The organism is Enterobacter cloacae complex sp. ECL411 (genome assembly GCF_021869665.1).
In the GTDB taxonomy this organism is placed as follows: Bacteria; Pseudomonadota; Gammaproteobacteria; order Enterobacterales; family Enterobacteriaceae; genus Enterobacter; species Enterobacter intestinihominis.
In genome coordinates this window covers 863,633-978,975 of the sequence record NZ_CP091486.1, presented here as the reverse complement: position 1 = coordinate 978,975, position 115,343 = coordinate 863,633, and the positions used below count along the sequence as shown (strand labels likewise).

Annotated in this window: 104 protein-coding genes, 5 tRNA genes, 3 rRNA genes and 3 pseudogenes (2 of these 115 running past the window's edge); 38 read left to right on the top strand and 77 right to left on the bottom strand. The window is 52.9% G+C overall.

Going from position 1 to position 115,343, the window contains the following annotated elements; all coding sequences use genetic code 11:
• Positions 1-296, bottom strand: partial view of a multidrug efflux MFS transporter gene (locus tag L3069_RS04650; protein WP_023299423.1) — the beginning only. It extends 928 nt beyond the left edge of the window; the window shows 296 of its 1,224 coding nt (coding positions 1-296); it begins with the start codon at positions 294-296; the stop codon falls past the left edge of the window.
• 169 nt (positions 297-465) lie between these two features.
• Entirely contained in the window at positions 466-1,149 is a 684-nt protein-coding gene (locus L3069_RS04645) for an extensin family protein (protein WP_038415457.1), read from the bottom strand.
• A gap of 104 nt (positions 1,150-1,253) precedes the next feature.
• Here L3069_RS04645 and ddlA point away from each other — a divergent pair, with 104 nt between their 5' ends.
• The gene (ddlA, locus tag L3069_RS04640) at positions 1,254-2,351 is read left to right on the top strand and encodes a D-alanine--D-alanine ligase (RefSeq protein ID WP_022647205.1); all 1,098 of its coding nucleotides are present in this window, start codon (positions 1,254-1,256) and stop codon (positions 2,349-2,351) included.
• 3 nt (positions 2,352-2,354) lie between these two features.
• On the opposite strand, the gene L3069_RS04635 is transcribed toward ddlA, so the two are convergent.
• Positions 2,355-2,573, bottom strand: coding sequence for a DUF2754 domain-containing protein (locus L3069_RS04635; protein WP_022647204.1), 219 nt, complete (start codon positions 2,571-2,573; stop codon positions 2,355-2,357).
• Positions 2,574-2,821: 248 nt separating this feature from the next.
• Between L3069_RS04635 and L3069_RS04630 the strand changes: the two genes are divergently transcribed.
• Positions 2,822-3,121, top strand: coding sequence for a DUF2755 family protein (locus L3069_RS04630; RefSeq protein ID WP_100167808.1), 300 nt, complete (start codon positions 2,822-2,824; stop codon positions 3,119-3,121).
• Here the strand turns inward: L3069_RS04630 and L3069_RS04625 are convergent, their stop codons facing one another.
• The 3 genes from L3069_RS04625 to L3069_RS04615 form a co-directional block, all read right to left on the bottom strand.
• Positions 3,122-4,219, bottom strand: coding sequence for a DUF1615 domain-containing protein (locus L3069_RS04625; RefSeq protein ID WP_038415455.1), 1,098 nt, complete (start codon positions 4,217-4,219; stop codon positions 3,122-3,124).
• A 12-nt stretch (positions 4,220-4,231) separates the two neighbouring features.
• Positions 4,232-5,452, bottom strand: a complete 1,221-nt coding sequence (sbmA, locus tag L3069_RS04620; protein WP_022647202.1) for a peptide antibiotic transporter SbmA — start codon at positions 5,450-5,452, stop codon at positions 4,232-4,234.
• A 114-nt stretch (positions 5,453-5,566) separates the two neighbouring features.
• Positions 5,567-6,100 (bottom strand): isochorismatase family protein, encoded by a 534-nt coding sequence (locus L3069_RS04615; RefSeq protein WP_038415453.1) that lies wholly within the window; start codon positions 6,098-6,100, stop codon positions 5,567-5,569.
• A gap of 204 nt (positions 6,101-6,304) precedes the next feature.
• Here L3069_RS04615 and ampH point away from each other — a divergent pair, with 204 nt between their 5' ends.
• The gene (gene ampH, locus L3069_RS04610) at positions 6,305-7,465 is read left to right on the top strand and encodes a D-alanyl-D-alanine-carboxypeptidase/endopeptidase AmpH (RefSeq protein ID WP_022647200.1); all 1,161 of its coding nucleotides are present in this window, start codon (positions 6,305-6,307) and stop codon (positions 7,463-7,465) included.
• Between the two features lie 2 nt (positions 7,466-7,467).
• Here the strand turns inward: ampH and L3069_RS04605 are convergent, their stop codons facing one another.
• Both L3069_RS04605 and L3069_RS04600 read right to left on the bottom strand, forming a co-directional pair.
• Positions 7,468-8,094 (bottom strand): helix-turn-helix domain-containing protein, encoded by a 627-nt coding sequence (locus L3069_RS04605; protein WP_022647199.1) that lies wholly within the window; start codon positions 8,092-8,094, stop codon positions 7,468-7,470.
• A gap of 88 nt (positions 8,095-8,182) precedes the next feature.
• Positions 8,183-10,957 (bottom strand): autotransporter outer membrane beta-barrel domain-containing protein, encoded by a 2,775-nt coding sequence (locus tag L3069_RS04600; RefSeq protein ID WP_038415450.1) that lies wholly within the window; start codon positions 10,955-10,957, stop codon positions 8,183-8,185.
• Between the two features lie 452 nt (positions 10,958-11,409).
• On the opposite strand from L3069_RS04600, the gene hemB reads away from it, so the two are divergent.
• Both hemB and L3069_RS04590 read left to right on the top strand, forming a co-directional pair.
• Positions 11,410-12,384 carry a porphobilinogen synthase gene (gene hemB / locus L3069_RS04595; RefSeq protein WP_003859169.1) on the top strand — a complete coding sequence of 325 codons (975 nt, stop codon included), beginning with the start codon at positions 11,410-11,412 and terminating at the stop codon, positions 12,382-12,384.
• Between the two features lie 125 nt (positions 12,385-12,509).
• A pseudogene (locus tag L3069_RS04590) lies at positions 12,510-14,233 on the top strand (lysophospholipid acyltransferase family protein).
• A 69-nt stretch (positions 14,234-14,302) separates the two neighbouring features.
• Here the strand turns inward: L3069_RS04590 and tauD are convergent.
• From tauD to mmuP, 6 genes are all read right to left on the bottom strand, one after another.
• A complete protein-coding gene (tauD, locus tag L3069_RS04585; RefSeq protein WP_023305554.1) occupies positions 14,303-15,154 on the bottom strand; it encodes a taurine dioxygenase in 852 nt (283 codons plus the stop codon).
• Positions 15,151-15,978, bottom strand: coding sequence for a taurine ABC transporter permease TauC (gene tauC, locus L3069_RS04580; RefSeq protein ID WP_022647195.1), 828 nt, complete (start codon positions 15,976-15,978; stop codon positions 15,151-15,153). The genes tauD and tauC overlap by 4 nt, the downstream gene beginning before the upstream one ends.
• Complete coding sequence (tauB, locus tag L3069_RS04575) at positions 15,975-16,742, bottom strand: taurine ABC transporter ATP-binding subunit (protein WP_038415448.1); 768 nt, start codon at positions 16,740-16,742, stop codon at positions 15,975-15,977. The genes tauC and tauB overlap by 4 nt, the downstream gene beginning before the upstream one ends.
• Positions 16,743-16,752: 10 nt before the next feature.
• Positions 16,753-17,715, bottom strand: a complete 963-nt coding sequence (tauA, locus tag L3069_RS04570) for a taurine ABC transporter substrate-binding protein (protein ID WP_038415446.1) — start codon at positions 17,713-17,715, stop codon at positions 16,753-16,755.
• A gap of 222 nt (positions 17,716-17,937) precedes the next feature.
• The gene (mmuM, locus tag L3069_RS04565) at positions 17,938-18,870 is read right to left on the bottom strand and encodes a homocysteine S-methyltransferase (RefSeq protein ID WP_063135994.1); all 933 of its coding nucleotides are present in this window, start codon (positions 18,868-18,870) and stop codon (positions 17,938-17,940) included.
• Positions 18,857-20,257: an S-methylmethionine permease gene (mmuP, locus tag L3069_RS04560; protein ID WP_023305550.1), complete on the bottom strand. Its 1,401-nt coding sequence runs from the start codon at positions 20,255-20,257 to the stop codon at positions 18,857-18,859. The genes mmuM and mmuP overlap by 14 nt, the downstream gene beginning before the upstream one ends.
• 158 nt (positions 20,258-20,415) lie before the next feature.
• Here mmuP and L3069_RS04555 point away from each other — a divergent pair, with 158 nt between their 5' ends.
• Together L3069_RS04555 and L3069_RS04550 are read left to right on the top strand one after the other, a co-directional pair.
• Positions 20,416-21,525 carry an AI-2E family transporter gene (locus L3069_RS04555; protein WP_100167810.1) on the top strand — a complete coding sequence of 370 codons (1,110 nt, stop codon included), beginning with the start codon at positions 20,416-20,418 and terminating at the stop codon, positions 21,523-21,525.
• Positions 21,526-21,639: 114 nt separating this feature from the next.
• On the top strand, positions 21,640-23,424 hold the full coding sequence (locus L3069_RS04550) for a diguanylate cyclase (protein WP_038415443.1): 1,785 nt from the start codon (positions 21,640-21,642) through the stop codon (positions 23,422-23,424).
• A gap of 22 nt (positions 23,425-23,446) precedes the next feature.
• On the opposite strand, the gene L3069_RS04545 is transcribed toward L3069_RS04550, so the two are convergent.
• The gene (locus L3069_RS04545; RefSeq protein ID WP_022647188.1) at positions 23,447-23,956 is read right to left on the bottom strand and encodes a hypothetical protein; all 510 of its coding nucleotides are present in this window, start codon (positions 23,954-23,956) and stop codon (positions 23,447-23,449) included.
• A 182-nt stretch (positions 23,957-24,138) separates the two neighbouring features.
• Here L3069_RS04545 and L3069_RS04540 point away from each other — a divergent pair, with 182 nt between their 5' ends.
• From L3069_RS04540 to L3069_RS04520, 5 genes are all read left to right on the top strand, one after another.
• Positions 24,139-24,633: a molybdopterin-dependent oxidoreductase gene (locus L3069_RS04540; protein ID WP_022647187.1), complete on the top strand. Its 495-nt coding sequence runs from the start codon at positions 24,139-24,141 to the stop codon at positions 24,631-24,633.
• A 17-nt stretch (positions 24,634-24,650) separates the two neighbouring features.
• Complete coding sequence (locus tag L3069_RS04535) at positions 24,651-26,588, top strand: bifunctional diguanylate cyclase/phosphodiesterase (protein ID WP_022647186.1); 1,938 nt, start codon at positions 24,651-24,653, stop codon at positions 26,586-26,588.
• A gap of 259 nt (positions 26,589-26,847) precedes the next feature.
• Entirely contained in the window at positions 26,848-27,105 is a 258-nt protein-coding gene (locus L3069_RS04530; RefSeq protein WP_022647185.1) for a YjhX family toxin, read from the top strand.
• A 10-nt stretch (positions 27,106-27,115) separates the two neighbouring features.
• Complete coding sequence (locus tag L3069_RS04525; protein ID WP_058677392.1) at positions 27,116-27,862, top strand: cyclopropane-fatty-acyl-phospholipid synthase family protein; 747 nt, start codon at positions 27,116-27,118, stop codon at positions 27,860-27,862.
• A gap of 169 nt (positions 27,863-28,031) precedes the next feature.
• A complete protein-coding gene (locus tag L3069_RS04520) occupies positions 28,032-28,526 on the top strand; it encodes a DUF523 domain-containing protein (RefSeq protein WP_038415440.1) in 495 nt (164 codons plus the stop codon).
• A gap of 366 nt (positions 28,527-28,892) precedes the next feature.
• On the opposite strand, the gene hha is transcribed toward L3069_RS04520, so the two are convergent.
• The 5 genes from hha to L3069_RS04495 form a co-directional block, all read right to left on the bottom strand.
• Positions 28,893-29,096 (bottom strand): hemolysin expression modulator Hha, encoded by a 204-nt coding sequence (gene hha, locus L3069_RS04515; RefSeq protein ID WP_038415439.1) that lies wholly within the window; start codon positions 29,094-29,096, stop codon positions 28,893-28,895.
• Positions 29,097-29,145: 49 nt separating this feature from the next.
• Complete coding sequence (locus L3069_RS04510; RefSeq protein ID WP_157874901.1) at positions 29,146-30,219, bottom strand: fimbrial protein; 1,074 nt, start codon at positions 30,217-30,219, stop codon at positions 29,146-29,148.
• A gap of 29 nt (positions 30,220-30,248) precedes the next feature.
• The gene (locus tag L3069_RS04505) at positions 30,249-32,834 is read right to left on the bottom strand and encodes a fimbria/pilus outer membrane usher protein (RefSeq protein ID WP_232926116.1); all 2,586 of its coding nucleotides are present in this window, start codon (positions 32,832-32,834) and stop codon (positions 30,249-30,251) included.
• Positions 32,835-32,858: 24 nt separating this feature from the next.
• The gene (locus tag L3069_RS04500; RefSeq protein WP_225303414.1) at positions 32,859-33,572 is read right to left on the bottom strand and encodes a molecular chaperone; all 714 of its coding nucleotides are present in this window, start codon (positions 33,570-33,572) and stop codon (positions 32,859-32,861) included.
• A gap of 63 nt (positions 33,573-33,635) precedes the next feature.
• Positions 33,636-34,181, bottom strand: a complete 546-nt coding sequence (locus L3069_RS04495; RefSeq protein ID WP_038415435.1) for a fimbrial protein — start codon at positions 34,179-34,181, stop codon at positions 33,636-33,638.
• A gap of 436 nt (positions 34,182-34,617) precedes the next feature.
• Here L3069_RS04495 and L3069_RS04490 point away from each other — a divergent pair.
• A protein-coding gene (locus L3069_RS04490) for an IS3 family transposase (protein ID WP_088581779.1) occupies positions 34,618-35,738 on the top strand; the annotation gives its coding sequence in 2 pieces (ribosomal slippage) (positions 34,618-34,876 and positions 34,876-35,738; 1,122 coding nt in all).
• A 483-nt stretch (positions 35,739-36,221) separates the two neighbouring features.
• Here the strand turns inward: L3069_RS04490 and L3069_RS04485 are convergent.
• Positions 36,222-37,001, bottom strand: coding sequence for an EAL domain-containing protein (locus L3069_RS04485; protein WP_038415432.1), 780 nt, complete (start codon positions 36,999-37,001; stop codon positions 36,222-36,224).
• A 421-nt stretch (positions 37,002-37,422) separates the two neighbouring features.
• Here L3069_RS04485 and L3069_RS04480 point away from each other — a divergent pair, with 421 nt between their 5' ends.
• Both L3069_RS04480 and L3069_RS04475 read left to right on the top strand, forming a co-directional pair.
• Entirely contained in the window at positions 37,423-38,280 is an 858-nt protein-coding gene (locus tag L3069_RS04480; RefSeq protein WP_100167853.1) for a winged helix-turn-helix domain-containing protein, read from the top strand.
• Positions 38,273-38,761, top strand: coding sequence for a hypothetical protein (locus L3069_RS04475; protein ID WP_038418009.1), 489 nt, complete (start codon positions 38,273-38,275; stop codon positions 38,759-38,761). The genes L3069_RS04480 and L3069_RS04475 overlap by 8 nt, the downstream gene beginning before the upstream one ends.
• 563 nt (positions 38,762-39,324) lie before the next feature.
• On the opposite strand, the gene L3069_RS04470 is transcribed toward L3069_RS04475, so the two are convergent.
• Genes L3069_RS04470 through L3069_RS04460 form a run of 3 tightly spaced genes read right to left on the bottom strand, consistent with a single transcriptional unit; the run spans position 39,325 to position 40,434 of the window.
• Positions 39,325-39,687, bottom strand: coding sequence for a hypothetical protein (locus L3069_RS04470; RefSeq protein ID WP_038415429.1), 363 nt, complete (start codon positions 39,685-39,687; stop codon positions 39,325-39,327).
• Entirely contained in the window at positions 39,684-40,223 is a 540-nt protein-coding gene (locus tag L3069_RS04465; RefSeq protein WP_038415428.1) for a lysozyme, read from the bottom strand. Before L3069_RS04465 ends, L3069_RS04470 begins: the two co-directional genes overlap by 4 nt.
• Positions 40,210-40,434, bottom strand: a complete 225-nt coding sequence (locus tag L3069_RS04460; RefSeq protein ID WP_038415426.1) for a class II holin family protein — start codon at positions 40,432-40,434, stop codon at positions 40,210-40,212. The genes L3069_RS04465 and L3069_RS04460 overlap by 14 nt, the downstream gene beginning before the upstream one ends.
• 149 nt (positions 40,435-40,583) lie before the next feature.
• Between L3069_RS04460 and L3069_RS04455 the strand changes: the two genes are divergently transcribed.
• The 3 genes from L3069_RS04455 to L3069_RS04445 are packed head-to-tail and all read left to right on the top strand — an operon-like array spanning position 40,584 to position 43,331.
• A complete protein-coding gene (locus L3069_RS04455) occupies positions 40,584-40,946 on the top strand; it encodes a GtrA family protein (RefSeq protein WP_038415424.1) in 363 nt (120 codons plus the stop codon).
• On the top strand, positions 40,943-41,866 hold the full coding sequence (locus L3069_RS04450) for a glycosyltransferase family 2 protein (RefSeq protein WP_038415422.1): 924 nt from the start codon (positions 40,943-40,945) through the stop codon (positions 41,864-41,866). The genes L3069_RS04455 and L3069_RS04450 overlap by 4 nt, the downstream gene beginning before the upstream one ends.
• The gene (locus L3069_RS04445) at positions 41,859-43,331 is read left to right on the top strand and encodes a glucosyltransferase domain-containing protein (RefSeq protein WP_038415420.1); all 1,473 of its coding nucleotides are present in this window, start codon (positions 41,859-41,861) and stop codon (positions 43,329-43,331) included. The genes L3069_RS04450 and L3069_RS04445 overlap by 8 nt, the downstream gene beginning before the upstream one ends.
• Before the next feature lie 42 nt (positions 43,332-43,373).
• Here the strand turns inward: L3069_RS04445 and L3069_RS04440 are convergent, their stop codons facing one another.
• From L3069_RS04440 to L3069_RS04425, 4 genes and pseudogenes are all read right to left on the bottom strand, one after another.
• Positions 43,374-45,779 carry a phage tail fiber protein gene (locus L3069_RS04440; protein ID WP_051979813.1) on the bottom strand — a complete coding sequence of 802 codons (2,406 nt, stop codon included), beginning with the start codon at positions 45,777-45,779 and terminating at the stop codon, positions 43,374-43,376.
• A 20-nt stretch (positions 45,780-45,799) separates the two neighbouring features.
• Positions 45,800-47,410 carry a phage terminase large subunit gene (terL, locus tag L3069_RS04435; RefSeq protein ID WP_038415418.1) on the bottom strand — a complete coding sequence of 537 codons (1,611 nt, stop codon included), beginning with the start codon at positions 47,408-47,410 and terminating at the stop codon, positions 45,800-45,802.
• On the bottom strand, positions 47,407-47,748 hold the full coding sequence (locus L3069_RS04430; protein WP_038415416.1) for a hypothetical protein: 342 nt from the start codon (positions 47,746-47,748) through the stop codon (positions 47,407-47,409). The genes terL and L3069_RS04430 overlap by 4 nt, the downstream gene beginning before the upstream one ends.
• Positions 47,749-47,812: 64 nt before the next feature.
• A pseudogene (locus tag L3069_RS04425) lies at positions 47,813-48,853 on the bottom strand (hypothetical protein); the annotation flags it as partial.
• Here L3069_RS04425 and L3069_RS04420 point away from each other — a divergent pair.
• Positions 48,852-49,004, top strand: a pseudogene (locus L3069_RS04420) (VRR-NUC domain-containing protein); the annotation flags it as partial. The pseudogenes L3069_RS04425 and L3069_RS04420 sit on opposite strands and share 2 nt — an antisense overlap.
• A 52-nt stretch (positions 49,005-49,056) precedes the next feature.
• Here the strand turns inward: L3069_RS04420 and L3069_RS04415 are convergent.
• On the bottom strand, positions 49,057-49,527 hold the full coding sequence (locus L3069_RS04415) for a hypothetical protein (RefSeq protein ID WP_100167854.1): 471 nt from the start codon (positions 49,525-49,527) through the stop codon (positions 49,057-49,059).
• Between the two features lie 111 nt (positions 49,528-49,638).
• Between L3069_RS04415 and L3069_RS04410 the strand changes: the two genes are divergently transcribed.
• Both L3069_RS04410 and L3069_RS04405 read left to right on the top strand, forming a co-directional pair.
• Positions 49,639-51,039: a DEAD/DEAH box helicase gene (locus L3069_RS04410; RefSeq protein ID WP_038415413.1), complete on the top strand. Its 1,401-nt coding sequence runs from the start codon at positions 49,639-49,641 to the stop codon at positions 51,037-51,039.
• On the top strand, positions 51,036-51,224 hold the full coding sequence (locus L3069_RS04405) for an AlpA family transcriptional regulator (RefSeq protein WP_000189281.1): 189 nt from the start codon (positions 51,036-51,038) through the stop codon (positions 51,222-51,224). The genes L3069_RS04410 and L3069_RS04405 overlap by 4 nt, the downstream gene beginning before the upstream one ends.
• Here L3069_RS04405 and L3069_RS04400 read toward each other — a convergent pair.
• The 4 genes from L3069_RS04400 to proB form a co-directional block, all read right to left on the bottom strand.
• A complete protein-coding gene (locus tag L3069_RS04400) occupies positions 51,221-52,393 on the bottom strand; it encodes an integrase arm-type DNA-binding domain-containing protein (RefSeq protein ID WP_038415410.1) in 1,173 nt (390 codons plus the stop codon). The genes L3069_RS04405 and L3069_RS04400 overlap by 4 nt on opposite strands.
• Before the next feature lie 153 nt (positions 52,394-52,546).
• Positions 52,547-52,622, bottom strand: a tRNA-Thr gene (locus L3069_RS04395).
• A 111-nt stretch (positions 52,623-52,733) separates the two neighbouring features.
• Positions 52,734-53,987, bottom strand: coding sequence for a glutamate-5-semialdehyde dehydrogenase (gene proA, locus L3069_RS04390; RefSeq protein WP_038415408.1), 1,254 nt, complete (start codon positions 53,985-53,987; stop codon positions 52,734-52,736).
• An 11-nt stretch (positions 53,988-53,998) separates the two neighbouring features.
• Positions 53,999-55,102 (bottom strand): glutamate 5-kinase, encoded by a 1,104-nt coding sequence (gene proB / locus L3069_RS04385; protein WP_038415406.1) that lies wholly within the window; start codon positions 55,100-55,102, stop codon positions 53,999-54,001.
• A gap of 305 nt (positions 55,103-55,407) precedes the next feature.
• On the opposite strand from proB, the gene phoE reads away from it, so the two are divergent.
• Positions 55,408-56,460: a phosphoporin PhoE gene (phoE, locus tag L3069_RS04380; protein ID WP_022647150.1), complete on the top strand. Its 1,053-nt coding sequence runs from the start codon at positions 55,408-55,410 to the stop codon at positions 56,458-56,460.
• Between the two features lie 131 nt (positions 56,461-56,591).
• Here phoE and crl read toward each other — a convergent pair whose 3' ends face one another.
• The 3 genes from crl to gpt form a co-directional block, all read right to left on the bottom strand.
• Positions 56,592-56,993: a sigma factor-binding protein Crl gene (gene crl, locus L3069_RS04375; protein ID WP_022647149.1), complete on the bottom strand. Its 402-nt coding sequence runs from the start codon at positions 56,991-56,993 to the stop codon at positions 56,592-56,594.
• Between the two features lie 56 nt (positions 56,994-57,049).
• Complete coding sequence (frsA, locus tag L3069_RS04370; protein ID WP_038415404.1) at positions 57,050-58,294, bottom strand: esterase FrsA; 1,245 nt, start codon at positions 58,292-58,294, stop codon at positions 57,050-57,052.
• Positions 58,295-58,398: 104 nt separating this feature from the next.
• Positions 58,399-58,857 (bottom strand): xanthine phosphoribosyltransferase, encoded by a 459-nt coding sequence (gene gpt / locus L3069_RS04365; protein ID WP_003863205.1) that lies wholly within the window; start codon positions 58,855-58,857, stop codon positions 58,399-58,401.
• A gap of 258 nt (positions 58,858-59,115) precedes the next feature.
• On the opposite strand from gpt, the gene pepD reads away from it, so the two are divergent.
• Positions 59,116-60,573, top strand: a complete 1,458-nt coding sequence (pepD, locus tag L3069_RS04360; RefSeq protein WP_038415402.1) for a cytosol nonspecific dipeptidase — start codon at positions 59,116-59,118, stop codon at positions 60,571-60,573.
• Between the two features lie 55 nt (positions 60,574-60,628).
• Here the strand turns inward: pepD and dinB are convergent, their stop codons facing one another.
• The 8 genes from dinB to L3069_RS04320 all read right to left on the bottom strand — a co-directional run bounded on the left by dinB (position 60,629) and on the right by L3069_RS04320 (position 67,834).
• Complete coding sequence (gene dinB, locus L3069_RS04355; RefSeq protein ID WP_022647146.1) at positions 60,629-61,687, bottom strand: DNA polymerase IV; 1,059 nt, start codon at positions 61,685-61,687, stop codon at positions 60,629-60,631.
• A 107-nt stretch (positions 61,688-61,794) separates the two neighbouring features.
• Positions 61,795-61,995, bottom strand: a complete 201-nt coding sequence (gene nqrM, locus L3069_RS04350; RefSeq protein ID WP_003863212.1) for a (Na+)-NQR maturation NqrM — start codon at positions 61,993-61,995, stop codon at positions 61,795-61,797.
• 2 nt (positions 61,996-61,997) lie between these two features.
• Complete coding sequence (gene nqrF / locus L3069_RS04345; protein WP_038415400.1) at positions 61,998-63,221, bottom strand: NADH:ubiquinone reductase (Na(+)-transporting) subunit F; 1,224 nt, start codon at positions 63,219-63,221, stop codon at positions 61,998-62,000.
• Positions 63,222-63,231: 10 nt separating this feature from the next.
• The gene (gene nqrE, locus L3069_RS04340) at positions 63,232-63,828 is read right to left on the bottom strand and encodes an NADH:ubiquinone reductase (Na(+)-transporting) subunit E (protein ID WP_003863217.1); all 597 of its coding nucleotides are present in this window, start codon (positions 63,826-63,828) and stop codon (positions 63,232-63,234) included.
• Positions 63,829-63,834: 6 nt separating this feature from the next.
• Positions 63,835-64,473 (bottom strand): NADH:ubiquinone reductase (Na(+)-transporting) subunit D, encoded by a 639-nt coding sequence (locus L3069_RS04335; RefSeq protein WP_003863219.1) that lies wholly within the window; start codon positions 64,471-64,473, stop codon positions 63,835-63,837.
• A complete protein-coding gene (locus L3069_RS04330) occupies positions 64,466-65,260 on the bottom strand; it encodes a Na(+)-translocating NADH-quinone reductase subunit C (RefSeq protein ID WP_022647144.1) in 795 nt (264 codons plus the stop codon). Before L3069_RS04330 ends, L3069_RS04335 begins: the two co-directional genes overlap by 8 nt.
• A complete protein-coding gene (locus L3069_RS04325; protein WP_022647143.1) occupies positions 65,253-66,488 on the bottom strand; it encodes an NADH:ubiquinone reductase (Na(+)-transporting) subunit B in 1,236 nt (411 codons plus the stop codon). Before L3069_RS04325 ends, L3069_RS04330 begins: the two co-directional genes overlap by 8 nt.
• Before the next feature lie 2 nt (positions 66,489-66,490).
• Entirely contained in the window at positions 66,491-67,834 is a 1,344-nt protein-coding gene (locus tag L3069_RS04320; RefSeq protein WP_038415398.1) for a Na(+)-translocating NADH-quinone reductase subunit A, read from the bottom strand.
• 300 nt (positions 67,835-68,134) lie between these two features.
• Here L3069_RS04320 and dpaA point away from each other — a divergent pair, with 300 nt between their 5' ends.
• Entirely contained in the window at positions 68,135-68,875 is a 741-nt protein-coding gene (gene dpaA / locus L3069_RS04315) for a peptidoglycan meso-diaminopimelic acid protein amidase (RefSeq protein WP_006810008.1), read from the top strand.
• On the opposite strand, the gene L3069_RS04310 is transcribed toward dpaA, so the two are convergent.
• Both L3069_RS04310 and lpcA read right to left on the bottom strand, forming a co-directional pair.
• Positions 68,846-69,613 (bottom strand): class II glutamine amidotransferase, encoded by a 768-nt coding sequence (locus L3069_RS04310; protein ID WP_017383120.1) that lies wholly within the window; start codon positions 69,611-69,613, stop codon positions 68,846-68,848. The two genes, dpaA and L3069_RS04310, sit on opposite strands and share 30 nt — an antisense overlap.
• A gap of 48 nt (positions 69,614-69,661) precedes the next feature.
• The gene (gene lpcA, locus L3069_RS04305) at positions 69,662-70,240 is read right to left on the bottom strand and encodes a D-sedoheptulose 7-phosphate isomerase (RefSeq protein ID WP_003863232.1); all 579 of its coding nucleotides are present in this window, start codon (positions 70,238-70,240) and stop codon (positions 69,662-69,664) included.
• A gap of 239 nt (positions 70,241-70,479) precedes the next feature.
• Here lpcA and fadE point away from each other — a divergent pair, with 239 nt between their 5' ends.
• Both fadE and L3069_RS04295 read left to right on the top strand, forming a co-directional pair.
• Positions 70,480-72,924: an acyl-CoA dehydrogenase FadE gene (gene fadE / locus L3069_RS04300; protein WP_038415395.1), complete on the top strand. Its 2,445-nt coding sequence runs from the start codon at positions 70,480-70,482 to the stop codon at positions 72,922-72,924.
• A 107-nt stretch (positions 72,925-73,031) separates the two neighbouring features.
• Positions 73,032-73,802: an amidohydrolase gene (locus L3069_RS04295; protein WP_038415394.1), complete on the top strand. Its 771-nt coding sequence runs from the start codon at positions 73,032-73,034 to the stop codon at positions 73,800-73,802.
• Positions 73,803-73,843: 41 nt separating this feature from the next.
• Here the strand turns inward: L3069_RS04295 and L3069_RS04290 are convergent, their stop codons facing one another.
• The 9 genes from L3069_RS04290 to dnaQ form a co-directional block, all read right to left on the bottom strand.
• Positions 73,844-75,445: a gamma-glutamyltransferase family protein gene (locus L3069_RS04290; RefSeq protein ID WP_038415392.1), complete on the bottom strand. Its 1,602-nt coding sequence runs from the start codon at positions 75,443-75,445 to the stop codon at positions 73,844-73,846.
• Between the two features lie 9 nt (positions 75,446-75,454).
• Complete coding sequence (locus tag L3069_RS04285) at positions 75,455-76,330, bottom strand: ABC transporter permease (protein ID WP_022647137.1); 876 nt, start codon at positions 76,328-76,330, stop codon at positions 75,455-75,457.
• 2 nt (positions 76,331-76,332) lie between these two features.
• The gene (locus L3069_RS04280; RefSeq protein WP_038415390.1) at positions 76,333-77,274 is read right to left on the bottom strand and encodes an ABC transporter permease; all 942 of its coding nucleotides are present in this window, start codon (positions 77,272-77,274) and stop codon (positions 76,333-76,335) included.
• 18 nt (positions 77,275-77,292) lie between these two features.
• Complete coding sequence (locus tag L3069_RS04275) at positions 77,293-78,807, bottom strand: ABC transporter substrate-binding protein (protein WP_023299385.1); 1,515 nt, start codon at positions 78,805-78,807, stop codon at positions 77,293-77,295.
• Between the two features lie 2 nt (positions 78,808-78,809).
• Complete coding sequence (locus L3069_RS04270) at positions 78,810-79,892, bottom strand: ABC transporter ATP-binding protein (RefSeq protein ID WP_022647134.1); 1,083 nt, start codon at positions 79,890-79,892, stop codon at positions 78,810-78,812.
• The gene (locus tag L3069_RS04265; protein ID WP_038415388.1) at positions 79,889-80,902 is read right to left on the bottom strand and encodes an ABC transporter ATP-binding protein; all 1,014 of its coding nucleotides are present in this window, start codon (positions 80,900-80,902) and stop codon (positions 79,889-79,891) included. The genes L3069_RS04270 and L3069_RS04265 overlap by 4 nt, the downstream gene beginning before the upstream one ends.
• The gene (locus tag L3069_RS04260) at positions 80,899-81,618 is read right to left on the bottom strand and encodes a FadR/GntR family transcriptional regulator (protein ID WP_022647132.1); all 720 of its coding nucleotides are present in this window, start codon (positions 81,616-81,618) and stop codon (positions 80,899-80,901) included. The genes L3069_RS04265 and L3069_RS04260 overlap by 4 nt, the downstream gene beginning before the upstream one ends.
• A gap of 386 nt (positions 81,619-82,004) precedes the next feature.
• Positions 82,005-82,081 (bottom strand) — tRNA-Asp (locus L3069_RS04255).
• Between the two features lie 132 nt (positions 82,082-82,213).
• Complete coding sequence (gene dnaQ, locus L3069_RS04250) at positions 82,214-82,945, bottom strand: DNA polymerase III subunit epsilon (protein WP_072201000.1); 732 nt, start codon at positions 82,943-82,945, stop codon at positions 82,214-82,216.
• Between dnaQ and rnhA the strand changes: the two genes are divergently transcribed.
• Entirely contained in the window at positions 82,899-83,477 is a 579-nt protein-coding gene (gene rnhA / locus L3069_RS04245; RefSeq protein ID WP_160840538.1) for a ribonuclease HI, read from the top strand. The genes dnaQ and rnhA overlap by 47 nt on opposite strands.
• Here the strand turns inward: rnhA and L3069_RS04240 are convergent, their stop codons facing one another.
• Positions 83,478-84,194 (bottom strand): class I SAM-dependent methyltransferase, encoded by a 717-nt coding sequence (locus L3069_RS04240; protein ID WP_023299381.1) that lies wholly within the window; start codon positions 84,192-84,194, stop codon positions 83,478-83,480.
• A 32-nt stretch (positions 84,195-84,226) separates the two neighbouring features.
• On the opposite strand from L3069_RS04240, the gene gloB reads away from it, so the two are divergent.
• Both gloB and mltD read left to right on the top strand, forming a co-directional pair.
• Entirely contained in the window at positions 84,227-84,985 is a 759-nt protein-coding gene (gloB, locus tag L3069_RS04235; RefSeq protein WP_022647129.1) for a hydroxyacylglutathione hydrolase, read from the top strand.
• A 68-nt stretch (positions 84,986-85,053) separates the two neighbouring features.
• A complete protein-coding gene (mltD, locus tag L3069_RS04230; RefSeq protein ID WP_022647128.1) occupies positions 85,054-86,418 on the top strand; it encodes a murein transglycosylase D in 1,365 nt (454 codons plus the stop codon).
• 52 nt (positions 86,419-86,470) lie between these two features.
• Here mltD and L3069_RS04225 read toward each other — a convergent pair whose 3' ends face one another.
• The 3 genes from L3069_RS04225 to L3069_RS04215 all read right to left on the bottom strand — a co-directional run bounded on the left by L3069_RS04225 (position 86,471) and on the right by L3069_RS04215 (position 89,435).
• Positions 86,471-87,244, bottom strand: a complete 774-nt coding sequence (locus tag L3069_RS04225) for a class I SAM-dependent methyltransferase (protein WP_063135990.1) — start codon at positions 87,242-87,244, stop codon at positions 86,471-86,473.
• 77 nt (positions 87,245-87,321) lie between these two features.
• On the bottom strand, positions 87,322-88,122 hold the full coding sequence (locus L3069_RS04220) for an endonuclease/exonuclease/phosphatase family protein (protein ID WP_032621812.1): 801 nt from the start codon (positions 88,120-88,122) through the stop codon (positions 87,322-87,324).
• Between the two features lie 137 nt (positions 88,123-88,259).
• The gene (locus tag L3069_RS04215; protein WP_022647125.1) at positions 88,260-89,435 is read right to left on the bottom strand and encodes an MFS transporter; all 1,176 of its coding nucleotides are present in this window, start codon (positions 89,433-89,435) and stop codon (positions 88,260-88,262) included.
• Positions 89,436-89,539: 104 nt separating this feature from the next.
• Between L3069_RS04215 and yafC the strand changes: the two genes are divergently transcribed.
• Positions 89,540-90,445 carry a DNA-binding transcriptional regulator YafC gene (gene yafC / locus L3069_RS04210; RefSeq protein WP_022647124.1) on the top strand — a complete coding sequence of 302 codons (906 nt, stop codon included), beginning with the start codon at positions 89,540-89,542 and terminating at the stop codon, positions 90,443-90,445.
• Between the two features lie 29 nt (positions 90,446-90,474).
• Here the strand turns inward: yafC and dkgB are convergent, their stop codons facing one another.
• From dkgB to gmhB, 8 genes are all read right to left on the bottom strand, one after another.
• Positions 90,475-91,278: a 2,5-didehydrogluconate reductase DkgB gene (gene dkgB, locus L3069_RS04205; RefSeq protein WP_038415384.1), complete on the bottom strand. Its 804-nt coding sequence runs from the start codon at positions 91,276-91,278 to the stop codon at positions 90,475-90,477.
• Between the two features lie 160 nt (positions 91,279-91,438).
• Positions 91,439-91,515 (bottom strand) — tRNA-Asp (locus tag L3069_RS04200).
• A 55-nt stretch (positions 91,516-91,570) separates the two neighbouring features.
• A 5S ribosomal RNA gene (rrf, locus tag L3069_RS04195) occupies positions 91,571-91,686 on the bottom strand.
• A gap of 71 nt (positions 91,687-91,757) precedes the next feature.
• A 23S ribosomal RNA gene (locus L3069_RS04190) occupies positions 91,758-94,663 on the bottom strand.
• A 171-nt stretch (positions 94,664-94,834) separates the two neighbouring features.
• Positions 94,835-94,910 (bottom strand) — tRNA-Ala (locus tag L3069_RS04185).
• 105 nt (positions 94,911-95,015) lie between these two features.
• Positions 95,016-95,092, bottom strand: a tRNA-Ile gene (locus L3069_RS04180).
• Positions 95,093-95,162: 70 nt separating this feature from the next.
• Positions 95,163-96,704 (bottom strand): 16S ribosomal RNA (locus L3069_RS04175).
• Together the 16S, 23S and 5S rRNA genes with 3 tRNA genes alongside form the textbook arrangement of a ribosomal RNA operon.
• Before the next feature lie 369 nt (positions 96,705-97,073).
• Positions 97,074-97,640, bottom strand: a complete 567-nt coding sequence (gene gmhB / locus L3069_RS04170) for a D-glycero-beta-D-manno-heptose 1,7-bisphosphate 7-phosphatase (RefSeq protein ID WP_038415382.1) — start codon at positions 97,638-97,640, stop codon at positions 97,074-97,076.
• Positions 97,641-97,828: 188 nt separating this feature from the next.
• On the opposite strand from gmhB, the gene metN reads away from it, so the two are divergent.
• The 6 genes from metN (at position 97,829) to proS (ending at position 103,408) form a co-directional block, all read left to right on the top strand.
• Entirely contained in the window at positions 97,829-98,860 is a 1,032-nt protein-coding gene (metN, locus tag L3069_RS04165; protein ID WP_006810022.1) for a methionine ABC transporter ATP-binding protein MetN, read from the top strand.
• Positions 98,853-99,506, top strand: a complete 654-nt coding sequence (locus tag L3069_RS04160; RefSeq protein ID WP_003856130.1) for a methionine ABC transporter permease MetI — start codon at positions 98,853-98,855, stop codon at positions 99,504-99,506. Before metN ends, L3069_RS04160 begins: the two co-directional genes overlap by 8 nt.
• A gap of 40 nt (positions 99,507-99,546) precedes the next feature.
• The gene (gene metQ, locus L3069_RS04155; RefSeq protein WP_006810023.1) at positions 99,547-100,362 is read left to right on the top strand and encodes a methionine ABC transporter substrate-binding lipoprotein MetQ; all 816 of its coding nucleotides are present in this window, start codon (positions 99,547-99,549) and stop codon (positions 100,360-100,362) included.
• A 106-nt stretch (positions 100,363-100,468) separates the two neighbouring features.
• A complete protein-coding gene (gene rcsF / locus L3069_RS04150; protein WP_003856133.1) occupies positions 100,469-100,873 on the top strand; it encodes an Rcs stress response system protein RcsF in 405 nt (134 codons plus the stop codon).
• On the top strand, positions 100,870-101,577 hold the full coding sequence (tsaA, locus tag L3069_RS04145; protein WP_023299375.1) for a tRNA (N6-threonylcarbamoyladenosine(37)-N6)-methyltransferase TrmO: 708 nt from the start codon (positions 100,870-100,872) through the stop codon (positions 101,575-101,577). The genes rcsF and tsaA overlap by 4 nt, the downstream gene beginning before the upstream one ends.
• Positions 101,578-101,689: 112 nt before the next feature.
• Entirely contained in the window at positions 101,690-103,408 is a 1,719-nt protein-coding gene (gene proS / locus L3069_RS04140) for a proline--tRNA ligase (protein WP_023305473.1), read from the top strand.
• 46 nt (positions 103,409-103,454) lie between these two features.
• Here proS and nlpE read toward each other — a convergent pair whose 3' ends face one another.
• The 3 genes from nlpE to L3069_RS04125 are packed head-to-tail and all read right to left on the bottom strand — an operon-like array spanning position 103,455 to position 105,151.
• Positions 103,455-104,153 (bottom strand): envelope stress response activation lipoprotein NlpE, encoded by a 699-nt coding sequence (gene nlpE / locus L3069_RS04135; protein ID WP_006810026.1) that lies wholly within the window; start codon positions 104,151-104,153, stop codon positions 103,455-103,457.
• Positions 104,154-104,192: 39 nt separating this feature from the next.
• Positions 104,193-104,609 carry an alternative ribosome rescue aminoacyl-tRNA hydrolase ArfB gene (arfB, locus tag L3069_RS04130; protein WP_022647119.1) on the bottom strand — a complete coding sequence of 139 codons (417 nt, stop codon included), beginning with the start codon at positions 104,607-104,609 and terminating at the stop codon, positions 104,193-104,195.
• Positions 104,606-105,151, bottom strand: a complete 546-nt coding sequence (locus L3069_RS04125; RefSeq protein ID WP_022647118.1) for a YaeQ family protein — start codon at positions 105,149-105,151, stop codon at positions 104,606-104,608. The genes arfB and L3069_RS04125 overlap by 4 nt, the downstream gene beginning before the upstream one ends.
• A gap of 195 nt (positions 105,152-105,346) precedes the next feature.
• Between L3069_RS04125 and L3069_RS04120 the strand changes: the two genes are divergently transcribed.
• The gene (locus L3069_RS04120) at positions 105,347-105,547 is read left to right on the top strand and encodes a YaeP family protein (protein ID WP_003856146.1); all 201 of its coding nucleotides are present in this window, start codon (positions 105,347-105,349) and stop codon (positions 105,545-105,547) included.
• Positions 105,534-105,794: a Rho-binding antiterminator gene (gene rof / locus L3069_RS04115; RefSeq protein ID WP_023305471.1), complete on the top strand. Its 261-nt coding sequence runs from the start codon at positions 105,534-105,536 to the stop codon at positions 105,792-105,794. The genes L3069_RS04120 and rof overlap by 14 nt, the downstream gene beginning before the upstream one ends.
• 26 nt (positions 105,795-105,820) lie before the next feature.
• Here the strand turns inward: rof and tilS are convergent, their stop codons facing one another.
• The 7 genes from tilS to lpxB form a co-directional block, all read right to left on the bottom strand.
• A complete protein-coding gene (tilS, locus tag L3069_RS04110) occupies positions 105,821-107,107 on the bottom strand; it encodes a tRNA lysidine(34) synthetase TilS (RefSeq protein WP_038415380.1) in 1,287 nt (428 codons plus the stop codon).
• Positions 107,108-107,165: 58 nt separating this feature from the next.
• Positions 107,166-107,555, bottom strand: a complete 390-nt coding sequence (locus L3069_RS04105) for a VOC family protein (RefSeq protein WP_022647115.1) — start codon at positions 107,553-107,555, stop codon at positions 107,166-107,168.
• 66 nt (positions 107,556-107,621) lie between these two features.
• A complete protein-coding gene (locus L3069_RS04100) occupies positions 107,622-109,754 on the bottom strand; it encodes a lysine decarboxylase LdcC (RefSeq protein WP_022647114.1) in 2,133 nt (710 codons plus the stop codon).
• Positions 109,755-109,854: 100 nt separating this feature from the next.
• Positions 109,855-110,814, bottom strand: coding sequence for an acetyl-CoA carboxylase carboxyl transferase subunit alpha (accA, locus tag L3069_RS04095; RefSeq protein WP_003856154.1), 960 nt, complete (start codon positions 110,812-110,814; stop codon positions 109,855-109,857).
• A 12-nt stretch (positions 110,815-110,826) separates the two neighbouring features.
• Positions 110,827-114,309 carry a DNA polymerase III subunit alpha gene (gene dnaE, locus L3069_RS04090; protein WP_022647113.1) on the bottom strand — a complete coding sequence of 1,161 codons (3,483 nt, stop codon included), beginning with the start codon at positions 114,307-114,309 and terminating at the stop codon, positions 110,827-110,829.
• A gap of 38 nt (positions 114,310-114,347) precedes the next feature.
• The gene (gene rnhB, locus L3069_RS04085; RefSeq protein ID WP_022647112.1) at positions 114,348-114,944 is read right to left on the bottom strand and encodes a ribonuclease HII; all 597 of its coding nucleotides are present in this window, start codon (positions 114,942-114,944) and stop codon (positions 114,348-114,350) included.
• Positions 114,941-115,343: the final stretch of a lipid-A-disaccharide synthase gene (lpxB, locus tag L3069_RS04080; RefSeq protein ID WP_038415379.1), read on the bottom strand. Its footprint extends 746 nt past the window's final position; the window shows 403 of its 1,149 coding nt (coding positions 747-1,149); its start codon lies beyond the right edge, outside the window; the stop codon is at positions 114,941-114,943. Before lpxB ends, rnhB begins: the two co-directional genes overlap by 4 nt.

Genomic DNA, 115,343 nt, shown 5'->3' with positions numbered 1-115,343 from the left:
ACGTTGGTGGCGAAGGCCTGGAGCAAAATGGCTATCGCCATCCCCAGCGAGGCGCGGAGCAGCATCAACTTGCGCCCCTTGCGATCCGCAAGGCTGCCCCACATCGGTGACACAATGGCGGACACCAGAAACGTCACGCTGAACGTCAGGCCGGACCACATAGAGAGCGCTTCATGGGAAGTGACCCCCAGCTGCGACACGTAAAGCGGCAGGAAGGGCAATATCTGGCTGATAGCCAGTCCGGTGAAGAAGCAGCCGAACCAGACTGAAATGAGGTTAACTTTCCAGGATTCCATAACAGAAATAGTCTTCATTTTTAGGCGAATTCGCCGACAGATTAGCAAGTTACGCGCAATGACATAGCGCCAGAGATGCGGCCTTGCAGACTTTGGTGTTTTATCTTCCCAGTCATCATATTTGTGAGATAAGTCACAATCTATCCAATTTTCGGCGGAAGATTATGCTTCATCGACATAAGCCATAGCCGCGCATTCCCAGATGGAAATGGTTGGCATGGGCGGCATTGTAGTCCGGCCCCAGAGCGTTACCGTAATAGCCGCAGCTTGCCGACAGCAGCGCCTGTAGCCAGGGCTGCGTCTTTTCCGCTTTCCAGCCGTTGAGGACGGTAACACGCTGTCCGTTTGCCAGCCTGAAAGCGCTGATATCCAGCGCATCCGCCGTGGCATGTTCGCTGCGCCGCGCATCCGGGCGGCTGTAGATATTGCGGCAGGCGAAGCTGCCCAGATGTTCAATACGCGTAAGCTCGCTGCCGGTCCAGGTTTTGGTGAGCGGCCGGGCCTGCTGGCTGACAAACAGCGCCGAGCTTAACGCCAGCGGGCAACTGGCAAGGAAGCTGCCGTTCAGGCTGACCGGGCCAAAATCGCGCACACGCACCACGTTACTCAGCGGACACTCACCGGCGCTGTCAGCGACCGCCTGGGTACGGATAAGCTGGCGTTGATTCGCCTGCGCTAACAGGTTTTCGCACGCCTGCGGCGTTAAGCGCCGGAGTTTAAACTGGGTTATTTTTCCAGGCGGATCGTCAAGCGTAAGCGGCACGAAAGGGTTGTAATGCGGCGGCAACCAGCGGTAGCCCACCGTGGCGATCCCGGCAATAACAATAAGAATAAGCAGACCTTTTCCTTTCACGCGCCCCCCTTCAACATCCCTCAAAACATTATGGCAGAAGGCCGCGAAACCCGCCGGGCATCGTGGTATGTTATTGGCTTTTCGTCAGACTGGAAGAGAGTGAGATGGCAAAGCAGCGCGTAGGTATTGTCTTTGGGGGAAAATCATCAGAGCACGAGGTGTCATTGCAATCGGCTAAAAATATCGTTGATGCGATTGATAAAAGCCGTTTTGACGTGGTGCTGCTGGGCATTGATAAACAGGGCCAGTGGCATGTTAACGATGCCAGCCAGTATCTGTTACACGCTGATGATCCGGCGCGCATCGCCCTTAATCCTTCTGATATCAGCGTCGCAACGGTTCCAGGCGTGGCACAGGGACAGCTTATCGATGCCGGGAACGCGCAGGCGCTGGCACAGATTGACGTGGTGTTCCCTATCGTTCACGGCACGCTGGGCGAAGACGGCTCCCTGCAAGGCATGTTGCGGATGGCGAACCTGCCGTTTGTCGGCTCCGATGTGCTGGGTTCTGCCGCCTGCATGGATAAAGACGTCACTAAACGTCTGCTGCGCGACGCCGGTCTGAATATTGCACCGTTCGTCACGCTCACTCGCGCCAACCGCGATAAACACAGCTTCGCGCAGATCCAGGCGCAACTCGGCCTGCCGCTGTTCGTGAAACCGGCGAATCAGGGCTCGTCCGTCGGCGTCAGCAAAGTCACCAGCGAAGCACAGTTTAACGATGCCGTTCGTCTGGCCTTTGAGTTTGACCACAAGGTGGTGGTTGAGCAGGGAATTAACGGGCGCGAAATTGAGTGCGCCGTACTGGGTAACGACTTCCCGCAGGCGAGTACCTGTGGTGAAGTGGTGCTGAATAGCGACTTCTACTCCTACGACACCAAATATATTGACGACAAAGGTGCCCAGGTTGTGGTTCCCGCCGCGCTCGATCCTGACGTTAACGACAAGATCCGGGCGATCGCCGTTGAAGCCTATCAGGCGCTGGGATGCAGTGGGATGGCGCGCGTCGATGTGTTTCTGACGGCGGATAACGAGGTGGTGATTAACGAAATCAACACCCTGCCGGGCTTTACCAATATCAGCATGTACCCGAAATTGTGGCAGGCCAGCGGAATAAGCTATCCAGAACTGATCACCCGCCTGATTGAACTGGCGCTGGAGCGTCACGCCGCTGACAGCGCCCTGAAAAGCTCTGTTAACTGACGGTTAGTCGGCTTTCTCTGCCGTCGTCTCATCGGGACGACGGCGGATAATGAATCCCGCCAGCCAGAAACTGATTACCCAGGTCACCAGCCCAACCGCATAGGTTTGCCAGCCCTTCGCTTCAAATCCCAGCAGCCCGACAACACCGTTGAGTATAAAGATCAGCCCGATCGCAAAGGCGTAGTAATGCCAGTCACGGCGTAGTTTGGAAGTGAGCTTCATGACAACTCCGGCAGAAAAAAAACTATCCTCTCACAGTTTGATAAAGCCGTCTGTGGCGGATACGTAAATTCTGAAAAGCAGCGCAGTTTCACTTATGTTATCAATTTGTGACGTGATGCAGAAATCGACAATCCAGGAGAAATCCTGAGCCGAATTTCCCACGATTCTGATATTGACAAATGCTATGACCTGTCACACTCACCCTGTACGACGCGTATTAAAACAGAGTGATATTTTCGGGAGGTCTTATGGCAGACTTTACATTGTCGAAACCGATTTTTGGCGGAAAACAACCAAAAACCTCCACGGCGGGGAATATTGCCTATGCCCTGTTTGTTCTGTTTTGTTTCTGGGCAGGAACCCAACTGAATATGCTGGTGCATGCCCCTGGCGTGTATGAGCATCTGATGCAGGTACAGGATACCGGCCGCCCGCGCGTTGAAATTGGTTTAGGCGTGAGCACCGTATTCGGGCTCATTCCCTTCCTCGCGGGCAGCATGGTTCTGGGCGTGATTGCGCTCGTGCTGCGCTGGCGCAACCGCCACTGATTACAGTCCCATACAGCGAGCCCGACGATCGTCCACGCGTTTTGCGAACCATGCGGTCGTCAGGTTACGCGTGATCTTCGGGCTTTCAAGCTGAATGCCTGGCAGAATGGCTCTGGGTAGTGCCTTTCCACTTTTCTTCTCTGCAAGCGCGAAAACCTGCTTATACAGATCCGTTTTCTCAAACGCCAGGCTGTCACCCTTCTCCAGCTGTCGGCGAATGTCACTGTTGCTCATCTCCAGTTTCGTCGAAATTTTTCGCACTGCCCGTTCGGTGGACCCTGCCTCGCTGCTGCCGTAAGCAATGAGATCGCCATCCAAAGCGAGCTTCACACCGCTGGCACGGCTTACCGCATTCTGGAAGGCTGCATTTCGGCTGGCATACCAGCCCGCGTTAAAGTCGGCAAAACGATACAGCGGTTTATCGTAGCTGGCCGGATAATTCAGCAGGTGATACGTCCCAAACCACAGCCCACCGCGCACGGAGAAGACCTCATGACGCACCGTACCGTCGATATCCCACGGATAGCCGTCGGTATGCTTTTCCGCAAATGCGATGCTTACCTGCATCGGACCGCCGGTATGTACCGGATTCAGCGAGCCAAACAGCTTCTGCCCCATCGGCACCATATTGATGAAATCATCGAAAATGGCGCTGAGCTGCCTCTCGGTTTTCACCGTATCCAGCCGTTCGCTGTAGCTTTTCCCGTTTGGCGAGGTGATTTTAAGGGCGGTATGTACCAGGAAAACCGGGATATGCATCGATTCGGCCCGGCGGTCGATCTCCTTCCAGGCGATTTTGTTCAGGCCAGGCACAACAGGATCTGACTGATACATCGATTCCTGCTGCGCCACCGCCAGTACAGAGCAGATGTTCTCCTCGGTAGGCGCGATCTTCTGACTTTTGAAGGTCGTTGCCAGCGCATCAGCCCACTCACTGCGATCCTTCACGCTGGCGGGCATTTTTTGCCGCACCACGCTCGCCACATCAACGGGCTTCTCCCCTTCTTTGAGCGGGGTAGCCCCTTTCTCGGCACAGCCCGCCAGCACGACGGCGGCGAGTAACGTCAGCGGTAATGCACGTGGTACGGCAAATGGCATAGCAATTCCTTTTTAACCTAATGTATGGGTGACTTCCTGCAAATCCTTATCGTCCAGCTCACGCTCGAAACTGCGTAAACGTTTGTAGATGGACATCAGCTCCACCAGCGTAGTCCAGGAGCTAATCAGGTACTGGAACGAACCGCGAACCTGACCAAAAACGTTGGTGATCTGGGTCATCAGACCGAGTGTAATCGTACCCGCAACGATGGACGGGAACAGCAGGAACAACCCGAAAACGTTATCAACCTGAAGATAAAGGATGCGCGCGATATTGAAATACATGTAATGGAAATAGAGGCGGAAGTAATTACGACGTACGGCGCCAAACAGCTCACGCACGGTAGGCGGTGACGCACGGTTGGGATCGTCTTCACCATACACCAGCTCTTTACGGTAGGCCGCTTCCACGCGCTGGTTTTTAAATTCCAGCCCCGGCAGCTTGATCCCCACCACTGCCAGCAGTCCCGTTCCCATCAGCGACCAGACAATCGCGGCAATGACCAGGCCGTACGGCAGATGGCCGACAATCGGCAGTTCCGGAACGTGGGATGAGAGTGTCACCAGCACCGGCAGGAAGGCGATCAGCGTCATGATGGCATTAATAAAGCTCACGCCCATATCTTCCAGTGTAGAGGCAAAACGCATGGTGTCTTCCTGCACACGCTGTGCGGCACCTTCGATATGACGCAGGTGCTGCCAGTGCGCCATATAGTGTTCGTTCATCGCGGTACGCCAGCGGAACACATAGTGACTGACGAAAAAGTTATTCATCACGCCGATCACCACGGCGATGAGGGCGATGCCGAGGAAGATCCCCACCTCATGGTAGAACTGGTTAATGGTCACTTTATGCGGCGAACTCAGCGCCGTCTGGATCAGATCGTAAAACGGCGCATACCAGGCGTTGACTGCCACGCCCACTTCCACCAGGAACCAGGTGACAAAGATGATTAACGACGTGCCGAGAATCGACCAGTATTGCCAGCGGTGAGGCGAATAGATAAACCAGAACATGGCAAAAAGCCCCACGCAGAGCATGTAATAGGCGTAGAAAAGTAGATAGCTCATGGACCAGAAGCGCGCAGCGCTAATGGGAATGTCGCCCGTTGCCCCCGTAAGACGGGTCAGCCACGCGCCGCCACCGGCCTGCCAGAAAATGACAGCCAGCAGTGCCCAAATAAATGCCGACAGGAAAAAGGGCCCCGGCTTTGGGAAAAAAGACTTAAACATTGTGCTTCCTTCTTGTTGTTATGGCTGTTGCTGTGTTTAACATATCGCCACACGAAACCTTGCCTGGGCCAGCCTCCCGGCTCAGGCAAAAAAGTCAGACCTGCGGGTGAATTATTAGTTCGCTTTCCAGTTTTCAAGAATTGTTTCGGTGCGTTTCACCGAAGGCGGGTTGGCAGGGGCGATGAAGTTACGCCAGACATCGTTATAGTGCGCGATCAGAACCTGGGCATCGGCCGCTGGACGATTGGCCGTGGTGTGGGCATCCTCCGCAACCGTGATGTGGTAGCCCCGGCTGACACCGTTTTTAAAGGTGGCATCGACACAATAATCCGTCGCGCAGCCGCAGATAATAAATTCATCGATCTCCTGTTCGCGCAACAGTGCCTCGAGCGAAGTATTATAGAAGGCATCGCAAGCGGTCTTCGTGACGTAAAACGCCCCTGCCGGCTGGTTGAGATCGGGCAGCAATGCAAACCCTTCGCTCCCCTCCTCTAGCCCGCCAGCTTCAGTATGCTGTATGAAAATAACGGCCTCAGCAGCCTGGGTAAGCTGATTGATCAGTGAGACACATTTCTCACTCTGATAGCGCGGCGTCTTAAACACCCCATTCTGCATATCAACCACCAAAACCACACGCTTTTCAGACATACCGTTCTCCGCAATAATGAATGTAACTGGTGACTATCATAAGCCCGATGTCACAAAATGGGAGTCTGGCCGTAAGTAAATTGTGCAAATTTACCCACGGTTACGTTTTTCTCGCTATCGTTATGCAAATCGGACGATTGCCCGACGCCGATTAGTAGTATAACTACCCGTAACTCTCCTTATTCACTGGATGGATGCTTTTCGTTGAAACGTTGTCTGCTCTCTTTCGCCGCGCTGTGTGCGGTGAGCCTGTCCACCGCCCAGGCAGCACAGCCTCTGACGGCACCGGTTCTGGCCTCTGACATTGCCGATCGCTATGCGAACCTTATTTATTACGGCAGTGGTGCGACGGGAATGGCGCTGGTCGTGATCGACGGTAACCAGCGGGTGTTTCGCAGCTTCGGTGAAACACGACCGGGAAATAACGTTCGCCCGCAGCTGGATTCCGTTATCCGTGTCGCGTCGATAACTAAGTTGATGACCAGCGAAATGCTGGTGAAATTGCTCGATCAGGGCGTGGTAAAACTCGACGATCCACTCAGCAAATATGCGCCACCCGGCGCTCGCGTTCCGACATATCAGGGAACGCCGATCAGGCTGGTGAACCTGGCGACCCATACCAGCGCCCTGCCGCGAGAACAGCCCGGTGGCGCTGCGCATCGCCCTGTCTTTGTCTGGCCAACTCGCGAACAACGCTGGAACTACCTGAGCACCGCAACGCTGAAATCGGCTCCGGGTTCTCAGGCTGGCTATTCTAACCTGGCGTTTGATCTGCTGGCCGACGCGTTAGCAACGGCATCAGGTAAGCCTTACCCTCAGCTGTTTGAAGAGCAAATCACGCGTCCGCTCGGGATGAAAGATACTACTTACACCCCCTCCCCGGACCAGTGCAAGCGTCTGATGGTGGCGGAAAAAGGGGCCAGCCCGTGTAATAACACGCTGGCAGCCATTGGCAGCGGTGGGGTTTACTCTACGCCTGGCGACATGATGCGCTGGATGCAACAGTTCCTCTCATCGGATTTTTACGCGCGCAGTAATCAGGCCGACCGAATGCAGACGCTCATCTACCAGCGTGCTCAGTTACGTCGCGTCATTGGTATGGATGTTCCCGGTAAAGCCGATGCCCTCGGCATGGGCTGGGTATATATGGCGCCAAAAGATGGTCGCCCGGGTATTATTCAAAAAACCGGTGGGGGTGGCGGATTCATCACCTACATGGCGATGATTCCGCAATCAAACGTGGGCGCTTTTGTGGTGGTCACCCGGTCACCGAACACCCGCTTCGTGAATATGAGTGATGGCGTAAATAACCTTGTAGCCGAGCTGAGCGCCAATAAAGCGCAGGTACTTACGGCCGCTAACTGAGCTTAATAGTCCGTGGGCAAACGGTTGATACTGATCAGTTTGCCCCGGCTCATATTGATGTAGTTCCCCTGACGCAGCGCCGCCAGAACCTCCGCAACCACCGAACGTGATATACGCGTGCTACGCTGAATATGATTCATCACACCAATTTTTGAGCGTAGCGTGTCATCCCACTCGGCCATATTGATTAGCATCGCCCGAATTTGGCTATACGAATTATTTCCGACCAGCTGGATATCACGTTTTCCCAGTAAATGATTTAGCCATGAAAGCCAGCAGAATGCTTCTTGCCAGAGTTGCGCTTCTTGAATAATTTCGCATGCAGTAGAGGCTGGCAAATAAAATCCGGTACAAGGTGTTTGTGCCATCAGGGAATATTCAAGATAGCTGTCATTAATCCATGCACTTAATCCATGAATATAGGGTGCCCGTGCAATACCCACGAGTAATTCATCTGATTTACGGTGAACGACTGTCAGGCCGGATTGTATTACAAATGTCAATGGTTCATCATCATTATTGCCGGTAGTTATAAATTGTTGTGGTTCCGTTTTAAATGGGGTACCGGCGACTTCCAGACACTTTATGAGCCGGCTTAATTCAGAAAGTGGTTTCGCATTAACGTTCATGCATACCTCAAGTCATCTGTATATGTCGGTTCTTTATTATTTTTAAAGCACATAAAAAAGCGGGGGCAAAATCCCCCGCGTTTTTTTCTTACCAGGTATATTTCACACCCAGGTTTGCTCCCCAGTTCTGGTCAACGTCGCCGCCGCCCAGATAAGTCGCATCAGTGTAAGCACTGAAGTTTTTCGTGAAGCTGAACTGAGTGCCCAGTCCCACGCGAACCGCAGAGCCTTCCACGCCGTTGTCAATGCTGTCATTGTTGATATCAGCATTGTTGTCGGCATCGTCATACACGTAAGCCAGCTTGAAGTAAGGGGTTAATGCCTGCTCGCCACCGTAGTTGAAGGTATAACCTGCATCCACGCCGAGCTCATAACGCATACTGTCGTAAGACTGGCCATCGATACGCATGTCGTTGCTTAACTGATAGTCATCACCGGACTGGAACAGGCCAGAGATCGCCGCGTAAGGCGTGACGTAGCCAGACAGGTTTGGTTTCCAGTCATAGCCCAGTTTCATCCCGAAACCAACGGCGTCAGTCGTGGTATTACCGTCAACATACTGACCGTTGCTCATGGTAGCAGAGAGGTCGTTGTTGAAGCGGGTGTAGCTCATGGAGCTGTCGAGGAAGATGTCGTTCATGAACTTCGCCGACGCGTAGATCATCGCAGTCTGGCTGTCCTGATCGACCTGACCAGTACGATCGCTGATATCACCCTTCGCGAAACCAGCCGCACCACCGACAATCCACTTCGCGTTATTACCGTCGATCTGAGTATCCAGACCCACCATAATGCCGCTTACGTCCTGATCGTAGCTAACGGTGCCATTATCCGCGTCAAAGTTGCCGCCAAAATAGCTCACCCATGCGCCGCCGTTCTCTGCCAGGCCATGACGGCTGTTGGTCAGACGGGTACCCACGGTATCCTGTTGCAGATTCCAGATGTTGGTATTAGCAGAAGGAATGCTCAGCGCCATGTTGGCGTAGTCAGTCAGCTCTTCCTGCTGGAGAACAACGGTGTCACCCTTCTGCTGCGCCTGATAGGTGTATGCACCTAAATCAGCTTTGTTTGCCGCAGTAAAGCTGGCAGCGGTATCCGCGTTATTGTCATAGACGCGAATGATCTCTTTGTTTTTGTAGTCAGCTACGGAGCCTGCACCGGTCGCATCGTCGATGCGCACTTTATAGTTACCGGCAACGTCACCGTTCACCGCCAGATGGCCGTCAGAGTTCAGCGCGACAACACCATAGTCGTAGTCCGCTTTATGGCTATCGTTGGTGATATAGCGTGCGTTGTTCAGGTCGCTGTTCAGCACATAATCGCGGCTGGCAACATTGAGCACACCGCCATCGGTCAGCACCATATTGTGCGTATCAACCTGACCCAGACCCAGCGCCAGCTCTGCACCGTTGTCTACAGTAATGGTGTTGGCATACAGTTCTGCCGTCTCTTCAGTCAGTGCCGCACGGCTGTAGCTATCCAGATACAAGCTGTCGGTTGCCACGGCACCGCTGTCGCCAATATTCAAGGTCGAAGCATTGGTCAGGGTGATGGAATCTGCCAGCAGGCCGGAGTTTTCAACATTGACCTGAGACTGGTTGTTCACCGTCAGTGCATCGATGTTGGAGATCTTGCGGGTATCCCACTCGGAACCGTTATCCAGCGCCACGTTGAACAGGCCGCTCTGATACACCTCTTCACCGGCAACGTGACCGTTGCTGTCAAAGGTAGAATCAGGCCAGATGCTATTCGGGGACAATGCGTGCCAGTCTACGTTGCTGTAGCCCTGGCCATACATCTGCGCAGTGCCGATAGCTTCAACGCTGGACTGCGCTGCACCCACCCACTTACTGCCGTTGGTCAGCGTGACATCCAGTTTATCGGTACCATCCCAGCCGTTGGTGGTTGGGTTATAGACGCCATCTTCTGTGGTATCCGTTGCCGGATCGCCATTCTCGTAGAAGTTGTTATCAAAGGTGCTGGAGAAAAGAATGTCACCCGTAACGGTAGAGTGATCGAAGGTAGCGGTGGTCTGCATGGCGTTATCAGACGCACTGGCAGCAACGATCAGCGCCGCATCATCCGCAGCCGTGGCGTTGGTTTCACCGTAGTCGCTCGGCTTCGCCGTTTGACCGTAGAAGCCGCTGGTGCCCAGATCGCTGTATGCGCCAGAGGTCAGCACAGAGTCTTTCACCACCAGCGTATCGGTAAAGATATTGCTGCTGTTAGCAACGCCTTCAACACCGTCGTATGGCGTGTTATCAAGCTCCTGATAACCCTGCGTCAGCGTGATGCCCGCGATGTGGGAATTGTTCTGAATAACGATATCAGACTCAACATCCAGGGTGATGGCGTTACCCAGACCATAGGTGTCCAGATAATGCGTTTCAGTGGTATCGCCATTAACGACATCATACGCATAATGCTCGTAGGTATCGTTGATGGTGGAGTTATCAACAGTCAGGCTAAAACGATCGTACTGGGTATGCGTAGTGCCGTCAGTATCCACGCCTTCTGCACACGTCGTGGTCATACACTCTGACGTGATCATGCCGTTAATGGTGCTGTTAGAAATACTCAACGCGTTCGCACGGCCATTGACACCATCATCCAGATAGTATGTCGAAATAACTCCGTTTACGGTTGATTTATTGATGACTGGATAAATGTCACCATCATGTGTGGCATCTGAATAATCCCAGTCAGCATAACCATAATACCAGGGCGTGGACGCAGTATTGTCATATCCAAAAGTATTATATGTCGTGCCGGATATATCTTTGGCATTGGCCTGAGAAGCGATAGCCAGTGTGCAGGCTAATGCAAGTTGTGATACAACCAGTTTCTTTTTCCATGTTTGCATTGGGTCATCCCTCCTCAGGGACGTAAGCAAGTTTGTCCATCAAATCATTTGGCAACGTTTAATTGCGGAAGGAATTATGCAGTTTCACTTCGAAAAGGTTCAATGAATGATTCCATTAAGTCCGTATTCAGACAAATAAGCTTATAAACCCAGGGCAATATCAATCATTATGAATAAATATTATAAATTCAACTGATTGCAAACTACTTTAGTTGCTTCGACACATATAATGAAAAGCAATAAATCATTTATATTTATAATCCCAAACCAATATAGAAGCCTCACCAATATCACATACCACTCTGGACACCATAATAAGATTTATAATATATACAAAATACATGTAGCGTATATTAATCGATTTCGAAAATCTAAAAGACAACTTTAGTAAAACACCACTCTCCGCTTTCAGGTACACTAAGCCTCTTTGTTCCACAAACATCAGGCATACCATGACCGATTTAATTGCTCGTCCCCGTCGCCTGCGCAAGTCACCCGCACTGCGCGCCATGTTTGAAGAGACAACACTGACCTTAAACGATCTGGTGTTGCCGATTTTTGTTGAAGAAGAGATCGATGACTACAAAGCCATCGACGCGATGCCGGGCGTGATGCGCATTCCTGAAAAGCATCTGGCCCGCGAGATCGAACGCATTGCGAATGCGGGCATCCGCTCGGTGATGACGTTCGGTATCTCCCACCACACTGACGCAACCGGCAGTGATGCATGGAAAGAAGACGGTCTCGTGGCACGCATGTCGCGCATCTGCAAAGAGAGTGTGCCGGAGATGATCGTCATGTCCGATACCTGCTTCTGCGAATACACCTCTCATGGCCACTGCGGTGTGCTGTGCGATCACGGCGTGGACAACGATGCGACCCTGCTGAATCTGGGCAAGCAGGCGGTGGTTGCCGCCGCCGCAGGTGCGGATTTCATTGCACCTTCTGCGGCAATGGATGGTCAGGTTCAGGCTATTCGTCATGCGCTGGATGCGGCAGGCTTTACCGACACCGCCATCATGTCCTACTCCACCAAATTCGCCTCCTCCTTCTACGGCCCGTTCCGTGAAGCGGCGGGCACGGCGCTGAAGGGCGATCGTAAAACCTATCAGATGAACCCGCTGAACCGCCGCGAAGCGATTCGTGAATCTCTGCTCGATGAAGCACAGGGCGCAGACTGTCTGATGGTGAAACCGGCCGGCGCGTATCTGGATATCCTGCGCGACATTCGCGAACGCACCGAACTGCCGCTGGGCGCATACCAGGTGAGCGGCGAGTACGCGATGATCAAATTCGCCGCGCAGGCGGGTGCCATCGACGAAGAGAAAGTGATCCTCGAAAGCCTGGGTGCGATCAAACGCGCGGGCGCGGATCTAATCTTCAGCTACTTCGCGTTGGATCTGGCTGAGAAGAAAATTCTGCGTTAATCCGCTTTAGCGCCGGGTGGCTTCGCCATACCCGGCCTACTCTCTGCGCGAATCTTCACTAAACTGCAATACAACCGACATCTCCTCCTTCTACTGTCTGGGCAAGACGGCAGGAGGAGTGATCAATGTTTAGTCTCGACAGCGTTCTTGATGACCTTTGGCCTCAGGCGAGGCCCGCACCCTGGCAAAAAAGTCTGTTAAAAAGACTGCTCCACGAAGACGAATTTCAGCAGTTTGCCGCCAGCCACCGTCACCTGAAAGGGCTGGATATGGTAGAGCAGGTTCTGGAACACCTTGATATTCTCTGCACCATTTCCGCCCGAGACCTCGAACAAATCCCCGAACACGGCCCACTCATTGTGATAGCGAACCACCCGACGGGCACCCTGGATGGGCTGGCGCTACTGTATGCCGTTTCGCGCGTGCGCCGGGACGTCAAGGTTGTCACCAACCGGATGCTGTCTCACCTTGAGCCCCTCAGCTCGTTGTTTATCCCCGTGGACAATATGGGCGGCAGAACCGCAAAAGCATCTCTGGTGAAGATGGAGCAGCACCTGCAAAACGCCGGCGTGCTGATCTTCTTCCCGGCGGGCGAAGTCTCCCGCCCAACGCGTAAAGGCATCCGCGATAAAAAGTGGCATCCGGGCTTTATCAAGCTGGCCAGCAAACTACGGGTACCGCTGCTACCGGTACATATTCAGGCCCACAACAGCCTGCTGTTTTATGCCAGCACCCTGGTATCGCCGACGGTATCCCTGCTGCTGCTGATGCAACAGATGTTTCGCCGCCGCCACAGCCAGCTGCCGATCAAAATCGGCCAGCAGATTGCCTGGAATGATCGGTTTAGCTCTACCCTTTCATCGCGTGAGATGGCCGAGCAGTGCCGTCAGCACGTGATACGACTTGGCAAGGGATTGCCTGGCGTCTTTAAAACCCAGTGCGCCATTGCCCGCCCGGAAGACAGGGCCACGCTGAAGCGGGAGCTGGCGCAGGCCGAATGTCTGGGCAAAACCAGCGATGGTAAAACCACTATTTGTGGCAGCGCAACGGGCAGGAAGAGGCGCCTCTGCTGCGCGAGCTGGGGCGACTGCGCGAGATTGCCTTTCGCGCCGTGGAGGAAGGCAGCGGAAAACGCCGGGATACCGACAGCTACGATGATGACTATCTGCATCTTATTCTGTGGGATGATGATGACCTCGAGATTGTCGGCGCGTACCGCTTTATGCCAACGGCCATGCAGGTGGAAAAGTGCGGCGTCGAGGGATTGTACAGTTACAGCCTGTTCCACTACGACGAAAAAATGCAGGACATACTGGAGCACGGCATTGAGCTGGGGCGCAGCTTTATACAGCCGCGCTACTGGGGACGTCGCGGTCTGGACTACCTGTGGTCAGGCATTGGCGCCTATCTGGCGCGCTATCCACATTACCGTTACCTGTTTGGTCCGGTGTCCATCTCCGGCGGCTTACCGCCTGCCGCCCGGGATCTGCTGGTCGCGTTTTATCGTCTCTGGTTTCCGGCCAGCCACCCGTTAGCCGCCTCGCGTCAACCCTACCCGGCGTCACTCCCGGACGTGCTGGCGCAATTTAGCGGGGTGGATTACGTGGATGACCTGACAAAGCTCAAATCCCTGCTCGGCAATCTGGGCTGCGGTATTCCGCCGCTTTATAAACAATATTCCGAGCTATGCGAGCCAGGCGGCGTGCAGTTTATCGATTTCGGCAGCGATCCGGCGTTCAATAACTGTATCGACGGGCTGGTGCTGGTGGATCTGTGTTATCTGAAGGCGAACCGCTATCAGCGGTATATAGAGGCGCACTTAATACCCTCACCCCTGCCCTCTCCCTAAAAGGGAGAGGGTGAAAACCGCACCAGTCAGTCCCCTCGCCCCTTTGGGGAGAGGGTTAGGGTGAGGGGCTCAAACCGCACGGTAGAACGGCTTATCCCCCAGGATCGTCGCCCGCTGCATAATCCTTCGCTGCGGCAGGTAATCCGCATTGGCGTAATGCTGCGTGACGCGGTTATCCCAGATCGCCAGATCGTTCTCCTGCCAGCGCCAGCGCACCTGAAACTCCGGCTTCGTGATATGCGCAAACAGGAAGCTGAGCAGCGCCTCGCTCTCTTTTTCCGTTACGTCCACAATGCGCGAGGTAAACCCTTCGTTCACAAACAGCGCCTGCTTGCCGGTCACCGGATGGGTACGCACCACCGGGTGCAACAGCGGCGGATGTTTTGCGACCGCATCCAGCCAGCGCTGGTGCTCCTCTTCCGTTTTACGGTACTTATACTCCTGGAACGATTTTTTAAAATCATGCTCCGCCCGCAGGCCACTTAGCAAGGTCTGGAACGGCGCGGAGAGCGCCTCAAACGCCGCAATGCCGCTCGCCCACAGCGTATCGCCGCCGGTCTCTGGCAGTAGTTTTGCTGCCAGAATCGCCCCGGCTGGCGGTGTGTCGATAAAGGTAACATCCGTATGCCAGTTGTCATTATCGGGCGGGTTATCGTTATGAGTGTCCAGCACGATAATTTCCTCCACCCCTTCCGCATGCGGGTAGACCGGGTGGATATGCAGGTCGCCAAAACGCAGGGCCAGCGCGCGCTGCTGTTGCGGGGTGATGGCCTGCTCGCGCAGGAACACCACCTGATGGCGCAGCACCGCGTGGTACAGCTGCTCAAACTGGTTATCGCTCAGCGGACGGGTTACGTCCAGGCCCGACACCTGCGCGCCAATGTACGGCCCCAACGGGATAATCGTCAGACGTTCACTCATTGTATTTCTCCATGCCAGGGCGTCAGGCGACGCTGTAGCGTGCGCAGTCCCAGTTCTAATCCAAAGGCGATCGCGGCGATGACCGCGATCCCTGCCAGTACCACGTCAGTCGCCAGGAACTCTCCCGCCGACTGCACCATAAACCCAAGGCCGCGCGTGGCGGCAATCAGCTCTGCCGCCACCAGCGTTGACCAGCCCACCCCAAGGCCGATGCGCAACCCGGTCAATATCTCCGGCAGCGCACCTGGTAAAATGACGAACAGCAGTACCTGCGCGCGGCTGGCGCCGAGCGACTGCGCCGCACGTATGCGTACCTGCTGCGCACTCTTTACGCCAGCCAGGGCCGACATTGCTACCGGCGCAAAAATAGCCAGATATATCAGTAAGATCTTTGACGTCTCGCCGATGCCAAACCAGATCACCATCAGGGGCAGATAAGCCAGCGGCGGTACGGGACGGTAAAGCTCTATCAGCGGGTCGAGAATGCCGCGCACCGTCGGGCTCAGTCCCATCGCAATCCCCACCGGAACGCCAATAATGACCGCCGCCAGCAGCGCCACCAGAATACGCGTCAGACTGGCGCCTAAATGCTGCCAGAGGGTGGCATCCATAAAGCCCTGCGGTCCGGCGATGGCGATCAGTTTTTCCAGAACCTGGCCTGGCGGGGGCAGAAACAGCGGGCTGATCCACTGCTGCGCGGCAACCGCCCACCATACCGCCAGCAACACCACCAGCGTGCTGACGCTTAAGGTGAGCTGGCGAGAGAACGGCCAGCGTAAGGCACGGCGCGTCCGCCGCGTTTTTTCACTGAAGACAATGCTCATGAGAACGCCTCCCGCTGTTCAAACACACGGCTCAGGATGTATTCCCGTTTTTCGATAAATAGCGGGTCTGATTTAATGCTGCGTACTGGCTCTCCCGCCATATAGCGCCGGGCAAACTCAAGCGGCAGACGCTCCAGCACGCGTCCCGGTCCCGGTGAGAGCAGCACCAGCTCCGTCGCCATAAACACGGCCTCTTCGATATCGTGGGTGATTAACAGCACCTGCTTGCCGGTTTCGTGCCACAGGCGCAGCAGCAGGGTTTGCATCTGCTCACGGGTAAAGGCATCCAGCGCCCCGAAAGGTTCGTCCAGCAACAGCAGCTGAGGGTTAGCCGCCAGCGCACGGGCAATCCCGACGCGCTGACGCTGCCCGCCTGAAAGCTGCCAGATAAAGCGTTTTTCAGCCCCCTCCAGCCCGACCTTTTTCAACATGTCGCGCGCCGTATTCAGACGCTGTTCACGCGCTACGCCGGCCAGTTGCAGACCAAACGCAACGTTTTCCTGCACGTTTCGCCACGGAAGTAGCCCTTCGTTCTGGAAGACCACGCCGCGCTCTGCGCCCGGCCCCGTGACCCGTTTTCCTTCGAGTTGGATCGTGCCGTGCTGATACGGTACAAACCCGGCGATCAGGTTCAGCAGCGTCGTTTTCCCGCAGCCGGACGGCCCCAGTACGACCAGCAGTTCACCGCTGTCCAGCGTCAGGTTGATCTCTTTCAGGGCGGGTTTGCCGCCGTAATCGGCAGACAGGTTGGTAATGTTCAGCATCGCAGCCCCCTTATTTCACAAAGCGGTCGGTCACGAACCGGCTGTAATCCGCTGCTACCGCAGGCACTTTGCCCTGCTCTTTCAGGAACGTCGCAGTGTCGACAATCGCTTTGCTCACCGGCCCGTTCAGCTGCTGGACCTGCTGCGCAGGTGTCAGATAGGTGTTGCCTTTCACCAGCCCCGGCACGTCAGCTTCCGGCACACCGCTCAGACGTGAGAGCTTCTCCAGGTTGGCGGGCTGTTTCAGCCATTCATCCGGATTGCTGATGTAAGGCTGCTGGGCGTCGATGGCGCTTTTGGCGAAGGCTTTCACCACTTCAGGGTGTTTTTCGGCAAAGTCCTTACGAACGACCCAGACATCAAGTGTTGGCGCCCCCCATTGCCCCACTTTTTCGGAGTCGGTCAGCACGGTGCCATCTTTTTCCAGCTCGTTGACGGCGGGCGCCCAGACGTATGCTCCGTCAATGTCGCCACGCTGCCAGGCGGCAATAATCGCTGGAGGTTGCAGGTTGATGATCTGCACCTGGCCCGGCTTAATGCCCCAGTGTTTCAGCGCTGCCAGCAGGCTGTAATGCGTGGTGGAGATAAACGGCACCGCGATGCGTTTGCCAATCAAATCTTCGGGTTTCGTGATGCTTTTCTTCACCACCAGCGCTTCGGAATTTCCGAGCTGCGATGCCAGCAGGAAGACTTCAATCGGCACCTGCTGGCTGGCGGCAACGGCCAGCGGGCTGGAACCCAGGTTGCCAATCTGCACGTCGCCCGAGGCTAACGCCCGCACAATTGCCGCGCCGCTGTCGAACTTGCGCCAGTCGACGTTCGCCCCGCTCGCTTTGGCGAAGGTGTTATCCGCCTGCGCGACTTTCGCCGGTTCCGCGGAAGTCTGATACGCCACGGTGACGTCCACCGCCTGCGCCTGAAATACCCACAGCGCCAGTGCACCAAGTAACGTGATTCGCGATGAAATTGCCATACCGTCTGCTCCCCTTGTTGTTATAAGGGCAGTATTTCCGGCGCGAGAATTTTGATAAAGGAATAAAAAAGAATCGCTAATGACGATTCGTTTTTAGAAAAAAAGCGGGAAAGGATAGTGAATTTTGTGCGGTTGTTTCGCAGGGTGGCGCTACGCTTACCCGGCCTACGGTTCGTGCAATTTGTAGGCCGGGTAAGGCGCAGCCGCCGCCCGGCAAAGGCCTCAGCGCTGAACCGTCAGCGCAGCAATATCCTGCGGCGTGGTCCGACAGCAGCCGCCAATCAGCTTCGCGCCTGCTTCCAGCCACTGCGGTAAATACCCCGCCAGCGTCTCGCACGTTTCACCGCGGTGATGCCAGGTTTTACTCACCGCATCGTAATGCTCGCCGGAGTTCGGATAGACCACCAGGGGCAGCGACGTCAGGCTGTGCAGATGCGTCAGCGCCGCCGTGGTGTTTTCCAGCGCGATACAGTTAATCCCCAGCGCGACAACCTGCGGGTAGCTTTCCAGCGCAGAAACAACATCCCGCAGCGGCGTTCCGTCGCTCAGGTGCTCACTGTCACGCAGGGTAAATGAGAACCATGCCCGGGCGCGCGGATACGCCGTCAGCAACGCCGCCAGCGCCTTAATCTCAGTGAACGAAGGCAGCGTTTCACAGGCCAGGAGGTCCGCGCCCGCATCCAACAGCGCCTCTACACGCGGGCGGTGGAAGGCGGTAAATTCTTCAGCGCTACGCACATAATCGCCGCGATACTCGGAACCATCGGCCAGATACGCGCCGTAAGGGCCCACAGATCCCGCCACCAGCAGCGTGCCCGCCTGCGCATTCTCTGCCAGGTACGCTTCGCGCGCTTTGCGTGCCAGCTCTACGCTTTTGCCGATCAGCGTCCGGGATTGCGACTCGTCCAGCCCGCGAGCGGCAAAGCCTGCGGGTGTCGCCTGATAGCTGGCGGTGATCGCCACCTGTGCACCCGCGCGGTAGTAGTCGAGGTGTACGTCGCGGATCAGCTCCGGATTTTCCATCAGCACTTTGGCCGACCAGAGACTGTCGGCAAGGTTACAACCGCGCGCTTCCAGCTCCGTTGCCATCGCCCCATCCAGCACGACAAACGGCTGTTTTTCAAGGAGGGCGGTAAGCGGATTATTCTGCGACATGTTCAGGCTCCTGCGTGGTCAGATTTCGGGTCAGGTAGTACGCACCATAACACAGGGCGACAAACGGAAGCCCGCAATAAAGGGCAATACGCTGGCTTGGGTCAAACCACAGGCCGACGCAGGCCACCAGACAGAGGATAAAGCCAAGCACGGGCACCAGCGGATACCATGGCGCGCGATACTGCAACGCGGATAGCGGCTGGCCGGACTGCACGTGACGGCGACGAAACACGAAGTGCGACGCGCAAATGCTAATCCACACCGCCACCACCGCAAAACCGGAAATGGCTGACAGGGCCACAAACACCGTATCCGGCGCGACCACGCTGGAGAACAGCGCCAGCACGCCGCCCAGCATGGAAACAGAAAGCGCCGTCAGCGGCACGCCGTTTTTGTTGACGCGGGCAAAGCAGCGCGGCAGCGTTTTCTCGTTAGACAGAGACCAAAGCATACGGCCAGAGGCGTACAGACCCGAGTTCGCCGCCGAGAGGATCGCCGTCAGGATCACGAAGTTAAAGATATCCGCCGCATACGGAATGCCGACCTTTTCAAACACCAGCACGAACGGACTTTTCTCCACGCCAGCCTGCTGCATCGGGATCAACGCCGCCAGCACAAACACGGTGCCAATAAAGAAGATGATGAGCCGGGCGATGGTGGTGCGAATAGCAACCGGAATAACCTTGTGTGGGTTTTCCGTTTCCCCTGCCGCGATGCCGATAAGCTCCGTTCCTGAGAAGGCAAAGTTGACCGCCACCATGGTCATCAGGATCGGCAGGCCACCGTGCGGGAACCAGCCTTCGGCGGTAATGTTGCTTAGTCCCGGCGCGGCAGAGCCGTCCGCCATCGGGATAAAGCCAAAGATGGCCGCGCCGCCGAGAATAATAAAGGCGACGATGGTGATAACCTTGACCAGCGAGAACCAGAATTCCCCTTCCGCGAAAAAGCGCGTGGAAATCACGTTAAGACCAAAAATCACAGCGCAAAAGACAACGCACCACGTCCAGACGGGAACCTGTGGGAACCAGTACTGCATGCAGAACCCGGCCGCGGTAAAGCTCGATCCCAGCGCCACTGTCCACGTAAGCCAGTAGAGCCACGCCACGGTATACCCCGTCGCCGGACCGAGATAGCGGGCGGCATAGACGTGAAACGCGCCGGTTTCCGGCATCGCCACGGAAAGTTCGCCCAGACATTGCATGACCAGCCAGACCACCAGCGCACCGATAAGATATGCCAGCAGCGTGCCCGCCGCGCCGGTTGTCGAGATGATATATCCGGTATTGAAGAATAACCCTGTGCCGATAACGCCACCCAGCGAGAGCATAATCAGGTGGCGGGTTTTCATGGTGCGCTTAAGTTGCCCGTTTTCTTGTTGTGTTTGCATGTTACCTTCTAAACGTATGGACATCTAAACATCCAAAGAAGGAGTGTTATACCGCGATTGTTAACAAAAAGCCACCCGGCGCGACTTCAGCGCAATTATTGGTAAATCCTTAAATCAGTTCTATAGTCGACACAGTTTCTTCTTCACCAGGACTCACTATGCGATTTAACGGACTGACCAAAGGTTTCTTTATTCTCATCCTGGCCCTTGTAACCTGGGCCTTCTTTGACGTGCTGTCTCCCTATTTCACGGCGATTCTGTGGGCCGCGATCCTGACCATCATTTTCAACCCGGTGAAAAACAAACTGCGTACCGCGCTGGGCGATCGCAACGGGCTGGCTTCACTCCTCACACTCGGCATTATCTGCCTGATCGTGTTTATTCCGTTGATGGTGATCCTTTCCTCGCTCGCGGTGGAACTGAACATGGTTTACACCAGGCTGCAACAGAACAACACGCAGTTCCCGGAAGTGATCGCCGGTATCTTCAACCGCCTGCCGGACTGGGCCAGCGGCTTCCTGGCGGATCACAACCTGACCAACGCCGCGCAAATCCAGAAAAAACTCTCCGATGTCGCGTTACAGGGCGGGCAGTATCTGGCGGGCAGCGCGTTCCTGATTGGGAAAGGGACGTTCGGCTTTGCCATCAGCTTTGGCATTATGCTGTATCTGCTGTTTTTCTTGCTGAAAGACGGGCCGTATCTGGTGCGCCAGATCCTCGACTCGCTGCCGCTGTCTGACTTCGTCAAACAGCACCTGTTCGCTAAGTTTGTCGGCGTGTCGCGCGCCACGGTAAAAGGCACGGCGGTCGTGGCGGTGGTTCAGGGCACGCTCGGTGGTATCGCCTTTGCTATTGTCGGTATTGACGGCAGCGTATTGTGGGGCGCACTGATGGCATTTCTCTCCCTGGTGCCTGCCGTTGGGTCGGCCATCGTCTGGGTTCCCGCCGCCATCTTCCTGTTTGCCACTCACCAGCTGTGGCAGGGTCTGTTCATTGTGGGCTTCTTCGTCATTATCGTCGGGCTGGTGGACAACCTGTTGCGTCCGCTGCTGGTGGGCAAAGACACCAAAATGCCGGACTACCTGATACTGATCACCACGCTCGGCGGTATGGAGCTGTATGGCATTAACGGCTTTGTGATTGGGCCGCTGATTGCCGCTCTGTTTATCGCCTGCTGGAACCTCTTCTCCGGCCGCGACCACGCAGGCAACGCCGAGGAGCTGGACGCAGACTTTATCGAAGAGGGGAGAAATTCTCCGGATCTATAAAGAAACGCGTTCTGTGAGGCGGCCCTGTGCCGCCTTTTTTATCGCGATAAATCAGAGGTTTTCTATAATCTGAAATGAACGCTCTTCCACATTTGTCGTAGAAGGATCCAACAGGTGCGAATCGCCACGATCACGAACTGGGCTTATGGTGTCACGGTGTGCCTGACCATTGCCTCCGGCATCGTCATGCTGATGGCTTCCCACGCCGATAACATCGAACGTGAAGCCGTTAAACAACGCCAGGTCTTCGATCAGCTGACGGAGGAGATCGAGACAGACACCTGGATGCTCTCCGATCTGGCGCGGCTTTACGTCATCCAAAAAGAGCCCGAGGTGCTTGAGAAATATCAGGCGAAAGAAGCCGAGCTGAAGAATATCGAACACACGCTGCGACAGCTCAAAAATACGGGGGCATCGGGCGAAGAGCTGGCGCTGCTGTACGACGGACTGAAAATTGTAGACGATCTCCAGGATGAACAGCAGGCAGCCATTGACGGCATCGCCCGTGGCGAGGAACAGCAGGCCGTTTCGCTGCTGTTTGGTAAGAGCTATGAGCTGGAACTCGAACGGGCACACAACACTATCGAACGCTTTCGCATGCTGCTGGACAAGCGCATTATTGCCGACGTGCAGGCCGCAACCAAAACGTCCAAAACGCTTCGAACGGCCTCTGAGGTGATGGTCGGCCTGACCGCCCTGCTCTTCCTGTTTGTGATGGTTTTCATCCTCAAGCGCCGCGTACTCCGTCCGGTGGTGCGTCTGAGTGACGTAGTTCATCGTCTTGCATCGCAGGATTACGCCGTCGAAACGCCGAACTTTACCCAGGTTGATGAAATCGGTGATATGGCGCAGGCCATCCGCATCTTCCGTGAGAACGGGCTGGCAAGGCAGCGGCTGGAAAAAGAGCGCGATGCTGACTGGGCCATCCGCGAACTGCTGGCGCGAATGACCCAGCGGTTGCAGGGCTGTGAAAACTTTGCCGACGTGATGAATGTGGCGGAGCTGTTTGCACCCAATATTGCGCCGGGGGTTTCAGGGCGTCTGTATATTCTGGAACGCGAGCCGTGGCAGATGCGCTGTACGGCCGAATGGCTATCGCCAGAAGGGGATAAAAAGCCGTTCCATCCTGACGAATGCTGGGCCGTCCGGCGTGGTCAAAGCCATCCGCCAGTGAATGGCGAGCCGGATATCGGCTGTTATCATCTGCCCGAATCACAGGCGCAGCAATCGCTATGCGTTCCCCTGATTGCTCAGGGCGAGGCGATTGGATTGCTCTCATTCCAGGACATCACGCCTGAAACCGCGCCGTCCCGCGCCTATCTGGAACTGATGGCCGAGGCGCTGGGACTGGCGCTGGCCAACCAGCGGCTGCGCGATGCGCTGCTGGAAAAAGCCCTGTTCGATCCCTTGACGGGGCTGCGTAACCGCTACCATCTGGAAGATACGTTACGTACTCAAATGAAGCAGGCGGTGCGTAACGAGGAGCCGGTAAGCTGCCTGATGATCGATATCGATCACTTCAAGAGCATTAATGACCGCTTTGGTCATGAGGCTGGCGATCTGGTGATCAAAAGCGTGGCAGCCATTATTCAACGGGCGGTACACGATAGCGGGCTGGCCTTCCGCTATGGGGGTGAAGAGTTTTTGGTGCTTCTTACCGGTGCAGATGAGGAAGCAGCGCACGCCGCTGCAACGGAGATCTACAACGGCGTGCATGCGCTTTCGCTGCGCTACGGGCTTTCGGAGATTGGCCCGGTGGATGTGTCGATCGGGATCGCCAGCTATCCGCAGCACGCCCAGAGCGATAATCTGCTGCGCGCGGCGGACGTCGCGTTGTACCGGGCGAAAGAGCTGGGCCGCTCGCGGATTGTCAGCTTTGGGATGCTGGAGGCGGGCTAAAGGGGTTATTCGAGCCTGAGGTTCAGGATCGCGCGATCGCCCAAAGCACCACCATACCCAGCGAATTACTCCGCTTTTCCACGTACAGGGTGCCATCGATTAAATAATATCCCTGAGGATAACAGATGCGGATCTCTCTCTTGAGTTCCGGCTCATAGACTTCCGCCCCCGAACAGCTATTTCTGCTGCCGGATTCATACCGGTAAGGTTGGCTCCAGGCAGAGTATTCTCCGTTCAGTAGCCAGGCCGCGGTAAAGATGACGAAAATGGCAACCGGCAGGCTGAAGATGATGAGGCCGAGGTAAAGTTTGACAACGTCAACAAGGGTTTTGTCTTTAAACGCTCTCTTCGCGGCGAACATCACCATCGCCACCAGCGGCAGCAGCAATGTGACAGCCGCAAGATACTGTTCCCCCAGGGCCGTAAGAAATGTCACGCGATAAATCTCGATTGACCAGACAACAAAGCCAAATATCAACGCTAACCCGCCAACGATGAGTGGAATTAAAAAGGCATAGCTATCTTTTTTCATGATGGACGGTTCCTTGTCATGCGTCTGCGGTAAGAAGGTTAAGCATCGCTCGGGTGGCTGCCGACTGACGGCGTTTTTACATCCTGATTATGATGGATAAACGTGGGGAGAGATAAAATATATAAACTAGTAGGATAACTAAATTATAATTCTTATACTTATGTTAAAACGTGGAGGCTGAAATGCGATTAATCCTAATGCTGTGCTGCTTTTTAGTGCAAAGCGTCACCCTGGCTGGTGAGTTGCCAAAACCTGCTGGTAAACCCATTTTAACGATTTACGGTAATATCGAGAACACGAATGAAAGTGGAAAAGCCGTGTTTGATATCGCCAGCCTTGAAAAACTCGGTATGGTGAGCTTCCAGACATCATCCCCCTGGTATAATGGCCGCACAAAGTTTGAGGGTGTTCCAATGAGCAAACTCATGGATTATATTGGCGCAAAGGGTAACGTGGTTAATGTTATAGCGCTTAATGATTACGCGACAGCCATCCCGCTGAGCGACTTTAAAAAATATAATGCCATACTCGCTTTGAAGGTTAATGGTGAATATATGCGCATCCGAGATAAAGGTCCGGCATTCATTGTATATCCCTACGACAGTCTTCCTGAATTAAATAATCAGATATATTATTCGCGATCGGCATGGCAGGTCAGCAAAATGAAGATTGAATAGCAGTTCAGGAGAACATAATGAACAGGATACTGGTTGGTATCATTTTTTCTCTTTTTATCACGACTGGATATATTGCTTTTCTTGTTTACGATCGACAGCAGGAGCTCCAAAAACTGACTCATTACACGGAGTCATGGTCTGTCGCCCAACTGGTATCCGAATATTACCGCTTTGAATCATGGCTTGGTCTGTACGCAACCGATTCCGATGACGTTACGATAGACCAGGTCCGGATGCGGCTGGAAATTATGCTAAGCCAGAATGATCTGTTTAAGGAGGGGGATTTAGGACATTACATTAAAAACGTTCAGGCACATCATGACCTCGCGTTAAGCCTTGATAAAATCCTTACGTATCTGGATGCTAACCTCGAAAAAATGAGCCATTCGGATGTAAAAACATACCTTCATACCATGCATTTGCTGGATGCTCCACTCAGTCAGCTTTCATCAAGCGCGTTAACGAAAGACATTAGCACAATTAACAGTAGCAACCATAAAATACAGATCCTGTATTATATTTACTCAGCCCTCTCTTTACTGCTGATCATTCTGAGTATTATCCTGGGTTTTTTAACGATCTATCAAAATAAAAACATCCTTAAAGCGCACAGGCAGGTTGAAAGTCTTGCAGAAGAACTCCAGTTATCCAAGGAGACCCTACAGATTCAGAATTCAAAACTAGAGTATGACGTTTACCATGATTCCCTCACTGGCATGAAAAACCGTCTGTACTTCTGGGATGAGCTCAGCAAACTCAATCTTGAGGCCGAAGAAAATCATGTTCCCGTTACGGTAATGTTATTTGATTTAGACCGATTCAAAGAGGTCAACGATACCTATGGTCATGATGCTGGCGATTTACTGTTACGTCAGGTATCAAGACGATTGACCGCCATGAGCAATATTTCAGACAGATTTTACCGTTTAGGCGGAGACGAGTTTGCTTTTTTAGCCAGTGGGTTAAACGAAAGCGAAGCCGTTTTGCGCGCTAGAGAAATCAGCGAGAATATCAGTAAACCCTATACGATTAATAACCAGCTTATAAAAATTGCCACCTGCGTGGGTATTGTTTTATCAGATAATGAACGACGTGCTGATTATCTTTATAAGTTCGCCGATCTGGCGCTCTATGAAGCCAAAAAGGCAGGCTCACAGCAGATTAAAGTTTTCCGCCAGCGAATGCTTCAGAAGTTACAGGAGAGCAGAACGCTAGAAAATGATATGGCAAGGGCGATAGAAAACAATGAGTTTATTGTTTATTACCAGCCTATTGTGAATTCCGTCAGCAAGGAAATTTACGGCTATGAAGCGCTTATTCGCTGGATGCACCCCGTCAAGGGAATGCTTTCCCCGGATAGCTTTATTTTCGCCGCAGAAAAAACAGGCATGATCAACGAGATAGGTAAAACCGTACTTAAACTGGCCTGTAGGGAAGCGGTCTCCTGGGCTGTTCCGGCCAGGATCTCCGTAAACGTCTCGCCTGTTCAATTAGGCAGTAAATCATTTATTAATACGGTGCAGACCGTTCTGGCTGAGACCGGGCTCCCGGCTAACCGTCTTGAGTTAGAAGTCACGGAGTCATCCCTCTTTAGTGACAGAAATAACCCCATTGCGATTCTGAAAAAACTCCGCGCACTGGGCGTAAGAATTTCCATTGATGATTTTGGCACGGGTTATTCGTCGCTCTCCAGACTCAGCGAACTGAATTTTGATAAAATCAAGATCGATAAATCTTTTGTCAATCCGATATCTACACAAGAAGATGCGCTTAATATTGTGAAGCTTATTACCGGTATGGCTAAGAGCCTTAATATGGGCGTTATAGCCGAGGGCGTTGAGACCGAAGAGCAGCTTGAGCGGCTTCAGGCTCTGGGTTGCGAGCTTGTGCAGGGATATCTTTTCAGCAAACCACAGCCTCAGGTCGACAGCAAAATTAAGAGCGGCCTGGAATGATTCCCTCTCCTCAACCCGATGCCAACCGTGATCACGTTTTTCACCCCTGGGTATTCACTTATAAAAATCAGGTGTTATCATTCACCCCGTAAATACCTTTCAACTCAACCCGAGGCTTTGATGCTGGAGAATGTAATCATCCGATAATCAGCTTACCGACCTTTCCAGGCCGGACTGATTATCAATGCGCCGAAATCGAATGCGGACACCGCTGTGTGTTTGCACGTTTTGCACATGATGATTAAACAGGTTTTCCAGTATGAATTTATCCCGTCAGGAACAACGTACCTTACACGTTCTCGCCAAAGGTGGCCGTATTGTGCACGTCCGCAACACCTCCGGCCGCGTCACCGCCGTTGAATGCTATAGCCGCGAAGGGCTACTGCTGGCTGACTGCACGCTCGCCGTTTTCAAAAAGCTCAAAACCAAAAAGCTGATCAAATCCGTCAACGGTCAGCCCTACCGCATTAACACTACGGGGCTGAATAACGTCCGCGCCCAGCCCGATAACCGTTAAGGAGAGGATGATGGATATCCCACGTATTTTTACTGTTAGCGAAAGCGAACACCGCATTCATAACCCCTTTACGCAAGAGAAGTACGCGACGCTGGGCCGCGTGTTACGCATGAAGCGAGGCACACGCATTCTCGATCTTGGCAGCGGCTCGGGAGAGATGCTTTGCACCTGGGCACGTGATTACGGTATCACCGGTACCGGCATCGACATGAGCCCACTCTTCACCGCGCAGGCCACGCGGCGCGCAGAGGAACTCGGCGTCAGCGAACGCGTCCATTTCATTCATAACGACGCGGCTGGCTATGTCGCGAATGAAAAATGTGACTTGGCGGCCTGCGTTGGCGCAACCTGGATTGCGGGTGGCGTAGCCGGGACGATGGATCTGCTGGCAAAAAGCCTCAAGCCCGGGGGAATAATGCTCATTGGCGAACCGTACTGGCGTCAGGTACCCGCGACGGAGGAGACAGCCCAGGCGTGCGGCGTCTCGTCGATTGCAGACTTTCTCACTCTGCCCGGTCTGGTTGCGTCTTTCGATCAACAGGGCTATGACCTGGTTGAAATGGTGCTGGCAGACCAGGAAGGCTGGGACAGGTACGAAGCCGCAAAATGGATGACCATGCGTCGCTGGCTGGAGGAAAACCCAGAAGATGACTTCGCGCAGGAGGTTCGGGCGGAGCTGACGATAGCGCCTGAACGTCATGTGACGTACTCGCGGGAGTACTTTGGCTGGGGGGTGTTTGCGTTAATGGCGCGATAATATGGCGCTGGCGGTATAGCCTTGGGGGTATACCGCCATTTGGCGTTTACGATCATGCTTTTTCTCAATCAGTCTAAAGATACAGCGCAGCATTCCCCCGCTAAGAGACAGATATATACAAGTAATGTGTTAACATACAGCTATACGGGTTACGTCATATTAGATAACGATGATCAATAAAATACTGGTAAGTGCATGCCTGACGGGACTCAAAGTACGTTATGACGGAAGCGAGAAAGCACAGATGTCAGATCAGTTGCAGCGCTGGCAGAAAGAAGGACGCCTTGTGATCTTCTGTCCAGAACTGGCCGCCGGTTTATCAGTGCCCCGTCCTCCGGTTGAAATTATTTCTGCTGAAATTAAAGATACATTGCTGGCGCAGGTCAGAATAATTGAAATTAATGGGCAGGATGTCACTGAACAATATCAGCTCGCCGCCAGATTAGCGCTTCGTACCGCTCAGGAGTCAGATTGTACCGCGGCGCTATTAACCGACGACAGCCCAACATGCGGTAGTCAATTTATCTATGACGGTTCATTCAGCGGCCAGCGTAAGTCAGGAATGGGTGTCGCTGCATCGCTACTCTCCAAACATGGTATAGCCGTATTTTCTGAGAAGAGGCTCGCCGATCTGATTGCCTGGATTGATGAAAAAGAAAAGTGAGTTCTTTTTAAATAGCTACGGACAAAACTCACTTAATCCGTTTATGTCATTTTTTGAGAAAAACACGCTTCACAAAACCTTTCTGAATCTCATTAATTTTAAGCAGCAATCGATTTGGTGAAACGTTAGCGCGGAAATGTCGATGAGATCAGGGATAGACACATGAAAATTGCTAAAAATATGATCATCTCAGCCATCCTGTTACCTTTCTAGTGATTATCTGCGGATGGCCAATAACGTCATAAAATTTAACGTGCATGGAGCATTCAGCCCACCTGACGACGAGAAGGTTACTCTTCTTCCAGCCGTCAGGTTTGACATAACTTAACGTCACGCAGGCGCTGTGCTACCTGCCACGCCCGCATTTTATTTCACAAATTTCCACACTTCCGGAGGTACCTTGTCGTAAAGTTTCCCCATTGTCAGTTCGGCCAGTCGATGATCGACCGCAGAGTTAAATGTCTCCAGCTCATCACTGGAAAGAGAATAGGTGTTTTTATCTATGAGTTTTTCTAACGTATCTTTTGATGTACACCGCCTGAGTTGTAAAAGCCATTCCTGTCTGGTCATATCGACTCTTTAATTTCAATGGATGAGAGAAAAATTATTATTTATCATACTAATAATAATTTATTGTGAACGTTAGCGCTGACTCCGCCAAACCAGGAGTCACCTGCCCGCCTGACTGTATATATCTGGCCTGCAGAGGGATCCGTAATTGCGTCACTCCCGTATTCCCGGTTACGGGGCCCAGAGGGTCAAAACCTGTTCCCATTGTTATCATGCTGCTATCATTTTGCTTTCTGACCTGCATATCTATCCCCGTTGCGCTGCCAGTACCTGATTTGAGACTGAATGAATCAGGGGTCGGATTGCCATAAACGGGATTAATTAATACACTCATTTGGTTTTTATATGTATAATACCCTGGGTAATTACCCGGGCAGTTACCTAATTCAATATTGAAATCCACCCACTGACTGGTACTTCCCACACCGGTGAAATCTGTCGTTTTATATTTTCCCATCGGCACGACCACATCAGGTGTCTGGCATGTAAACGGAATAACATTCACTGAGCCGCTAAAAGATACAGACCCCATCGTTATTTTCTTTCCGTCATAGGGGGTACCATCACTCTTAAATATCATACCGTATATGCCAAAAGTGGGTAGGTCACTCCCCGATAAAACTCCTGGCTGTAAGAGGGAACCGTTAACCAATGATATAATATATGCACCTTTATAACTGCCATGTATTTGGTAGCTTGAGTCAAACCATACCTTATCTACTGTATTAACCGCCATGCCTGGCGGTGAAGCAAGTGCAGTAGATAATCCGACCCCAAATGCCGGAGCATTCATCGCAACGACACTGTAATACCTCATCGCCCCCGAATTAAAAGAGTAAGAGTTACCATATGAATTTAATGGTTCAAGAAAAACAAACATATCATAACTTGAAGAGTCTCCACTAGTTACGTGACAATTATAATAGTTAGCTAGATTAATCGAAAGGAAACCACCTGTATATACTGGGACAAACGAAGAATGGTCAACACCGGGTGAAATACTACCTCCAGGTAATACTATCTCCCTGTGGCCAATATTCGTGTCGTCACAAACAGGCGCAGCTAAGGCCACAGACGGGAAATGCATCATGATGAACAATGAAATAGCGAGTAACATTCTCATGCTACTGCGTGACAGAAACCCTACCGCATTCAGTAACATTCCAGGACCTCTTTCTTCATATTAATTGCTGAATCTTCTTCGGAAATGATGACTTTCATTTTACATTCACCCTGATTACCGGCCTTCAGTTTGAGAATATGAGTGCCTGGCTCAAGGCGAACAAATATCTGCCCGGCCTGGCCGACGGTCGCAATATAATTACCCTTCTCATTACTGAGATCAGCGCCAAAGGGGACTGTTTCTCCTTTCCATCGGGCAGAAATCAGTACAGGGACACCTGTCTGCGTATTATATTTAACCTTTACAATGGCACCGGCGTAGGGGGCCACCTTACGTGATGTGCTATCAAAACCGACATCGTTCGTCGCACCCTTTGGATCGATAGCCACTTCATTCAGTTCATACGCATTCAGATAAGGCACTGCTGCATACCCGGCATTATCAATACTGATACCAGGGTAAGAGGAAACCCGGGCGCCTTCGGCACCTCTGGCTTCAATCAACGCCCAGGTATCTGAGGTGTAAGGGCTGAGCGTTGCACCACCGGAATGCAGGATCACTGACCCATTCGCACCAAATGACTGGCTCTGGTTATGATTACCAACGCTGCTGCTGGCATTAAGGTACGTATAAGGTGTCCGCCACTGCCCGTTAACATACAGGCTGCTGCCGGTTGTGCCGCTGGTATTACGCGCCGTTAACCCATAGCTGTACTGGTTGTCTTTGCCGGCCGTTCCGGACAGGGAGGCCGCTTTTGACCATGAACCATCATTGTTGCGCCCTGTTTCCAGACGCGCGGATGGAACGTGAGTGTCTCCGGCAGTCCCCAGAGGGAAGCTGAGGGACAGAAGCCAGCTGGTATCGCTTTTGCCGTACCAGGTATATGTTCGGTTGACATTCAGTCCGTAAGTGACTGAGTTCCAGCTATTACTGTAACCTACCTGGAACTGTTTATCGGTATCCTCACTGTTCCAGTAATTCTGCAATGAAGCACTTGCGTAGAACTGTCCCAGACCTTCGGGAAGAGACTGGCTGGCAGTCAGGGTATAGCGGCTTTTAGAACGTTTCAGACGCTGTTCATCGTAACCACGCGCCAGCATATCTTTTGTCATCATGGCTGTTGCCAGATCGTAATAGCCCTGCGGTGAAAAACGATAGGTTGCCAGCGTCAAATTGGTGCCCGTCCGGGGGATGAATTTTGAATAGCTGAGTCTGTAGCTCTGTCCTGATGACGTTTTATGGCTATATTCCTGACCATTCGGGTTGCCCGCAAAAGAGGCATGCGACTGGGTGATATCCAGAGAAATCGCCCCGGCCTGGGTTCCTAATGCCATACCAGCCTGAGCGGCATAATAGCCATCGCTTTGTTGCCAGCCAGTATAGCCCGTCAGGTAATTTGACAGTCCGTGCTGCCAGGTTGCCTCATAAAACTCTGGTTTATCTCTAAGATTGAGCTGGCGTAATTTACCCGCCGTAATAGAATAGCGGTACGACCCCGGTTTAATTAGCTGGGGCATCGCGGTATATGGGACCAGAAAAAAGTTTTCATTGCCATCTGCCTCCCGGACGGTCACGGCCAGGTCGCCACCAAATCCCGTCGGATAAAGATCGTTAATGACGAATTCACCCGGGGATACGGTAGTTTCGTAAATAATGGCGTTGTTCTGGCGTACAGTGACTTTCGCATTCGTTCTTGCCATCCCCCTGATTTCAGGCGCATAACCCCGCAGCGAAGCCGGATACATGCGCTCATCACTGGCAATTTGCATACCGGAAAAGGGCAGTGAGTCAAAAACCCTGCCTGTAGTATTAGACTGGCCGACAAGTAAGCGGCCTTTAATGAACGGAATATCCCGCTGCGCATACGTGTTCAGAGATTGATAATCCTTTTTCCCGTCATCTGACCAGGAATAAGAGCCATTATGACGGAAATACCATGCACCAAGATTGAATCCGGTATTTAACGAGGCAAACAACGATTTATAATCGTAATGACTGGACTGACTTGTCCAGGCGTTGAGGCCATAGCTGAGAAATGCTGCTGGTATACCGCTATCCCAGAGTTCCGGGTTTACGAAACCACGCGCAGAGCGATGGACATATTTTTGCGGCAACGTAATATCCAGTACCTGCTCTCCCGCATCGAATTCGACCCTGGCATTCGGGATGCCAGATAAGATCTCGGTGCAGCCATCAGAATTTGGCAGCCGCACTGTGTCGGTCTCATTGATTCTTTCCCAGGCCAGAGGGATCGCTTTCAGTAATTCCGGCGTTATACAGACATAACCAGAGTTATCCGCCCGGGTTTTAATCTCGATATTTTCATTCCCTACTTCACTCCCATTTACCCGAATGGAGGCATAATATTTCCCGGGTAAAAGAAAACTGCGCTTTGAAAAGCGGCTGATATCGACGGGTTGATTGTTTTGTAACATCAGTACATCACTGATAAATTCAACGTCCCCGGTCCCGGGGTCAGGTATCACTTCTGACAGAGGATTCTCAGGCTGCGCTCCTGTGTGTTCCATTGCTTCAGTTGAATGCGATATACTGCAAAAACCCGCAACAGCTGCTGCAAGAAAGCTCTTGCGGAAATATTTATTATGGTTTTTCACGTTATATTCCCTGTCAAACAGACGTTATTGAACAGCAGCAGATTTCTCAGTGACTGCGCCATAATCATTGACGGCGTCAAAGTGAATCGTTTGTCCATGCCTTACCTGCAACGGAAACGACTCAGCATCAAAAGGTGCTATCATTTTCCCTTCGGTTTTTTTTCCATTCGCTTTTACGCCAGAAATAGATACATTCCAGGGCGTTTTATTGATGGCCTGTAATTTCCCGCCTATGGTTTTCCATTCGAGTTTATCCGGAGCTTCAATAGATTTCCCCTGAAGCGCCTGCGGCCGATAAAAAAGTTTTATTCGGGTACGAAAAGCGATTTGTAAGAAATTATCATCTTTCTTTGCACTGTTACGTGCTGGCACTTCAAGCACGTTAAGCCAGAATACAGACTCTTTATCTGAAGGCAGGGGTTTTCCGGTAAAACTGATCTGTAGTGTCTGACCTTTGCCAGGATCAACACGGTTTATCGGGGGCGTCACAATAAAGGGGGCCGTGCTTGTATCTGGTGATTTGCTCATAACACCATCATCAATCCAGCTCTGGATAAGTACGGGGGATTTACCATTATTATTAAGTTTCACACTGACAGAGCGCTCGCCCTGAGCGTAAATCACCCGGGTACCGGTAATAACAATACTGGCTTTCACGGGGTTGCTAAGCAGCACCAGAAAAAGCATGAACAGTAATATCAGTGTCTGAATAAAAATAAAGTTATGCTTCCGCTGCACAGGCATAATTCCACTCTCTTTGAAAGGGGGCGGAAGCCCCCCTGATTAATGAAGTACGTTGAATTACATATACTGAATGGAGTAAACCACCTGGCTGATAACTGTCCCGGCTGTGGTTGCAGCATCAGCAAAATACTCAACCGAATAAGGCAGGTTTGCACTTCCAGAGGAAACATTCTGATAGGTTGTGTTGGCAGCCTGATTTCCGTTACCCGCCACAATGACATCTCCAGTCGCAGAGGATTCGTCACGCAGCTGCAGGCTGACATTCGTTGCCGTTCCGCTGTTCTTTAGATGTCCGCTGGCTAAATCCACTGTCGGACCTGCCTCAAAGAACGCGGAGGCGCTTTGAAGAGTACCCTGGCAATTAGTCAGAGCGATATTGAAGCCCGTACGCCCCGCAGTCTCACCCGGATTTACCAGCTGGTTGATACCGACCGTTGGCAGAACAACCGTTGCATCCGCAGCCTGATTATCAACAACGGCATCACAGGTAGTGGCAGTCAGTTCACCATTAAAAGTAATGGTTCCTGTAGATGCAGCATTCGCAGAACTTACAGTTGCACCCAGAACAGCAAACAGCGTTAACGCAATAGCACTATTTTTCATGTTTATTTCCTTTGAACATATTTATACACAATAGAGTTGTAATAAGGAGATGTGGAAACATCCTTATCAAACCCCTTACTTAGAATGGTGAAAATCACCAGGCACTACAAAAAAACATAAAGCGTTGAGTTATTAATTTTCAGTATTAAGCACTTCATCTGTTCAAACAAATGAATTTTGGCAATAAACAAACAGAGGTAAACCATGGGACAGCGGTTATAGCATCCCTGTTCTAATTTCACTTAATGCTTTCACTACAAAATGAGCTTCCCCATCACCATTAACCAACATTTCTGATAAGCAGAACGTTTATAATGACTAATTTTCTTAACCCCAGTTTTATACTTAAAGGAACTAAACTGGGCTGACCTGCTCCCCGTTGATTAATACACCGCGATGTTAGTAATGTCTTCATAAGCCACATGAGGACATCCCCATGAAGAAGCGTTTTTCCGACGAACAGATCATCAGTATTCTCCGCGAGGCTGAAGCCGGAGTTTCTGCCCGTGAACTCTGCCGTAAGCACGCCATTTCCGACGCCACGTTTTATACCTGGCGTAAGAAGTATGGCGGCATGGAGGTGCCTGAGGTTAAGCGCCTGAAGTCGCTTGAGGAAGAGAACGCCAGACTCAAGAAGCTGCTCGCCGAGGCCATGCTGGATAAGGAGGCGCTTCAGGTGGCTCTTGGGCGAAAGTACTGACGACAGACCAGAAGCGCGAAGTCGTGGTGTTGATGTGTGATGCGACCGGTCTGTCGCAACGTCGTGCCTGCAGACTCACAGGTTTGTCCCTGTCGACCTGCCGCTATGACGCTCAGCGTCCGGCGGCTGATGCCCATTTATCAGGGCGCATTACTGAACTGGCACTGGAGCGCAGGCGTTTTGGCTACCGCCGCATATGGCAGTTACTGCGCCGTGAAGGGCTTCTGGTTAATCACAAGCGCGTGTACCGCCTTTATCATCTGAACGGGCTGGGCGTTAAACGCAGACGTCGTCGTAAAGGGCTTGCAACAGAACGTCTGCCGCTGCTCCGCCCGGCGGCGCCCAACATGACCTGGTCGATGGATTTCGTCATGGATGCGCTGGCTACTGGTCGCAGGATCAAGTGCCTTACCTGCGTCGATGACTTCACAAAGGAATGCCTGACGGTCACTGTTGCCTTCGGGATTTCAGGCGTGCAGGTCACGCGTATTCTGGACAGCATTGCGCTGTTTCGCGGCTATCCGGCTACGATAAGAACCGATCAGGGCCCGGAGTTTACCTGCCGCGCGCTCGATCAGTGGGCCTTTGAGCATGGAGTGGAGCTGCGACTTATCCAGCCCGGCAAGCCGACGCAGAACGGATTTATTGAGAGTTTTAACGGACGCTTTCGCGATGAATGCCTGAATGAACACTGGTTCAGCGACGTCAATCATGCCAGGAAAACCATCAGCGAATGGCGTCAGGATTATAACGAATGTCGCCCGCACTCCACGCTGAATTATCAGACGCCGTCTGAATTTGCAGCGAGCTGGAGAAAGGGTAATTCTGAGAGTGAAGGATCCGACATTACTAACTGAGCCTTGTATCTAATCCTGGGGGCAGGTCAGGGCACCCGTTAAGTTAAAATAATTAAAAATCACTTGTTCCTCTTTTTGAGTAAGAGATATGCCAGGCATAAAACTTACCCTCCCGTACTTCTTAATTACATCTAACATCCGCCATGATGAAAGGCATCTGTTAATTACCAGAAAACCTTTATAACAAAGCGCCATTTCTCTTTTGCCGAGGGTTCTCAGAGAAAAGACAATATTAGTTCTAAAACGCGCAGCGAAATTCCTGATGCGGTTCAAGTCATCCACTGCCAGTATAATGATGCTTTTTTCATTATAGTTTTCAAAAGGAATACCATCAGAAAAACATTCCTGCTGGTTTTGATCTACATAATGACAAAAAACATTTAGATTATTTTCATTCTTTAATAAAAACTCCAGTCCATTAAGGTAAAAATAATCATCGGATATGAGAAAAACTGTTTTTTTACTGTCATGGTATCCGTCCTGTCAGCGGTAGTGTTTCATAAAATCACAAAAAGCAGCTACGGATAAAGGTCGTGAAAAAAAATACCCTTGCATATGTATGATGCCAGCGTTTCCCAGAGCCTCTTTCTGATATTGATTTTCCACCCCTTCCGCAACAATATGCACCCCGCACAGAGAGGATACTTTTACGATGCCATCAATTAACTTCCGGTAAATTAGTTCAAAGTTCTCTTTTATCTGCGTAACCGAGCGATCCAGTTTTAGAATTGAAACATTACTTACGCCAAAAAATTTCATTGCAGCAGTGTTTATCCCAGCATCATCAATAGCGAACTTCACTCCGATAGAATTATAGAATGTGATTGCATTCAGAATATCACTGGTCGCATCAGTAATATTTCTTTCCACTATCTCAAGCAGGATCACCACGTCTGTTTTGAAATAACTCTTAAACCTCACTACCGCATTCCTGATAGTTTGAGAGCTTATCTGACCACAGGTGATATTCAGAGAAAAAACAAAGCCCGATGGGATTTCGCCTGCACCGTCATTTTTCCTTAACAGTTCTGCCGTTTTCAGTAAAAGCTCTCTTGCATAAAAATCTGCACGCTCAGGCACCTCAAGTTCTTCGATATGCAGCTGATTAAGTATGTATCCTTTTTTTGTTTTTACTCTACAGAGGATTTCTGCTCCCACGATACAGTTATCATAAGTATTAATAACAGGCTGAAGGAAAGGCGTAACATCCATTTCACAATTGTAAGAACATTTCTTTTCAAGTGTATCATTCATTATCAGCATGTTTCATACCCTTCTTTTATCTGTATCGCAGTGTTTATCCTTACTTTCGTTTGCTTCAGCGTGTCCGTCTGCAATGAAACAATCATAACTCTGACTTCTAATTTTTTATATAATATATTGCAAAATATATAAATATCAGATGATTCATCTGAGTATATGTGCAATATTAATTTTTTTATTCTTTTATATAGAAATAAGGCTCATCATTGAGAGAGTTTTAAAAACCATCAGAATGTATATAAAACATTCATGTCGGAAGGAGAATTCTATATTTTGATATGATATTTATTGTAAATAACAAAACACTATCATATTCGCGTGACAGATATGTTTAATATGCTAAACTCAGCGCCAAAATCAGTTTCACTATTTCATACAGGTAAAAGTGCCGCAGGTAAGACCTGAAGGATAAGGACGGGTTATGCTCTATATTTTCAATGAGAATATTGTTTATGATGACGCTCAGTGTTCTTTAACTAACTGTAAGAGTTATGACTCGATCCTTCTTCCAGCAACGGCCTCAAGGTTGCTGTCTTTGTTTATCAGATATCATGGGTCAACTTTAACCCGTGAAGAAATCCTCAATTGCGTATGGGATGAGTACGGTTATAAAGCGTCCAACAATACACTTACACAATATGTATCGTTGATTAGAAAAAATTTTCAGTTACTTGGTGAAACAGCCGATATCATCATCACTATTCCACGTACCGGTTTTGTGATGAACAAAGATGTAGAAGTGAAAATGATCGAACCCGGAGCAGAAAAACAAGACCTGTTGCTTCCGGATACCCGTTCATTCAGTGATGATTTTCTAGCTGACACGGTCGAACAGGGGATGTCTCTTACAGAGACTAATACAGATACAGGCACTGAAGAGGACAGTACGACTTCCATTACAAAAAACAGTAAAAGATTAGTATGGTTTCATGGCCTTAATGCATTGTCATTAATCATGTTCTTACTTATTTGTTATCATATTCAGCTTAAAACTAATGAGATGAAAGTATCCAGGGTATACCAGGTCGGTACGATTGACAGCTGCCCTGTATATATGTTTTTCAGAAGTGCGCATGAACTGCTCCCCGTGAGACTCACCTTAACTGAAAAGATAGCCAGAGAATCAATACCTTGCCTCCCAGGAAGCTTTTATATCTCTCAGCAGGAAGACAGCCTGATTTTTGATGAAGCAGGACGTTTATTCATCAGCAGATGCAGTTATCAGGCTGGCAACAAGAAAAAGTTATCCAGTTGCAAGAGCGTATATAGCCATGAATAAAAAATATAAATTATTAACAATTACTTTATTTGTGTTTTTCTCAGGCATCCTTGTCACTATCAGTAACATGACTAAAAGTGGCAACATTAACTGTTCTGGAACCTTACAAATGAACTCACCGGGCGATCAAGAGTATCTCTTTAATGGAACCATCAGTGTGGTGATACGACCGGGTACTGAAAGTATTATCAGTATCTTTGGTACTTCGGTATCAGCAAGACAGCCTTCCCCCATCAATACGCATCTCGTTAATCGGGATATAACATTCACGGTCCTGAGCAGAAACAAAAGCGATTTTTACCTGAGTGATATGAAGACAACAGCTCACCCCGGGGACAGCATGACCGAGACAGAGGCCTCTGGGCTGCTTTTCGATATGTTTGATCTGGAAAACAACAGGCTTACCGTTCGAAGATATCTCAATACCTTTGTTTTTGGCGATGTTCCTCTTCCTTTATTTATTTGTGTGAAAAAAAGATAAAATTTTATAATCCTTTAATCGGTTTAATATGAAATAAGGTGATTTTCGGATGACCATCTTAACGTTGGTGATATGCACATCTCACGGCAGAGTTCAAACCAGAATCCGGTCAACTGGTCCTGCTCCATAACTTTGCGGTACGACGTAACGTATGTCTGTGCTAAATACACTGTGCATATCTTGCCGTTATTCTCGACCTGTTCACAACAGAACGGATAACAAACCAGGCGGGGAGACAAACCAAAGCGATTAGGCGTTTAAATAGAACTTCAGATTGCAACCAAACGAATCCGAAAAGAGATGGCGGGAGAATTTGAAATGGTGCGATAATAGGAGTAAAACACAGCAAATAAACACATGTATTTACTGTGTTTTGTTTTTACAAATGAGATAGATACCCGAATTGATACCCGTTTTAATTTCGCTCCCGATTGAGGAACAAAACGGGCTATTCCGTCGCCCGGTACCAAGCTTGCCAACGCAATTTATCCAGCCGGAGCTGGCGCAGACATTCCACTGTTTCGATGTCCGCCTGCAGGTCTTCGTCGCTGTCTGTTCCAGCTTTACTCGCTCCCTTGCACGGTTCCTGCATCAAATCCGCTGATGGAGTTGGCCGCATCGAGGGCTCGTTGGCGCATCTGCACAGCGTGATCGTCAAAATCGCACTTAGTATGATTCGGGTCGTTAACATATTTCACCACGTCTCGGTAAATGGTCCGGTAAATCACCTTGCCTTCTGCGCTGGCCGCTGCCGCTTTCTGCTCCCCGGTGGCGACGGCTTTCTCAGCCTTTTTGTTTTTCGCTACATGCTCACTGTTTACCTTTTCGCTATGGGCGTACCAGCCTTTCAGGTAACCGGCATAATACGTACCAGCGAAAAGCGCCAGCAGAACGGCCAGCGCTAACAGCTTCGATTTAATGGTCACTGATCTATCCCCCAGCACGTCAGTGCGCTTTCCTGATCCCGGCGTACAACCTGACCATAGCAACCATTCTTCTGGCCTTTAGTCAGGCGGCAGTCGCGACCACCGTCTCTAACCCACCAGCGAATCGCTTCACATGCGCCTTTACGATCACCGGCATTGATTCGCTGATAGAACGTCGATGGGAAGCATTTTCCGGGGCCGATGTTATACGGGCAGAATGATGCAATACCTGCTTTCTGTGGCTCAGTCAGTGGCACCAGTATATTCCGGTCAACCCATGCAAGCGCTTTATCGCGCTCTATGGCATTTACCTGGTCACATTTGGCCTGTGTCAGTTGTATATCCTGCACCACAGGTTTCCCATCTACCTGCGTGGCGCCACGGCAGATTGTCCAGATCCCGGAGCCATCTTTATAGGCTGTGAGGCTGTTTCCCTCTTTCTCATTCAGGAACTGATCGAGAATTGTTGGTGCGGATGCGCCAGCAAGCACCAGCCCCAGAACAGCGGCGCTGAGCTTAGCCTTACTGGTAGCCATTGTCCCGAGCCTCTTTGCGACGATCGTCTTTAATTTTGAAATAAAGGTTTGTCAGATAAGTCAGCAGACCAAAGAGAATACTGGCGAGAACGCCAATTGCAGCCCACTGGCTGGGACTGACTTTATCGAGCAGTTGCAAAAGCCAGTAGCCAAAGCTGCCAATAGAAGTGCCGTAGGAAAGTCCCGCCGCCACGTCTGAAACGTTATTCATCCTCATGCCTCACCCCCGGTGGGGAAAATCGTATCGTGGCATGAGGGTAAGCGCGCAGGTCGGTCGGAATCCCGACCATATAGAGGAGGTCGATAAGGTTGACAACAAGTGCTAAACTTCTTGGCTTTCAGAATTGACTGATTTTTATAATGTTAAAGATATTCAGTAGATACGTTTCCGTTGGCGTGCTCAACACAGCCATACACTGGCTGTGCTTTGGCGCTCTGCTTCACTTCTTTGGGGTCAGCCAGGCGATTGCTAACGTTCTGGCATTCTGCATTGCTGTGACGTTTAGTTTTTTTGCGAATGCGAAATGGACGTTCAAATCACAGGCCACTTCCGGACGCTATCTCGCGTTCGTATTATTCATGGGGATCATGGCAGGCTTGACGGGTTACTTCGCTGATACTGTGGGCGCCCCTCCCGTGGTTACCCTAATAGCATTTTCCGGCTTTAGCCTGGTTGCCGGGTTCATCTACTCAAAATTCATTGTCTTTAGGGATGCGAAATGAAAATTTCTCTTGTCGTTCCGGTGTTTAATGAAGAGGAAGCAATTCCAATCTTTTATAAAACCGTGCGGGAGTTTGAAGGGCTTCAGCAGCATGAAGTTGAAATAGTCTTCATTAACGACGGCAGTAAAGATGCGACAGAATCAATCATAAATGCGCTCGCTGTGGCCGACCCGCTTGTCATTCCTCTTTCCTTTACCCGCAATTTCGGTAAAGAACCTGCGCTGTTTGCAGGCCTGGACCATGCAAGCGGTGAAGCTATTATCCCGATAGATGTTGATTTGCAGGACCCAATTGAGGTTATCCCGCACCTGATAGAGAAATGGCAGGCCGGCGCGGATATGGTTCTTGCTAAGAGAACAGACCGCTCTACGGATGGACGACTCAAACGCAAGACCGCAGAGTGGTTCTATAAGCTGCACAACAAAATCAGCAATCCGCAGATCGAGGAAAACGTTGGCGACTTCCGCCTGATGTCTCGAGATGTGGTTGAAAACATCAAGCTAATGCCAGAACGCAACCTGTTTATGAAGGGTGTACTGAGCTGGGTTGGTGGCCGTACAGATGTGGTTGAATATGCTCGCGCAGAACGCGTGGCAGGCAGCACAAAATTCAATGGATGGAAGCTATGGAATCTGGCACTGGAAGGGATAACCAGCTTTTCAACATTTCCGCTGCGCATGTGGACTTACATCGGCCTGTTCGTGGCCGGACTATCTTTTCTTTATGGCGCATGGATGATAATTGATACGCTGGCTTTCGGTAACCCGGTGCGTGGATATCCGTCAATGCTGGTTTCGATATTGTTTCTTGGCGGTGTTCAACTGATAGGGATCGGAGTTTTAGGGGAATATATCGGAAGAATTTACGTTGAGGTTAAAAACCGTCCTCGTTATATTTTGAAAGGGAAAAATAATGATTAGTTTTCACAAGAAGGAATTGTCGTCATTTAACGCCTTCATGCTTTCTCTTGTCATAATTATATTGGGTTATTACCCGCTTATTACTGACAGAATTTATCTTGTTGATGATATAACCAGATCTATCAAAGGTTACTTTGGATGGATTGGGTTAGGAAGACCGCTAACAGAATGGCTTGCTATTGTTTTAAGCACAAGCTCTGTGAGGCTAGCGGATATATCGCCATTACCTCAGTTATTAAGCATGCTTGCACTAAGCACTTTGGTAATTATTTTGCTAAAGAGCACATTCAAAGATATTACTGTAGGTAATGTTTTAATATGTATCACAATTGCTGTTAATCCGCTTACATTTGGGAATATGCTTTTTAGGTTTGACTCACTGTCTATGGTTCTTTCTATTTTGTTGCCCGTGATGGCATGGGACTCGCTGAATAAAAATAGAGTAGTTTTCCCATGCTTACTGCTTATTGCCTGTCTTTCATTTTATCAACCTGCAATTGCAATATTCCCATTATTGGTAATAACAAACTTTCTTCAGTCAGGTAAATACAGCGAGAAAACAATAAGTTATATTTTAAAGGCTGTATTATCAACTTTCATTGCATGCATAGTCTATTATCTCGCAGTGGTTAAGTTAACAATAAATGGATCCGAACATAGAGCCGATCTTACTTCAAACTTTGCCCATGCTATTTTATCTGGGTTGAGAAACTCACTTGAGACAGCATCACAATCATATGGTTATATTTCGTGTGCAATCATTTCTATTGCCGCCATTATTTTTGCTGTAACTTATGTAAAAATATTTATTAAAATATTAAAGGGGGAAGCCACTAGAACAAAATACATAAACATATTGATAATGATGGCAATTCCTTTTGTCATTCTCCTTTGTGCTATTGGGGTAAATTTAATTCTTAGCAATGGGTATTATCCTGTTAGGGTTCTGTTTCCGGTAACATTTATTATATTTATGATGCTAGCGGTTCCGGCCAATAGCAGCAAAAAAATAAATAATATAGCATCGATTTTATCAATATGTGTTATATTCTCATCTTTTTCAGTTATATATGCGACAACATCTGCACTTTACCATCAGCAGAGATATGATTCATACATATTGTTCTCACTGACAGATAAATTATCAGCAATAAATAAAGGAAAGGATATCTACATATTTGGTGCCACAGAAGACTCTGAAGCCTCTAAAACATCAGCGCGAGTATTCCCTATACTTAAACACATAAAAAACAATTATTACGACATGACTTTAAGCCAGTCATTAATTAATAACGGGGTGAGAAATATTAATTTTTCTGGAGAGGCAAGGAAATTTTCGCAAGCTCTACAGAAAAAGGCTTGTGATGGCAGCATGGATAAAATATTTTCCACATATCAATATTCTATTTTTGAGAATGAAAACAACCTGCTTATTTCATTAGGTCAAGACAACTGTAAAAAATAGATATAGACTGGCTCAGGCATCTGAGCCAGCTTTTATTTTTCCCTAAATCTCCAAAACGCGTTCGCCAGAGCTATAAATTCTGGATGTTGTCCCTGTTGGTATGTTGGTACCGTAAATTGCAACGCGCATCCATGCAGCCCCTGCCGGAACCGGAATCACTGTTGCACATTCAGTAAGGGTGCCATCAGCGCTTACAGCTCGTTGAGCTAACGCTGCTGATTGCACAGTGACTGATTTGTCTTCATTCAGGAAAGTTGTCTGAATAGTGGCAGTACCGCCGTTAGCTATGATCTCAAGGGTTTGCAACCATGCTTTCACTATCATTGTCTTGCCAGGTCTGACACGCACATCCTGATAAAAAGACATACCTGTTGCCGTACCTGACGATGACCTTTCAAGCTGTCTAGCACCACTGTCATGTGAAGCCGATACTGAGGTCACTGCTGTCAGTGTAACGCCGTTGGCAGAATTAAGTGTCCAGCCATTGATTGACCCATATCCCAATAATGTGAGTAGATTCTGAAAGAATGAAGGGTTTAGAGGCCACCCTTCCGTAGTTGCAGGTCCGGCATTCTGTAAAATACCGATTTCAAGCTTACGCATAGTTAATGAACCACTGTTTCTGACAACCTGCGTAACGTTGCCAGTGGTGTAATAACTCCCAACTTGCAATCCGTTAATAACCACACTTGTTCCTGCTGATGTAATATCAATATAACAAGGCCTTCCTGTCGCACTTTCCACAGTTGGATTAAGACTGTTTGCCCCTGGTCCGCCACCCATGCTACCTCCCTTAATTTTTAACTTGGAAGGCTCTTTTGATGCTGTATTTGCTATAGTTATCTTGGGATTATTGTTATTATTCTCCATATGACAATCATTAAGTGTTATGTTCCCTAGGTTTTGAGAAACATCTACGTCGTTATAATCAAAGCTTGTTCCGTTAAATGTAAGCTCAACCGAGCTTGCGGTTGGTGCAATATATAACCCTTGTGCTGTTCCAGCAGTGTTTATGCAGTTATAAATTGAACCACCAAAGAATTGTATATTCTCACCTGAGTTAGAAGATGCTGTCCATGCAAAACCTCTAAACCAGGCAACACCACAAGGCAAATTATCAAATTTCAGAAGATAACTATTAGGGCCAGTTACCGTTATGCAAGACTGGAAACCACGAACTATCAGATTGACAATGTTCAGATCTGATGTTTGCGATGATGTTGATTCACCGATCACCAATCCATTTGTTGTGAAAGTCTCATCAGGAACTGCTGTTGTTCCTGTTTTATATCTCCCCTCTATCTCGAGCTGATCAAGAGGCGTCCCAGGTTTATATGGTGGTGCCGGAATGGTCGCACTTCCACTACTGAGACGCACAGCAGTGATAGAGTTTGTCACCGTTTTTATTTTCATACCGCGCCAATCTGCGGTCAAGAATGGTGGTATGTAAATAGTAGATGTAATGTAAATTGTATTCCTTGTTGAACCGATAAACTTACGATTTTTTTCTACTGCAAAATAAATTGCTGCCTGAAGAAGGCTGGTCTGATCACCTGTATAAGTGGTGTTATAACCGAAGTGTTCTGGTTTCACATCAACTTCTTTTCGCTTCCATCGCGCTCCGGCAGTAGTGACAATATAATGTCCATTATTATCTGTTGACGTCGTATCCGTGGCGTCATACCAGAATACCCCGCCACCCGTTTTTCCCAGTCCAACGGTGTGCTCCCGTACGGTGATGCGCTGCTTGTCGAAAGATGGCTCGATTGTCCGTAGCGTTGCAATGTCTGGACATTCGCCGATGTACTTTTCGCCATCGGGTTTAGCAAGTTCTATCATTACATCGGACGCCGAACCAGAAGCTGGCAGAACGACGATTGGTTGCCCTGCAGCGTTAAACGCCAGAAGCTTGTTTGCGCGCTGATCAGCAGGCGGCAGAATGGAGACTGAAGACTCAGGAACACGCAGCGTACGCACCAGGCTGACATTATCGACATAGTTCCTGGTCGCTGCATCCTGCACATTTATCGGGTCACCGAGATTCGCGATCCTATAACCTTCTGCGTTGAACGGACCACCAAATAGCGGACGTCGCAGCGCTAGCCCGAGATAAATAAAGGCACGCTGTATTGCCATCCAGAGGCGGTCGAAATCCTTATTCACTGTGTCGGCCAACAGATCGCCGTTGTCCTGGTAATCCGTTAACCGGTAGGTAGGAACAACACGTTCCAGCATGACCACTGCACCGCTTGCAGGTGGAGTAACGAAAACCACGTCACCCCCGCCGACGTTACCGACACCTGATACGGAATATCCGCTGGTAACGACAGTACCGTTGATTGATACCTGAATATCACCGGCATTGATGATATAGAACTCGAAGGGGAAAAGGGTCGTCAGACCGTTGGCGTTGTAAATAGTATAGGGAGTCTGGTTGGGTACCGACATGATGCGAAACCTCTGGCAGGTTAGTAATCGACGTCGACCAGATGATCTCCGTCACTTAACTGCCAATCTTCGCGCGCATGCCCGGTCGGAATCCCGACCACTTTCCCGATACGTACTGGTGTCTGACTGATTGCGCCGGCACCAGAATCGATAAAGTCATCCGGCTGGTTGGTCAGAGCCGGATTAAAATCACGCATCTGGTCATAGACAGGGCCGTCCAGTACATCGGTATGCGCCCACAGGAACCGCGACGACAGCGGCGCTTCAAACGCATCGAGAATACGTTTCTGTTTGTTGGTAATGCTGAATTCTTCCCGAACGCCACAGCCGGTACCCTTAAGCGCCTGACGCAGCAATTTACCCGCGAAGCTGCCCGGACCGTTGACTTCGACACATACCACCGGGATCTGATATTTGAGTACCAGCTCTTTAATCTGCGCCACCTGCCCGCCTGTTATTTTGTCGTTGTCATCGAATTCCGCCAGCTCTCCGGTAAGTTCCTGGCAAATGTGCCAGTACAGGTGTCCACGCGCATCGGTAAGCATCAGAGAGAACGCCGAAGCATCGGCCTTAACTTTGCCGGTGGCCACGTCCCACCAGGCGACAGCGCCAACGATTTGCACGTTACCCAGCCAGAGCGAGGCCGTACGGTTCGCATAGCGGATCTGCGGATGGATGTTGTACTCACGGATACGGTCAGGATCGAGGCGAACGTCGCCAACGGGTTTACTGTGCAGCTGATACTGGCTATCCCACTCGTTAACCGTGCGCGTTTCTTTACGTCGATTCTCCATTTCCTCGCGAGTGAATCGCTCAGGCCAGGCGCAATCCGCATAGAAGTCGATAACGGTATCGGGCGCGGTGGCAAACTCAACACCGCTTGACGTAATTTTGTAGTCGACATCTTCCACCAGCAGGCGGGCGCTTTTATGGATCCAGGCGAAAACATATTCTGGCCGGAAAGATAAGTCGTAATGCAGCAGGGTGGCGTCTTTCGCCTCAACACGTTTTTCTTTCTCAAATAGCCGGATGGTCAGGCAGTCAGCACCCATAGACTCCACCTCGTCATAAAGGCTGTCATGCGTATGGGGCGTACCGATATAGAGTTTGCGGCCCCCCGGGATAAGGATGTGAGTCTGTTCGCCCAGGCGATAGCGCAGTTTTTCGCGCGCCTCAGGCGTCTGGATATTACGGGGTACCTCTACATCATCGTTCTGGCATTCGTTGGCACGGGCGGAGGTAACGTTAGACAGGATCCCTTTGGCATACATACTGCCGTTACGTAAATCCAGCGCGCCATTGACCCACCACTGTTCAACCGTCCCCTGACCGTCCGGCAGCATGCCTTTGGTAAGCGGATGGTTACGCAGAACGTTCTGTGTATCGCGGCTGGTTTTATACGCGGTGCCGTCAGATTCAGACTGATGCAGAATACGGTACTGACGGTCGCAGTAATACCGCCAGGCATTATACACCGCAAGGATCGTTGATTTACCGAAACCACGGAAACAGCGAAGCACCGCGAGGTTTCCGCGATGCTCCAGCCAGTGGCAGGCCTGATAGTGGCAGTCCGGAACGTCCCAGTTCATTCGCTCCGCCCACATTAAAAAGAAGGCGAGGAACGAAATCATTTTTTCCCTTTCTGCAGGCGCTCAATAATCTCGGCCGCCTCTCGCTCAGCTTTTGAAACCTGCTGGCCCAGCGCAAAAGCTTCATCATCCTGACCAGGGTTATCAGAGGGTGTCCCTCCCCGCGTCTGCATGCCGATAAGGGAGTGGACCTTAATCAGCAGTGTCAACGACGCAGCTGCGTTTTTCTTATCCCAGTAGCGGTCGCCGCGTTCGTCTTTGGTCAGCTCGCTCGGTTTCTTGCCCGCCCCCGGCCAGTTATCCGGATCGGCTTCTTCGAGCACCACATCGGTAAGTTTATCGCTGAGCGCGGTAAGGCGTGTTTTGTAATCCTGATGCATAAAAAAGCCCCGTAGTGAATACAGGGCTATGATGGCGCGGGTTTAAGGTCGGAATCCCGACCGATTACCGCATGCCAGGGTCAACCTGATTTATCAACGGTGCGATCCAGAAAAGGTTATTACCAGGCAGCAGCGTACGTACGTTGTGCAGCACCCGATCACCGGCATCGCCATTAAGCACGCCAGCAGTAACATCAGTGATGGTATCGAGCAGGCCGAACGTTGGGCCAAGCGCGGAACCAATAAAGCCGCGGCTGGCATAACGTGACTGTGTTCCAGTACCGAGCAATGCGCCCAGCCCCACCATACCACCAGAGGCTTTCTCTGCCATGTTGTTATATTCCATTAACGGGCCAAGAATACCTGAACGGTCGATCCCCTCAATGACCAGTTTCTGCGGAGACCAGTCAACCTCTTTACCATTTGCGGACTGTTTAAGCGCGTACGTCAGCGCGCCAAGCCCAATCTGAAAAGCGGTACCATAATAAAACTGACCGGTTCCCTCCTGCAGGCCACCCAGCGTGGCTCGGTTGTAGGATGCGGTAGCGAATGATTTAAACTGGAAGATAGTTTTACCCAGCGGTGTACTGGCCCACAGCGGTGTATCACCGATCCCAGGAGTGATAACGGTATTGTTAACATCTTTGAGCACCGCCGACTGGAAAACGCCAGCAATGTGCTGATCGTCCCATTTTTCAAAATTGCCGATATGCCAGCCGTTGATTACCTCACCGTGTTTTTCGAACTCGCTGCGGATACGCGCGGCCATATTATCGTTAATGCCGAGCTTAGCCAGACGGCGGCCAGCGAACGTGCCGGAGAGAATGCCGTCGGACGTGATCATGCCGTTTACCGATTTGTTCATATCATCGAAGTGCCCCATCAACGTGAGCTTGCCGAATGCATCGGTGACGCGCTCCATACCCGCTTCGACCGCCGTTGTTCTGGCAGAGCCATCCACCAGGTCGCCCATCGTACGCGCACGGGTATGGAGAATGGTCTCCAGCCCGACGGCCATTTTTAACTGTTCGGCACGGCTGGCCTTGAATGCCGGTGACCGCGTGATCAGCGCAGAGTAACCACGCATGGTATTACCAAAGCCATTACCCGGCGGCCGTCTCGTCTTTGTCGAATGCAAAGCACCTGGCAAACCACCACGTGTCGACCAGCTGCGCGAGCATGAACGGCTACGCGCGCTGGGTTTTAACGTGGTGGTACTAGATAGCAAAAATCTGGAGGAAATAATTACTTATTAGGCTTATTAAATGAGCAATGCGCAAATAGGTTGGCTTTAATATTACTTGCTAACTATATAGCTTCATCCAAAACAATTGTTGAATCGGTTACCACTTCACCCATATTATTTTTTAAAGGAAATTCTTGAAGTCTATCACGATAGGTAAGTAGCTTTTTAAAATCACCAATAAGAACATCATCCTTAAAAACACCAAGTAAAGCATTGTACTTTGCAAGTTCCAAGCGATGATTTCCGAATAAGTCATTGTTACTAACAGATACGCCGTTTCCTATAGCGTATATGCGCTGTATATAGTCGGTTTCGGTATCAATATATTTTAACAAATCAGCTAGAACGTGATCAGTAAATAGTTTCACCTCTGTTTTTTGGTTCTCCAACTGCAGCGCGTTTTTGTGTTGCCAACGTTGGGTAAAATATGACGTTGCCAATCCAAGAATTGCACCTATTGCGATACCAATTAGGCCTATTATCGGGGCACTTAACCCAGTATTAGTCATTTTCTCACAATATACAGTAAGCATTCGTAACCTCTTCTTATTACTACTCTTTGCGGGTTACCATCTTAGTCTTATTAAAGATTTTTCCCAATAATTAACTTCATAAACTTTTCTAGTGACGGTATGAGAAATGTTATGACCTCATCTAAAATCTTTATCCCCCGTCCTTATCAAGACCTCATCATCAACCACGAAATCGACATTAACCGCTGCAACATCTGGGCGGGAATGGGTATGGGTAAAACCGTGGCAACGCTCACCACGCTGGAAGATCTCTTCATGGCGGGAGCGGAGACACAGCCCGCGCTGGTTCTCGCGCCGCTGCGCGTTGCCGCCAGCACCTGGCCGGATGAAGCGGTTAAATGGGGGCATCTGCGCAATATCGAGGTACAGCCAATTGTCGGTAATGCCAAAGCGCGCGCCGCGGCGCTGGCGAACAGCAACGCCAGCGTGTTTACCATCAACTACGACAATCTGGTCTGGCTGGTGGAAGAGCTGGGCGGCCGCTGGCCGTTCGGCACCGTTATCCCCGACGAAAGCACCCGGCTGAAATCCTTCCGGCTGCGCGGAGGTGGTAAGCGCGCGGCGGCACTGGGCAAAGTGGCGCATAAGCACGTCCGGCGCTGGATGAATCTCACCGGTACACCAGCGCCGAACGGCCTGGTGGATTTGTGGGGGCAGGCGTGGTTTGTGGACCAGGGGCAGCGCCTAGGGCGCACCTACGGCGAGTTTACCTCCCGCTGGTTCAACTCAATACAGTTTCCGGGGCAGAGCTGGACGAAGCTGGAGCCGTTTGCACACTCGCAAGACGAGATACAGCGTGCACTGGCCGACGTGACTATCTCCCTGGACGCCGCCGACTGGTTCGATATCAAAGAGCCCATTCATAACGTGATCCGCGTGGACATGCCGCCGAAGACCCGCCAGCAGTATCGCGAAATGGAAAAGGAAATGTTCCTCGAACTGAACGGCGAAGGCATCGAAGCGCCAAACGCCGCGGCAAAGACGGTGAAGTGTCTGCAAATCGCCAGCGGCGCGGTGTACACCGACGACGCCGGGAGCTGGTCCGAACTGCACGACGCGAAGCTGCAGGCGCTGGACAGTATTCTCACCGAAGCAGCTGGCGCGCCTGTACTGGTGGCCTACCACTGGAAACACGACCTTGAGCGCCTGCTTAAAGCGTTTCCCCGAGGTCGCCACCTCGACCAGGATCCACAGACGCTACGTGACTGGAACACCGGAAAAATACCGGTGCTGTTCGCGCACCCGGCCAGCGCGGGCCACGGCCTGAACATGCAGGATGGCGGCAACATACTGGTGTTTTTCTCGCACTGGTGGGACCTGGAACAGTACCAGCAAATTATCGAACGCATCGGGCCAACCCGGCAGATTCAGGCCGGACACAACCGCCCGGTGTTCATTCACCACATTATCTCTGCCGGCACTATGGACGAAATGGTGATGGAGCGGCGCAACTCAAAACGAACAGTGCAGGACATCCTGCTCGATGCCATGAAAAAGAGAGGTATAGCATGACACCGGTTATCTCTGACACTGACCTGATTAACATCAAAGAGGTTGAGCGCTCAGTTGGCCTGAAAAAATCCAGCATTTATGAGCGCATCAGTAATAACGAGTTTCCGAAGCCTAAGAAGCTCGGGAGCCGAACCTCCCGCTGGGTACGCGGCGAGGTCGAAGAGTGGAAAAAACAGTTTCTTTAAATCAAACGCAGCTGGTCAATATAATCCGCATACCACTGCATCATTTCCCGACGCCCTTCCATATACAGGGCATGGTTATAAACCCCGCGAATATTGTTCTTGTCCACGTGAGCGATCTGGAGTTCAACCCAGTCAGAGTTGAATCCTTTATCGTTCAGGATGGTGCTGAACGTATGCCGGAAGCCATGCCCTACTACCCTCCCCTTATACCCCAGCGTGTGGATCATCCTGTTTATTGTGTTCTCGCTCATGACCTTTGACGGGTCATTCCTGCCGGGGAACATATTCACGTATCGACCTGTCAGACCGTGCAACTCCTTCAGCAAGACAACAAGCTGATCGGAGAGCGGTACCAGGTGCGGGCGGTCCATCTTCATAAATTCGGCGGGTATCTCCCACAGCCGATTATCGAAATCTACCCATTCCCATTTTGAATGCCGCAGTTCGTAAGTACGCAGCCCTGCCAGCATCATGATCTGCAACCCCAGCCGGGGCAGCGGGCTCCCCTTGTAACTCTCAAGCGCCGCGAGAAAATCGGGCAGTTCTTCAGCCGTCAGGAACGGGAAAGACTCTCCTTTATGCCCGGTCATTGCGCTGTTCAGTTCGCTGACGGGGTTATACTTCGCGCGCCCGGTCGCAACTGCATAGCTGAACACCTCACCACACAACCTGCGTGTTTTGGCTGCTTTCTCGGTTGCGCCGCGATTCTCAATTTTACGCAGCGCCGTCAACATCTGAACCGGTTCGATTTCAGCAACTGGCAGCTTACCCACCGCTGGGAAAATATCTTTGTTGAATGCTTCGAGAATGTCAGAGGCATAGCCAGGTGACCAGCGTGGCTTCTTGAATTCGTGCCATTCTGTAGCAATCTCTTTAAACGTGATCGTCTTTGCTGCCGCAGCTGCAACATGGCTTTTGACTTTTACTGGGTCAACACCTGCTGCAACGTTCCGCCTGGCCTCGTCTCGCTTTTCGCGAGCGGCCGCCAGCGAAACAGCCGGGTACACACCGAGCGCCAGCATCTTTTCTTTGCCGGCGAAAGTATAGCGATAGCGCCAGTATTTCGCCCCGCTGGTTTTGACCAGCAGAATAAGCCCGTTGCCGTCTGGTAGCTTATAGTCTTTCTCGGCAGGTTTTGCCGTCTCGACCTGTCGTGCGTTTAGTTTCATAGGTACCCGCCTCAAACTCAGATACCCGTTTATGTACCCGTTTTAAATTTGGATTGCAACGGCAAAAGGTGGATAACGATGGACAAAAAAAACAGCCAACGCCGCGAAAAACAAGGAAAAATGGACAATTGAGGATGGTACTGGATGAAATGATGGTGCCGATAATAGGAGTCGAACCTACGACCTTCGCATTACGAATGCGCTGCTCTACCAACTGAGCTATATCGGCCCTGAGAGACCGGTTACGAGCGTAACCACGGGGCAAAAGAGTAGATCTAACCGGGTGATGCGTCAATGCCCTTTTGAATCAAACGGCTATTTTTGCATCACCCGCGATTATTTACGCACGAATGGTATCATCACCGAAGCCGATCCACTTGTAGGTGGTCAGCGCTTCCAGCCCCATCGGACCGCGGGCATGCAGCTTCTGAGTGCTCACAGCCACCTCTGCACCCAGACCAAACTGGCCGCCATCGGTGAAGCGCGTCGAGGCATTCACGTAAACCGCAGACGAATCCACTTCATTCACAAACCGATTGGCATTGCGCAGGGTGCGCGTCAGGATCGCGTCAGAATGCTGGGTTCCGTGTTCACGAATGTGCGCAATAGCGTCATCGAGATCCGCAACTACCTTCACGTTCAGATCCAGCGACAAATACTCATCGTCGTACTGCTCCGCGTTAACCGGAACGACCTTCGCCGGACCGTCTTTCAGCAGGGCGAGAGCCTTCTCGTCCGCATGCAGCGTAACGCCACTTTCCGCCATCTGCTTGCTCAGCGCTGGCAGGAAGGTACTGGCGATGCCCTGATGCACCAGCAGCGTTTCCACCGTATTACAGGTGCTTGGACGCTGAGTTTTAGCGTTGACGATAATCTTCAGTGCAGGTTCGATCTCCGCGGTGTCATCCACCACGATATGGCATACGCCGATACCGCCGGTAATGACCGGAATGGTGGAATGCTCACGGCACAGCTTGTGCAGGCCCGCGCCGCCGCGTGGGATGAGCATGTCGATGTGTTTGTCCATGCGCAGCATCTCGTTGACCAGCGCGCGGTCGGGGCTTTCAATCGCCTGCACGGCAGCCGCCGGTAAGCCGCACTCCTCCAGCGCCTGCTGAATGACGTTCACCGTCGCGGCGTTGGTGCGCCAGGTCTCTTTCCCGCCACGCAGGATAGCGGCGTTACCGGTTTTCAGGCACAGGGAGGCAACATCCACCGTCACGTTTGGACGCGCTTCGTAAATCACACCGATGACGCCGAGTGGCACACGACGACGCTCAAGGCGTAACCCGCTGTCGAGCACCCCACCGTCAATCACCTGCCCTACCGGGTCGGCGAGGTTGCACACCTGACGGACGTCGTCGGCAATACCTTTCAAACGCGCCGGGGTCAATGCCAGACGGTCGAGCATCGCTTCGCTCAAGCCGTTGCGACGCGCTTCCAGCAGATCCTGCTCGTTGGCGAGCAAAATTTCCTGCGACTGGGATTCCAGATAATCAGCGATTTTTTCCAGCACGCGGTTTTTCTCGCGGCTGGAAAGGAGCGCCAGTTTATACGAGGCGGCTTTCGCGGCTGCGCCCATTTGTTCCAGCATGTTCTGGCTCCTTAACGAATAATCATGTCGTCGCGATGCACGGCAACCGGGCCATATTCATAGCCCAGGATGGCGTCGATCTGCTGGGAATGGTGGCCAGCAATCCGACGCAGCGCGTCGCTGTTATAACGGCTTACGCCACGAGCGATGTCGCGACCTTCAAGGTTACGGATTCGGATCACTTCACCACGCGAGAAGTTGCCTGTCACGCTTTTAATTCCTTTTGGAAGCAATGAGCTTCCTCTTTCCAGAATAGCGGCGGTCGCGCCTTCATCCACGGTCAATTCACCAGCCGGGGGCGCGCCAAAGATCCAGCGTTTGCGGTTTTCAAGCGGGGACGCCTGGGCGTGGAAGCGTGTGCCCACAGAGATGCCTTCCATCACATCACCTATCACGCCCGGACGGCTGCCCGCGGCAATGATGGTGTCGATACCGGCCCGGCACGCCACGTCCGCGGCCTGGAGCTTGGTGCCCATACCGCCTGTCCCAAGACCAGAAACGCTGTCTCCCGCAATGGCACGCAGCGCATCGTCAATGCCGTGAACGTCTTTGATCAGTTCTGCCTGTGGATTGGAACGCGGGTCAGCGGTAAACAGCCCCTGCTGATCGGTCAGAAGCAGCAGCTTATCGGCCCCTGCCAGGATCGCCGCCAGCGCAGAGAGGTTATCGTTGTCGCCTACTTTGATTTCAGCGGTGGCAACAGCGTCGTTTTCGTTGATGACCGGAACGATATGGTTATCCAGCAGCGCGCGCAGCGTATCGCGGGCGTTCAGGAAACGTTCCCTGTCTTCCATATCCGCACGCGTCAGCAGCATCTGCCCGACGTGAATGCCATAAATGGAGAACAGTTGTTCCCAGAGCTGTATGAGTCGGCTTTGTCCTACGGCGGCCAGCAGCTGTTTGGAGGCGATCGTCGCGGGGAGTTCGGGGTAGCCCAGGTGTTCACGCCCGGCGGCAATCGCCCCGGAGGTCACAATCACAATACGATGCCCTGCGGCATGCAACTGAGCGCACTGACGTACAAGCTCAACGATATGGGCACGATTAAGGCGGCGTGATCCGCCTGTTAACACACTGGTACCGAGTTTTACCACCAGCGTCTGGCTGTCACTCATGATTCTCTGCCGTTCAACAATAAGGGAAAATGATGTCAGTCAGACGTTTTAACAGGTGTCAGCCCCGTTGCCAACTGCCTTAGCACATCACCCGTCACTTTGTTGCGCGGGATCAGGAAGCGTAGCGGCAGATTTTGACAATTTTATTACCGAAAAATTAAAACATACTTTTTTAGACATATTCTTACTTTGTCATAAAACGTTCACCCACTAACGATAAAACCCTTCCTGTTTTTCACGGGGTAATAAGTTGAATCTTATTGCTCAGCGAATATTAGCGCGTTTTTATAAAATCAGGATTGAAAATGAAAAAGAGCACTCTGGCATTAGTGGTAATGGGCGTAGTTGCATCCACATCTGTTCACGCAGCAGAAGTTTATAATAAAAACGGTAATAAACTGGACGTGTACGGCAAAGTAAAAGCAATGCACTACCTCAGTGATGATGACGCGAAGGATGGTGACCAGACTTACGTTCGTTTTGGCTTTAAGGGTGAAACGCAGATTAACGATCAGCTGACGGGCTACGGACGTTGGGAAGCAGAGTTCGCGGGTAACAAAGCAGAAAGCGACTCTTCTCAAAAAACGCGCCTGGCATTTGCGGGTATTAAACTGAAAGATTTTGGTTCTTTTGATTACGGTCGTAACCTGGGTGCGCTGTATGACGTCGCCGCATACACCGATATGTTCCCCGAGTTCGGCGGTGACGGCCTGGCGCAGACCGATAACTTCATGACGAAACGCGCTTCCGGTCTGGCCACATACCGTAATACCGATTTCTTTGGCATGGTTGACGGTCTTAATATGACCCTGCAATATCAGGGTAAAAATGAAAACCGCGACGTGAAGAAGCAAAACGGTGACGGCTTCGGTACCTCCCTGAGCTATGACTTCGGCGGCAGCGATTTCTCTGTGATTGGTGCGTATGCCAGCTCCGATCGCACCAATGAGCAAAACCTTCAGGCACGCGGCGAAGGTAAAAAAGCAGAAGGCTGGGCGACCGGTCTGAAATATGATGCCAACGATATATATCTGGCCACTCTCTATTCTGAAACCCGCAATATGGCCCCTATTTCCGGTGGCTTTGCAAATAAAGCGCAAAACTTCGAAGTGGTTGCGCAATATCAGTTTGACTTTGGTCTGCGCCCATCTCTGGGTTACGTGCAGTCTAAAGGCAAAGATATCGAAGGCATCGGCGATGAAGATATCGTGAAATACATCGATGTAGGTGCGACCTATTATTTCAACAAAAACATGTCTGCGTTTGTTGATTATAAAATCAACCAGATCGATGACGATAATAAACTGGGCGTAAGCAGCGATGATATCGTTGCGCTGGGCATGACCTACCAGTTCTGATGTTGTGATAATAAAAAAACCGGCGCTGAGCCGGTTTTTTTGTGCCCGGTGACGCTGTGCTTACCGGACCTGGGGAGTAATACGTTTTTAGGCCGGGTAAGGCGTAGCCGCCACCCGGCGCTGTGACATCATCAGGCTCTCAGTTTCACCGCTTCGCTGGAAAAATCGTCCGCAGGCTCCAGCTTCAGATCCAGCGTTGCCAGCAGGTCGCGAGCTCTGCCGTGAAATTCTTTTAGCGTATGCTCCAGGCGATCGATCACTTCCTGATCTTTGATGCTCGTCGCCTGCCAGTGCCCGTCTTTATTAAACAGGCCAAACTGATAGCTATAGGTAAAACGGTTTTCCTGTGCTTCCATTTCCATCCACCAGCCCCAGAACTCACGTTTTTCGGGTGCAGGCTTCACGTTGACGCAAACAGCCAGGCAGTCGAAAAAAAAGCGATTCTCTTCACACTGCTCTTCTCGAATATACGGGCCAAGAGCCATGAACTTCTTAATCAGTCTACTTTTCGGGTGTCCACTCGGTAACGTCATTGCGATCTCCTTTTGTGAAGCACTGTTTTACCAAACCAACGAAATTTAGCAAACTATTAACACAATCTCTGCGTGATCCAGCGTGTGATCTCTTTAAGCGCTTTGTCAAAATTTTGGTACACCGGGCTGAAGGGTACCTCCAGCAATTTGCCATCCGAAGATGACGAGGTGATTAAGCGTGACTCCTCTTCCGGGCTAAATGGATCGTTCTTCCAGAAACCGGACATCATCGGGGTTGGGCAACGGCGGCCCAGCAAGCCCTGCGTTTTTAATGAATACCGATTAAGTTCAATGCGTAACGCTTCATCTGAAGCATCATGCATGCCAAGTCGGCTCGCCAGCACGTCCAGATACATTTCAGGAACGCTACCCTGACGCGCAGGATCGCTTAACAGTGCATGCACTACCGGGCCAAGACAGGCGACGGCCTTCAGGCGGGAAGATTCAAGGTAGGCCAGCCGTACCGCGACGTTAGCGCCAAAGCGGAAGCCAAACGCACCTACCCGGGTATGGTCAACCCAGGGGATATTCTCCAGCGCTTTTAATGCATGCTGGTGCAGCAGGCTGGAGTCTTGCGTAAGTTTCCATTTGGATGAAAAACCAATTGATGGCATATCGAGCGTCAGCATGGCGATCCCGTTTGGGGCAAAGTAGCGCTCATACAGGCTGTAATAATCAATTTGTAACGAATCCAGGCCGCCGCACATCAGAACCGTCGGGAACGGGCCTTCCCCCTCCGGCATATGCAGGAATCCAGTCACCGGGCTACCGCCGGGAATGGCGAACTCAATTTCACGCATCCGGCCAGGCAGCCGCTGGGCGGCCTCTTCATAAGCCCGGTTTGCCAGCGCCTGGGCCTGCTCCGCCAGTTCGTCTCCTTTCAGATGCGGGTATGCAGCGATGCTGTAAAGGTTTGCCGCATGCAGCCAGTGTTTGCCGCTGAGAGTGGCATCTTCTTCCTGGCTCGCTTTTTGCTGCCAGAGCATGGCCTGCTTTGACCATTCGTAGATCCAGTTCCCGCCACGGTAGCCCACCACCGTGTCGTAGAGATCGCTGTCGGTGCGCTCAGACTCGCTCATCACGATACGCGCCTGCACGTCGAGGATTTCGCGCGGGTCGATACCGCGCCAGATCCACATCAGGCGATTAATCATGCGGTACCAGTGGGGCACGTTTTTACCATCTAACGCTGACTGTACAGCAGGCATGGTCCCCGGATTAAACCGACGCACCAGCGTCGAGGTTTCAGGGTGCTTGAAACGGGGTTTGAAAAGAGTTTCGGTGAGATTCGCCTGCGCCATTGCGTTGCCTCCATGGATACATCACTTGGAGACCATTGTAACGCGTGGCAGGCCAAAAAGAACAACGCCCGGCATAACCGGGCGTGTAAAGTTACGTACTGAAATTAACGGCCAGAAATAGGCGGTACGAAGACCACGCCCATATCCCAAGGCTGTTCAATCCAGGTATCCTGAGGGATATCAATGACGTAATCATCAACCAGGGGACGACCCGCTGGTTTCGCGAAGATAGTGACGAAGTGCGCTTTTGGATACATTTCGCGGATAGCCACAGCGGTACCGCCGGTGTCCACCAGATCGTCGATAACGATAAAGCCTTCACCGTCGCCTTCCGCGCGCTTCAGCACTTTCAGCTCACGCTGGTTATCGTGGTCATAGCTGGAGATACATACGGTATCGACATGACGAATACCCAGCTCACGTGCCAGCAGCGCCCCCGGTACCAAACCGCCACGGCTGACGGCAATAATGCCTTTCCACTGTTCGGAAGGCATCAGACGCGCAGCCAGTTTGCGTGCGTGAATCTGCAACATGTCCCAGGTGACGACGTATTTTTCGCTCATGTGAAGTGTCCCAGCCTGTTTATATACGGCTTAAAAAAATGAGGGTGAACCAGGTTGCGCGAGATTATAGAGATCTGACGCACTAAAAACCAGTGTTACGCGCCATGAGCCTGAGTTTTTACATGCTTAATGCTACCAGCCACGGGAGAAAGTGGTATTCTCAGATGCATCTCGCAAGCCCGTCTTGTGGTAACGATTAACCTGCTAACCCAGTGACCTGCAACATTGTTTTGCAGCGCAACGACAAGGAGACCTATCGTGTCTGAACTGTCTCAATTATCTCCACAGCCGCTGTGGGATATTTTTGCCAAAATCTGCTCCATTCCGCACCCTTCCTATCACGAAGAACAGCTTGCCGAACATATTATGGGCTGGGCAAAGGAAAAAGGTCTGCACGCTGAGCGCGACCAGGTTGGCAATATTCTCATCCGCAAACCTGCCACCGCAGGTATGGAAAACCGTAAGCCAGTGGTATTGCAGGCGCACCTGGACATGGTTCCGCAGAAAAACAACGACACCGTTCACGACTTCACAAAAGACCCGATTCAGCCGTACATCGACGGTGAGTGGGTGAAGGCGCGCGGCACGACCTTGGGCGCAGATAACGGTATTGGTATGGCTTCCGCGCTGGCCGTGCTGGCTGACGACAGCGTTGAACACGGTCCGCTGGAAGTGCTGCTGACCATGACTGAAGAAGCGGGCATGGATGGCGCGTTCGGTCTCCAGGCAAACTGGCTGCAAGCGGACATTCTGATCAACACCGACTCCGAAGAAGAAGGTGAGATCTACATGGGCTGCGCGGGCGGGATCGATTTCATCTCTACCCTGCAGCTGTCCCGCGAAGCGATCCCTGCTGGATTCGAGACCTTTAAGCTGACGCTGAAAGGGCTGAAAGGCGGTCACTCCGGCGGCGATATCCACCTGGGCCTGGGCAACGCCAACAAACTGCTGGCGCGTTTCCTGGCGGGCCATGCCGCTGAACTGGATCTGCGTCTGGTGGACTTCAACGGCGGCACTCTGCGTAACGCGCTCCCTCGCGAAGCCTTCGCGACCGTGGCGGTGCCTGCGGCGAAAGCGGATGAGCTGAAAAACCTCTCCAGCCTGTATCTGGATATCCTGAAAAACGAGCTGTCTGAGAAAGAGAAAAACCTGACGGTGGTACTGGAGTCCGTTACAACGGATAAAGCCGCGCTGACCGCACAGTCTCGTGACACGTTCGTCCAGTTGCTGAACGCAACGCCAAACGGCGTGATCCGCAATTCTGACGTCGCAAAAGGCGTGGTTGAAACCTCCCTGAACGTGGGCGTAGTGACCATGGGCGACGACAGCGCAGAGATCATTTGCCTGATCCGTTCCCTGATCGACAGCGGTAAAGAGTACGTTGTGAGCATGCTGGAATCTCTGGGTACCCTGGCGGGCGCGAAAACGTCTGCAAAAGGCAGCTACCCTGGCTGGCAGCCGGATGCAAGTTCTCCGGTCATGGCACTGGTGCGTGAAACTTATCAGAGACTGTTCAACAGCACCCCGAACATTCAGGTTATTCACGCGGGTCTGGAATGTGGTCTGTTCAAGAAACCGTATCCGGATATGGACATGGTCTCCATCGGGCCGACCATCACGGGTCCACACTCCCCGGATGAGCAGGTTCACATTGAAAGCGTCGGTCACTACTGGACGCTGCTGACTGAGCTGCTGAAAGCAATCCCTGTTAAGTAATAAGCCGTTTGATGCCCGGTGGCGCTTCGCTTACCGGGCATAAGATTAGCCTAATCTACAGTCCCAGCACCAGCTGACGCTCCAGCTGAGGATCCAGCAATGTGACGTGCAGCCCCACCAGCCTTACCCCTCGTCCGCCCCGCCGCTCTTCCCATGCCTTTTTTGCCGTCGCAATAAGATCCTCTTTGTTGAGGCGTGGCCAGACGTGCTCCTGCGTCGTCTGTTGAAAATCGTTAAATTTCAGTTTGATGCCCTGCCGGGCAATAAGCAGATCTGGTTTGACCTTCAGTAAGCGTCGTTCAAGCTCAGGATAGAGTTGTTCCGTAATAATGGTTTCACACTCTGCCCAGTCATGGATATCTTCGCTCAGCGTGCGTTCAACGCCGACCGATTTACGCAGCCGTTCGTTGTTCACATCCCGGTCATCAATGCCCTGACTGCGTTCCCACAGTACGCGGCCAAACTTACCAAAACGCTTAAGCAGCAGCGCCAGATCGCTGCGCTGAACGTCTTCACAGGTGCGTAGCCCCATATTTTCCAGCTTCGCGGCGGAGACTTTACCCACACCGGGGATTTTGCTGAGCGGCAGCGTCTTTAAAAACGCCGGAACCTCTTCCGGGGTGATGACGTACTGGCCGTTGGGCTTATTTAAATCGGAGGCGATTTTGGCGAGAAATTTTATCGGCGCGACGCCTGCCGATGCCGTCAGGTTCAGCTCGTTAAAAATAGTCTGGCGTATCTCCTGCGCCATCAGGGTGGCGGATCCGTGGCAGTGCACGCTGTGGGTGACATCCAGATAGGCTTCATCCAGCGATAACGGTTCAATCAGAGAGGTGTAGCGGGAGAAGATCTCCCTAATGTGGTTCGATGCTTCTTTATAGGCATCAAAACGTCCGGGCAAAAGAGTGAGATGCGGGCACAGTTTCAGCGCCATCGCTGTCGGCATGGCGCTGCGCACACCGTATTTGCGAGCAGGATAGTTGGCGGTGCTGATGACACCGCGCTGAACCCGGCTGCCGCCAATGGCGATGGGAATATCCCGCAGCGCCGGGTTGTCACGCATCTCCACTGCGGCAAAAAAGCAGTCCATATCGACATGGATTATTTTGCGCATAGTAAGCCCTCACTCATTACTGGATAAGTATACAGTAAACAAATGAGGGTTGAGAAGTATGCGTGGGAATTGTCGGGTGGCGGCGTTGCCTTACCCGACATACAAGACTAAATAATGCGTTGCTGCTCGCGAGCCATCCGTTTTTTTCGCGCATCGCACGGTTCCGGACAATCGCACACTTTTTCCATTCCGATGGAAGATATACCTCCACAGCTGCCCTGGATGCTTTTACGCTTGATGATCCAGCCTAAGGACATCCCGAATATCACCAGTACAAACACCGCAAAGGTCGCCAGAAAGGTCAGCATAATCAACCTCCGAAATCATCGAGCATGATGTTCTCATCTTCCACGCCAAGATCTTTTAGCATCTTAATCACGGCAGCGTTCATCATTGGCGGGCCACACATATAAAACTCGCAATCTTCCGGTGCCGGGTGCTGTTTGAGGTAATTTTCATACAGCACGTTGTGGATGAAGCCCGTATAACCTGTCCAGTTATCTTCCGGCTGCGGATCGGATAACGCCACATGGAAGGTAAAGTTAGGGTTATCACGTGCCAGTTGTTCAAACTCATCGTCATAGAACATTTCGCGCAGTGAACGCGCCCCGTACCAGAAGCTGATCTTGCGCTTGCTGCCAAGGCGTTTGAGCTGGTCAAAGATATGTGAACGCATCGGCGCCATACCCGCACCGCCGCCGATAAAGACCATTTCCGCATCAGTGTCTTTGGCAAAGAATTCGCCGAACGGGCCGGAAATCGTCACTTTGTCGCCAGGCTTGAGGGACCAGATATATGACGACATGACGCCAGGGGGTGAATCAGGCACATTCGGCGGCGGCGTGGCGATACGCACGTTGAGCATAATAATGCCCTTCTCTTCCGGATAGTTAGCCATGGAATAAGCGCGAAGCGCGGGCTCGTTTACTTCGGAAACAAAGCGGAAGAGGTTAAATTTATCCCAGTCGGCCCGGTACTCCTCGGGCACGTCGAAGTCAGCATACGCCACGGTGTGTGCCGGACAATCAATCTGAATATACCCACCCGCACGGAACGGGACGCTCTCCCCTTCAGGAACGCGCAGCTTGAGCTCTTTAATGAACGTGGCTTTATTATCGTTAGAGATAACTTCGCACTCCCATTTTTTCACGCCGAAGATCTCCTCCGGCAGCTCAATCTTCATGTTCTGGCGCACTGCGACCTGACACGCCAGACGGCAGCCCTCTTTCGCTTCACGCTTCGTGATATGCGACAGTTCCGTTGGCAGAATATCCCCGCCTCCCTCTTTCACCGTCACACGGCACTGTCCACAGGAGCCACCGCCGCCACAGGCAGACGAGACAAAAATCCCGTTGCCGGAGAGCGTATTAAGCAGCTTATCCCCTGCCGGGGTACGGATCTGATTCTGCGGATCGTCATTGATATCAATGATCACATCCCCGGAATTCACCAGCTTCGCACGCGCTGCCAGGATCAGCCCTGACAGCACCAGTACTATCAGCGTGAACATCACCACGCCAAGAATAATTTCCATCTTTTAGCCCTTATAGCTGCACACCGGAGAAGGACATAAAGCCCAACGCCATCAGGCCGGTGGTGATAAAGGTGATCCCTAAGCCACGAAGCCCCGCAGGTACGTTGGCATATTTCATTTTTTCACGGATCCCCGCCATGGTGACAATCGCCAGCATCCAGCCGATACCGGAACCGAAACCATACACAACCGATTCACTGAAGTTGTAATCGCGCTGAACCATAAATGAGACGCCACCGAAAATGGCGCAGTTCACCGCGATTAGCGGCAGGAAGATCCCCAGTGCGTTGTACAGCGACGGGAAGTATTTATCGAGGATCATCTCCAGGATCTGAACAAGCGCCGCAATCACCCCGATAAAGGTGATGAAGTTCAGGAAGCTAAGATCAACGCCCTCCACCAGCGCGCCATCGCGAAGCACGAAGTTGAACACCAGGTTGTTAATCGGAACGGAAAGCCCCAGCACAACAGTGACCGCCACACCCAGACCGAATGCCGTCGATACCTTCTTAGAAACAGCAAGGAACGTACACATGCCCAGGAAGAAAGCGAGCGCCATGTTTTCAACAAACACCGCGCGCACAAATAAACTCAGGTAATGAGCCATCGTCGGTTACTCCTTTTCCTGCTGTTCAGGCTTCAGCGTACGAATCAGCCAGATCAGCAAACCGATAATGAAAAATGCGCTTGGTGCCAGCAGGAACAAACCGTTCGGCAGATACCAGCCGCCGTTCTGTACCGTATCCAGCACCGGAATGCCAAACAGTTTGCCGCTGCCAATAAGTTCGCGCAGGAAACCAACCGTCAACAGGATCACGCCATAACCCAGCCCGTTGCCGATACCGTCCATAAAGCTCGCCAGTGGCGGCATTTTCATCGCATAGGCTTCAGCGCGCCCCATCACGATACAGTTGGTGATAATCAGGCCGACAAACACCGAAAGCTGCTTCGAGGTTTCATAAGCGAAGGCGCGCAGAAGCTGATCAACCACGATCACCAGCGAGGCGATGATCGCCATCTGGACAATGATCCTCACGCTGTTGGGTATGTGGTGGCGGATCATTGAGATAAACATGCTGGAAAACGCTGTCACCAGCGTTACCGCCAGCGTCATGACCACCGCCGTTTCCAGCTTGGTGGTTACCGCCAGAGCCGAGCATACACCCAGCACCTGAAGCGTTATCGGGTTATTGGCTAAAAGTGGGCCAATCAGCACCTTTTTAACTTCTTTCAGTTCACCCGTATCAGCCATTGTTCAGCGCTCCTTCACGTACATTCTTCAGGAAGGGACCAAAGCCCAGTTCACCCATCCAGAAATCAAAGCTGTGCTGCACCCCATTAGAGGTGAGCGTAGCGCCGGAAAGGCCATCAACGGCAAATTCATCACCGGGACGCGCTCCTCCTTTCACCACCTTCAGCGCAGGCTGGCCGTTGTCATCGAGCACTTTTTTACCGACAAACTGTGCCCGCCAGTTAGGGTTCTCAACTTCGCCCCCCAGCCCTGGTGTTTCGCCCTGATCGTAATATGTAATGCCTTTGACCGTACGGCCATCGGTATCCAGCGCCACAAAGGCGTACATCATTGACCATAAACCGTTGCCATAGATGGGCAACACGATTTCCTGGATGCGCTTTTGCTCGTCGCGGACGAGGTAAATCTCCGCGACATTGCTGCGGCGCTTAATGCCTGCCGGATCCTGCGAGGCGTCAAGCATGGTGCTCATCTGCGGATCTTTTAGCGCCAGCGCCTGGTTATATTTCGCCGGGTCTTTATCCATTAACTCCCCGGTTTTTAAATCCACCAGCCGTGCGGTAATGCGTTCGGCAAACACCGCTGCGACGTCATCCTTCGTCATGCCTTCCTGCATCAGCCCGGCAACGGCCAGGATGTTACGCTGTTTATCCAGCGCACGTTGCTCCTGCTGTAGCGGTTTCAACCCAACGGCAGAACCGGCCACGACAATGGAGCAGACCAGACACAGTACCAGCACCACCAGCAGCGTTTTGCTGATACTGTCGTTATTTTTGATCTCAGCCACGCGCCTTCCTCCGCTTAATGTTGGCGCGCACGACCAGGTAGTCGAACAGCGGCGCAAACAGATTGGCAAACAGAATGGCCAACATCATCCCTTCCGGATAGGCCGGGTTGACCACGCGAATCAGTACACACATCACCCCAATGAGCGCGCCGTAGCACCATTTACCTCTGTCGGTAAACGAAGCCGAGACGGGATCGGTGGCCATGAACATCATGCCAAACGCAAAGCCTCCCAGCACGAGGTGCCAGTACCACGGCATGGAGAACATCGGGTTAGTGTCTGAACCAATGAAATTGAAAAGCGTGGCGGTGAGGACCATCCCAAGCATGACGCCAGCGACAATGCGCCAGGACGCCACGCGGCCAAAGAGGATGATGGCTCCGCCGATCAAAATCATCAGGGTAGACACTTCACCGATGGAGCCTGGAATATTGCCAATAAACGCATCAAACCAGGTGACAGGCTGTCCGGTTGCATTGTTAACCAGCGTTTCGCCGCCACCTGCCGCCCACTGTGAAAGTGGCGTCGCGCCGGAGAATCCGTCTGCTGCCGTCCACACCAGGTCGCCCGAGATTTGCGCCGGATAAGCAAAGAACAGGAACGCGCGCCCTGCCAGTGCCGGGTTGAGGAAGTTGCGTCCGGTCCCGCCGAAGATCTCCTTGGCAATCACCACGCCAAAGCTGATCCCCATCGCCGCCTGCCAGAGCGGCAGCGTTGGCGGAACAATCAGCGCAAACAGAATAGAGGTAACAAAGAAGCCCTCGTTGATCTCATGTTTGCGAATAATAGCGAACAGAACCTCCCAGAAACCGCCCACAATAAAGACAGTCATATAGATGGGGAGGAAGAAGACAGCGCCCAGCGTCATCATGCTGATCCAGCCTGCATCTGCCGCAAAGCTCACCCCCAGCGACTGCGCCAGACGATAGTGCCAGTCAGACTGAATCACCTGCGCCAGCTGCTCTGCATCGTACATATGGTGCAGCGCCGGAATAGTCTGCAACCCAACGTTATACATCCCCCAGAACATGGCCGGGAAGACCGCAAACCAGACCAGAATCATCATTCGCTTGAGGTCGATGGCGTCGCGAACGTGCGCCGCGCCTTTCGTCACCAGACCCGGGGTGTAGAAAATGGTCGTTGTCGCTTCATACAGCGGGTAGTACTTTTTGAGCTTCCCTTCGGTAAAGTGCGGCTCAATTTTTTCAAAGAGGTGTTTTAAGCCCATGGTTATCCTTCCTGCTCAATGCGGGTTAACACCTCGCGCAATACGGGTCCATATTCGTATTTACCTGGACACACATAGGTACACAGCGCCAGATCTTCCTCGTCCAGCTCCAGACAGCCCAGCGCCTGGGCACCGTCGGTATCGCCGGCCAGCAGATCGCGCAGCAGCACAGTGGGCAGAATATCCAGCGGCATCACGCGTTCGTAGTTGCCAATCGGGACCATGGCGCGCTCACCGCCGTTGGAGCTGGTGGAGAAGTTAAACAGCTTACGACGCAAAAAGTGGCCGAGCGTGGTACGGGTTACCGAGTATTTTTCCGCGCCAGGCAGCACCCAGCCGAACAGCTCTTTCTCGCGCCCTTCAAGCACCACGCTCACCTGAAGATGGAAACGACCCAGCCAGGCCATCGGGCCTGTCGCGTGCCTGCCGCTCAGCACCGAACCGGAAATAATGCGGTTTTCACCTTCTTTCGTTTCGCCAGCCAACAGCGCCGTCAGGTCTGCCCCAAGCAGCGTGCGAACCAGACGCGGTTGGGTTGCCTGAGGGCCGCCGATGGCAATAATGCGTTCTGCGCACAGCTCACCCGTGGTGAAGAGCTTACCGATAGCGATCACGTCCTGATAATTAAGATGCCAGACCTGTTTCGTCAGGCTTACCGGCTCCAGGAAATGAATATGCGTTCCCACCAGCCCGGCCGGATGCGGGCCGGCAAATTCATTAAAGGCGACCTGCCCTTGCGGATGCCCGCCCAGCTTACCGCCGCTGGCCTGGCAGACATGCACTTTGCCCGGCGTCAGGCGCGTTAACACGGTGAGGCCGGCATCGAAAGCTTTGCGTTCCGCCAGGATAAGAGGCTGCGGATCCGCGCTGAGCGGGTTAGTGTCGATGGCCGTAACGAAGATAGCGGCTGGCACAGTGCCAGGTACGGGTGTTTTGCTATAGGGACGCGTGCGAAGCGCCGTCCACAGTCCTGACTCCAGCAGTTGCGTCTGCACCGCGTCGTGGCTGAGGGTAGCGAGATCGGCGGCGTCAAAACGCGCAAACTCGCGTTTTTCGTCACCTTCAATTTGAATGACAACCGACTGCAGGACGCGACGCTCACCACGATGGATGGCGACGACGGTACCGCTGGCAGGGGCTGTAAACATAACGCCAGGATTTTTTTTATCCTCGAAGAGTGCCTGGCCTTTTATTACACGATCGCCTTCCTGTACCAGCATCGCGGGGCGCATGCCCACGTAATCATCACCCACAATAGCGACATGATGAATACTGGCGCCGGTCGTTACGTGCTGTTCAGGCACGCCAGAGATTGGCAGATCGAGTCCTTTTCTGATTCTAAACATGTGGTTAGCAGGTATCCATGAACAACAATCCAGAGAGGCCGGAGTGTACCATTTTCGGCCCTGCCAAGGGCAGTAAATCCGCCGTCTGGCGCGCCGAAATGCGAGCTATTGCGCAAAGTTCCTGGAGTCAGGACAATATGAATGGGTTATAAAGTAAAACTAATTTGTAAACGCAAAGGTTGGCTCTTGCGAAAATCTCCATCGGTGCTAATGTGAGCGCTCCTGTCCAGATTAGTCTGATTTCGGGTGTCTTTTGCCGTTCTGGCAAGTTGGTCATTGTTTTATCAAGGAACCAGTAGTATGCGTAAAATCGCATTGTTCATTGCGATGCTTCTGATACCGTGCATGTCGTTTGCCGGGCTGCTTGGCAGTAATAGTTCAACGACGCCGGTCAGCAAAGAGTATAAACAGCAGTTGATGGGATCCCCTGTTTATATTCAAATCTTCAAGGAAGAGCGCACACTCGATCTGTTTGTCAAAATGGGCGAGACGTATCAACTGCTCGATAGCTACAAAATCTGTAACTATTCTGGCGGACTGGGGCCGAAACAGCGCCAGGGTGACTTCAAAAGTCCGGAAGGGTTTTACAACGTTCAGCGTAACCAGCTAAAACCGGACAGCCGCTTCTATAAAGCGATTAACATCGGTTTCCCTAACGCCTTTGACCGTGCGCACGGTTACGAAGGGAAATACCTGATGATCCACGGCGCCTGCGTGTCTGTCGGCTGTTATGCGATGACGGATTCCGGCATTGATGAAATCTTCCAGTTTGTCACGGGCGCACTGGTCTTCGGCCAGCCGAATGTTCAGGTCAGCATCTATCCGTTCCGTATGACGGATGCCAACATGGCGCGCCATAAGTACTCTGTTTACACAGATTTCTGGAAACAGCTAAAACCGGGTTATGACTACTTCGAGCAGACCCATAAGCCGCCGGTGGTGTCCATCGTCAATGGCCGTTACGTGGTGAGTAAACCGCTCAGCCATGAAGTGGTTCAGCCTCAGCTGGCGTCAAATTACGCGGTCCCCGAGACAAAATAGCGCCCACTCGCCTGGCATGATCTTTTGCCAGGTTTCGTTGCCCGTCAGCGGCTGCGTTGCAATGACAGTGACCACATCGTTCGGTGTGGTCTCCTTCTGAAAATCAATTTCCACATCCTGATCGAGCAGCGTGGCGACGCCAAACGGCGCACGTCGGGTGATCCAGAACAGATTCGTCGAGCAGAATGCCATCACGTAGCGTCCGTCAGACAGCAGCATATTAAACACGCCCTTCTCGCGTAACTCAGACGCCAGTGACGCTATGTACTTAAATACTGCGGTCATGTTGCCGGGCGTACGGGGGTAGCGCTCGGTCAGCTTGTGCAGCAGCCAGCAAAATGCTTTTTCGCTGTCCGTTTCACCGACAGGACGAAAATTGCCGGTTTCCAGTGATTTATAGCCCGAGAGCTGCCCGTTGTGCGCATAGGTCCAGTTACGTCCCCACAGTTCACGGGTAAACGGATGGGTATTTTCCAGCGCCACTTCGCCGCGATTGGCCTGGCGGATATGGGCGATCACCGAACAGGATTTAATAGGATAGTCCTGCACCAGTCTGGCAATGGGTGAGTTAAAGCTGGGTTGTGGATCTTTAAACGTGCGACATCCTTTGCCTTCGTAGAAGGTAATGCCCCAGCCGTCTTTATGCGGCCCGGTTCCTCCACCGCGCTGAACCAGCCCGGTGAAACTAAAGCAGATATCGGTTGGCACATTGGCGCTCATCCCGAGCAGTTCGCACATAAAACACCTCCACAACAGCGGGGGGCACCGGCGCCCCCCAGCGAAGTCTTACTTAACCATCTCTTTTTCGATCAGTTGGATCAGGATGTGGATCACTTTGATGTGAATTTCCTGAACGCGATCCGCATAACCGAAGTGTGGTACACGGATTTCAATGTCCGCTGTACCGTCCATCTTACCGCCATCTTTCCCGGTCAGGGTGATCACTTTCATGCCCTTCTCACGCGCGGCGGCGATCGCTTTGATCACGTTAGCGGAGTTACCGGACGTGGAGATCCCCAGCAGCACGTCGCCTTCACGGCCTACGGCTTCAACGTAGCGGGAAAAGATATGGTCGTAACCGAAGTCGTTGCCTACACAGGAGATGTGGCTCACGTCGGAAATCGCAATCGCCGGGTAGCCCGGACGGTTTTCGCGATAGCGTCCGGTCAGCTCTTCGGCGAAGTGCATGGCGTCACAGTGGGAACCGCCGTTACCGCAGGAGAGCACTTTACCGCCGGCTTTGAAGCTGTCGGCAAGCAGGACCGCCGCGCGCTGAATAGCGTGAATATTGGCATCATCTTTCAGAAAATTCGCCAGCGTTTCCGCCGCTTCGTTCAGTTCGTTACGAATAAGATCCTGGTACATGAGGATAATCCTTCAGTATTGATGAAATAACACAGTGGAGTGTACCGGATAGCAGTAAAAGCGAGAAGCTAAAGCCATGCGAATCGTCCGGCGTTTTGATTTTTTGTGCCGGCTAAAACGCGAACAATGTGAACCAGGTTGTAATTATTTTGTAAACGCATTGCTAAAGGAAATGACATCAACTACAACCATATCATCACAAGTGGTCAGACCTCCTACAAGCAAGGGAGCTTTTCTTTATGATGATTTTGAGCATTTTCGCAACCGTTGTGCTGCTCGGGGTGTTGTTCTATCACCGTGTCAGTTTATTCCTGAGTAGCCTGATTCTTCTGGCCTGGACGGCTGCACTTGGCGTCGTTGGCCTGTGGAATATCTGGGTACTTGTTCCCCTGGCAATCATTTTGCTGCCGTTTAACCTGACGCCGATGCGTAAGTCGATGATCTCCGCGCCGGTGTTCAAGGGATTCCGTAAAGTGATGCCGCCGATGTCGCGCACGGAGAAAGAAGCGATTGATGCGGGCACGACCTGGTGGGAAGGCGATCTGTTCCAGGGCAACCCGGACTGGAAAAAGCTGCACAACTACCCGCAGCCGCGTCTGACCGCCGAAGAACAAGCCTTTATTGACGGCCCGGTGGAAGAAGCCTGCCGCATGGCGAACGATTTTGCCATCACTCACGAAATGGCCGACCTGCCGCCTGAGCTGTGGGCATATCTGAAAGAGCATCGCTTCTTCGCGATGATCATTAAGAAAGAGTACGGCGGTCTGGAATTCTCCGCTTACGCTCAGGCTCGCGTCCTGCAAAAACTGGCGGGTGTTTCCGGGATCCTGGCGATCACCGTTGGCGTGCCAAACTCCTTAGGCCCGGGCGAGCTGTTACAGCATTACGGTACGGAAGAGCAGAAAGATCACTATCTGCCGCGTCTGGCGCGTGGTCAGGAAATTCCGTGCTTCGCGCTGACCAGCCCGGAAGCCGGTTCTGATGCCGGTGCGATCCCGGATACTGGCGTGGTCTGCATGGGCGAATGGCAGGGCGAACAGGTGCTGGGCATGCGCCTGACCTGGAACAAACGTTATATCACCCTGGCGCCTATCGCCACCGTACTCGGTCTGGCGTTCAAACTTTCTGACCCGGAAAAACTGCTGGGCGGTGAAGAAGATCTGGGCATTACCTGTGCGCTGATCCCAACCTCGACCCCGGGGGTTGAAATTGGTCGTCGTCATTTCCCGCTGAACGTACCGTTCCAGAACGGCCCGACTCGCGGTCAGGATATCTTTGTGCCGATTGACTACATCATCGGTGGACCGAAAATGGCCGGTCAGGGCTGGCGTATGCTGGTGGAATGTCTGTCGGTGGGCCGCGGCATTACCCTACCGTCGAACTCTACCGGCGGTCTGAAATCGGTGGCGATGGGGATTGGGGCTTACGCGCATATCCGCCGTCAGTTCAAAATCTCCATCGGCAAGATGGAAGGTATCGAAGAGCCGCTGGCGCGCATTGCGGGCAATGCCTACGTGATGGACGCCGCAGCCTCGCTGATTACCTACGGTATTATGCTGGGCGAAAAACCTGCCGTGCTGTCGGCGATTGTGAAGTACCACTGTACCCACCGCGCACAGCAGTCAATTATTGATGCAATGGATATCGCAGGCGGTAAAGGCATTATGCTTGGCGAAGGCAACTTCCTGGCGCGCGGCTATCAGGGCGCACCGATTGCCATCACCGTGGAAGGGGCAAACATCCTGACCCGCAGCATGATGATCTTCGGCCAGGGGGCGATTCGCTGCCATCCTTACGTGCTGGAAGAGATGGCCGCCGCGCAGAATAACGACGTGGATGCCTTCGACAAGCTGCTGTTCAAACATATCGGTCACGTTGGCAGCAATGAAGTTCGCAGCTTCTGGCTCGGCCTGACGCGGGGGCTGACCAGCGCGACGCCGACCCGCGATGCAACTAAACGTTACTACCAACACCTGAACCGTCTGAGCGCTAACCTGGCGCTGCTGTCTGACGTCTCCATGGCCGTTCTGGGCGGAAGCCTGAAGCGTCGCGAACGCATCTCCGCCCGTCTGGGTGATGTGCTGAGCCAGATCTTCCTGGCCTCTGCGGTGCTGAAACGCTACGACGATGAAGGCCGTCAGGAAGCGGATCTGCCGCTGGTGCACTGGGGCGTGCAGGATGCGATGTATCAGGCGGAACAGGCGATTGACGACCTGCTGGCAAACTTCCCGAACCGCTTCGTGGCGGGCGCCCTGCGCGCGGTGATCTTCCCGACCGGTCGTCACCATCTGGCACCGTCTGACAAGCTGGATCATAAAGTGGCGAAGATCCTCCAGGTACCAAGCGCAACCCGTTCCCGTATTGGCCGTGGTCAATACCTGGAACCTACCCCGCATAACCCGGTAGGTTTGCTGGAAGAAGCGCTGCTTGACGTGATGGCCGCCGACCCGATTCACCAGAAGATCTGCAAACAGCTGGGCAAAAACCTGCCGTTTACACGACTGGATGAGCTGGCAAAACAGGCGCTGGCGGGTGGCATCATCGACAACAGCGAAGCTGCGATTCTGGTGAAAGCCGAAGAGAGCCGTCTGCGCAGTATTAACGTGGATGATTTCGAACCAGAAGAGCTGGCGACTCAGCCGGTAAAGCTGCCAGAGAAGCACCGCAAACCTGAAGCGGCATAAGGTATTTTGCTCTCACAAACCCCGCCCCGCGCGGGGTTTTTTATTGCCACATTTTCTGGTAATGACGTGCTACAGTGTCAAAAAGTGTTTATTAAGGAGCCTGTATCGTGCCTGGTTTAAAGATTTCTGTTTTGCAGCAACCTTTAGTGTGGATGGACGGCCCCGCCAACCTTCGCCATTTTGATCGCCAGCTGGAAGAGATTACCGGACGCGATGTGATTGTCCTGCCGGAGATGTTCACCACAGGTTTCGCGATGGAGGCAGCAAAACAGTCCATGCCGCAGGACGAGGTGGTGGCCTGGATGCACGCCAGGGCGCAGGAAACAAACGCGCTGATTGTCGGCAGCGTCGCGCTCCAGACCGGGCGCGGACCGGTCAATCGCTTCCTGCTGGTCGAGCCGGAAGGAAACGTCCATTTCTACGATAAGCGCCATCTGTTCCGCATGGCGGATGAACATCAACATTATGAAGCCGGAAACGAACGCGTGGTATTTGAATGGCGCGGCTGGCGTATTCTGCCGCTGGTCTGCTATGACCTGCGCTTCCCGGTGTGGTCGCGCAACCGCAACGATTATGACCTGGCGTTGTACGTCGCCAACTGGCCCGCCCCACGCTCCCTGCACTGGCAGGCTTTACTGACCGCGCGCGCGATTGAAAATCAGGCTTATGTCGTTGGCTGTAACCGTGTAGGAACGGACGGTAACGGGCATCACTATCGCGGTGACAGCCGGGTGATCAGTCCGCAGGGTGAGATTATTGCCACCGCCGAGCCGCATCAGGCGACACGAATTGACGCTGAGATCTCGTTAACGGCGTTAAAGGAGTATCGGGAGAAGTTTCCGGCCTGGCAGGATGCAGATCCATTTAGCATTGGATAAGAAAAAGCCGGGTGGCGGCTGCGCCTTACCCGGCCTACAAATCAGCTCACCAACGCCTGCCCGTCTTTGCGGCTCTCCGTCGCAGCCACGTAGTGCCCTTCCGGCATACGGTAAATCACCTGCGCGCCGCCAAAATTGTAATCCTGAAGCGGATCTTCCACCACGATCTGGTGTCCGCGCTCGCGCAGCGCCGCGATGGTATTGCGATCGAAGGTCGATTCAACAACCACTTCCCTGCCCTGCACCACGCGCCAGCGCGGGGCGTCAATCGCCGCTTGCGGGTTTTGCCCGTGCAGCATAATGCGCAGCGCCATCTGCATGTGCCCCTGCGCCTGCATCGGGCCGCCCATCACGCCGAAGGACATCAGCGGTTTGCCGTTACCGTCCATCGCAAAGCCCGGAATGATGGTGTGGAAAGGACGCTTGCTGCCCGCCAGCGCGTTCGGGTGTTTGGGATCGAGTACAAAGCCGCAGCCGCGGTTTTGCAGGCTGATCCCCGTATCCGGCACCACGATCCCTGAACCGAAGCCCATAAAATTGGACTGAATAAAGGAGATCATCATCCCGCTGGAATCCGCTGCGCTGAGGTAAACCGTCCCACTCTGCGTCGGCGATCCGTACACAAAATCAGAGGCTTTATCGTGATTGATAAGCGCGGCGCGCGACTTCAGATAATGGTCGCTCAGCAGCGCTTTGGCGGCAAACTCCATATGCTCTTCATCCGCAACGTAGCGATCGAGATCCGCCAGCGCCAGCTTCATTGCCTCTATAGAGAGGTGCAGCCCCTGCACGGAATCCGGGTGATGTTTCTCGATGCCGCACTGCTCCAGAATGCCGAGCGCAATCAGGGTGGCGATCCCCTGACCGTTTGGTGGCAATTCCTGCACCGAACCGCCCGCGAAGTCGCGCGATAGCAGTTCCACCCAGTCCACACGGTGATTCGCCAGGTCTGCTTCGGTCAGGTGTGCACCATGTGCTTTGGCGAAGGCGGCAATTTTCTGCGCCAGTTCGCCACGGTAAAACGCGTCGCCGTTGGTTTTGGCGATCAGCTCCAGTGAGTTCGCCTGCGCCGGGTTACGGAATATCTCCCCCACGCGCGGCGCGCGGCCTTCCGGCGCAAAGCAGGCACTAAACCCGGGCTGATCTTTCAGCTTGTTGTAGCCGCGCTGCCAGAGATGGCCGATCAGCGGCGAGACCGGGAAACCGTTACGCGCGTAATCAATGGCTGGCTGCGCGAGCGTGGTCAGCGGCAGCGTGCCAAAACGTTCAGCCAGCGCCACCCAGCCCGACACCGCACCCGGCACGGTCACCGCGTCCCAGCCGATTTCCGGTACGGCGGTTTTTCCGGCAAACAGATCCGCATGCCAGCTGGCTGGCGAACGACCGGACGCATTCAGACCGTGAAGTTTTTCACCGTCCCAGACAATGGCAAAAGCATCGCTGCCGATGCCGTTGCCGGTCGGCTCGACAACGGTCAGCGCCATGGCGGTCGCAACCGCCGCATCAACGGCATTTCCGCCCAGCTGTAGCATCTTCATTCCCGCCTGTGCCGCCAGCGGCTGCGAGGTGGCAACGGCGTTATGGCCCATCATAGGCGGGCGTCGTGAATCGTAACCGGTTGTAAAATCGAGCGCTTTGGTCATCATGACTCCTTAGTCGTGGCGCGGATCGAGCGCATCGCGCAGCCCGTCGCCGAGTAAATTAAAGCCCTGAACGGCAAGGAAAATCGCCACGCCGGGGAAAACCGACATCCACGGCGCCTGTTCGAGAAACCCTTTTGCGGTGTTGAGCATGGAGCCCCAGGATGGGTTCGGCGGCTGTTGGCCTAACCCTAAAAACGAAAGGCTGGCTTCGGCGATAATCGCCGAGGCAATGGCCAGCGTGGCCTGCACCAGGATAGGTGACATCACGTTGGGCAGAACGTATTTAATGATGATCCAGCGGTCCGGCAGGCCAATCGCCCGCGCGCCGTCGATGTACTCTTCGTTGCGAATGGCGATCACCTGGCCGCGCGTCAGGCGGGCGAAGATCGGCATTGCCGAGAGTCCAATAGCGATCATGGCATTCGTCAGGCTTGGGCCTAAGAATGCTCCCAGCGCGATCGCCATGATCAGGAATGGACAGGCCAGCAGTGCCTCAATAAAGCGGGAGATCACCCCGTCCCACATCTTCTGGAAATAACCCGCCACCAGCCCCAGCGGCACGCCGATGACAACCGCGATCGCCACCGACATACAGCCCGCCATCAGCGAGGTTCTCGCCCCCCAGATAATGCGGGACAAGATATCGCGCCCCAGCTCGTCGGTGCCGAACCAGTACATCGCCGATGGCGCTTTGCGCACCGCGAGGAAGTTAGCTTTGACCGGGTCAAATGGCGCGATCCACGGCGCCAGCAGCGCCACCAGCACAAAAAAGCCCACCACAATCGCGCCAATCACCGCACTTTTATTAGCGAGGAATTTTTTCAGCACCCGGTTTTGCGCGCGCGGCAGCGCGGGCGCCACGGTTTGCGTCGTCAGTTCCGCCATGATTAACCTCGCATTTTCGGGTTGATAAGGACGTAGAGCACGTCAGCCAGCAGGTTGAGCATCAGGAAACCGATCGCCACGATCAGCACTACGCCCTGCACCACCGCGTAGTCGCGGTTGAACACCGAGTCGACGATCATTTTGCCGAAGCCCGGAATGGTGAACACCTGCTCGGTCAGCACCGCCCCGCCCAGCAGCTCGCCGAACAGCAACGTGGTGAGGGTGATCACCGGCACCAGCGCATTGCGAAAGGCGTGCTTCAGGATCACCGCTTTCGGCAGCAGCCCCTTAGCGCGCGCGGTGCGGATGTAATCCGCTTTCAGCACCGCAATCATCGACGCGCGGGTATGGCGCATCAGCGTCGCCGCCAGGCCGGTTCCGAGCACGGACGCGGGCAGCAGCAATGTCCGCAGGTTCTGGATCGGATCTTCACTGAACGGCACATAACCGGACGCAGGCAACCATTGCAGGTTTACTGAAAAGACCAGAATCAGCAGGATCCCCAGCCAGAAGTGCGGTATTGAGATCCCCGAGATCGCCACAAAATTCGCCCCGTGATCGATCCAGCTGTTTTTGTTCACCGCCGCGAGGATCCCCATGCTGATACCAAACACCAGCGCGATAATCATCGCCAGCAGCGACAGTTCCAGCGTGACCGGCAGCTTGCTGGCAATCAGTTGCGTGACCGGCTCATGAGTGCGTAAGGAGACACCCAGATCGCCTTGCAGCGCGCGCGTCAGCCAGTTGAAATACTGCACGGGGATCGGCGCGTCCAGATTCAGCTCAGCACGCAGCTGGGCGATCACCGCCGGATCGCGCTCCTCCCCGGCCATGGCAATCAGCGGATCGCCAGGCAGCAGCTTTTGCAGGCCGAACACCATCATGCTCACCAGCAGCAGAGTGGGTATAGCCAGCAGCAGACGTTTGCAAATCAGTTCCAGCATGGGTTCTCCTCAGGAGGTTTATTTCGCCAGCGTTAAGCCAGCCAGACGCACAATGCCGTCCGGGTACGCTTTAAAGCCCTGCACGCGCTTGTTCAGGCCAAAAATGCGCGGTTCGAAGTAAAGGTATGCAATCGGCATATCGGTCTGAAGCTGCTTCACAACCTTGTCATACAGCGGCTGGCGAGCGGCCTGATCGGTGCTCTGGCGCGCCTGCGTCAGCCATTCATCCACCTGAGCATTGCTGTAGCGGCCGTCGTTGAGGGTGCCTTTGCTGTTGATAAAGCCGTAGATGCTGCCATCTGGATCCGGGCGACCCGACCAGCCGGAGAAGCTCAACTGGTAGTCACCGCTCTGCTGGCGATCCAGCAGCGTGGCGAACTCGGTCATTTGCAGGTTCAGGTTAAAGCCCGCCTCTGCCACCATCGCCTGCAATACCTGGCCCACCTGCTGCGAGGTTGGGTTGTTCGGCACTAGTAGATTGACGGTCAGCGGCGCGGTGACGCCTGCGGCTTTCAGCAGCGCTTTGGCTTTGTCGACGTCACGCGGGGGAACCGGAAGATTGACGTGATACGGGCTTACCGGCGAAAACGCCTGGTTTGCCGGAGTGTAAAGCCCTTCGAACACTACCTGGTTTAAAGCATCGCGATCGATGGCCTGGGAAAATGCTTCACGCACGCGGGCATCTTTGAAGGGATCGTTCGCCGGGACTTTGCCATTGTTAATATTAAAGGTGATGCCCTGGTATCCGAGGCCCGTCACCTTCGCCAGCGCCAGCTTGCTGTCGGCTTCGACGGTTTTGACGTCGCTGGCGGCAATGCCTTCGGTCAGGTCGAGATCGCCCGCGCGCAGGTTCGCCAGGCGCACGGAGGCATCCGGGATCGGCAGATAGATAATTTTATCGAAGTGGTAGGCGTCTTTGTTCCAGTAGTTGTCGAAGCGGGTCAGCACAATGCGGTCCTGCGACACGCGGCTGTCGAATTTATAGGGGCCGGAACAGACCGGATGGGCGGCAAAATCGGCTTTTTTCGCGGCTTCCGGCGCCATCATTGCGCCTGCGCGATCGGTGAGCTGCATCAGAAGTGCGGCATCCGGCGTTTTCAGGTGCAGGGCTATCTGCATCGGGCCGGTGACCTCCACCGACTCAACAGAAGAGAGTTCACTTTTACGCAGAGAGCCTTTTAGCGTCAGGGCCCGGTCGAGGTTGTATTTCGCGGCGGCGGCATCGAATTTTTCACCGTCGTGGAAGGCCACGCCTTCACGGAGATCCAGGGTCAGCGTTTTGCCGTCATCGCTCCACGCCCAGGATTTCGCCAGTCCCGGCACCACCTTGAGGTGCTCGTCCACGTCCACTAGCCGGTCACACAGGGAGGCAAAGACGAAGCGGCCATAATAGGTACGCGCCAGATGCGGGTCCAGCATGTCCGGATCTGCACCCAGGCCGATTCGCAGCACGCTTTCAGAATGGGCGGGCAGCGCCGCACCAAGCAACATAACACTTCCCAGTACGGTCAAAAGAGAATTACGCATTGTCATTATCATGAGTTCCTTGAAGGAAGGGAGGAGTGAGTAGCCGCGTGTTCAAACAGCGCGCGGCGGCGCAAAAATGCGGCGGATGGCGGTGCGATCTGTATAACGCTGCGATCGCGATTAATCTCCTGCCAGCGGTGGCAGGCGACCTGACGTCCGCCGTCGATTACCTGATGAATCGGCTCAACCTGACGACATTCATCGCTAACATAGGGGCAACGGGTGTGGAAACGGCAGCCGGAGGGCGGATTAGCCGGGTTCGGTAAATCACCCTGCAACAGCGGCGCATCCCGCGCTACGCCTGGCTGCATTTGCGGCGCAGAGGCAATTAATGCCTGGGTATAAGGATGCAGCGGCGCGTCGAAGATATCGTCGACGGTGGCCAGCTCGACGATTTGCCCAAGATACATCACCGCCACGCGGTCGCTCATATGACGGATAACTGCCAGACCGTGGGCGACGATCACCATCGTTAGCCCCAACTGGTGCTTCAGGCTTTCCAGTAAATTGACCACCTGTGCCTGGACGGAAACATCCAGTGCGGAAACCGGTTCATCGCCCAGCAGCAGCTTTGGGCCTGACGCCAGCGCGCGCGCAATGCCGATACGCTGACGCTGCCCGCCGGAAAATTCGTGCGGATAACGTCCGGCCCAGGCCGCGGGCAAGCCGACCGTCCTGAGCAGCTCGGCGACGTGGTACTGGCGATCCGCTTTTTTCATGTTCTGGTGCAGCCACAGCGGCTCACCGACAATCTGTTCTACCGTCATGCGCGGGTTCAGCGAGGCGAAGGGATCCTGAAAGATGATCTGTAGCTCACGCCGGAGCTGGTTCAGACGTGCGCCTGAGGCGTGGGTGATCTCCTCACCCTGATAAAATACGCGCCCTTCGCTGGCGCCCAGCAGGCGCAGCAGCAGCCGGCCGAGGGTGGATTTCCCGGAACCTGATTCGCCGACAATAGCCAGCGTTTCGCCTGGCAGCACCGACAGTGAAACGCGGTCAACAGCCGTGACAAAGCGGGCCGGCGTAAACAGTTTTTTCGGGCCGGGGAAAAGCTTGCTCAGATCCCGGGCTTCAAGAATGGGCGTGGTCATGCAATTTCTCCCAGGGCAATGTGTTGTTCCAGCGGCACGCGGAAGCAGGCAACCTGATGACCCGTGCCGAGCATAGTGAGCGGTGGTTTTTCAGCATGACAGCGCGTCTGCGCGAAGGGACACCGGGTGGCGAAGCGGCAGCCCTGAGGCATAGATTCCGGCAGCGGGACCGATCCGGGAATGGTGGAAAGCTGGCCCTTGCGTACGCCAAGGGAGGGGATCGAGCCCATCAGGCCAATTGTGTACGGGTGCTGCGGGTCGGCAAATATCGCCTCGACGCTTCCCTGCTCTACTACCTGTCCGGCGTACATTACCGCCACCTGCTGTGCCACTTCGGCCACCACGCCTAAATCGTGAGTGATCATCAGCACCGCCGTGCCCGTTTCTTCTTTTAGGGTATTGAGCAGGGCGAGAATTTGCGCCTGAATGGTCACGTCCAGAGCGGTAGTGGGTTCGTCAGCGATCAGTAATTTGGGATGGTTTATCAGGGCCATCGCAATCATCACGCGCTGGCGCATACCGCCGGAAAGCTGATGCGGGTAAGCCTTGAGGCGCATCTCTGCGGCCGGGATCTGCACCTTCTCCAGGATCTGTAGCGCAACCGTCATCGCCTCAGCCCGGGAGATCGTTTGATGGCGCATCACCGCTTCACTGAGCTGATCGCCAAGCGTGAAAGCCGGGTTGAGCGAGGTCATGGGCTCCTGGAATATCATCGCCAGCTCGCTGCCGCGCAGATTGGCATACTCGCGCGGCGAGAGCTTGCGCAGATCGTGGCGGCGGAAGTGCATCTCCCCGCTGACGATCCTGGCGCTGGCAGGCAATAACCCCATCAGCGCCAGGGAAGTGATGCTTTTACCACAGCCGGACTCGCCCACCAGCGCCAGCGTTTCGCCCGCCCTTACCATCAGCGAGATATCTTCGAGCACACTCACCGGCGAGCCCGCGAATTTAACGTTGAGGTTTTGCAGCCGCAGTACGGGAGTGGAGTCCTTAAAGGGTATCGTCGTCATAGCGTGGAATCGTCCTCAAGGTGGATGGCCTGAATCAGGGCGGTTTGCAGGCTGAGCAGGTGTTCGCGCATGGCGGCCGCAGCTTCATTAGGCTGGCGATGAATAATCGCTGACATGATTTTGTGATGGTGGTCGTTGTAGTTGTCGACACGTTCGGGGGTGCGGGCAAGCTCGCGTAAATACTGCCAGCCGGGCTCCCGGCGGACGGCATCTATCGCATCGAAAAGCCCTAGCATCAGGCGGTTGCCGGCAGCTTCCGCAATGGCGCGGTGAAAGGCGCTATCCCACAGTTCGTTAAGATCGCGGTCATCCGGGCTGACCTTGTCAATGCGTTCCAGCATGCGCTGCATGAGCGCGAGGTTTTCCCTGGTGGCACGCAGTGCCGCAAGTCGGGCTAAGCCGGGTTCGAGCTGTAGTCGAGCTTCCATGACTTCCAGCAGGTTGGTTTGCTGAACCAATCCCTGAAGCGCCAACGGCTCAACAGGGGCAGCCGGACCAATGAAGGTACCTTTGCCCTGCTTGCGCCAGATCCGCCCTTCTTCTTCCAGCACGTCCAGCGCGCGACGCACTTCGCGTCGTCCTACGCCGAGTGTTTCCGATAGCTCACGTTCAGTGGGCAGCGGAGTGCCTGGTGTTGACTCGTGCTGGTTGATAAGCCCGCGCAACTGGTCAAGCGCGGTGCTGGAATTTGCTAAAACCCGTGAAGGTTTTTCCATATTGGTTCGCTCGCTTTCATCATGACTTTATTTTTATTAACGATAAGTTATTGATATGACGGACTACTTATCGTGCTAATGATTAAGCAATAAGCGAACCAATAGCGCATTGGTTCAGATCTTTTCTGAAAAATGATCGGTAACCGAATGATTTCTTATGAATTATTTTTACATAATTATTACATAACTAAGTGAGGTTCGGAGAGGGGATGGGCAAACAATGCACAAAAGCAGTGCAAATAACGCACTAAAACCGTGCAAATGTTAATAAATTGCACTGATTATATTAACTTTTTGTTAACGAAAATAAGAAGAGAGATAAGCGAGTGTAGGGAGTATAAAACGACGAAAGCCTGAATCATTTCTGATTCAGGCTTTCTGAATAGTGGCGGAACGGACGGGACTCGAACCCGCGACCCCCTGCGTGACAGGCAGGTATTCTAACCGACTGAACTACCGCTCCACTGTTCCCGTTTGGGGAACGAGGCGAATATTACGGTTTGCCTCTGAACTCGTCAACGCTTTTTCTCAGGTTTTGAATCGTTTGCTGCAAAAATCACCCAAACGGCGATTTAACAAACGTTTCCGCCTTTTTTCATCCACGCCACAGACAGCTTCCGCCCTTCTTCTGCACTAAATCGAGGCGAGATTCGTGGTTCATTAGCTCTTCATCACTGGCTAAAACAACCCGCAGGCGATTAGCCTGGCGCACGACACGCTGAATGCCGCCTTCATCCCGCGTCTGCTGGGATTCATTTTCCATACTGAATTTTATCGACGTTTGCCCGCCGGTCATGGTCAGGTAAACATCGGCCAGGATCTGGGCATCGAGCAATGCGCCGTGCAGGGTTCGCTTGGTGTTGTCTATCTCATAGCGAGAGCACAGGGCATCAAGGCTGTTACGCTTGCCGGGAAACATCTTCCTTGCCAGCGCCAGGCTATCCGTGACTTTACAGAACGTATTGGTCTTTGGAATATCGCGGTTGAGCTTGCTGAACTCATAGTCCATAAAGCCGATATCGAACGACGCGTTATGAATGACAAGTTCCGCACCTCTGATGTAGTCGAGAAATTCATCCGCGACATCGGCGAAGGTGGGCTTATCCAGCAAAAACTCATCGGCAATCCCGTGAACGCCGAACGCTTCCGGATCCACCAGCCGATCGGGTTTGAGGTAAACGTGGAAGTTGTTGCCCGTAAGACGGCGGTTCACCACTTCAACGGCACCAATCTCAATGATTTTGTGCCCTTCGTAGTGGGCGCCAATCTGGTTCATACCGGTGGTTTCGGTATCAAGAACAATCTGGCGAGTAATTGCAGTGCTCATAGCGGTCATTTATGTCAGACTTATCGTTTTACTGAACGTTTCAAATACAGGAAGTCTACCAGAGATGCGTAAACAGGTAGAAATTTTCACCGATGGATCTTGTCTCGGTAACCCAGGGCCCGGCGGCTATGGCGCCATTATGCGCTATCGCCAGCATGAAAAAACATTTAGTGAAGGCTATTTCCTGACCACCAACAACCGCATGGAGTTGATGGCGGCCATCGTGGCGCTGGAAGCCTTAAAAGAACATTGTGACGTGGTGCTGAGTACCGACAGCCAGTATGTTCGCCAGGGCATTACCCAATGGATCCACAACTGGAAAAAGCGCGGTTGGAAAACGGCAGAGAAAAAACCCGTCAAGAATGTCGATCTCTGGAAGCGTCTTGATGCCGCCCTCGGTCAGCACGAAATCAAATGGGAGTGGGTAAAGGGGCACGCCGGTCACCCTGAAAACGAACGCTGTGACGAGCTGGCTCGCGCGGCGGCATCAAACCCAACCCATGAGGATGCAGGTTATCAACCTGAATCCTGATCACGGTTTTTTGTACTGCCGCGTGGCACCCACGGTCTGGCGGATCCGCGTTTTTGATTTGCTTTGCTTCATTGGGTTGAGCGTAAGTGGGATCGTCCTCTTACGCGCGACAATAAATTGCATGCAGCCCAGCGCGGGTAAATGGGTACTTAATAAGACCCCGCCTTTACGCGTCCAGGGGATGACCTGAAAACCCCCGTAGCTCAGCACTTCGAAATTTAACAGTGAAAGCCAGTCCAGCTGGCGCATCATGGTAAACATCCGGCTGTTATATGGCGCCGTGCGGCGCAGAACGGGCGTCAGTTTACGTAGCCCGATCAGACTCAGCGGATTAAAACCGCTCAGGATCAGCCAGCCGTCATCAATCAAAACGCGGTCGGCTTCCCGCAGCAGACGATGGGGATCGCTGCACCAGGGCAGCGTATGGGCGAGCAGACAGGCATCAATGGATTTTTCCGCAAAAGGCAAATGCAGCGGATCAGCCTTCACCTGAACCGGGGAGCCATTAAGCGATACGCTAACCTGATGCGAGATAGCGCAGCTTTCGGTATTGATTTCTGCGCTCAGATTGCCAATCTTAAGCAGGTGAAAACCATACATTTTCGCGAGCCAGGGTTTAAGCTGAAGTTCTAAGGCCTCGCGATAATATTCACCCCAGGGCAACTCTGCCCAACGTTCCGGTGGTGCGACAGTCTGAGGTATCCTTGCCGGTTTCATCAAAACACCCGCCACGCTATAAGAGGTAATGCATGAATCTTATCAGTATTTCCGCCTTTCAGGACAATTACATCTGGGTTTTAGTCGATGACGATCGCAGATGCATCATTGTTGATCCCGGCGAATCCGTACCGATCCTGCACGCGATAGAAGAAAACGACTGGCAGCCTGAAGCGATCCTCCTTACCCATCACCATCACGATCATGTCGGGGGTGTTCCCGATCTCCTTGCGCGCTATCCCCATATTCCCGTCTACGGACCAGCAGAGACACAGGATAAGGGTACGACGCAAGTTGTCGAAGAAGGCGAAAGTATCCTCATCCTCGGGTGCGAGTTTTCCGTATTTGCTACGCCAGGTCACACTTCCGGTCATCTCTGTTTCTACAGCAAACCTTATCTTTTTTGTGGCGACACGCTGTTTTCCGGCGGCTGTGGAAGGCTGTTTGAAGGCACGCCAGAACAGATGTATCAATCTTTACAAAAAATTAATGCGCTGCCAGCCGACACCGTAATTTGTTGCGCACATGAGTATACATTAGGGAATATGAAGTTTGCTGCAAGCGTACTACCAGAGGATCGGGCGATTCAGGATTATTACCAGAAAGTGAAGGAGTTACGTGCAAAAAACCAAAAAACACTCCCCGTAATTCTGAAAAATGAGCGACAAATAAATTTATTTTTAAGAACGAATGACGTTGATTTAATTAATAAAATTAATCAAGAAACAAATTTGTTACAACCTGAAGCGCGATTTGCATGGTTAAGGTCAAAGAAAGATAACTTCAGATAATTGCGGGTTGCCTTTTCAAAATTTCGCCGTTATCATCGCTCGTCTTTTAAGCAACTATTGACACACACATGAAGGCAAAAGCGATATTACTCGCCTCTGTCCTGCTTGTAGGTTGCCAGTCACAAAACGGCAGCAACGTACAACAGCACGCACAGAGCCTTTCTGCGGCTGGTCAAGGGGAAGCAGGGAAGTTTACAAGTCAGGCGCGATGGTTGGACGATGGGACATCCTTCGCGCAGGAACAAGACTTGTGGGCCTCTATTGGCGACGAGCTAAAGATGGGAATTCCGGAAAACAGCCGGATTCGCGAACAGAAACAGAAGTATTTGAGAAATAAGAGCTATCTCCACGATGTAACATTACGGGCAGAGCCGTATATGTACTGGATAGCAGGGCAAGTTAAGAAACGTAACATGCCTATGGAACTGGTACTACTACCCATAGTGGAGAGCGCTTTTGACCCGCACGCGACGTCTGGCGCCAATGCAGCAGGCATCTGGCAGATCATTCCGAGCACAGGGCGAAATTATGGTTTAAAGCAGACCCGCAACTACGATGCGCGTCGTGATGTTGTCGCTTCAACGACAGCCGCTCTCGACATGATGCAACGTCTGAACAAGATGTTTGACGGCGACTGGTTATTGACTGTCGCGGCGTATAACAGTGGTGAAGGTCGTGTACTGAAGGCAATGAAAGCGAATAAAGCGCGTGGAAAATCCACAGACTTCTGGTCGCTCTCACTGCCACAGGAAACAAAGATTTACGTACCGAAAATGCTGGCATTGAGTGACATTCTCAAGAACAGCAAACGTTACGGTGTACAACTGCCAACACCAGACGAAAGTCGTGCACTGGCGCGTGTCCGCCTCAGCAGCCCTGTTGATATTCAACAGGTTGCCGATATGACGGGTATGTCGGTAAGTAAGCTTAAAACCTTTAATGCAGGTGTTAAAGGCTCCACGCTGGGTGCAAGCGGCCCGCGCTATGTGATGGTTCCGCAGAAACACGCGGAGCAGTTACGTGAGTCTTTAGCTTCGGGTGAAATTGCAGCCGTTCAGTCTACGCTGATTGCTGATACGTCGCCTGTAAGCAGCCGCAGCTATAAGGTGCGTTCAGGTGATACGCTTTCAGGTATTGCATCACGTCTTGGCGTGAATACGAAAGATCTCCAGCAGTGGAATAATCTGCGCGGATCCGGTCTGAAAGTGGGTCAAACGCTGACCGTAGGTGCAGGTAGCAGCGCACAGCGTCTCGCTAAAAACAGCGATAGCATTACCTATCGCGTACGTAAAGGCGACTCGCTGTCCAGTATTGCTAAGCGTCACGGCGTAAACATCAAAGATGTGATGCGCTGGAACAACGATACTGACAACCTGCAACCTGGCGACCAGCTGACGTTGTTTGTGAAAAACAGCGCTACGCCAGATTCCTGATAGTACGATCGCTTATTAAAAAGGCACCGATTCCCCTCGGTGCCTTTTTTGTTTATCCCGCTTTTTGCGCTTCAGCCATAATGGTGTCGCTGGTAAACGAACCATCGTCATGCAATTCAAAGTACGCCTTGACATCAGCAGAGGCAATCTCCTGATACAATCGGATCGCCTGAGTTAATGCCTCCGGTGTGCGCATCCGTGCAATCCATGACGTGAACTCCAGCGGCAAACGGTCGGTTATCAATGAGCGTGAAATCAAGCCAGCTTCGGTGATAAACGTAAGCCACTCTCCACTGGAGTAGTTTTGCACGTGCGAGGTATCACGCAGCGCTTCAACCGTCTGGAGCCAGATATTCCGTACCGGATGCCCGGGAGACATCACGTCCATGATGATGAATATTCCGCCCGGTTTGAGCACGCGTTTCACTTCCCGTAATGCCTGCCCCACATCATGCCAGTGGTGTGCAGAGTAACGGCTAATCACAGCCTCAAAGGATGCATCCTCAAAGGGTAAAGATTCAGCGTAGCCCTGTCGCGTCGTGACGTTATTCAGCCCTTTCGCTTTCGCCGCTTCAGCAACCACATCCAGCATCTGGCTCGATAAGTCATACGCCGTCACCTGAGCAACCTGCTGTGCGGCGGTAAAACTGGCGTGCCCCGCTCCGCAGCCTAAGTCCAGCACGTGCGCGTCAGGAAACGCGGCGAGCCGTTCGCCGAGACGTACCAGATCGCGGCCAGAGGCATGTACGGCACTGCTCAGGTAGGCACTTGCCTGAGAACCAAACTGTTTTTCGACGTTGTCATGATGGGAGTGTGTTGTTGTCATGTTGCTGTCCTTTTATGGGTTAAAAAATAAAGGGCAGCACCCGCACAGGCCTGCCCCACGGCAGACCTGACGCACCATTATTTATCAGGTTTGCCGGGACTGAATTCGACTAGTAGAGGATTATGATCGGAGGCGCGCGTCACCAGAACGGAGGCGTCGTGCACGCTTAAACCCCGATAGAAGACAAAATCGAGAGGACGACCAAACGCTTTCTTGCGCTGGTCATCGTTAAAACGAACTTCACGCAGCGACATTTCACGCGCGAAGCGGTACAACGCGTTCATACGCGGACGGCTCCAGGCATTGAAGTCCCCGGCCATAATGATCGGCCCACTGTGATGAGCAATCTGGTCGCCGATGGGAAGTAACTGCTTACTGTACACATCAACACCCAGGCTGAAGTTCACCGCATGAATGTTTACCACCATCAGCAGACGGGTGTCGGGCAACGGATAGACCGTGACCAGCGCTGATTTTGCCAGACGCAGGATCGGTTCACGTTCACGCAGCGGGCAGCAATAGACCGGATGTGCGGCTGAAAGGGTCATCACCCCGGAAGGATGCTGTGGCAGAACAAAGGCAGGCACCTGATCGGCTGCAAGATAGTTCGTCGTTGCAAACCTGACCAGTTCAGGCGTGGTTTGCGCCTCCTGTAACAGAACCAGATGCGCATCTTTACCAAAATTTTGAAGTACGGATAACCACTCCGCACGCTGTTGCTTAAAGATGTTCCACACCAGTACGCGAATTTTTTCGTCACTGCTTAATGGAGTGCCCGCTGGTAATGCCTGGCTAAGGCTCGCAAACGACCCCGGAGGCAAGATCCTCTCCGCAGGCATTCCGGCAACATAACGCATGGCATAGGTATTTTTTCGCACTTTTGGAAACGGCCTCTGTAACATTAACCAGCCCGGAAAACGGACTGGTTCTAATGTTATAGGGATTTTAGGTCACACTTTCAACGCAATTACTGAGAAACCGCTTTCCAGTTTTGTAAGCAAGCACTTACTGATACTTATCCAAGTGCAACGCGAGCGGGTTTATCAAGCCGTCCACTGAGACCAATAAGGAGGAAAGCGATTAGCACAATTACCGCACCAATCCATGGCGTTTGGGTTAATCCAACATGTTCAACCACCTGCCCACCGATAACCGAACCGAGTGCGATACCGATATTAAATGCGGCGATATTCAGCCCAGATGCGACATCCACCGCATTAGGCGTATAACGTTCGGCTTTCTGCACAACATATACCTGCAATCCCGGCACATTACCAAAAGCGAATATCCCCATAACCAACACCGTTACCAGCGCGGCGTATTGCATCGATGCGGTGAACTGGAAAATCATCAGCAGGGCAACCAGGGCGGCGAAGATGAATTTCAGCGCCGGTACCGCACCATGCTTATCCGCAAGCTTGCCGCCCCAGATATTGCCGATTGCGACGGAGATACCGTAGCCCAGTAAAATCCAGCTCACCGCGCCCGGAGAAAAACCAGCCAGTTCCTGCATCATCGGTGCAAGGAAGGTGAACGCAGTGAACACACCTCCATAACCCAGGGCCGTAACGGCATAGATCAGCAGCAGGCGCGGGTGTGTCAGAACTTTAACCTGATCGCTCAGGCTGGCGCTCGCGCGTCCCGGAATACTGGAGGGCACCAGCAGCAGGCTGGCTACCAGAGCAATCACGCCCAACAGCGATACGGCGAGGAAGGTTTCACGCCAGCCAAAATGTTGTCCGATAAACGTTCCTAACGGCACGCCGGTGACCAGCGCGACGGTTAAGCCACCAAACATAATCGCAATGGCTGACGCCGCTTTCTCTTTTGGCACCAGGCTGGTTGCAATCGTGGAACCGATGGAGAAGAAGACACCGTGCGCGAGGCCTGTCAGCAGGCGGGCAATGACCAGCGTGGAGTAATCCGGTGACTGCCACGCCAGAATATTGCCGGCGGTGAAGAGCACCATCAGGGCAACTAACAGTTGTTTACGTGGAAAGCGTCCAGTCAGTGCGGTCAGCACAGGCGCCCCAACAGCGACGCCTAACGCGTAAATAGATACCAGCAGCCCGGCAGAAGGCAGCGAGATAGCGAGTTGTTCAGCAATGGTAGGAACAAGTCCTACAATAACAAATTCGGTCGTGCCAATTGCGAAGGCACTGATCGTCAGGGCAAGAAGCGCCAGTGGCATAAAATACTCCGTCTCTTCAGGATTAAGATGACAGGCAGTATGCGCCAGTGTTTAAATAACAAAAATGGTTAGAATCTCAATAGAATTTTGCAGGTGATGCAATAATGAAAGCCACATCGGAAGAACTGACTGTCTTCGTTGCCGTTGTTGAAAGCGGCAGCTTCAGCCGTGCTGCCGAACAGCTCGGACAGGCGAACTCCGCCATCAGCCGCTCGGTGAAAAAGCTGGAGATGAAGCTCGGGGTGAGTCTGCTCAACAGAACAACGCGGCAGCTCAGCCTGACGGAAGAAGGTGAACGTTATTTTCGACGCGTGCAGTCCGTTTTGCAGGAGATGGCGGCAGCAGAAACGGAAATCATGGAATCTCGCAGCACGCCGCGTGGGCTGCTGCGCATAGATGCGGCGACGCCGGTCGTGCTGCATTTCCTGATGCCGTTGATTAAACCCTTCCGCGAACGCTACCCGGAGATGACCCTGTCTCTGGTCTCTTCTGAGACGTTTATTAACCTGATTGAGCGTAAAGTTGACGTGGCGATCCGCGCGGGAACCCTGACGGATTCAAGTTTACGCGCTCGCCCTCTGTTCACCAGCTACCGCAAAATTATCGCGTCACCGCAATATATTGCAGAGCATGGCAAACCTGAGACCGTTGAGGAGCTGAAGCAGCACCTGTGCCTGGGCTTTACGGAACCTGTCTCGCTGAACACCTGGCCCGTGGCCTGTCATGACGGACAACTTCATGAGATCACCTGCGGACTTTCGTCTAATAGCGGGGAAACGCTGAAACAGCTATGTCTTGAAGGAAACGGGATCGCCTGTTTATCAGACTATATGATTGATAAGGAAATAGCCGCGGGCCAGCTAGTTGAGCTGATGGCTGATAAACGCTTGCCTGTAGAGATGCCTTTTAGCGCGGTGTATTACAGTGACCGAGCGGTAAGTACGCGCATACGCGCATTTATCGACTTCCTGAGTGAGCATATAAAAACAGCTCCCGGAGGAGCTGTGTGAGGGTTAAGGGCACAGAGGGAGGGTTTTTACTAATCCCAGTTAGGTGCTAACCCTTCGGGACTGACCAGACGATCGTTGCATTCCAGTGCAGCGATCGCTTTTTTATCTTCATCATCAAGCTGGAGATCCCGCGCTAACAGGTTACTTGCCAGGTTTTCACGTTTGGTTGAAGACGGGATCACGGCATATCCTTCACCTATCGCCCATGCCAGGATCACCTGTGCAGCTGTTGCATTGTGTTTTTCAGCGATGCGCGCAATCACTTCATCTTTCAGGGCCTTACCATATGCCAGCGTCATGTACGAGGTGATGTGAATGCCATGCTGTTTCGCCCAGTCCACAACTTTGCGGTTTTGCAGGTAAGGAGAGAGTTCAATCTGGTTAGTAGCAATATTCTCTTTACCCACTGCGGCAATGGCTTTTTCCATCAATGGGATAGTGAAATTCGAGATACCAATTTCACGCGTCAAGCCCTGCTCTTTTGCTTCCAGCAGCGCCTGCATGAACTCTTCTACGGAGACGGCATCGCCAGGTGATGGCCAGTGGATCAGCGTCAGATCAACATAATCAGTACGCAGCTTTTTCAGACTTTCCTTCAGGCTTAGGATCAGCTTGTCTTTGCTGAGGTTCTCAATCCAGATTTTGGTGGTGATGAAAAGCTCATGGCGCGGTACGCCGCTCTCCTCGATAGCCTGACCTACGGCAGCTTCGTTGTCATAAATCTGCGCCGTATCAATAGCGCGATAGCCCAACTCGAGTGCGGTTTTAACAGATGCGATAACAACGTCGTCCTTCAGGCGAAAAGTGCCCAGACCCAGTGCAGGGATAGTCATATCATTCCTCAATCGTTATGTTCGTAAACTGAGGAGGATTATCGCTGTGGTTGTTATGTCGAAAAAGATCGTAAAATGCAGAGGATTTTTGCTAATTTCGCAATAGTAAAACGACAGATAAGAAAAAAGCCCTGAGCGTTAGCTCAGGGCTTTTAATAAGTGGCGGAACGGACGGGACTCGAACCCGCGACCCCCTGCGTGACAGGCAGGTATTCTAACCGACTGAACTACCGCTCCACCGAATACTTCTGTAACCACCGGATTAATGCACCGGCTTACTACTTAATTTGATGCCTGGCAGTTCCCTACTCTCACATGGGGAGACCCCACACTACCATCGGCGCTACGGCGTTTCACTTCTGAGTTCGGCATGGGGTCAGGTGGGACCACCGCGCTAAAGCCGCCAGGCAAATTCTGTTAATCTGTATCAGGTTGAAAATCGTGTCTGTCTCTCTTCGCCAAAACAGCTTCGGCGTTGTAAGGTTAAGCCTCACGGTTCATTAGTATCGGTTAGCTCAACGCATCGCTGCGCTTACACACCCGACCTATCAACGTCGTAGTCTTCAACGTTCCTTCAGGAGACTCAAGGTCTCAGGGAGAACTCATCTCGGGGCAAGTTTCGTGCTTAGATGCTTTCAGCACTTATCTTTTCCGCATTTAGCTACCGGGCAGTGCCATTGGCATGACAACCCGAACACCAGTGATGCGTCCACTCCGGTCCTCTCGTACTAGGAGCAGCCCCCCTCAATTCTCCAGCGCCCACGGCAGATAGGGACCGAACTGTCTCACGACGTTCTAAACCCAGCTCGCGTACCACTTTAAATGGCGAACAGCCATACCCTTGGGACCTACTTCAGCCCCAGGATGTGATGAGCCGACATCGAGGTGCCAAACACCGCCGTCGATATGAACTCTTGGGCGGTATCAGCCTGTTATCCCCGGAGTACCTTTTATCCGTTGAGCGATGGCCCTTCCATTCAGAACCACCGGATCACTATGACCTGCTTTCGCACCTGCTCGCGCCGTCACGCTCGCAGTCAAGCTGGCTTATGCCATTGCACTAACCTCCTGATGTCCGACCAGGATTAGCCAACCTTCGTGCTCCTCCGTTACTCTTTGGGAGGAGACCGCCCCAGTCAAACTACCCACCAGACACTGTCCGCAACCCGGATTACGGGTCTACGTTAGAACACCAGCCATTAAAGGGTGGTATTTCAAGGTTGGCTCCACGCAGACTGGCGTCCACGCTTCAAAGCCTCCCACCTATCCTACACATCAAGGACCAGTGTTCAGTGTCAAGCTATAGTAAAGGTTCACGGGGTCTTTCCGTCTTGCCGCGGGTACACTGCATCTTCACAGCGAGTTCAATTTCACTGAGTCTCGGGTGGAGACAGCCTGGCCATCATTACGCCATTCGTGCAGGTCGGAACTTACCCGACAAGGAATTTCGCTACCTTAGGACCGTTATAGTTACGGCCGCCGTTTACCGGGGCTTCGATCAAGAGCTTCGCGTTGCCGCTAACCCCATCAATTAACCTTCCGGCACCGGGCAGGCGTCACACCGTATACGTCCACTTTCGTGTTTGCACAGTGCTGTGTTTTTAATAAACAGTTGCAGCCAGCTGGTATCTTCGACTGATTTCAGCTCCGCCCGCAGGGGCTTCACCTACATATCAGCGTGCCTTCTCCCGAAGTTACGGCACCATTTTGCCTAGTTCCTTCACCCGAGTTCTCTCAAGCGCCTTGGTATTCTCTACCTGACCACCTGTGTCGGTTTGGGGTACGATTTCGTGTTACCTGATGCTTAGAGGCTTTTCCTGGAAGCAGGGCATTTATCACTTCAGCACCGTAGTGCCTCGTCATCACACCTCAGCGTTAATAAGGTACCGGATTTACCTGGAACCTCCGCCTACATGCTTAAACCGGGACAACCGTCGCCCGGCTGACATAGCCTTCTCCGTCCCCCCTTCGCAGTAACACCAAGTACAGGAATATTAACCTGTTTCCCATCGACTACGCCTTTCGGCCTCGCCTTAGGGGTCGACTCACCCTGCCCCGATTAACGTTGGACAGGAACCCTTGGTCTTCCGGCGAGCGGGCTTTTCACCCGCTTTATCGTTACTTATGTCAGCATTCGCACTTCTGATACCTCCAGCACCCCTCACAGGACACCTTCAACGGCTTACAGAACGCTCCCCTACCCAACAACGCCTAAGCGTCGCTGCCGCAGCTTCGGTGCATGGTTTAGCCCCGTTACATCTTCCGCGCAGGCCGACTCGACCAGTGAGCTATTACGCTTTCTTTAAATGATGGCTGCTTCTAAGCCAACATCCTGGCTGTCTGTGCCTTCCCACATCGTTTCCCACTTAACCATGACTTTGGGACCTTAGCTGGCGGTCTGGGTTGTTTCCCTCTTCACGACGGACGTTAGCACCCGCCGTGTGTCTCCCGTGATAACATTCTTCGGTATTCGTAGTTTGCATCGGGTTGGTAAGCCGGGATGGCCCCCTAGCCGAAACAGTGCTCTACCCCCGAAGATGAGTTCACGAGGCGCTACCTAAATAGCTTTCGGGGAGAACCAGCTATCTCCCGGTTTGATTGGCCTTTCACCCCCAGCCACAGGTCATCCGCTAATTTTTCAACATTAGTCGGTTCGGTCCTCCAGTTAGTGTTACCCAACCTTCAACCTGCCCATGGCTAGATCACCGGGTTTCGGGTCTATACCCTGCAACTTAACGCCCAGTTAAGACTCGGTTTCCCTTCGGCTCCCCTATACGGTTAACCTTGCTACAGAATATAAGTCGCTGACCCATTATACAAAAGGTACGCAGTCACCCCATAAAGAGGCTCCCACTGCTTGTACGTACACGGTTTCAGGTTCTTTTTCACTCCCCTCGCCGGGGTTCTTTTCGCCTTTCCCTCACGGTACTGGTTCACTATCGGTCAGTCAGGAGTATTTAGCCTTGGAGGATGGTCCCCCCATATTCAGACAGGATACCACGTGTCCCGCCCTACTCTTCGAGTTCACAGCATGTGTGCTTTCGTGTACGGGACTATCACCCTGTACCGTCGGACTTTCCAGACCGTTCCACTAACACACAAGCTGATTCAGACTCCGGGCTGCTCCCCGTTCGCTCGCCGCTACTGGGGGAATCTCGGTTGATTTCTTTTCCTCGGGGTACTTAGATGTTTCAGTTCCCCCGGTTCGCCTCGTTAACCTATGTATTCAGTTAACGATAGTGCAACGGATTGCACTGGGTTTCCCCATTCGGACATCGCCGGGTCAAAGGTTCATATCACCTCGCCGGCGCTTTTCGCAGATTAGCACGTCCTTCATCGCCTCTGACTGCCAGGGCATCCACCGTGTACGCTTAGTCGCTTAACCTCACAACCCGAAGATGTTTCACTTCATGATTGCGAAAATTTGAGAGACTCGAACACACATGAGCTGTGTGTCGTTTCAATTTTCAGCTTGATCCAGATTTTTAAAGAGCAAAACTTCGCAGTGCACCTTTTCAGGTTCACTCTGAAGTTTTCTTGTGTTCGCAGTAAAGGATGGTGGAGCTATGCGGGATCGAACCGCAGACCTCCTGCGTGCAAGGCAGGCGCTCTCCCAGCTGAGCTATAGCCCCATCGTAGTTATCTCTCTACCGGTAATTTTTGTTGAGGCAAGGCGTGGTGACACGAAGCATACTCAGGTATGTGAGTGTCGCCGCAACGCAGCATCAGCAAAAATTTGGTAGGCCTGAGTGGACTTGAACCACCGACCTCACCCTTATCAGGGGTGCGCTCTAACCACCTGAGCTACAAGCCTGCAGAGATTTTTTACTGCTGTTTTTCATCAGACAATCTGTGTGAGCACTACAAAGGCAGGTTCTTTAAGGTAAGGAGGTGATCCAACCGCAGGTTCCCCTACGGTTACCTTGTTACGACTTCACCCCAGTCATGAATCACAAAGTGGTAAGCGCCCTCCCGAAGGTTAAGCTACCTACTTCTTTTGCAACCCACTCCCATGGTGTGACGGGCGGTGTGTACAAGGCCCGGGAACGTATTCACCGTGGCATTCTGATCCACGATTACTAGCGATTCCGACTTCATGGAGTCGAGTTGCAGACTCCAATCCGGACTACGACGCACTTTATGAGGTCCGCTTGCTCTCGCGAGGTCGCTTCTCTTTGTATGCGCCATTGTAGCACGTGTGTAGCCCTACTCGTAAGGGCCATGATGACTTGACGTCATCCCCACCTTCCTCCAGTTTATCACTGGCAGTCTCCTTTGAGTTCCCGGCCGGACCGCTGGCAACAAAGGATAAGGGTTGCGCTCGTTGCGGGACTTAACCCAACATTTCACAACACGAGCTGACGACAGCCATGCAGCACCTGTCTCAGAGTTCCCGAAGGCACCAAAGCATCTCTGCTAAGTTCTCTGGATGTCAAGAGTAGGTAAGGTTCTTCGCGTTGCATCGAATTAAACCACATGCTCCACCGCTTGTGCGGGCCCCCGTCAATTCATTTGAGTTTTAACCTTGCGGCCGTACTCCCCAGGCGGTCGACTTAACGCGTTAGCTCCGGAAGCCACGCCTCAAGGGCACAACCTCCAAGTCGACATCGTTTACGGCGTGGACTACCAGGGTATCTAATCCTGTTTGCTCCCCACGCTTTCGCACCTGAGCGTCAGTCTTTGTCCAGGGGGCCGCCTTCGCCACCGGTATTCCTCCAGATCTCTACGCATTTCACCGCTACACCTGGAATTCTACCCCCCTCTACAAGACTCTAGCCTGCCAGTTTCGAATGCAGTTCCCAGGTTGAGCCCGGGGATTTCACATCCGACTTGACAGACCGCCTGCGTGCGCTTTACGCCCAGTAATTCCGATTAACGCTTGCACCCTCCGTATTACCGCGGCTGCTGGCACGGAGTTAGCCGGTGCTTCTTCTGCGGGTAACGTCAATCGACAGGGTTATTAACCCTGTCGCCTTCCTCCCCGCTGAAAGTACTTTACAACCCGAAGGCCTTCTTCATACACGCGGCATGGCTGCATCAGGCTTGCGCCCATTGTGCAATATTCCCCACTGCTGCCTCCCGTAGGAGTCTGGACCGTGTCTCAGTTCCAGTGTGGCTGGTCATCCTCTCAGACCAGCTAGGGATCGTCGCCTAGGTGAGCCGTTACCCCACCTACTAGCTAATCCCATCTGGGCACATCCGATGGCAAGAGGCCCGAAGGTCCCCCTCTTTGGTCTTGCGACGTTATGCGGTATTAGCTACCGTTTCCAGTAGTTATCCCCCTCCATCAGGCAGTTTCCCAGACATTACTCACCCGTCCGCCACTCGTCAGCGAAGCAGCAAGCTGCTTCCTGTTACCGTTCGACTTGCATGTGTTAGGCCTGCCGCCAGCGTTCAATCTGAGCCATGATCAAACTCTTCAATTTAAGTTTGATGCTCAATGAATTAAACTTCGTAATGAATTACGTGTTCACTCGTTGAGACTTGGTATTCATTTAGTGTCCGAGGACATTAAGAATCCATGTCACTTTGAGTGCCCACACAGATTGTCTGATAAATTGTTAAAGAGCAGTTGCGACGCGCTTCAGCGCTCTGTCGCGAGGTGGCGTATATTACGCTTTCCTCTTTCAGAGTCAACCCGTTATTTCAGGATTTTTTCTCTTCAACCGACCGGGTTGTCTGTGAAGTGATTCACATCCGCCGTGTCGATGGAGGCGCATTATAGGGAGCCGCCGAGGAATGACAAGCGGAAAAATGCATTTTTATTTTAACCGCTCACCTTTTCACCAAAACGTCTATTTTTGGTGCTTTTTAATCTCTTTTGGCAGATCTGCCAGACTAGTTATCACCCAGTCAGCTGCATTTTCTGCTTCTGGGGTGACTGGTTTACCGGTCCGCACTAATACTTTGGTTCCCACACCTGCCGCCGCCGCTGCCTGCATATCTTCCAGTTTATCGCCCACCATAAAAGACGCGGTCATATCAATGTGCAGGAATTCCTGAGCAGAGATAAACATGCCCGGGTGTGGCTTACGGCAATCACATGTCTGACGATACGCTTCTACTGTTCCCTGTGGATGATGCGGACAATAATAGATACCATCAAGATCGACGCCACGATCGGCCAGAGACCAGTCCATCCATTCCGTCAGCGTCTCGAACTGCGCTTCGGAGAATTTACCCCGGGCGATACCGGACTGATTAGTTACCACCACCAGCGCATAGCCCATCTCTTTCAGCTGGCGCATGGCATCTATTACGCCCTCAATAAATTCGAACTCATCAATCTCATGGACGTAACCGTGATCCACATTAATTGTGCCGTCACGATCGAGAAAAATTGCGGGTACAGATTTTGCCACCGGTTTGCTCCTGAAAAAGGCTTGTTCAGCTAGTATCTCATGAATCGCAGCGCAATAAAGTGCTCATCGCACAGAGGTGGATTGATTTAGACGTCTGGATGCCTTAACATCCATTTTGTTTACGGTCATTCCCCGTATCTGGCAGAAGAAAATGCCACGGCTAACTTACATACGATAAAAATAATCTAATGATTAAACTTTCCAATATCACCAAAGTGTTCCAGCAGGGGAACCGAACCATTCAGGCGCTGAACAACGTCAGCCTGCATGTGCCTGCTGGTCAGATTTATGGCGTCATTGGCGCATCGGGTGCGGGTAAAAGTACGCTGATCCGGTGTGTTAACCTGCTTGAGCGCCCGACCCAGGGCAGCGTAGAAGTTGGCGGCCAGGAGCTTACCGCTCTCTCAGAAAAAGAACTCACCAAAGCGCGTCGCCAGATTGGCATGATTTTCCAGCACTTTAACCTGCTGGCCTCACGCACGGTTTTTGGAAACGTGGCGTTGCCGCTGGAGCTGGATAACACACCAAAAGAAGAGGTTACCCGACGCGTCACCGAACTGCTGGATCTGGTTGGGCTGGGTGATAAGCATGACAGCTACCCGGCCAACCTCTCAGGCGGGCAAAAGCAGCGTGTAGCAATCGCTCGCGCGCTGGCAAGCAACCCAAAAGTGCTGCTGTGTGATGAAGCCACCAGCGCGTTAGATCCGGCCACCACGCGTTCTATCCTGGAACTGCTGAAAGACATTAACCGTCGTCTGGGCCTGACTATCCTCCTTATCACGCACGAAATGGACGTGGTGAAGCGTATCTGTGACTGCGTCGCCGTCATCAGCAACGGTGAGCTGATTGAGCAGGACACGGTCAGCGAAGTCTTCTCGCACCCGAAAACGCCTCTGGCTCAGCAGTTCATTCAGTCCACACTGCATCTGGATATTCCGGAAGATTATCTGGAACGTTTAAAAACAGACGCAACGCCTGACAGCGTCCCGATGCTGCGCATGGAGTTCACGGGCCAGTCCGTTGACGCACCGCTGCTGTCCGAAACCGCGCGTCGCTTTAACGTGAATAACAACATTATTAGCGCGCAGATGGATTACGCCGGCGGCGTGAAGTTCGGCATCATGCTGACGGAAATGCACGGCACGCAGGAAGAAACCCAGGCGGCAATTGCCTGGCTGCAAGAACATCACGTAAAAGTAGAGGTGCTGGGTTATGTCTGAGCCGATGATGTGGCTACTGGTTCGCGGCGTTTGGGAAACGCTGGCAATGACCTTCGTATCGGGCTTTTTTGGTTTTGTGATTGGGCTGCCGGTCGGCGTACTGCTGTACGTCACGCGCCCGGGTCAAATTATTGAAAACGCGAAGCTGTATCGCACGCTCTCTGCGCTGGTGAACATTTTCCGTTCTATACCGTTTATTATCCTGCTGGTGTGGATGATTCCGTTTACACGCGTTATTGTCGGGACGTCGATTGGTTTGCAGGCGGCAATTGTCCCGCTAACCGTAGGCGCCGCGCCGTTTATCGCCCGTATGGTGGAAAACGCCCTGCTGGAAATCCCAACAGGCCTGATTGAAGCTTCCCGCGCTATGGGTGCGACGCCAATGCAGATCGTTCGCAAAGTTCTGCTGCCTGAGGCGCTGCCTGGGCTGGTGAATGCAGCAACCATCACGCTTATCACCCTGGTCGGTTATTCCGCGATGGGCGGCGCCGTGGGTGCTGGCGGTTTAGGACAGATTGGATATCAGTACGGCTATATTGGCTATAACGCTACCGTAATGAATACCGTTCTGGTATTGCTGGTTGTGCTGGTTTACTTAATCCAATTCTCTGGCGATCGTATCGTCCGGGCTGTTACGCATAAATAACGTTACAAACAACACAAACTCGACGAGTTAAGGATATAACATGGCGTTTAAATTTAAGACCTTTGCAGCAGTAGGCGCACTGATTGGTTCGCTGGCACTGGTGGGTTGCGGTCAGGACGAAAAAGATCCGAACCACATCAAAGTAGGCGTTATCGTCGGTGCAGAGCAGCAGGTTGCTGAGGCCGCGCAGAAAATCGCGAAAGAAAAATATGGCCTGGACGTTGAGCTGGTGACCTTCAACGATTACGTTCTGCCGAACGAAGCGCTGAGCAAAGGCGACATTGACGCTAACGCCTTCCAGCATAAACCGTACCTGGATCAACAGATCAAAGATCGCGGCTACAAGCTGGTTGCTGTCGGTAACACCTTCGTTTACCCGATTGCCGGTTATTCCAAGAAAATTAAATCTCTGGATGAACTCCAGCCGGGTTCACAGGTTGCCGTCCCTAACGACCCAACCAACCTTGGCCGTTCGCTGCTTCTGCTCCAGAAAGTGGGCCTGATTAAACTGAAAGAAGGTGTTGGCCTGTTGCCGACCGTTCTGGACGTGACCGAAAACCCGAAAAATCTGAAAATTGTTGAGCTGGAAGCCCCTCAGCTGCCACGTTCTCTGGACGATGCACAGATCGCGCTGGCCGTTATCAACACCACTTACGCCAGCCAGATCGGTTTGACCCCTGCGAAAGATGGCATCTTTGTTGAAGACAAAGATTCCCCGTACGTCAACCTGATCGTGACTCGCGAAGACAACAAGGACGCGGAAAACGTGAAGAAATTCCTGCAGGCATATCAGTCTGAAGAAGTTTACCAGGAAGCCAATAAGGTGTTTAACGGCGGCGCGGTTAAAGGCTGGTAATCTCACCTCAGTGTAATATCATCAAGACGGGCATTTGCCCGTCTTGTCATTTGTGCGGTCAACTGCTTCAATATCTGACGTTTTGATTATCCACTGAGGAACTATTATGCGTGCTTTACCGATCTGTCTTTTAGCACTGATGCTGAGCGGCTGTTCTATGCTAAGCAGATCTCCTGTTGAACCCGTTCAAAGCACTGCAACCCCGCCAAAAGCGGAGCCAGCAAAACCGAAAGCGCCTCGCGCTGCGCCGGTACGTATTATTACTAAAGCCGACGAGCTGGTCGGTAAGCCATTCCGTGAACTGGGCGAAGTGAGCGGCGAATCCTGCCAGGCAACGAATCAGGACTCCCCTCCAAATATCCCAACAGCCCGCAAGCGTATGCAAATCAACGCGTCGAAAATGAAAGCCAACGCGGTGCTGCTGCACAGTTGCGAGGTCACCAGTGGTACGCCGGGCTGCTACCGTCAGGCGGTATGTATCGGTTCTGCGCTTAACATCACGGCGAAATGAGTTCATTTCAGTTCGAGCCGATAGGCGTTATCCGCTCCCCTTATAAAGAAAAGTTCGCCGTGCCGCGTCAGCCGGGACTGGTCCTTAACGGCGGCGGCGAGCTGCATCTTGTCGCGCCGTATAATCAGGCCGATGCAGTGCGCGGGCTTGAGGCATTCAGCCATTTATGGGTGGTGTTTGTGTTTCACCAGACCATGGAAGGCGGCTGGCGTCCTACCGTGCGTCCTCCTCGTCTGGGCGGAAATGCCAGAATGGGAGTTTTTGCCACCCGCTCAACGTTCCGACCGAATCCAGTCGGGATGTCGCTGGTCGAACTGAAAGGGATACGCTGTCAGAAAGATCGGGTGATCCTGGAGTTAGGTAGCCTTGACCTGGTTGATGGTACGCCGGTCATCGATATTAAACCTTACCTGCCCTTCGCCGAAGCGCTGCCGGATGCCCGTGCAAGCTATGCTCAGGACGCCCCACAGGCAGAGATGCCGGTTTACTTCACATCTGAAATAACGACGCAAATCAGCCAGCTGGAAAAGCGCTATCCTCGTCTGCGTGACTTTATCGTCGAAGTCCTGGCGCAGGACCCTCGTCCCGCCTACCGCAAAGAGGAAGACGCAGGAAAAACGTACGCCGTCTGGCTGCTGGACTTTAACGTGCGCTGGCGCGTAACTGATGCAGGTTTTGAAGTGTTTGCCCTGGAACCCAGGTAATTTTGTTCTCCTCTCTTTTGGCATCTTTGCCACACTGGTAAACTAAACCACTTTTTTTGTGTCAGGCTGGTGTTTCAGCCTGTTCCAATCGTCGAAATGGAACCGTAACAACATGCGTACTAGCCAATATCTGCTCTCCACTCTGAAGGAGACACCTGCCGACGCCGAGGTGATCAGCCACCAGCTGATGCTGCGCGCCGGGATGATCCGCAAGCTGGCCTCCGGGTTATACACCTGGCTGCCGACCGGCGTGCGCGTCCTGAAAAAAGTCGAAAACATCGTGCGTGAAGAGATGAACAACGCCGGTGCTATCGAGGTGTTAATGCCGGTCGTTCAGCCTTCTGAACTGTGGCAGGAGAGCGGTCGCTGGGAGCAGTACGGTCCTGAACTGCTGCGTATTGCCGATCGTGGCGATCGTCCATTCGTTCTCGGCCCAACGCATGAAGAAGTGATCACCGATCTGATCCGTAACGAGCTGAGCTCTTACAAACAGCTGCCGCTGAACTTCTTCCAGATCCAGACCAAGTTCCGTGACGAAGTGCGCCCACGCTTTGGCGTGATGCGCTCTCGCGAATTCCTGATGAAAGATGCCTACTCTTTCCATACTTCTCAGGAATCACTGCAAGAGACCTACGACAAAATGTACGTGGCCTACAGCAAAATCTTCTCCCGCATGGGGCTGGATTTCCGTGCTGTACAGGCTGATACCGGTTCAATCGGCGGTAGCGCCTCTCATGAATTCCAGGTTCTGGCGCAGAGCGGCGAAGACGATGTAATTTTCTCTGACTCCTCTGATTACGCCGCCAACATTGAGTTCGCAGAAGCGCTGGCACCAAAAGAACCACGCGGCGCGGCAACGCAAGAGATGACGCTGGTTGATACGCCAAACGCGAAAACTATCGCCGAGCTGGTTGAACAGTTTAATCTGCCGATCGAAAAAACCGTGAAAACCCTGCTGGTGAAATCGGCTGAAGGCAGCGCTTACCCGCTGGTAGCCCTGCTGGTCCGTGGCGATCACGAGCTGAACGAAGTGAAAGCCGAGAAGCTGCCGCAGGTTGCCAGCCCGCTGACCTTCGCGACGGAAGCCGAAATCCGCGCCGTGGTGAACGCAGGCCCAGGTTCTCTGGGTCCGGTGAATATGCCTGTTCCTGTAGTGATTGACCGCACCGTTGCGGCGATGAGCGACTTCGCTGCAGGGGCAAACATCGACGGTAAACACTACTTCGGCATCAACTGGGATCGTGACGTGGCGACGCCGGAAGTGGCTGACATCCGTAACGTGGTCGCAGGCGATCCAAGCCCGGACGGCAAGGGTACCCTGATGATTAAACGCGGTATCGAAGTAGGCCACATCTTCCAGCTGGGCGATAAGTACTCGCGCGCAATGAACGCTGCCGTTCAGGGCGAAGATGGTCGTAACCAGGTTCTGACCATGGGCTGCTACGGCATTGGGGTAACGCGCGTTGTTGCGGCCGCTATCGAGCAGAACTATGACGAACGCGGAATCGTCTGGCCGGATAACATCGCGCCGTTCCAGGTGGCGATCCTGCCAATGAACATGCACAAGTCTTACCGCGTGCAGGAGCTGGCAGAGAAACTCTACGCTGAGCTGAGCGCGAAAGGTATCGACGTGCTGATGGATGACCGTAAAGAGCGTCCTGGCGTGATGTTTGCTGATATGGAACTGATCGGTATTCCACACACCATCGTCATCGGCGACCGTAACCTCGACAGCGACGAGATTGAATACAAGTACCGTCGCAACGGCGAAAAACAGATGCTCAAGACGGGCGACATTCTTGATTACCTGGTGAAAGCCATCAAAGGCTAAGAAACAAAAAAACCCCGCCAGTGCGGGGTTTTTTAATGGCTATAACTTATTTGCTTTCGCAGTCTTTACCCGCAGCAAACTTCGCGTCTTTATCTGCCACCAGCGTTTTCACCAGCTCACCGCTATCGGGGTTTGGCTCCAGCGTAAAATGCCCTTCAACCGTCAGCAACACTGGTTTGCTGTCGTTACCGCGCGCGACGGCATAGTCACGCTCCAGCTGGGCATTGTTCGCCACGCTGACTTTCTTCCCGGTTGCACAGTCCGTGAAGATCGCCGCATCCGCCATGTAGAAATACATCCCTCGCATCGCCATTGGGGTTGCAGGCAGGGTCGCTTTTACCGGGGCCAGCGTGTAGTTGAACTGGGATTCAATCGGATTGCCTTCGCGATCGAGCATCTCCATCCCCTCGCCTTTGGCGCGGAAATACGTTTTATCGCCCGTGGTATCAGTCAATACCAGCTTTTCAGCCGTACGCGCCCATGTTCCGTATGTTGCAAAAGAAGACGGCTCTTTCGCCCCCTGATAGCGCTGGTTCATCACCCAGGTGCCATCTTTTTGCAGGAACAGAGAGGTTTCGATGCCTTCACAATCTGCACATGGCAATACGCCGCGCCAGCTCTGCTGCATCGGCTTCAATTCTTCGTTTTGCGTTGGCTGTAGTACCTGTGTTTCTGAACGGTTGTTACAGCCAAAAAGCGCGAACAGGCTTGTCACGGCCAGCGCTGATAATAATGCTTTTTTCACAATACATTCCTTATGAAAAAGTGTGTCCCTTTCGTCACATTACGGATGACGGACTTTGCCACGCAGTGACTTTACGGTGGATTTCTGCGCCTTCGATGACAACCGACGTTCTTTCGATGCCCGCGTTGGACGTGTTGCCCGGCGACTTTTTTGTACAGCCGTCAGCTCTTTTATGACCGCCGCCAGTCTGGAAAGTGCCGCTTCCCGGTTCATTTCTTGGCTGCGATATTCCTGCGCTTTAATCACAATCACACCTTCACTGGTGATCAGATGATGGCTGGCGGCGAGCAGGCTTTCTTTATAATACTCTGGCAGGCTGGAGGCCCGGATGTCAAAGCGCAAATGGATAGCCGTTGAGGCCTTGTTAACGTGCTGCCCCCCTGCGCCCTGAGCACGGATGGCGGTGATCTCCAGCTCGTGATCAGGGATGCTGACGTTTCGGGACAACTCAATCATGATACGGGCTGCCAGGCCGTGAGATGAATTTCCAGATTATTCTGAGAATCGGAAAGCCAGATGGCGCCGTCCTGAATCGTTGCCTGAAGCGCCATTGTCCGGCTGGCGAATGCGCTCAGCTGTGCCAGTTGTTCATCATCCAGATACCAGACGGTAAGATTTTTGAACTGCGCACATTTATTTTTGTTTTGCTGCCACCAGATCTCCGCCGCGCGCTGGTTATAGGCAAACAACGCCACTTCAGCTGACTGGGTGCACGCCTTTTTGATCCGGCGTTCATCCGGCAGGCCAAGCTCAATCCATAAATCGATACCCAGATGATCGTTGCGCAGCCAGGCTTCCGGTTCATCTTCCGCGCTTAAACCACGGGTAAATTGCAGACGCTCGTCGGCATACTTAATCCACGCCAGCAGGCGCAGCATCATGCGCTCCTGGGTTTCAGAAGGGTGACGCGCCAGCGTCAATGACGCATCCAGAAACTGGTTACGGTCAAGATCCGCCACATTGACCACAGCTTTATAAATTGTCGCTTTCAGCGCCATGAGAGAACTCCTTTCGAATCAGGCGTACATTGTAGCGAAAACCGCAGCAAAAGGCTGTTACGAGGTGGTGGCACCCCGTTATCAAGGCGCTGATATTGCTTAAATGAGTATGGTATAGTCACCTTGCTAAACCGAGTTTAACTTCGTAGGCTTAATGATATCTCACAGTAAGTCAGTACGCTGGCAGGAGGTGATGTGAATAATTATTGTGAGTTGATTCGCAGACGGTATGCGGAAATTGCCAGCGGAGATCTGGGGTACATCCCGGATGCGTTGGGCTGTGTATTGAACGTGCTGAATGAAGTGGCCTCTGATGAGAGCCTTTCTGAATCGGTCAGGGAAAAAGCAGCGTATGCTGCGGCGAATTTACTGGTGAGCGATTATGTCGATGAATGATATCTATCAACCCATCAATTGTGATGACTATGACAACCTCGAACTCGCCTGCCAGCATCATTTAATACTGACGCTGGAGCTAAAAGATGGCGAAGTGCTAAAGGCAAAGGCCAGCGATCTGGTTTCCCGTAAAAATGTGGAATACCTGGTTGTGGAAGATGCAGGTGCAACGCGTGAGTTACGCCTCGACAAAATTGCCAGTTTCAGCCATCCGGAAATCGGCACCGTCGTGGTGAGCGAATCCTGATAACCAACGGGCAGCCAGGCTGCCCGTTACGCTTTCCATTGAAAATTGACACCCGCTTCAGCCCACCCTTCCTGGGTAATAAACACACCTGCCGCCGCGATGAGCGTGTCGCCGTAAAACAGAAGCGGCGTGGTATCACGTCGCCAGGGCGGAACGTTCTGTTCCTGCCAGATTTTCTTCAGTTTACGCCCGCCGTTACGCCCAACGATATGCAGCATGCCGCTGGCCCTGAAGCGTATGGTGACGTTCTCGTCCGGCTCAGGTAGACGCACATTGCCCGAATGGCTTAACGCAACGACACCGGCATTCAACGGTAGCGTTAATGCTTTTTCCGGCGACGGCCAGTCAAGCACAACGTCAGCCAGCGACGGCACAGATTTCACCCACCAGAGTTGCTCTTTATAGCGCCTGACGTCATAACCATTCAGGTGTATACACGGTGCGGCATCTTCCCGCGCCTGTGCAACTTCTTCCCAGATACGGTTGAGCATCGCCCGGGACGGCATAACCGCACGGTGGGAAGCCAGCCAGCGACGAATCAGAGCAGCCCGACGCACGGGGCTCATCACTTTCAACGGCGCAATGTTAAGGGCACCGTCAGCGGTAGTCAGCGTATTCAGCTCCCCGCTCAGCAACTCATCCAGCAAGCTTTCCTGTTCAGCACAAAGCATGGCACTTCTGGCCACCGCTTCGGAAAAATGGGCCCAGCGCTCACTCAGCAGCGGTAAGACGCGCAGGCGCAGGAAGTTACGGTCGTAACTGTCGTCCTGATTGCTTTCGTCTTCAATCCAGCGCAGATGATGTTGCTGCGCCCAGGCTTCCAGTGATGCGCGCGTCTCACCCAGTAGCGGGCGGATGAGCTCTGTTTCAGCAAAACCAGCACGCTCAGGCATGGCGGATAAACCCGCAGGCCCGCTGCCCCGCTTGAGCGCCAGTAAAAACGTCTCGCACTGGTCGTCCAGATGCTGCGCGGTGACCAACGCTTCTCCAGGCTGTAACGCGCCGGAAAACGCGGCGTAGCGGGCTTTGCGCGCCTGCGCCTCAATACCCAGCCCTTCATCCTCAAGCGTGACGCGTTCAACGATTAGCGGGATCGTCCACCCTGAGCACACCGCTTCGCAGTGCGCCACCCAGTCGTCGGCATGGGGGCTTAAGCCGTGATGGATATGCATCGCCCGCAGCTGGACGTCAGGCTCACGGTCGCGCCAGAGCTTAAGACGGTGCAGCAAAACGGTGGAATCCAGGCCACCGCTGAACCCCACCAGCAGCTGGCGGTAGGGTGAAACGGCGTGCGCGATAGCGGGTAAGGTCATAGGAAATTACACATAAAAAATGCCCGAACTGAACGGGCATTATCACACATGACGGCGATTACTGCTGATAAAGCTCCAGCGGCAGCCCGTCCGGATCGTTGAAAAAAGTGAAACGTTTATCGGTGAAGGGATCGATGCGAATTGCTTCACAGGCCACGCCGTGGGCTTCCAGATGCTTTACCGCGCTGTCCAGGTTATCGACGCTGAAGGCCAGGTGGCGCAGGCCGCAGGCTTCCGGGCGCGAAGGACGCGCTGGCGGGAAAGGAAAAGAGAACAGTTCAATCACATATTGTCCGTTTAACGCCAGATCGCCTTTCCAGGAATCGCGCTCCTCGCGGTAGGCCTCGCTCAACAGCGTAAAGCCGAGAATGTCGCAGTAAAAGGCCTTACTTTTCGCGTAATCGGTGGCAATGATCGCAATATGATGAACAGCTTTTAAACCCAGCATAGTTTCTCCTTTTTATGATGTCCTGAACGTTACAACCGACAACCCGCCCCTGGCAAGCGGCCCCTTTTATTTTAGGACTCTCACCCAGTACACGCCGTTATCATCGCGTTTCGCACCGTGAATATCCGTCTCAAAGCCCGGATAGTGGCGCCCTATCGAACAGAGCATCAGCAGAAAATCGAGCACCGCCCGGCTCTCCTCGGTGATCATCTCGCCCGGCATCAGCAGCGGTACGCCCGGCGGATAAGGCAGGATCATGTTGGCTGATACCCGCCCGACCAGGTTCTCCAGTTCAATGGTTTCAACCTCCCCTTTCACCTGGCGTTGCCACGCCCTGTGCGGCGTGAGCTTCATTTCAGGCAGAACATCAAATGCCTGCAGCATCAGGCGCGGCAGATCGTGCTGGCGGATCAGCCTGTGGATCCCCTGGGCCAGATCCTGAATACGCATATTGCGGTAGAAGTCAGGATCTTCCGCGTAGAGATCCGGCAGCATATTCTTCACCCGCAGGTTAAGATCGTATGCGCGCTTAAACTCCATGAGTCCGCGCAGCAGCCCCATCGCGCGGGTTTTATCGATCCCGATACTGAACAGGAACAGCAAATTATAGGGGCCGGTTTTCTCCACCACCACGCCGCGCTCATCAAGGAACTTCGCCACCAGCGCAGCCGGGATCCCTTCCTCACCCATCACACCCTGCTCATCCATGCCCGGCGTCAGGATCGTCACCTTAACCGGATCGAGGAACATGTGGTCTGCATCAGCATCCCGAAAACCGTGCCAGCTCTCCCCCGGCGCGACGGGCCAGCATTCTGCTTCATCAATCTCTTCCGGCTGCCAGATATCAAAGAACCAGCCGTCCGCTTCATCTTTAAGACGCTGAACTTCTTTGCGGAAATGCAGCGCCCGCTCCACCGATCGGTTGATCAGGCGTTTACCCGGATTACCGCGCAGCATCGCCGCCGCCGTTTCGATGGACGCCACCAGCGGGTAGCTCGGCGACGTGGTCGTGTGCATCATAAAGGCTTCGTTGAAGGTGTCCTCGTCGTATTCGCCCTTGATGTGAATGAGAGACGCCTGGGAAAACGCGGCCAGCATTTTGTGCGTCGACTGCGTCTCGAAGAACACCTTGCCCGGCACCCGCTCGCCGCTCATCCCACTTTTACCCGAGTAAATCGGGTGGAAATTGGTGTAAGGCACCCACGCGGAGTCAAAGTGAATCGACGGCACGTCCAGTGTCTGCTTGATCCAGTTCGTGTTGTAAAGCAGCCCGTCATAGGTGGAGTTGGTGATCACCGCATGCACAGGCCAGCTTGCCTCGGGGATCGCCGCGATCTTATTTTCAATGGCTTCATGCGCGAACTCACGGCGAGGAATGCCGCCGAGGATCCCCAGCGCATTACGCGTGGGAGACAGCCAGAGCGGCACGACGTCACTCATCATCAGCAAATGCGCCAGTGATTTATGGCAGTTTCGGTCAATCAGCAACGTGCTACCGGCAGGCGCGGCATACATCCCGACGATCTTGTTCGACGTCGAGGTTCCGTTGGTCACCATGTAGCTCTGCTCGGCACCAAAGGTCCGGGCAATGTACTCTTCGGCTTCCAGATGCGGGCCGGTATGATCCAGCAGCGAGCCCAGCTCGGTCACTGAAATCGACACGTCCGCCTTCAGCGTATTGCCGCCAAAGAAATCGTAGAACAGGCACCCTACCGGGCTTTTTTGATAGGCCGTTCCCGCCATGTGGCCTGGCGTACAGAAGGTGTACTTCCCTTCATTCACATAGGTGAACAGCGCACGCGTAAACGGCGGGGTGATGTTATCCAGATATTCACCGGTGTACTGCTGAATGCGGGTCGCAATGTCCTCAGCCACGCCGAGCGCGTATTCGAAGAACCACAGCGCCATACGCATATCATGGGCGCTGACGTCCATGGTCGAGTGAGTGTTGATAAAGGCGTACAGCGGAAGATATTCGTTGAGCTTATTGATCTCGCTGCACAACTCCATGTCGTATTCGTCCCAGTCGAATATCACGCCACAGATGCGCGGATTGTGTTCGATGAATTTCAGCAGGTCGGCGCTGTTTTGCGGCCAGATTAGCTGATATCCGCGTGCTTTAAGGGCTTGCTCCAGCTCCTTGATGGGTTCGTCTTTATAAAAGACGCCGTGTGGCCCCATGATGGCAATGATGTTCATGGTTTACCTCCTTGAAAAACATCAGATAAGCATAGTTAAGGTAAACGGCAGGTATAAAAAAAGCCGCAACAATGTGCGGCTTTTAGGATAATTGTGAGGCTTACGCGTAACCGTAGGTCATCAGGCGCTGATAACGACGGTTGAGCAGATCTTCTGTGCTCAGCACGTCCAGATCAGCCAGGTCTGCCAGCAGCTGCGCTTTCAGGGAAGCAGCCATCACTTCCGGCTTACGGTGCGCGCCACCCAGCGGTTCAGGGATAACGGTGTCGATCAGCTTCAGCTCTTTCAGACGTGGGGCAATGATGCCCATCGCTTCCGCAGCCAGCGGCGCTTTATCGGCACTTTTCCACAGAATGGAGGCACAGCCTTCCGGAGAGATAACGGAATAAGTGCTGTACTGCAGCATATTCACTTTATCGCCCACGCCAATTGCCAGCGCACCGCCGGAACCACCTTCACCGATAACGGTACAGATGACCGGCACTTTCAGGCGAGACATCTCACGCAGGTTGCGTGCGATGGCTTCAGACTGACCGCGCTCTTCTGCGCCAACACCCGGGTAAGCACCCGGTGTGTCGATGAAGGTGATGATTGGCATATTGAAACGCTCAGCCATCTCCATCAGACGCAGGGCCTTACGGTAGCCTTCTGGTGCTGGCATACCGAAGTTACGACGGATCTTCTCTTTGGTTTCACGGCCTTTCTGGTGACCAATGATCATCACCGGACGTCCATCCAGACGCGCGATACCGCCGACGATAGCTTTATCGTCAGCGTATGCGCGGTCGCCTGCCAGTTCGTCAAATTCGTCAAACGCCAGGCGGACATAATCCAGGGTGTACGGACGCTGTGGATGACGCGCCAGCTGGGCGATCTGCCATGCGCCGAGATCGGCAAAGATTTTGCGCGTCAGTTCTACGCTTTTTTCACGCAGACGATGCACTTCTTCGTCGATGTTAATATCCAGTTTTTCATCCTGACGGCTTACGGCTGTCAGAGAATCGATTTTCGCTTCCAGCTCTGCAATCGGCTGTTCGAAATCAAGGAAATTCAGACTCATAGTATTCCTGTATTAGTCAAACTCCAGTTCCACCTGCTCCGAACCAATGAGGCCACGGAGATCGTTCAGTAAACGATCGCTCGGAGAGACACGCCACGTTGCACCAAAGCGCAACCGCGCACGTGCATCCGCCCTCTGATAGTAGAGATGTACTGGAATGGTCCCCGAGCGGTGGGGTTCCAGAGACTGACGGAGTCGGTTTAAAAGCTGGTCATCAATTTGCCTGTCCGTCAGCGAGATAGCAAGCCCGCGAGCATATTTTTCCCGGGCTTCGTCAATGTCCATCACTTCGCGGGCGGTCATTTTAAGCCCCCCGCTGAAGTCATCAAAGCTGACCTGTCCGCTGACGATAAGTATGCGGTCTTTTTCCAGCAATTGCTGGTATTTATCCAGCGCGTCGGTGAACAACATCACCTCCAGACGCCCGGAACGGTCATCCAGGGTACAGATGCCGATACGATTGCCGCGCTTGGTGACCATTACCCTTGCAGCAATCACGAGCCCCGCAGCCGTGGTGATTTTACCACGTTCTGTCGGATGCATGTCTTTAAGCCTGTGGCCGCCGACATAGCGCTCAATTTCTTTCAGATACTGGTTGATCGGGTGTCCCGTCAGGTACAGGCCTAACGTCTCACGCTCCCCATCCAGCACCACCTGTTCTGGCCAGGGCTGGCAGTTGGAATAGGACTGCTCGATCTGCTCTGGCTCTTCCGCCAGCACACCGAACATATCCGCCTGACCAATGGCTTCCGCTTTAGCATGCTGATCGGCCGCTTTCAGCGCATCGCCGAGCGAGTTCATCAGCGCGGCGCGGTGTGGCCCCAGCCGGTCAAACGCACCGGACATGATCAGTTTTTCCAGCACGCGCCGGTTCAGTTTTTTGGTATCGGTGCGGGCGCACAGGTCGAACAGCTCGCGGAAATAGCCGCCGTTGTTACGCGCTTCGATGATCGCCTCGATCGGCCCCTCACCCACGCCCTTGATCGCGCCGATCCCATAGACGATTTCCCCGTCATCGTTGACGTGGAAATGGTACAGGCCCGAGTTAATATCCGGCGGCAGGATCTTCAGCCCCATGCGCCAGCACTCGTCCACCAGGCCAACCACCTTTTCGGTGTTGTCCATATCGGCGGTCATTACCGCCGCCATAAACTCAGCGGGATAGTGGGCCTTGAGCCACAGCGTTTGATACGACACCAAAGCATAAGCGGCGGAGTGGGATTTGTTAAATCCGTACCCGGCGAATTTCTCCACCAGGTCGAAGATTTTCATCGCCAGTTCGCCATCGACGCCGTTTTTCTTCGCCCCATCTTCAAAGATAGAACGCTGCTTGGCCATCTCTTCCGGCTTTTTCTTACCCATCGCACGACGCAACATATCTGCGCCGCCAAGGGTGTAACCAGAAAGCACCTGGGCGATCTGCATGACCTGTTCCTGATACAGGATGATGCCGTAGGTTGGCTCCAGTACCGGCTTCAGGCTTTCATGCTGCCACTGCACATCCGGATAGGAAATCTCTTCGCGCCCGTGCTTACGGTCGATAAAGTTATCTACCATCCCCGACTGCAACGGGCCCGGACGGAACAGGGCCACCAGCGCGATCATATCTTCGAAGCAGTCTGGTTGCAGACGCTTAATCAAATCTTTCATGCCGCGGGATTCAAGCTGGAAGACGGCTGTCGTCTCGGAGCGTTGCAGCATGTCGAAACTTTTCTTGTCATCAAGCGGGATAGCCGCGATATCCAGCGGCGGCTCGCCGTTCTTCTCACGGCGGGCGTTGATCATCTCCAGCGCCCAGTTGATGATGGTCAGCGTACGCAAACCAAGGAAGTCGAACTTCACAAGCCCGGCGTATTCAACGTCGTTCTTGTCGAACTGGGTGACCGGATGCTGGCCCGCTTCATCGCAGTACAGCGGCGCGAAGTCGGTGATTTTGGTCGGGGCAATAACCACGCCCCCCGCATGCTTACCGGCGTTACGCGTGACGCCCTCCAGCTTGCGCGCCATGTCGATCAGCGCTTTCACCTCTTCGTCGGCTTCGTAGATTTCCGGCAGCTGAGGTTCAGCTTCAAAGGCTTTCGCCAGGGTCATGCCCGGATCGGGCGGCACCAGCTTAGAGATTCGATCGACAAAACCGTAGGGGTGGCCCAGAACGCGGCCCACATCGCGGATAACCGCTTTCGCCGCCATCGTACCGAAGGTAATGATCTGTGAAACCGCATCACGACCGTACATATCGGCCACGTGCTCAATCACCTGGTCGCGTTTTTCCATGCAGAAGTCGACGTCAAAGTCGGGCATGGAGACACGTTCCGGGTTGAGGAAACGTTCGAACAGCAGGTCGAATTCCAGCGGATCGAGGTCGGTGATTTTCAGCGCATACGCCACCAGCGAGCCGGCACCTGAACCACGGCCCGGGCCAACCGGTACGCCGTTATCCTTCGACCACTGGATGAACTCCATTACGATCAGGAAGTAGCCAGGGAACCCCATCTGGTTGATCACCTGGAGTTCAATATCCAGACGCTCGTCATATTCAGGACGCTTCTCTTTACGGACCGCTTCATCCGGGAAGAGGAATTCCAGACGCTCTTCAAGGCCCTCTTTCGATTTCATGACCAGGAAATCTTCCGTGGTCATGTCGCCCGTCGGGAACTGCGGCAGGAAATATTCGCCGAGACGCACGGTGACGTTGCAGCGCTTGGCAATCTCTACGCTGTTTTCCAGCGCTTCCGGGATGTCGGAGAAGAGCTCACACATTTCCTCTTCGCTGCGCATGTACTGCTGCGATGAGTAGTTGCGTGGACGTTTCGGATCGTCGAGGGTGAAGCCGTCGTGGATAGCGACGCGAATTTCATGTGCGTCAAAATCGCCCGGCTCAAGGAAGCGCACATCGTTGGTGGCTACCACAGGCAGGCCACGCGCTTCCGCCAGGGCGACGGCCGCATGCAGATAGCTCTCTTCATCCGCACGCCCGGTACGGATTAGCTCCAGGTAATAGCGATCCGGGAAATGCTCTTCGTAGAACGAGACGCACTGATCCACCAGCGCGTTGTTCCCGCGCAGCAGACATTTGCCGACATCCCCCATACGACCACCGGAGATCAGCAGCAGACCTTCGTTCAGCTCCGCCAGCCAGTCGCGGTCAATCCATGGACCCAGCGCGCCGTAGCCGCGCTGGTAGGCTTTTGAGATCAGCAGAGTGAGGTTCTGATAGCCCGTGTTATTCATGGCTAACACGGAAATTTGCGTCATCTCATCGCCGAGCAGGTCGCTCTGCACGTGGAAATCCGCGCCGACGATGGGCTTTAATCCTGCGCCATGCGCCGTTCCGTAGAACTTCACCAGGCCACACAGGTTGGTAAAATCGGTGATCGCCAGCGCAGGCATGCCAAGCGAGGCCGCCTTCTTTACCAGCGGCCCGGTCTTTGCCAGCCCATCGATCATGGAGTAGTCGCTATGCACCCGCAGGTGTACGAAACGTGGTTCAGCCATCTTCAGATCCCGCGTTACTTAATTGCTTGCGTCTTGATTCAGGACACCAGTCCCAGCGCGCGTTTCACCGGGCCAAAGCTGCGCCGATGATGTTCAGTTGCGCCATGTTCAGCCAGCTTTTCCAGATGGAAAGCCGTTGGATATCCCTTGTGCTGGGCGAAACCATACGCGGGATAAGTGAGGTCCAGCGCGGCCATTTCGGCATCGCGCGTCACTTTGGCAATGATTGACGCCGCACTGATTTCTGCGACGCGGCTATCGCCTTTAACAACAGCCATGGAAGGCATCGGCAGCGCCGGGCAACGGTTACCGTCGATCAGCACATACTCAGGCACAATCTTCAGGCCAGCAACGGCACGCTGCATCGCCAGCATGGTGGCGTGCAGAATGTTCAGATCGTCGATCTCATCCGGCTCTGCGCGCCCGAGACTCCAGGCCAGCGCCTTCTCTTTAATTTCATCGAACAGCGCCAGGCGGCGCTTTTCGCTCAGTTTTTTCGAGTCGTTCAGGCCAGGGATCGGGCGGGCTGGATCGAGGATCACCGCCGCGGTCACAACGGCACCCACTAACGGACCACGACCGACTTCATCCACACCGGCAACGAGGTGGGTATGGGGATAAATAAATTCCATCATTGTGCTAACTCCAGCACCGCATCGGCCGCCTGCTCATCAGCATTACAGCAGATCATTTGATGCAGTTCACGGAAAGTATCATGCATCTGGTGGCTGGTTTTACCGTTGGCCAGCAGCGGCAGTAATGCATCAGCCAGTGCCTGCGGCTGGCATTCATCCTGCAAGAGTTCTTTCACCAGCTCGCGACCTGCAAGCAGGTTTGGCAGGGATACGTAGTCTGTTTTTACCAGACGTTTTGCCAGCCAGAAGGTAAACGGTTTCATGCGATAACCGACCACCATTGGGCATTTTGCCAGCATACACTCCAGCGCAGCCGTGCCGGAAGCCAGCAGTGCGGCATCGCTCGCAAACATGGCTTGCCGTCCTTTCCCGTCCAGCAGGCGGACGTGAAGATCCGGG

Bases quoted from the DNA above. Each gene is read 5' to 3' on its own strand.
- L3069_RS04635 (WP_022647204.1), bottom strand. From the start codon at position 2,573: ATGAAGCTCACTTCCAAACTACGCCGTGACTGGCATTACTACGCCTTT.
- fadE (WP_038415395.1), top strand. From the start codon at position 70,480: ATGATGATTTTGAGCATTTTCGCAACCGTTGTGCTGCTCGGGGTGTTG.
- L3069_RS04290 (WP_038415392.1), bottom strand. From the start codon at position 75,445: ATGACCAAAGCGCTCGATTTTACAACCGGTTACGATTCACGACGCCCG.
- L3069_RS04415 (WP_100167854.1), bottom strand. From the start codon at position 49,527: ATGCTTACTGTATATTGTGAGAAAATGACTAATACTGGGTTAAGTGCC.
- dpaA (WP_006810008.1), top strand. From the start codon at position 68,135: ATGCGTAAAATCGCATTGTTCATTGCGATGCTTCTGATACCGTGCATG.
- L3069_RS04525 (WP_058677392.1), top strand. From the start codon at position 27,116: ATGGATATCCCACGTATTTTTACTGTTAGCGAAAGCGAACACCGCATT.
- L3069_RS04480 (WP_100167853.1), top strand. From the start codon at position 37,423: ATGCTCTATATTTTCAATGAGAATATTGTTTATGATGACGCTCAGTGT.
- tauA (WP_038415446.1), bottom strand. From the start codon at position 17,715: ATGGCAATTTCATCGCGAATCACGTTACTTGGTGCACTGGCGCTGTGG.
- tsaA (WP_023299375.1), top strand. From the start codon at position 100,870: ATGAGTTCATTTCAGTTCGAGCCGATAGGCGTTATCCGCTCCCCTTAT.
- yafC (WP_022647124.1), top strand. From the start codon at position 89,540: ATGAAAGCCACATCGGAAGAACTGACTGTCTTCGTTGCCGTTGTTGAA.
- L3069_RS04460 (WP_038415426.1), bottom strand. From the start codon at position 40,434: ATGAATAACGTTTCAGACGTGGCGGCGGGACTTTCCTACGGCACTTCT.
- dkgB (WP_038415384.1), bottom strand. From the start codon at position 91,278: ATGACTATCCCTGCACTGGGTCTGGGCACTTTTCGCCTGAAGGACGAC.
- proB (WP_038415406.1), bottom strand. From the start codon at position 55,102: ATGAGTGACAGCCAGACGCTGGTGGTAAAACTCGGTACCAGTGTGTTA.
- mmuM (WP_063135994.1), bottom strand. From the start codon at position 18,870: ATGTCGCAGAATAATCCGCTTACCGCCCTCCTTGAAAAACAGCCGTTT.
- L3069_RS04410 (WP_038415413.1), top strand. From the start codon at position 49,639: ATGACCTCATCTAAAATCTTTATCCCCCGTCCTTATCAAGACCTCATC.
- L3069_RS04105 (WP_022647115.1), bottom strand. From the start codon at position 107,555: ATGCTGGGTTTAAAAGCTGTTCATCATATTGCGATCATTGCCACCGAT.
- L3069_RS04100 (WP_022647114.1), bottom strand. From the start codon at position 109,754: ATGAACATCATTGCCATCATGGGGCCACACGGCGTCTTTTATAAAGAC.
- L3069_RS04605 (WP_022647199.1), bottom strand. From the start codon at position 8,094: ATGAACGTTAATGCGAAACCACTTTCTGAATTAAGCCGGCTCATAAAG.
- gloB (WP_022647129.1), top strand. From the start codon at position 84,227: ATGAATCTTATCAGTATTTCCGCCTTTCAGGACAATTACATCTGGGTT.
- sbmA (WP_022647202.1), bottom strand. From the start codon at position 5,452: ATGTTTAAGTCTTTTTTCCCAAAGCCGGGGCCCTTTTTCCTGTCGGCA.
- ddlA (WP_022647205.1), top strand. From the start codon at position 1,254: ATGGCAAAGCAGCGCGTAGGTATTGTCTTTGGGGGAAAATCATCAGAG.
- hemB (WP_003859169.1), top strand. From the start codon at position 11,410: ATGACCGATTTAATTGCTCGTCCCCGTCGCCTGCGCAAGTCACCCGCA.
- proA (WP_038415408.1), bottom strand. From the start codon at position 53,987: ATGCTGGAACAAATGGGCGCAGCCGCGAAAGCCGCCTCGTATAAACTG.
- nqrF (WP_038415400.1), bottom strand. From the start codon at position 63,221: ATGGAAATTATTCTTGGCGTGGTGATGTTCACGCTGATAGTACTGGTG.
- tauD (WP_023305554.1), bottom strand. From the start codon at position 15,154: ATGAGTGAACGTCTGACGATTATCCCGTTGGGGCCGTACATTGGCGCG.
- dnaQ (WP_072201000.1), bottom strand. From the start codon at position 82,945: ATGAGCACTGCAATTACTCGCCAGATTGTTCTTGATACCGAAACCACC.
- lpcA (WP_003863232.1), bottom strand. From the start codon at position 70,240: ATGTACCAGGATCTTATTCGTAACGAACTGAACGAAGCGGCGGAAACG.
- L3069_RS04280 (WP_038415390.1), bottom strand. From the start codon at position 77,274: ATGCTGGAACTGATTTGCAAACGTCTGCTGCTGGCTATACCCACTCTG.
- L3069_RS04465 (WP_038415428.1), bottom strand. From the start codon at position 40,223: ATGGCTACCAGTAAGGCTAAGCTCAGCGCCGCTGTTCTGGGGCTGGTG.
- L3069_RS04445 (WP_038415420.1), top strand. From the start codon at position 41,859: ATGATTAGTTTTCACAAGAAGGAATTGTCGTCATTTAACGCCTTCATG.
- L3069_RS04125 (WP_022647118.1), bottom strand. From the start codon at position 105,151: ATGGCGCTGAAAGCGACAATTTATAAAGCTGTGGTCAATGTGGCGGAT.
- L3069_RS04555 (WP_100167810.1), top strand. From the start codon at position 20,416: ATGCGATTTAACGGACTGACCAAAGGTTTCTTTATTCTCATCCTGGCC.
- metN (WP_006810022.1), top strand. From the start codon at position 97,829: ATGATTAAACTTTCCAATATCACCAAAGTGTTCCAGCAGGGGAACCGA.
- L3069_RS04455 (WP_038415424.1), top strand. From the start codon at position 40,584: ATGTTAAAGATATTCAGTAGATACGTTTCCGTTGGCGTGCTCAACACA.
- rnhB (WP_022647112.1), bottom strand. From the start codon at position 114,944: ATGATGGAATTTATTTATCCCCATACCCACCTCGTTGCCGGTGTGGAT.
- dinB (WP_022647146.1), bottom strand. From the start codon at position 61,687: ATGCGCAAAATAATCCATGTCGATATGGACTGCTTTTTTGCCGCAGTG.
- tauB (WP_038415448.1), bottom strand. From the start codon at position 16,742: ATGCTGAACATTACCAACCTGTCTGCCGATTACGGCGGCAAACCCGCC.
- L3069_RS04405 (WP_000189281.1), top strand. From the start codon at position 51,036: ATGACACCGGTTATCTCTGACACTGACCTGATTAACATCAAAGAGGTT.
- L3069_RS04310 (WP_017383120.1), bottom strand. From the start codon at position 69,613: ATGTGCGAACTGCTCGGGATGAGCGCCAATGTGCCAACCGATATCTGC.
- L3069_RS04450 (WP_038415422.1), top strand. From the start codon at position 40,943: ATGAAAATTTCTCTTGTCGTTCCGGTGTTTAATGAAGAGGAAGCAATT.
- accA (WP_003856154.1), bottom strand. From the start codon at position 110,814: ATGAGTCTGAATTTCCTTGATTTCGAACAGCCGATTGCAGAGCTGGAA.
- L3069_RS04265 (WP_038415388.1), bottom strand. From the start codon at position 80,902: ATGACGACGATACCCTTTAAGGACTCCACTCCCGTACTGCGGCTGCAA.
- L3069_RS04530 (WP_022647185.1), top strand. From the start codon at position 26,848: ATGAATTTATCCCGTCAGGAACAACGTACCTTACACGTTCTCGCCAAA.
- terL (WP_038415418.1), bottom strand. From the start codon at position 47,410: ATGATTTCGTTCCTCGCCTTCTTTTTAATGTGGGCGGAGCGAATGAAC.
- arfB (WP_022647119.1), bottom strand. From the start codon at position 104,609: ATGATTGAGTTGTCCCGAAACGTCAGCATCCCTGATCACGAGCTGGAG.
- mltD (WP_022647128.1), top strand. From the start codon at position 85,054: ATGAAGGCAAAAGCGATATTACTCGCCTCTGTCCTGCTTGTAGGTTGC.
- nqrE (WP_003863217.1), bottom strand. From the start codon at position 63,828: ATGGCTCATTACCTGAGTTTATTTGTGCGCGCGGTGTTTGTTGAAAAC.
- L3069_RS04535 (WP_022647186.1), top strand. From the start codon at position 24,651: ATGAACAGGATACTGGTTGGTATCATTTTTTCTCTTTTTATCACGACT.
- L3069_RS04625 (WP_038415455.1), bottom strand. From the start codon at position 4,219: ATGCCATTTGCCGTACCACGTGCATTACCGCTGACGTTACTCGCCGCC.
- L3069_RS04400 (WP_038415410.1), bottom strand. From the start codon at position 52,393: ATGAAACTAAACGCACGACAGGTCGAGACGGCAAAACCTGCCGAGAAA.
- L3069_RS04485 (WP_038415432.1), bottom strand. From the start codon at position 37,001: ATGCTGATAATGAATGATACACTTGAAAAGAAATGTTCTTACAATTGT.
- L3069_RS04160 (WP_003856130.1), top strand. From the start codon at position 98,853: ATGTCTGAGCCGATGATGTGGCTACTGGTTCGCGGCGTTTGGGAAACG.
- L3069_RS04520 (WP_038415440.1), top strand. From the start codon at position 28,032: ATGATCAATAAAATACTGGTAAGTGCATGCCTGACGGGACTCAAAGTA.
- crl (WP_022647149.1), bottom strand. From the start codon at position 56,993: ATGACGTTACCGAGTGGACACCCGAAAAGTAGACTGATTAAGAAGTTC.
- rcsF (WP_003856133.1), top strand. From the start codon at position 100,469: ATGCGTGCTTTACCGATCTGTCTTTTAGCACTGATGCTGAGCGGCTGT.
- tauC (WP_022647195.1), bottom strand. From the start codon at position 15,978: ATGAGCATTGTCTTCAGTGAAAAAACGCGGCGGACGCGCCGTGCCTTA.
- L3069_RS04495 (WP_038415435.1), bottom strand. From the start codon at position 34,181: ATGAAAAATAGTGCTATTGCGTTAACGCTGTTTGCTGTTCTGGGTGCA.
- rof (WP_023305471.1), top strand. From the start codon at position 105,534: ATGTCGATGAATGATATCTATCAACCCATCAATTGTGATGACTATGAC.
- frsA (WP_038415404.1), bottom strand. From the start codon at position 58,294: ATGGCGCAGGCGAATCTCACCGAAACTCTTTTCAAACCCCGTTTCAAG.
- L3069_RS04325 (WP_022647143.1), bottom strand. From the start codon at position 66,488: ATGGGCTTAAAACACCTCTTTGAAAAAATTGAGCCGCACTTTACCGAA.
- L3069_RS04545 (WP_022647188.1), bottom strand. From the start codon at position 23,956: ATGAAAAAAGATAGCTATGCCTTTTTAATTCCACTCATCGTTGGCGGG.
- L3069_RS04475 (WP_038418009.1), top strand. From the start codon at position 38,273: ATGAATAAAAAATATAAATTATTAACAATTACTTTATTTGTGTTTTTC.
- L3069_RS04320 (WP_038415398.1), bottom strand. From the start codon at position 67,834: ATGTTTAGAATCAGAAAAGGACTCGATCTGCCAATCTCTGGCGTGCCT.
- metQ (WP_006810023.1), top strand. From the start codon at position 99,547: ATGGCGTTTAAATTTAAGACCTTTGCAGCAGTAGGCGCACTGATTGGT.
- L3069_RS04540 (WP_022647187.1), top strand. From the start codon at position 24,139: ATGCGATTAATCCTAATGCTGTGCTGCTTTTTAGTGCAAAGCGTCACC.
- L3069_RS04335 (WP_003863219.1), bottom strand. From the start codon at position 64,473: ATGGCTGATACGGGTGAACTGAAAGAAGTTAAAAAGGTGCTGATTGGC.
- L3069_RS04240 (WP_023299381.1), bottom strand. From the start codon at position 84,194: ATGAAACCGGCAAGGATACCTCAGACTGTCGCACCACCGGAACGTTGG.
- phoE (WP_022647150.1), top strand. From the start codon at position 55,408: ATGAAAAAGAGCACTCTGGCATTAGTGGTAATGGGCGTAGTTGCATCC.
- L3069_RS04430 (WP_038415416.1), bottom strand. From the start codon at position 47,748: ATGCATCAGGATTACAAAACACGCCTTACCGCGCTCAGCGATAAACTT.
- L3069_RS04285 (WP_022647137.1), bottom strand. From the start codon at position 76,330: ATGGCGGAACTGACGACGCAAACCGTGGCGCCCGCGCTGCCGCGCGCG.
- dnaE (WP_022647113.1), bottom strand. From the start codon at position 114,309: ATGGCTGAACCACGTTTCGTACACCTGCGGGTGCATAGCGACTACTCC.
- L3069_RS04215 (WP_022647125.1), bottom strand. From the start codon at position 89,435: ATGCCACTGGCGCTTCTTGCCCTGACGATCAGTGCCTTCGCAATTGGC.
- hha (WP_038415439.1), bottom strand. From the start codon at position 29,096: ATGACCAGACAGGAATGGCTTTTACAACTCAGGCGGTGTACATCAAAA.
- L3069_RS04615 (WP_038415453.1), bottom strand. From the start codon at position 6,100: ATGTCTGAAAAGCGTGTGGTTTTGGTGGTTGATATGCAGAATGGGGTG.
- proS (WP_023305473.1), top strand. From the start codon at position 101,690: ATGCGTACTAGCCAATATCTGCTCTCCACTCTGAAGGAGACACCTGCC.
- L3069_RS04440 (WP_051979813.1), bottom strand. From the start codon at position 45,779: ATGTCGGTACCCAACCAGACTCCCTATACTATTTACAACGCCAACGGT.
- L3069_RS04260 (WP_022647132.1), bottom strand. From the start codon at position 81,618: ATGGAAAAACCTTCACGGGTTTTAGCAAATTCCAGCACCGCGCTTGAC.
- L3069_RS04600 (WP_038415450.1), bottom strand. From the start codon at position 10,957: ATGCAAACATGGAAAAAGAAACTGGTTGTATCACAACTTGCATTAGCC.
- L3069_RS04275 (WP_023299385.1), bottom strand. From the start codon at position 78,807: ATGACAATGCGTAATTCTCTTTTGACCGTACTGGGAAGTGTTATGTTG.
- L3069_RS04270 (WP_022647134.1), bottom strand. From the start codon at position 79,892: ATGACCACGCCCATTCTTGAAGCCCGGGATCTGAGCAAGCTTTTCCCC.
- mmuP (WP_023305550.1), bottom strand. From the start codon at position 20,257: ATGCAAACACAACAAGAAAACGGGCAACTTAAGCGCACCATGAAAACC.
- L3069_RS04630 (WP_100167808.1), top strand. From the start codon at position 2,822: ATGGCAGACTTTACATTGTCGAAACCGATTTTTGGCGGAAAACAACCA.
- L3069_RS04510 (WP_157874901.1), bottom strand. From the start codon at position 30,219: ATGAGAATGTTACTCGCTATTTCATTGTTCATCATGATGCATTTCCCG.
- gpt (WP_003863205.1), bottom strand. From the start codon at position 58,857: ATGAGCGAAAAATACGTCGTCACCTGGGACATGTTGCAGATTCACGCA.
- L3069_RS04225 (WP_063135990.1), bottom strand. From the start codon at position 87,244: ATGACAACAACACACTCCCATCATGACAACGTCGAAAAACAGTTTGGT.
- nqrM (WP_003863212.1), bottom strand. From the start codon at position 61,995: ATGCTGACCTTTCTGGCGACCTTTGCGGTGTTTGTACTGGTGATATTC.
- tilS (WP_038415380.1), bottom strand. From the start codon at position 107,107: ATGACCTTACCCGCTATCGCGCACGCCGTTTCACCCTACCGCCAGCTG.